This window comes from Nitrincola alkalilacustris (assembly GCF_008973755.1).
GTDB lineage: Bacteria > Pseudomonadota > Gammaproteobacteria > Pseudomonadales > Balneatricaceae > Nitrincola > Nitrincola alkalilacustris.
Map to the genome: position 1 here is coordinate 402,922 of NZ_WBOM01000001.1, position 115,343 is coordinate 518,264.

The 115,343-nt window shown below is 53.6% G+C and carries 101 protein-coding genes and 7 tRNA genes (2 of these 108 only partly in view); 75 read left to right on the plus strand and 33 right to left on the minus strand.

All coding sequences use genetic code 11. The features are described 5' to 3' along the window. Both F7R27_RS01825 and F7R27_RS01830 read right to left on the minus strand, forming a co-directional pair. Window positions 1–294, minus strand: the 5' portion of a protein-coding gene (locus tag F7R27_RS01825) for a plant Invertase/pectin methylesterase inhibitor family protein (protein ID WP_151702506.1). The gene continues 30 nt to the left of window position 1, outside the view; the window shows 294 of its 324 coding nt (coding positions 1–294); it begins with the start codon at window positions 292–294; its stop codon lies beyond the left edge, outside the window. Between the two features lie 31 nt (window positions 295–325). Next, window positions 326–940: a transglycosylase SLT domain-containing protein gene (locus F7R27_RS01830; protein ID WP_151702507.1), complete on the minus strand. Its 615-nt coding sequence runs from the start codon at window positions 938–940 to the stop codon at window positions 326–328. A gap of 203 nt (window positions 941–1,143) precedes the next feature. On the opposite strand from F7R27_RS01830, the gene F7R27_RS01835 reads away from it, so the two are divergent. The 4 genes from F7R27_RS01835 to parC all read left to right on the plus strand — a co-directional run bounded on the left by F7R27_RS01835 (window position 1,144) and on the right by parC (window position 5,665). Next, window positions 1,144–2,181, plus strand: a complete 1,038-nt coding sequence (locus F7R27_RS01835; RefSeq protein ID WP_151702508.1) for a hypothetical protein — start codon at window positions 1,144–1,146, stop codon at window positions 2,179–2,181. A 55-nt stretch (window positions 2,182–2,236) separates the two neighbouring features. Beyond that, window positions 2,237–2,659, plus strand: coding sequence for a hypothetical protein (locus F7R27_RS01840; RefSeq protein ID WP_151702509.1), 423 nt, complete (start codon window positions 2,237–2,239; stop codon window positions 2,657–2,659). 87 nt (window positions 2,660–2,746) lie between these two features. Further along, entirely contained in the window at window positions 2,747–3,253 is a 507-nt protein-coding gene (locus F7R27_RS01845) for a DUF2867 domain-containing protein (protein WP_151702510.1), read from the plus strand. Window positions 3,254–3,361: 108 nt separating this feature from the next. Beyond that, window positions 3,362–5,665 carry a DNA topoisomerase IV subunit A gene (gene parC / locus F7R27_RS01850; protein ID WP_151702511.1) on the plus strand — a complete coding sequence of 768 codons (2,304 nt, stop codon included), beginning with the start codon at window positions 3,362–3,364 and terminating at the stop codon, window positions 5,663–5,665. A gap of 33 nt (window positions 5,666–5,698) precedes the next feature. Here parC and F7R27_RS01855 read toward each other — a convergent pair whose 3' ends face one another. Next, a complete protein-coding gene (locus tag F7R27_RS01855) occupies window positions 5,699–7,558 on the minus strand; it encodes a hypothetical protein (RefSeq protein ID WP_151702512.1) in 1,860 nt (619 codons plus the stop codon). 207 nt (window positions 7,559–7,765) lie between these two features. Between F7R27_RS01855 and F7R27_RS01860 the strand changes: the two genes are divergently transcribed. The 12 genes from F7R27_RS01860 (at window position 7,766) to lipB (ending at window position 18,577) form a co-directional block, all read left to right on the plus strand. Continuing rightward, window positions 7,766–9,022 (plus strand): glutamate-5-semialdehyde dehydrogenase, encoded by a 1,257-nt coding sequence (locus F7R27_RS01860; protein WP_151702719.1) that lies wholly within the window; start codon window positions 7,766–7,768, stop codon window positions 9,020–9,022. 3 nt (window positions 9,023–9,025) lie between these two features. After that, entirely contained in the window at window positions 9,026–9,676 is a 651-nt protein-coding gene (gene nadD / locus F7R27_RS01865) for a nicotinate-nucleotide adenylyltransferase (RefSeq protein ID WP_240776171.1), read from the plus strand. 13 nt (window positions 9,677–9,689) lie between these two features. Next, complete coding sequence (rsfS, locus tag F7R27_RS01870) at window positions 9,690–10,043, plus strand: ribosome silencing factor (RefSeq protein ID WP_151702513.1); 354 nt, start codon at window positions 9,690–9,692, stop codon at window positions 10,041–10,043. A gap of 2 nt (window positions 10,044–10,045) precedes the next feature. Beyond that, window positions 10,046–10,513: a 23S rRNA (pseudouridine(1915)-N(3))-methyltransferase RlmH gene (rlmH, locus tag F7R27_RS01875; protein ID WP_151702514.1), complete on the plus strand. Its 468-nt coding sequence runs from the start codon at window positions 10,046–10,048 to the stop codon at window positions 10,511–10,513. Between the two features lie 9 nt (window positions 10,514–10,522). Then, window positions 10,523–12,418: a penicillin-binding protein 2 gene (mrdA, locus tag F7R27_RS01880; protein ID WP_151702515.1), complete on the plus strand. Its 1,896-nt coding sequence runs from the start codon at window positions 10,523–10,525 to the stop codon at window positions 12,416–12,418. Then, on the plus strand, window positions 12,415–13,557 hold the full coding sequence (rodA, locus tag F7R27_RS01885) for a rod shape-determining protein RodA (RefSeq protein ID WP_151702516.1): 1,143 nt from the start codon (window positions 12,415–12,417) through the stop codon (window positions 13,555–13,557). Before mrdA ends, rodA begins: the two co-directional genes overlap by 4 nt. A 9-nt stretch (window positions 13,558–13,566) precedes the next feature. Continuing rightward, complete coding sequence (gene mltB / locus F7R27_RS01890) at window positions 13,567–14,592, plus strand: lytic murein transglycosylase B (protein WP_240776173.1); 1,026 nt, start codon at window positions 13,567–13,569, stop codon at window positions 14,590–14,592. 10 nt (window positions 14,593–14,602) lie between these two features. Continuing rightward, entirely contained in the window at window positions 14,603–15,469 is an 867-nt protein-coding gene (locus F7R27_RS01895) for a septal ring lytic transglycosylase RlpA family protein (protein WP_151702517.1), read from the plus strand. Window positions 15,470–15,550: 81 nt separating this feature from the next. Then, window positions 15,551–16,717 carry a D-alanyl-D-alanine carboxypeptidase family protein gene (locus F7R27_RS01900; protein ID WP_151702518.1) on the plus strand — a complete coding sequence of 389 codons (1,167 nt, stop codon included), beginning with the start codon at window positions 15,551–15,553 and terminating at the stop codon, window positions 16,715–16,717. Window positions 16,718–16,749: 32 nt separating this feature from the next. Further along, window positions 16,750–17,619: an aminotransferase class IV gene (locus F7R27_RS01905; RefSeq protein WP_151702519.1), complete on the plus strand. Its 870-nt coding sequence runs from the start codon at window positions 16,750–16,752 to the stop codon at window positions 17,617–17,619. Then, window positions 17,616–17,891: an HP0495 family protein gene (locus tag F7R27_RS01910; RefSeq protein ID WP_151702520.1), complete on the plus strand. Its 276-nt coding sequence runs from the start codon at window positions 17,616–17,618 to the stop codon at window positions 17,889–17,891. Before F7R27_RS01905 ends, F7R27_RS01910 begins: the two co-directional genes overlap by 4 nt. Further along, a complete protein-coding gene (gene lipB / locus F7R27_RS01915; protein WP_151702521.1) occupies window positions 17,888–18,577 on the plus strand; it encodes a lipoyl(octanoyl) transferase LipB in 690 nt (229 codons plus the stop codon). Before F7R27_RS01910 ends, lipB begins: the two co-directional genes overlap by 4 nt. Window positions 18,578–18,585: 8 nt before the next feature. On the opposite strand, the gene F7R27_RS01920 is transcribed toward lipB, so the two are convergent. Next, on the minus strand, window positions 18,586–20,016 hold the full coding sequence (locus tag F7R27_RS01920) for an aminotransferase-like domain-containing protein (RefSeq protein WP_151702522.1): 1,431 nt from the start codon (window positions 20,014–20,016) through the stop codon (window positions 18,586–18,588). A gap of 155 nt (window positions 20,017–20,171) precedes the next feature. Here F7R27_RS01920 and F7R27_RS01925 point away from each other — a divergent pair, with 155 nt between their 5' ends. Both F7R27_RS01925 and F7R27_RS01930 read left to right on the plus strand, forming a co-directional pair. Beyond that, window positions 20,172–20,774: a LysE family translocator gene (locus F7R27_RS01925; RefSeq protein ID WP_206060354.1), complete on the plus strand. Its 603-nt coding sequence runs from the start codon at window positions 20,172–20,174 to the stop codon at window positions 20,772–20,774. A 172-nt stretch (window positions 20,775–20,946) separates the two neighbouring features. Beyond that, window positions 20,947–22,119 (plus strand): MFS transporter, encoded by a 1,173-nt coding sequence (locus F7R27_RS01930; RefSeq protein ID WP_151702523.1) that lies wholly within the window; start codon window positions 20,947–20,949, stop codon window positions 22,117–22,119. Between the two features lie 40 nt (window positions 22,120–22,159). Here F7R27_RS01930 and F7R27_RS01935 read toward each other — a convergent pair whose 3' ends face one another. Both F7R27_RS01935 and F7R27_RS01940 read right to left on the minus strand, forming a co-directional pair. Beyond that, a complete protein-coding gene (locus tag F7R27_RS01935) occupies window positions 22,160–22,765 on the minus strand; it encodes a MarC family protein (protein WP_151702723.1) in 606 nt (201 codons plus the stop codon). A gap of 185 nt (window positions 22,766–22,950) precedes the next feature. Further along, window positions 22,951–23,037: transfer RNA gene (locus F7R27_RS01940), tRNA-Leu, on the minus strand. Between the two features lie 191 nt (window positions 23,038–23,228). Between F7R27_RS01940 and queA the strand changes: the two genes are divergently transcribed. The 7 genes from queA (at window position 23,229) to serB (ending at window position 32,486) form a co-directional block, all read left to right on the plus strand. Further along, entirely contained in the window at window positions 23,229–24,275 is a 1,047-nt protein-coding gene (queA, locus tag F7R27_RS01945; RefSeq protein ID WP_151702524.1) for a tRNA preQ1(34) S-adenosylmethionine ribosyltransferase-isomerase QueA, read from the plus strand. A 14-nt stretch (window positions 24,276–24,289) separates the two neighbouring features. Then, on the plus strand, window positions 24,290–25,408 hold the full coding sequence (gene tgt / locus F7R27_RS01950) for a tRNA guanosine(34) transglycosylase Tgt (RefSeq protein WP_151702525.1): 1,119 nt from the start codon (window positions 24,290–24,292) through the stop codon (window positions 25,406–25,408). Window positions 25,409–25,443: 35 nt separating this feature from the next. Then, on the plus strand, window positions 25,444–25,770 hold the full coding sequence (gene yajC / locus F7R27_RS01955; protein ID WP_151702526.1) for a preprotein translocase subunit YajC: 327 nt from the start codon (window positions 25,444–25,446) through the stop codon (window positions 25,768–25,770). Window positions 25,771–25,885: 115 nt separating this feature from the next. Next, window positions 25,886–27,739, plus strand: coding sequence for a protein translocase subunit SecD (gene secD, locus F7R27_RS01960; RefSeq protein ID WP_151702527.1), 1,854 nt, complete (start codon window positions 25,886–25,888; stop codon window positions 27,737–27,739). A gap of 9 nt (window positions 27,740–27,748) precedes the next feature. Beyond that, entirely contained in the window at window positions 27,749–28,672 is a 924-nt protein-coding gene (gene secF / locus F7R27_RS01965; RefSeq protein WP_151702528.1) for a protein translocase subunit SecF, read from the plus strand. Between the two features lie 126 nt (window positions 28,673–28,798). Further along, on the plus strand, window positions 28,799–31,186 hold the full coding sequence (gene rnr, locus F7R27_RS01970) for a ribonuclease R (protein WP_151702529.1): 2,388 nt from the start codon (window positions 28,799–28,801) through the stop codon (window positions 31,184–31,186). 85 nt (window positions 31,187–31,271) lie between these two features. Beyond that, complete coding sequence (gene serB / locus F7R27_RS01975; RefSeq protein WP_151702530.1) at window positions 31,272–32,486, plus strand: phosphoserine phosphatase SerB; 1,215 nt, start codon at window positions 31,272–31,274, stop codon at window positions 32,484–32,486. A gap of 35 nt (window positions 32,487–32,521) precedes the next feature. Here the strand turns inward: serB and F7R27_RS01980 are convergent, their stop codons facing one another. The 12 genes from F7R27_RS01980 to F7R27_RS02035 all read right to left on the minus strand — a co-directional run bounded on the left by F7R27_RS01980 (window position 32,522) and on the right by F7R27_RS02035 (window position 41,180). After that, window positions 32,522–34,651, minus strand: coding sequence for an EAL domain-containing protein (locus F7R27_RS01980; protein WP_168927399.1), 2,130 nt, complete (start codon window positions 34,649–34,651; stop codon window positions 32,522–32,524). Window positions 34,652–34,743: 92 nt separating this feature from the next. Continuing rightward, window positions 34,744–34,819 (minus strand) — tRNA-Gln (locus F7R27_RS01985). Window positions 34,820–34,825: 6 nt separating this feature from the next. Next, window positions 34,826–34,902: transfer RNA gene (locus tag F7R27_RS01990), tRNA-Met, on the minus strand. Between the two features lie 54 nt (window positions 34,903–34,956). Next, a tRNA-Gln gene (locus F7R27_RS01995) sits at window positions 34,957–35,031 on the minus strand. 23 nt (window positions 35,032–35,054) lie between these two features. Beyond that, window positions 35,055–35,131 (minus strand) — tRNA-Met (locus F7R27_RS02000). An 86-nt stretch (window positions 35,132–35,217) separates the two neighbouring features. Beyond that, complete coding sequence (gene ychF, locus F7R27_RS02005; protein ID WP_151702532.1) at window positions 35,218–36,309, minus strand: redox-regulated ATPase YchF; 1,092 nt, start codon at window positions 36,307–36,309, stop codon at window positions 35,218–35,220. A gap of 14 nt (window positions 36,310–36,323) precedes the next feature. Beyond that, entirely contained in the window at window positions 36,324–36,917 is a 594-nt protein-coding gene (gene pth / locus F7R27_RS02010; RefSeq protein WP_151702533.1) for an aminoacyl-tRNA hydrolase, read from the minus strand. A gap of 27 nt (window positions 36,918–36,944) precedes the next feature. Next, the gene (locus F7R27_RS02015; RefSeq protein WP_151702534.1) at window positions 36,945–37,529 is read right to left on the minus strand and encodes a 50S ribosomal protein L25/general stress protein Ctc; all 585 of its coding nucleotides are present in this window, start codon (window positions 37,527–37,529) and stop codon (window positions 36,945–36,947) included. A gap of 144 nt (window positions 37,530–37,673) precedes the next feature. Further along, a complete protein-coding gene (locus F7R27_RS02020; protein WP_151702535.1) occupies window positions 37,674–38,615 on the minus strand; it encodes a ribose-phosphate pyrophosphokinase in 942 nt (313 codons plus the stop codon). Window positions 38,616–38,682: 67 nt separating this feature from the next. Further along, window positions 38,683–38,758, minus strand: a tRNA-Gln gene (locus F7R27_RS02025). A 119-nt stretch (window positions 38,759–38,877) separates the two neighbouring features. Beyond that, window positions 38,878–39,465, minus strand: coding sequence for a lipoprotein insertase outer membrane protein LolB (gene lolB / locus F7R27_RS02030; RefSeq protein WP_151702536.1), 588 nt, complete (start codon window positions 39,463–39,465; stop codon window positions 38,878–38,880). Beyond that, complete coding sequence (locus F7R27_RS02035) at window positions 39,465–41,180, minus strand: tetratricopeptide repeat protein (protein ID WP_151702537.1); 1,716 nt, start codon at window positions 41,178–41,180, stop codon at window positions 39,465–39,467. The genes lolB and F7R27_RS02035 overlap by 1 nt, the downstream gene beginning before the upstream one ends. Window positions 41,181–41,444: 264 nt before the next feature. On the opposite strand from F7R27_RS02035, the gene hemA reads away from it, so the two are divergent. The 4 genes from hemA (at window position 41,445) to moeB (ending at window position 45,599) form a co-directional block, all read left to right on the plus strand. Continuing rightward, a complete protein-coding gene (gene hemA, locus F7R27_RS02040; RefSeq protein ID WP_151702538.1) occupies window positions 41,445–42,719 on the plus strand; it encodes a glutamyl-tRNA reductase in 1,275 nt (424 codons plus the stop codon). Window positions 42,720–42,732: 13 nt separating this feature from the next. Next, the gene (prfA, locus tag F7R27_RS02045) at window positions 42,733–43,821 is read left to right on the plus strand and encodes a peptide chain release factor 1 (protein ID WP_151702539.1); all 1,089 of its coding nucleotides are present in this window, start codon (window positions 42,733–42,735) and stop codon (window positions 43,819–43,821) included. 82 nt (window positions 43,822–43,903) lie between these two features. Further along, window positions 43,904–44,851 (plus strand): peptide chain release factor N(5)-glutamine methyltransferase, encoded by a 948-nt coding sequence (gene prmC / locus F7R27_RS02050; protein ID WP_151702540.1) that lies wholly within the window; start codon window positions 43,904–43,906, stop codon window positions 44,849–44,851. After that, window positions 44,841–45,599: a molybdopterin-synthase adenylyltransferase MoeB gene (gene moeB / locus F7R27_RS02055; RefSeq protein ID WP_151702541.1), complete on the plus strand. Its 759-nt coding sequence runs from the start codon at window positions 44,841–44,843 to the stop codon at window positions 45,597–45,599. The genes prmC and moeB overlap by 11 nt, the downstream gene beginning before the upstream one ends. A 2-nt stretch (window positions 45,600–45,601) precedes the next feature. Here moeB and F7R27_RS02060 read toward each other — a convergent pair whose 3' ends face one another. From F7R27_RS02060 to F7R27_RS02080, 5 genes are all read right to left on the minus strand, one after another. Then, window positions 45,602–46,558: an AEC family transporter gene (locus tag F7R27_RS02060; RefSeq protein ID WP_151702542.1), complete on the minus strand. Its 957-nt coding sequence runs from the start codon at window positions 46,556–46,558 to the stop codon at window positions 45,602–45,604. A gap of 57 nt (window positions 46,559–46,615) precedes the next feature. Continuing rightward, on the minus strand, window positions 46,616–47,110 hold the full coding sequence (locus F7R27_RS02065; RefSeq protein WP_151702543.1) for a SixA phosphatase family protein: 495 nt from the start codon (window positions 47,108–47,110) through the stop codon (window positions 46,616–46,618). Window positions 47,111–47,222: 112 nt separating this feature from the next. Next, window positions 47,223–48,113, minus strand: a complete 891-nt coding sequence (locus F7R27_RS02070; RefSeq protein ID WP_151702544.1) for a DMT family transporter — start codon at window positions 48,111–48,113, stop codon at window positions 47,223–47,225. Window positions 48,114–48,204: 91 nt separating this feature from the next. After that, a complete protein-coding gene (locus F7R27_RS02075; RefSeq protein WP_151702545.1) occupies window positions 48,205–48,951 on the minus strand; it encodes a copper resistance protein NlpE N-terminal domain-containing protein in 747 nt (248 codons plus the stop codon). Between the two features lie 41 nt (window positions 48,952–48,992). Further along, window positions 48,993–50,705: a potassium/proton antiporter gene (locus tag F7R27_RS02080; protein ID WP_151702546.1), complete on the minus strand. Its 1,713-nt coding sequence runs from the start codon at window positions 50,703–50,705 to the stop codon at window positions 48,993–48,995. A gap of 210 nt (window positions 50,706–50,915) precedes the next feature. Between F7R27_RS02080 and F7R27_RS02085 the strand changes: the two genes are divergently transcribed. The 39 genes from F7R27_RS02085 (at window position 50,916) to F7R27_RS02275 (ending at window position 95,980) form a co-directional block, all read left to right on the plus strand. Continuing rightward, complete coding sequence (locus tag F7R27_RS02085; protein WP_151702547.1) at window positions 50,916–52,100, plus strand: acetyl-CoA C-acyltransferase family protein; 1,185 nt, start codon at window positions 50,916–50,918, stop codon at window positions 52,098–52,100. A gap of 114 nt (window positions 52,101–52,214) precedes the next feature. Continuing rightward, window positions 52,215–53,303: a WD40/YVTN/BNR-like repeat-containing protein gene (locus tag F7R27_RS02090; RefSeq protein WP_168927401.1), complete on the plus strand. Its 1,089-nt coding sequence runs from the start codon at window positions 52,215–52,217 to the stop codon at window positions 53,301–53,303. A 1-nt stretch (window position 53,304) separates the two neighbouring features. Next, on the plus strand, window positions 53,305–55,692 hold the full coding sequence (locus F7R27_RS02095) for an efflux RND transporter permease subunit (RefSeq protein ID WP_151702549.1): 2,388 nt from the start codon (window positions 53,305–53,307) through the stop codon (window positions 55,690–55,692). After that, window positions 55,692–56,516, plus strand: a complete 825-nt coding sequence (locus tag F7R27_RS02100; RefSeq protein ID WP_151702550.1) for a universal stress protein — start codon at window positions 55,692–55,694, stop codon at window positions 56,514–56,516. Before F7R27_RS02095 ends, F7R27_RS02100 begins: the two co-directional genes overlap by 1 nt. Window positions 56,517–56,583: 67 nt before the next feature. Beyond that, window positions 56,584–57,159: a hypothetical protein gene (locus F7R27_RS02105; RefSeq protein ID WP_151702551.1), complete on the plus strand. Its 576-nt coding sequence runs from the start codon at window positions 56,584–56,586 to the stop codon at window positions 57,157–57,159. 425 nt (window positions 57,160–57,584) lie between these two features. Then, the gene (locus F7R27_RS02110; protein WP_151702552.1) at window positions 57,585–59,384 is read left to right on the plus strand and encodes an acyl-CoA dehydrogenase C-terminal domain-containing protein; all 1,800 of its coding nucleotides are present in this window, start codon (window positions 57,585–57,587) and stop codon (window positions 59,382–59,384) included. Then, window positions 59,384–59,848 carry an SCP2 sterol-binding domain-containing protein gene (locus tag F7R27_RS02115; RefSeq protein ID WP_276612552.1) on the plus strand — a complete coding sequence of 155 codons (465 nt, stop codon included), beginning with the start codon at window positions 59,384–59,386 and terminating at the stop codon, window positions 59,846–59,848. The genes F7R27_RS02110 and F7R27_RS02115 overlap by 1 nt, the downstream gene beginning before the upstream one ends. A 129-nt stretch (window positions 59,849–59,977) precedes the next feature. Beyond that, complete coding sequence (locus F7R27_RS02120) at window positions 59,978–61,651, plus strand: AMP-binding protein (protein WP_151702553.1); 1,674 nt, start codon at window positions 59,978–59,980, stop codon at window positions 61,649–61,651. A 32-nt stretch (window positions 61,652–61,683) separates the two neighbouring features. Continuing rightward, entirely contained in the window at window positions 61,684–62,238 is a 555-nt protein-coding gene (locus F7R27_RS02125) for a DUF2889 domain-containing protein (protein WP_151702554.1), read from the plus strand. A gap of 70 nt (window positions 62,239–62,308) precedes the next feature. Next, window positions 62,309–63,289, plus strand: coding sequence for an NAD(P)H-dependent flavin oxidoreductase (locus F7R27_RS02130; protein WP_151702555.1), 981 nt, complete (start codon window positions 62,309–62,311; stop codon window positions 63,287–63,289). A gap of 26 nt (window positions 63,290–63,315) precedes the next feature. Further along, window positions 63,316–64,080: an enoyl-CoA hydratase gene (locus F7R27_RS02135; protein ID WP_151702556.1), complete on the plus strand. Its 765-nt coding sequence runs from the start codon at window positions 63,316–63,318 to the stop codon at window positions 64,078–64,080. Window positions 64,081–64,437: 357 nt separating this feature from the next. Continuing rightward, the gene (locus tag F7R27_RS02140) at window positions 64,438–65,190 is read left to right on the plus strand and encodes an electron transfer flavoprotein subunit beta/FixA family protein (protein ID WP_151702557.1); all 753 of its coding nucleotides are present in this window, start codon (window positions 64,438–64,440) and stop codon (window positions 65,188–65,190) included. Next, window positions 65,187–66,116, plus strand: a complete 930-nt coding sequence (locus F7R27_RS02145) for an electron transfer flavoprotein subunit alpha/FixB family protein (protein ID WP_151702558.1) — start codon at window positions 65,187–65,189, stop codon at window positions 66,114–66,116. The genes F7R27_RS02140 and F7R27_RS02145 overlap by 4 nt, the downstream gene beginning before the upstream one ends. Window positions 66,117–66,178: 62 nt before the next feature. Beyond that, a complete protein-coding gene (fadB, locus tag F7R27_RS02150) occupies window positions 66,179–68,326 on the plus strand; it encodes a fatty acid oxidation complex subunit alpha FadB (RefSeq protein ID WP_151702559.1) in 2,148 nt (715 codons plus the stop codon). A gap of 18 nt (window positions 68,327–68,344) precedes the next feature. Continuing rightward, window positions 68,345–69,523, plus strand: a complete 1,179-nt coding sequence (fadA, locus tag F7R27_RS02155) for an acetyl-CoA C-acyltransferase FadA (protein ID WP_151702560.1) — start codon at window positions 68,345–68,347, stop codon at window positions 69,521–69,523. Window positions 69,524–69,876: 353 nt separating this feature from the next. After that, window positions 69,877–70,443, plus strand: coding sequence for a hypothetical protein (locus tag F7R27_RS02160; RefSeq protein WP_151702561.1), 567 nt, complete (start codon window positions 69,877–69,879; stop codon window positions 70,441–70,443). Window positions 70,444–70,554: 111 nt separating this feature from the next. Then, window positions 70,555–71,202, plus strand: coding sequence for a CmcI family methyltransferase (locus F7R27_RS02165; RefSeq protein ID WP_151702562.1), 648 nt, complete (start codon window positions 70,555–70,557; stop codon window positions 71,200–71,202). Between the two features lie 56 nt (window positions 71,203–71,258). Next, window positions 71,259–72,953, plus strand: a complete 1,695-nt coding sequence (locus tag F7R27_RS02170) for a GspE/PulE family protein (RefSeq protein ID WP_206060342.1) — start codon at window positions 71,259–71,261, stop codon at window positions 72,951–72,953. 96 nt (window positions 72,954–73,049) lie between these two features. Further along, a complete protein-coding gene (locus F7R27_RS02175; RefSeq protein ID WP_151702563.1) occupies window positions 73,050–74,270 on the plus strand; it encodes a type II secretion system F family protein in 1,221 nt (406 codons plus the stop codon). Between the two features lie 66 nt (window positions 74,271–74,336). Further along, window positions 74,337–74,756: a type II secretion system major pseudopilin GspG gene (gspG, locus tag F7R27_RS02180; protein WP_151702564.1), complete on the plus strand. Its 420-nt coding sequence runs from the start codon at window positions 74,337–74,339 to the stop codon at window positions 74,754–74,756. Between the two features lie 21 nt (window positions 74,757–74,777). Continuing rightward, the gene (locus F7R27_RS02185; RefSeq protein ID WP_151702565.1) at window positions 74,778–75,242 is read left to right on the plus strand and encodes a GspH/FimT family pseudopilin; all 465 of its coding nucleotides are present in this window, start codon (window positions 74,778–74,780) and stop codon (window positions 75,240–75,242) included. Next, complete coding sequence (locus tag F7R27_RS02190) at window positions 75,239–75,640, plus strand: type IV pilus modification PilV family protein (protein ID WP_206060343.1); 402 nt, start codon at window positions 75,239–75,241, stop codon at window positions 75,638–75,640. Before F7R27_RS02185 ends, F7R27_RS02190 begins: the two co-directional genes overlap by 4 nt. Continuing rightward, entirely contained in the window at window positions 75,637–76,248 is a 612-nt protein-coding gene (locus F7R27_RS02195) for a prepilin-type N-terminal cleavage/methylation domain-containing protein (protein WP_151702566.1), read from the plus strand. The genes F7R27_RS02190 and F7R27_RS02195 overlap by 4 nt, the downstream gene beginning before the upstream one ends. Beyond that, window positions 76,245–77,171, plus strand: a complete 927-nt coding sequence (locus F7R27_RS02200) for a type II secretion system minor pseudopilin (protein ID WP_151702567.1) — start codon at window positions 76,245–76,247, stop codon at window positions 77,169–77,171. The genes F7R27_RS02195 and F7R27_RS02200 overlap by 4 nt, the downstream gene beginning before the upstream one ends. Before the next feature lie 2 nt (window positions 77,172–77,173). Further along, entirely contained in the window at window positions 77,174–78,190 is a 1,017-nt protein-coding gene (locus F7R27_RS02205; RefSeq protein ID WP_151702568.1) for a PilN domain-containing protein, read from the plus strand. Continuing rightward, entirely contained in the window at window positions 78,191–78,745 is a 555-nt protein-coding gene (gene gspM, locus F7R27_RS02210; RefSeq protein WP_151702569.1) for a type II secretion system protein GspM, read from the plus strand. It begins immediately after the preceding gene. Beyond that, window positions 78,742–79,332: a hypothetical protein gene (locus F7R27_RS02215; RefSeq protein WP_151702570.1), complete on the plus strand. Its 591-nt coding sequence runs from the start codon at window positions 78,742–78,744 to the stop codon at window positions 79,330–79,332. The genes gspM and F7R27_RS02215 overlap by 4 nt, the downstream gene beginning before the upstream one ends. 30 nt (window positions 79,333–79,362) lie before the next feature. Beyond that, on the plus strand, window positions 79,363–81,531 hold the full coding sequence (gene gspD / locus F7R27_RS02220) for a type II secretion system secretin GspD (protein WP_151702571.1): 2,169 nt from the start codon (window positions 79,363–79,365) through the stop codon (window positions 81,529–81,531). 59 nt (window positions 81,532–81,590) lie between these two features. Further along, a complete protein-coding gene (locus F7R27_RS02225; RefSeq protein ID WP_151702572.1) occupies window positions 81,591–82,097 on the plus strand; it encodes a hypothetical protein in 507 nt (168 codons plus the stop codon). A 243-nt stretch (window positions 82,098–82,340) separates the two neighbouring features. After that, window positions 82,341–83,738: a hypothetical protein gene (locus tag F7R27_RS02230; protein WP_151702573.1), complete on the plus strand. Its 1,398-nt coding sequence runs from the start codon at window positions 82,341–82,343 to the stop codon at window positions 83,736–83,738. 1,387 nt (window positions 83,739–85,125) lie between these two features. Then, window positions 85,126–85,713: a peptidylprolyl isomerase gene (locus tag F7R27_RS02235; protein WP_168927402.1), complete on the plus strand. Its 588-nt coding sequence runs from the start codon at window positions 85,126–85,128 to the stop codon at window positions 85,711–85,713. 95 nt (window positions 85,714–85,808) lie between these two features. After that, window positions 85,809–87,257 carry an ABC transporter ATP-binding protein gene (locus F7R27_RS02240; RefSeq protein WP_151702575.1) on the plus strand — a complete coding sequence of 483 codons (1,449 nt, stop codon included), beginning with the start codon at window positions 85,809–85,811 and terminating at the stop codon, window positions 87,255–87,257. Next, window positions 87,257–88,087 (plus strand): ABC transporter permease, encoded by an 831-nt coding sequence (locus F7R27_RS02245; RefSeq protein ID WP_151702576.1) that lies wholly within the window; start codon window positions 87,257–87,259, stop codon window positions 88,085–88,087. Before F7R27_RS02240 ends, F7R27_RS02245 begins: the two co-directional genes overlap by 1 nt. 36 nt (window positions 88,088–88,123) lie before the next feature. After that, window positions 88,124–89,566 carry a class I SAM-dependent methyltransferase gene (locus tag F7R27_RS02250; protein ID WP_151702577.1) on the plus strand — a complete coding sequence of 481 codons (1,443 nt, stop codon included), beginning with the start codon at window positions 88,124–88,126 and terminating at the stop codon, window positions 89,564–89,566. Continuing rightward, on the plus strand, window positions 89,566–90,717 hold the full coding sequence (locus tag F7R27_RS02255) for a glycosyltransferase family 2 protein (RefSeq protein WP_151702578.1): 1,152 nt from the start codon (window positions 89,566–89,568) through the stop codon (window positions 90,715–90,717). The genes F7R27_RS02250 and F7R27_RS02255 overlap by 1 nt, the downstream gene beginning before the upstream one ends. Continuing rightward, window positions 90,714–91,925 carry a glycosyl transferase gene (locus tag F7R27_RS02260; RefSeq protein WP_151702579.1) on the plus strand — a complete coding sequence of 404 codons (1,212 nt, stop codon included), beginning with the start codon at window positions 90,714–90,716 and terminating at the stop codon, window positions 91,923–91,925. Before F7R27_RS02255 ends, F7R27_RS02260 begins: the two co-directional genes overlap by 4 nt. Continuing rightward, entirely contained in the window at window positions 91,922–94,201 is a 2,280-nt protein-coding gene (locus tag F7R27_RS02265; protein ID WP_151702580.1) for a glycosyltransferase, read from the plus strand. Before F7R27_RS02260 ends, F7R27_RS02265 begins: the two co-directional genes overlap by 4 nt. A gap of 130 nt (window positions 94,202–94,331) precedes the next feature. Then, on the plus strand, window positions 94,332–95,057 hold the full coding sequence (locus F7R27_RS02270) for a glycosyltransferase family 2 protein (RefSeq protein WP_151702581.1): 726 nt from the start codon (window positions 94,332–94,334) through the stop codon (window positions 95,055–95,057). After that, window positions 95,057–95,980, plus strand: a complete 924-nt coding sequence (locus F7R27_RS02275; RefSeq protein ID WP_151702582.1) for a glycosyltransferase — start codon at window positions 95,057–95,059, stop codon at window positions 95,978–95,980. The genes F7R27_RS02270 and F7R27_RS02275 overlap by 1 nt, the downstream gene beginning before the upstream one ends. Here F7R27_RS02275 and F7R27_RS02280 read toward each other — a convergent pair. The 7 genes from F7R27_RS02280 to F7R27_RS02310 all read right to left on the minus strand — a co-directional run bounded on the left by F7R27_RS02280 (window position 95,901) and on the right by F7R27_RS02310 (window position 101,753). Beyond that, entirely contained in the window at window positions 95,901–97,109 is a 1,209-nt protein-coding gene (locus F7R27_RS02280) for an acyltransferase family protein (protein WP_151702583.1), read from the minus strand. The two genes, F7R27_RS02275 and F7R27_RS02280, sit on opposite strands and share 80 nt — an antisense overlap. Window positions 97,110–97,161: 52 nt before the next feature. After that, on the minus strand, window positions 97,162–98,028 hold the full coding sequence (rfbD, locus tag F7R27_RS02285; RefSeq protein ID WP_151702584.1) for a dTDP-4-dehydrorhamnose reductase: 867 nt from the start codon (window positions 98,026–98,028) through the stop codon (window positions 97,162–97,164). A 12-nt stretch (window positions 98,029–98,040) separates the two neighbouring features. After that, the gene (gene rfbC / locus F7R27_RS02290) at window positions 98,041–98,613 is read right to left on the minus strand and encodes a dTDP-4-dehydrorhamnose 3,5-epimerase (RefSeq protein ID WP_151702585.1); all 573 of its coding nucleotides are present in this window, start codon (window positions 98,611–98,613) and stop codon (window positions 98,041–98,043) included. Then, complete coding sequence (rfbA, locus tag F7R27_RS02295) at window positions 98,610–99,497, minus strand: glucose-1-phosphate thymidylyltransferase RfbA (protein ID WP_151702586.1); 888 nt, start codon at window positions 99,495–99,497, stop codon at window positions 98,610–98,612. The genes rfbC and rfbA overlap by 4 nt, the downstream gene beginning before the upstream one ends. 3 nt (window positions 99,498–99,500) lie before the next feature. After that, entirely contained in the window at window positions 99,501–100,562 is a 1,062-nt protein-coding gene (gene rfbB, locus F7R27_RS02300) for a dTDP-glucose 4,6-dehydratase (RefSeq protein ID WP_151702587.1), read from the minus strand. A gap of 109 nt (window positions 100,563–100,671) precedes the next feature. Beyond that, window positions 100,672–101,031: a diacylglycerol kinase gene (locus tag F7R27_RS02305; RefSeq protein ID WP_151702588.1), complete on the minus strand. Its 360-nt coding sequence runs from the start codon at window positions 101,029–101,031 to the stop codon at window positions 100,672–100,674. After that, a complete protein-coding gene (locus F7R27_RS02310; protein ID WP_151702589.1) occupies window positions 101,028–101,753 on the minus strand; it encodes a SapC family protein in 726 nt (241 codons plus the stop codon). The genes F7R27_RS02305 and F7R27_RS02310 overlap by 4 nt, the downstream gene beginning before the upstream one ends. A 166-nt stretch (window positions 101,754–101,919) precedes the next feature. On the opposite strand from F7R27_RS02310, the gene F7R27_RS02315 reads away from it, so the two are divergent. From F7R27_RS02315 to F7R27_RS02345, 7 genes are all read left to right on the plus strand, one after another. Further along, window positions 101,920–102,720 carry a thermonuclease family protein gene (locus F7R27_RS02315; RefSeq protein WP_151702590.1) on the plus strand — a complete coding sequence of 267 codons (801 nt, stop codon included), beginning with the start codon at window positions 101,920–101,922 and terminating at the stop codon, window positions 102,718–102,720. A 120-nt stretch (window positions 102,721–102,840) separates the two neighbouring features. Then, a complete protein-coding gene (locus F7R27_RS02320) occupies window positions 102,841–104,454 on the plus strand; it encodes a tetratricopeptide repeat protein (protein WP_151702591.1) in 1,614 nt (537 codons plus the stop codon). A gap of 92 nt (window positions 104,455–104,546) precedes the next feature. Then, complete coding sequence (locus F7R27_RS02325; protein WP_151702592.1) at window positions 104,547–108,383, plus strand: sensor domain-containing protein; 3,837 nt, start codon at window positions 104,547–104,549, stop codon at window positions 108,381–108,383. A 257-nt stretch (window positions 108,384–108,640) separates the two neighbouring features. Continuing rightward, window positions 108,641–110,107 carry a betaine-aldehyde dehydrogenase gene (gene betB / locus F7R27_RS02330; protein ID WP_151702593.1) on the plus strand — a complete coding sequence of 489 codons (1,467 nt, stop codon included), beginning with the start codon at window positions 108,641–108,643 and terminating at the stop codon, window positions 110,105–110,107. Window positions 110,108–110,148: 41 nt separating this feature from the next. Continuing rightward, window positions 110,149–111,864: a choline dehydrogenase gene (gene betA / locus F7R27_RS02335; RefSeq protein ID WP_151702594.1), complete on the plus strand. Its 1,716-nt coding sequence runs from the start codon at window positions 110,149–110,151 to the stop codon at window positions 111,862–111,864. A gap of 207 nt (window positions 111,865–112,071) precedes the next feature. Then, window positions 112,072–113,220, plus strand: coding sequence for a BCCT family transporter (locus F7R27_RS02340; RefSeq protein ID WP_151702595.1), 1,149 nt, complete (start codon window positions 112,072–112,074; stop codon window positions 113,218–113,220). Window positions 113,221–113,339: 119 nt separating this feature from the next. Beyond that, entirely contained in the window at window positions 113,340–114,008 is a 669-nt protein-coding gene (locus F7R27_RS02345; RefSeq protein ID WP_151702596.1) for a TorF family putative porin, read from the plus strand. Between the two features lie 164 nt (window positions 114,009–114,172). Here the strand turns inward: F7R27_RS02345 and betI are convergent, their stop codons facing one another. The 3 genes from betI to F7R27_RS02360 form a co-directional block, all read right to left on the minus strand. Continuing rightward, window positions 114,173–114,763, minus strand: coding sequence for a transcriptional regulator BetI (betI, locus tag F7R27_RS02350; protein WP_151702597.1), 591 nt, complete (start codon window positions 114,761–114,763; stop codon window positions 114,173–114,175). A 180-nt stretch (window positions 114,764–114,943) separates the two neighbouring features. Next, window positions 114,944–115,019: transfer RNA gene (locus F7R27_RS02355), tRNA-Arg, on the minus strand. Window positions 115,020–115,062: 43 nt separating this feature from the next. Beyond that, window positions 115,063–115,343 carry the 3' portion of a flagella synthesis protein FlgN gene (locus tag F7R27_RS02360; RefSeq protein ID WP_151702598.1) on the minus strand. It continues 205 nt past the right edge of the window, so 281 of the gene's 486 nt are visible here — the last part of the coding sequence; the start codon falls outside the window, past its right edge; it ends in the stop codon at window positions 115,063–115,065.

Below are 115,343 nucleotides of genomic sequence, written 5' to 3' on the forward strand. Positions count from 1 at the left end.
ATCGCGTTGTATCGCGGTTTCCAGAGCATTCATCGCTGCCACCAGCTCCTCATAGGTCTCACGGCAGGATTTCAGATGCTTGACTTGATCGGGCGATGGGCCTGAGTCGGGTGACAGCCGGGCAATATCGAGCAGCTCCCTCAGATAGTCGGCACGGGTGTGGGCGATCATTGTCAACACAGGTTTCAGATCCTGGAGTGTGAGCTCGGGTATCTCCGGATTGATGACGCTGCGGTTGATATCTCTTCGGAACTTTTCAAGTTCCAGTAACAGGCGGTTGTTCTCCACGGGCATGATCACTCTCCTGATCAAAGATGCACATTGATTACCAGAGCCAGCGACGCCGGCTGAGGTTGTCCTTACAGCTGTTGTACTGAGTGGTGAAGCGTCCAGCTCGCTGATCCACACGATCCGCGACATTCATCAGCCAGTTCTTTTGCTGGTAGCTGCGATTGCGGTAACCACCCCAGCCTTCATGATATGCCAGATACTGGGCTCTGGCATCCCATTTGGAGATGCCATTGATCTTGTGCGACTTGTCGGTATACCAGCCAATGAAGTCTATGGCATCGGAGAAGTTGCTGCGTGAGGCAAAGCGGCGGCCGGTCTCGCGGGCGTAGTCATTCCAGGTGCTGGTCAGGGCCTGGCTGTAGCCATAGGCAGAACTGGCACGCCCTGTCGGAATCACGCCGAGGAAATATTGCATCGGCGGCCGGGCGTTGTGACGGAAGGTGGATTCCTGATACATGATGGCCATGGCCACTGGAATGGGTGTTCCCCAGCGTTCATTCATATCCAGGGCATCGCGGTGCCAACCGGGGTTTTCATCGAAGATGGAACAGATGCTGTCCGGGTTGCGTGGTTGTTTGGTGCTGCAGCCGGCGAGCAGAAGCAGCAGGGCCGTGACAGGGATAACAAGGCTGCGATTTACCGATAACATATTGAATTCCGATCATCTTCTGACGGACTCAAGGCTATCATAGCTGGCTGCATCAGGGTACTGCTTTACTCATCAGTCCAGGCACTGCAGTGTATCTGGAAAGCTGGTGGTCGCGATTGATCCCGGCAACAAAAGAGAGTAATCTTTCGCGCAAAACGGGGGGCGGACTGCCCTAAAGGATGATTTACTATAAGGACATAGCGATGACAACCGTCTATTTCAACTCCCACTCTTGCCACGTTTCTGACTTGATTCACGCCGACGCTGAGCTTATTGCGGAGTTTTCCCGTGTTAATGGAATAGGCCCAGATGGTCGTGTTTACCAAGGACAGGCCTTCACACTGGACTTGTCTGAAACCTATGCCCCATCGATTATACGTACTCTTAATCAACAGGCTATTCATGAGCGTAGCTGGCTTATGGACGCAGCGGCCGCTGAAGGTGAGGAGTTACACAGAGAGGCTGAGTTCTGGGAGAAATACCTGACTGAGGAGGAGCTCTCTGGAGTTCTTAGTCTGATAGGTGGATCTGGTCCGGCGTTCCGGGCTAAATTTGAAAATATTTCTAGATTTCACAAAGCTTTGGTACGCTATGAAAATGCCCTCATCGCTATTCAAAACCCTGCGGCTGCAGGCACACCCGGTGCGGGAGCCAGGAACTCCATCGCACGTCGCAATGCCATTCAAGCCTATGATGTATTGATCAGCGAACACAGAAGCGCAATGACTCAGCTTTCGCCTGTTATCATGCGCACTAAAAACCGTGGCAGTGCCATCAATAATGCTCACCGTGGTATCACTCTGGCTAGTCGCAGCCGTGGCCGCCTTCACGCCGACACACGCATTTTCGTTGCCGACCTGTTCCAAGCCCACAGGCTGAAAAAATTCTCGCAGTTTATGTCAAGAGTCGCTACGCCCTTGTCCCTAGCCGCTGACGCTTCAATCAGAGCTGGCAAGGTAAGAGGCGTGAGCAATGCTGATGGAAACTGGCATCGTGAAAGCGTAAAGCAAATTGCCGGGTTTGGTGGAAGTGCATTAGGCGGTGGTGGAGCAGGTGCGATGACATTTGCTGCTTTCGGTGGTAAGGCAAAAGTTGTCGCATTGGTAGCTCTTGGAGGCCCTGTAAGCTGGGCACTCATTGGCTGTATCGTGTTGGTTGCAGCGGGTGCAGGGTATTATGCAGCTAAGGCTGGTGGATCAGTTGGCGAAATAATTGGCGGCAGAATATATGACGGAGTTTGATAGTTGTTTTAGCCATACAACTATTTGAAATACATTAGCTGGTTGAATTTTGGTTATGAGTGATATGTTTGCAGAGTTTTCCGATTTAGTGCGCGCCTATGTATCTGAAGATCTAATCATTACGACAGCTGCAATTACGGGCATTCCGGGCTTTACCTTTCAGCTGGCGTTTTTTTTTCACTCTGTTTTACGCATTAGTCGAGCAATGAGGCGTGATGGAATAGAGCCCCCTTCATTACACTGGCTAAACATTATTGGATATTTGAATCTTTTTGCAGCCTCACGTAAGTCAATCGAAAAAATGATAAAGACTGAGCGGGATGCCGGGATTACTAAACACTCATATGGTTTGTTCTGTACTGAGGTTGTTATCCCGTATATCAGGCCGATTGACCGCTTCATATCCAGGAGCTTCTATTTTTTTGGTGGTATCTTTTTGGCAGCCGCGTTTATCTATATGTGGCTTTATTCCGATTGATGCATTAAGGGCGTCTGGGATACGCTAACCAAAACAAATGGCTGGCAGTCTAATTCCTGATTCAGGTAGTAAGCGGGAGTGAATAGTATGGATGCTTATCAGCATGCAAATGGTGAGCCGTTGATTGCTCCACCGGAACAACTGAATTTCTTTCACCACGCCCATGCGATAGTGCCACAGGGCATGACAGCCTTTCAGGCCTATTGTCGAATGACCGAAAACAGCCCGCGCCTGCTAAGGTTGGCATTTGCCATCAGAGATCGCCTGTCACGCCTGGGCGGTGTTAAGCCTATCTCGGGCTTTACCGGCACTCATCGGCTGTCGCCTCCAGAGCCAGGGGAGCAGCTCGACTTCTTTGAGGTCGTTCATTGCTATGACAGCTCGCTCCATCTGCTGGCCAAAGATCGCCACCTCAGTGTGCTGGTCGCTGTGACACTGCAGGCAGCAGACGGAGACTGCCAGCGTCTGAGTATCATAACTTCGGTGAAAACCCATAATGCGTTCGGGCGGTTCTATATGCTGCCGGTCGCCCCTGCTCATGGTGTGATCGTACGCTCAATGCTGGCAAAAATCGGTACATCAGTCGTTTCATGATCATTCATCAATAGATGCAGGAGTTGCTCAGAGCTGGCATACTTCTGCTCGATCATGGCTCCGGCGATGGAGTCTTGTCTTGCGCAACTGACTGAAGTGGATCTGTGAATGAGTATAGAAACAACCTTTAGCGGTGAAACAGAGAGCCTGCCATTGAGAACCTTCACTGAGAAGGCTTATCTCGATTACTCCATGTATGTCATTCTGGATCGCGCTCTGCCGCATATCGGTGATGGGCTGAAGCCGGTGCAGCGACGCATCGTCTATGCGATGTCGGAACTGGGGCTCAAGGCCACGGCCAAGTACAAGAAATCGGCGCGTACCGTCGGTGATGTGTTGGGTAAGTTCCATCCGCATGGCGATTCCGCCTGTTATGAGGCGATGGTGCTGATGGCGCAGCCCTTCAGCTACCGCTATCCACTGGTCGATGGACAGGGTAACTGGGGCTCACCGGACGATCCCAAGTCATTCGCGGCGATGCGTTACACGGAGTCACGTCTGGCGCCCTATGCTGAAGTCCTGCTGAAGGAGTTGGGTCAGGGCACGGTCAGTTGGGTGCCCAATTTTGATGGCACGATGGATGAGCCGGAAGTGCTGCCGGCGCGCCTGCCCAATGTGCTGCTCAATGGTGGCACCGGGATCGCGGTGGGCATGGCGACTGATATACCGCCACATAACCTGCGCGAAGTGGCGAGCGCCTGTATCCATCTTTTGGATAACCCGCATGCTGATCTGGATGCGCTGTGTGAGTTTGTGCCTGGCCCGGATATGCCGACAGATGCCGAGATCATCACGCCGCGTGAAGAGTTGCGCAAGCTCTATACGACCGGGCGTGGATCGGTGCGGATGCGAGCGGTTTATGTGAAAGAGCAGGGCGATATCGTTATTACCGCGCTGCCGTATCAGGTATCGGGTGCCAAGATACTGGAACAGATAGCGCAGCAGATGCTGCAGAAAAAACTGCCGATGGTCAGTGATCTGCGTGATGAATCGGATCATGAAAACCCTACCCGTCTGGTGATCATCCCGCGCTCCAATCGTATCGATGTTGAGCAGCTGATGGCTCATCTGTTTGCGTCTACCGATCTTGAGCGCAGTTATCGCGTCAACCTGAATATGATCGGTATTGATGGTCGTCCCCAGGTCAAGGATCTGCGCCAGATACTGGTCGAGTGGCTGAGCTGGCGTACCCAGGTGGTGCGGCGCCGTTTGCAACATCGTCTGCAGAAGGTGATAGATCGTCTGCATATCCTTGAAGGTTTGATGATCGCTTATCTGAATATCGATGAAGTGATCGCGATTATCCGTCATGAAGATCATCCGAAACAGGTGATGATGGAGCGCTTCGGTATTACGGATATTCAGGCTGATGCGATTCTGGATCTGAAACTGCGTCATCTGGCCAAGCTCGAAGAGTTCAATATCCGCACCGAGCAGAATGAGCTGGATGAAGAGCGCAAGCGCCTGGAGGAAACGCTCGGATCGGATGAACTGATGCGTCAGTTGATGCGCGAAGAGATACAGGCTGCGGCTGAAGAGTATGGTGATGCCCGCCGCTCTCCGATTATTGAAAGTACCGTGGATGCTCAGGCGTTCAGTGAGAAGGATCTGCTGTCGTCCGACCCTGTAACGGTGGTGATCTCCAAACAGGGCTGGATTCGTGCCGCGCGGGGGCATGATATCGATGCAGCCGGGCTGAGTTACAAGTCGGGGGATGCCTTCAAGCTCGCCTGTGCCGGGCGGATGAATCAACCGACAATTCTGATTGATACCACGGGGCGCAGCTATACGCTGGATACCCACACACTGCCATCGGCCAGAGGTCAGGGTGAGCCTGTGACCGGCAAGTTGAGCCTGCCCAAGGATGCAACGATAGATGGCATGATCTGTGGCACCGAGAAGGAGAAAGTGCTGCTGGCCTCTGATGCCGGATACGGTTTTATTACCAGCATTGCTGATATGAGCAGCAAGACCAAAAATGGCAAGGGCGTACTGACACTGCCGAAGGCCTCTCAGGTGTTACCGCCGATCAAGGTCAGAGATGTCTCTTCGCAGCGACTCGCTGCCGTCACCAATGAGGGGCGCTTGCTGGTGTTCCCTGTCACTGAACTGCCTGAACTCGGCCGGGGTAAAGGCAACAAGATCCTGAATATTCCGTCAGCACGGGCTGCAGCGCGTGAAGAGCTGCTGGTGGCGCTGGCTGTTCTGGATGATGGTGATACGCTGGTGGTTAACTCAGGCCGACAGCATCTGAAACTGAAAAATGGTGATCTTGAGCGCTATGTCGGTGAGCGAGGGCGCCGTGGTAATAAACTGCCGCGTGGCTTCCAGCGAGTTGACTCGATGGAGGTTATTCCCGGTAAGGAGCAGCCTGAGAGTGACACTGCAGAGGTGTCCGACACCGAGGCCTGAGATGTTGCCGCAATAGCTGACCCAGGGATTGTTTCAGCCTGAACCCTGGGTCGGCTTGTTGCGGTTATTCAGTTTGGTCAGCAGGTGGCGTGCCTGCTTCTCCAGCAGTTCCTGATAGGAACTGCCAATCTGCAGTACCAGTACCTTATCTTCATCTTCCCTGCGAATACTGGCTCCAGCGAGCAGTGAGGACTTCAGATCTGGGGCTTCGGTCAGGCCGGTATGGCTGATCAGTTCGTTGGTCTGGGTGGTGCGGGTCAGAAAGCGCGCCTCTTCCAGCAAGCGGTTAAGCTTCTCCCGATGCCCACGAACGAGTGCCATGTGCAGATTCAGCACCGGGCTGAACAGGCGAATACGACTCTGATTGTATTGCTTGTACAGATGGGTGAAGAGCATGGCTGCACACATGGCATTCACTCCATGTGCATCCTGTTGTTCGGGCTTGTCAAAAATCAGCTGCAGATCACCATTGTTGACTGGCTCGACACGGCCGCTGTAAATCACGGCAACCGAGTTGGCGAGCAGGCGATAGGTTTTAAGCAGATACTGCCTGTCCTCCTCATCAACATGCTCGGCATGTGCGCTGGTACTGTCGATCAGGAACAGATAGCCTGCTTCTTCCGGTGACAGCAGCAGTTCCAGATCCTGTTCAAAGCGGTACAGATCCAGTTGCTCTTCGTTCGGGTCCATCAACGGGTTGGGGCGTGCCGGTTCTGGCGGTTCTGCCGGTTCGGGCATCACCTCATCAATTTCAAAGATATCCAGCGCCGGGTCGTCATCCAGCCCTTCGGACTGCTGGCGGCCAGAGGGTGAAAAGGCTGGCATGTTGCCTGATCTGGTGCGCTCTGGCTTCAGCAGCGATACCAGTGCTTCATTATCCAGTTCCTCCTCTTCAATTTCCTGTGTGGAAGTGAAAAGTGGGTCGTCATCAGAGGATGGATCTGCATGCTGGTTCGACTTCTGCTCTATCCGAGGCTCTGTTTCGGCCTCTGTTCCGTGCCTGGTGTCGAATGGCTCGTCGAGATCCATATCGTTCACATTCAGCTCCGGAATTGCATCATCATCAACCGGTGCTCCTGCCCCATATGAGTCTCCATTATCAGGCAAGGTTGCAGTGGGTTCTGGTAGTGGCGGTCTGGAAACAGGTTCATTCAGAATGACGGGGCGATCAGACTCTTGATCAGACAAACCTGTACCTGCTGGCAAATCGACTTCCGGTGATTTGGCTGGGGGTGCTTTCGGCTGTGCCGGTTGACGATGCAAGGTGTCGGTCAACACAGGTATGCTGTCGCGCTCATCCTCGGTGGATGCAACGGATTGCATCACCTCCTCAAATCGGGGCTGAGTTTCAGCAGAGGGTGTTTTGCCTGTTGATTTTCCTGGCCTGAGAGCGAACCACAGGGATATCAGGCCTGCTATCGAGGTCAGCAGGGCCAGAAAGGCCATCAGCCATTGCTGGCGCTGCATCATCACTCTCATCGGAACTGGGTTGCTCCAGACGACCAGTTCGCCGAGCAGCTCATCCCCGCGGACGAGTTCGATGGTGTGCGCCGATCCCTGCTGTTCACCAGCAGTTGCCAGCACAGTGCGGTTGGAATCAGTCAGGCGGATACCACCGATTACCTGTTGCGCCGTGATCTCATTGATCAGATAGTTCAGGCTGATACGATCGTTGCTCAGCAACAGCGGCTGCACCAGTATGGCAGATGTCCGTGCCATGTCGCTGGCCAGCTCGCTGGCATGGCGCTCAGCGCTGGTTCGGCTGTCCAGCATCAGAATCAAGGCGCTGAGAAGTGCTGAACACAATAGTGTCAGGCCGACCTGGACGACAGCCCTGCGCTTTTCCTTCCCGGACCTGACGGGGTTCGTTTCCTGAGTGTCCTGATGGTTCATTGACAGGCAAAATTCCGCTGTATTCAGATAGATAATGGTCAAAGCGCGATGATAACAGCAATAGTGCACAAGTCACACTCCACTGATCTACCAAACATCAGTCAAACAGCCCATGACCCGGAGGCTCAGGGGCGCTATAATGGCTCTTTTGATAGGCCACGAAATTCGGCCATGACACTTGGTCACAATACTCGGGTAGTCGGTGAGATGAATATTGAGCAGTATATGGTGCAACTGGGGCAGCAGGCTCGTGAAGCTTCACGCCTGATGGCCAGTGCGGATACCAGTGTAAAGAACAGAGCGCTGCTGGCAATGGTGGATGCTCTCAATGACAGTCGTGAAGCTCTGGTTCTTGCCAATGCGAAGGATCTGGAAGCAGGACGCCAGAAAGGTCTGGATGCTGCAATGCTGGATCGTCTGGAACTGACACCGGCACGTATTGATGCCATGATTGAAGGTCTGCAACAAGTTGCCTCGTTGACCGATCCGATCGGCGAAATCACCGGCATGAGCTATCGTCCCAGCGGGATTCAGGTCGGCAAGATGCGCGTTCCACTCGGCGTGATCGGTATCATTTATGAGTCTCGCCCTAATGTAACCGTTGAGGCTGCCAGTCTGTGCCTCAAATCCGGCAATGCCACGATTCTGCGTGGAGGGTCGGAGGCAGCGCACTCCAATCAGGCGATTGCTGCCTGTATCCGTACAGGATTGAAGCAGGCAGGCCTGCCTGAAGCTGCTGTGCAGGTCGTGGAAACAACGGATCGTGCTGCGGTTGGCAAGTTGATCACCATGCCTGAGTATGTTGATGTGATCGTACCACGGGGCGGTAAAGGTCTGATCGAGCGGATATCATCAGAGGCACGAGTGCCCGTGATCAAGCATCTGGATGGTATCTGCCATGTCTATATTGACCAGATGGCAGACAAGACCAAGGCGATCAATATCGCACTGAATGCGAAGACTCACCGCTATGGTACCTGCAATACCATGGAAACCCTGCTGGTACATGCCGACAGAGCGCCTGATATTCTGCCAGAGCTGGCTGCGCAGCTTAAGAATCTGGGTGTGGAGCTGCGTGGTTGTGAACGCACACTGGCTCTGTTGCCGTTTGCTGTTCCTGCAACGGAAGAGGACTGGTCAACCGAGTATCTCGGGCCAATTCTGTCAATCCGTCTGGTGGATAGCCTGAAGCAGGCGATCGATCACATCAATCACTACAGCTCTCAGCATACGGATGCGATTGTCACCGAAAACTATACGGATGCACGGATTTTCCTGCGCGATGTTGATTCCAGCTCTGTGATTGTCAATGCCTCGACACGCTTTGCCGATGGCTTCGAGTATGGACTGGGTGCCGAGATAGGGATCTCAACCGACAAGATTCATGCGCGTGGTCCCGTGGGTCTGCATGGGCTGACCTCCGAGAAATATGTCGTGTTTGGCGATGGCCATGTACGCAACTGAGCGATGAGTGATTTGCAACCCTGGGTGTTCATGGGGGGAACCTTCGATCCCGTTCATAATGGTCACTTGCGCACGGCGCTGGAAATTCAGCAATGGCTGGCGTGTGATCAGGTTCATCTGATTCCGTCACGCAGCCCTGTACATCGTGATGAGCCGGGCTGTTCGGCCCGGCAGCGCTATGAGATGCTGGCGCTGGCGGTCGAGGATGAATCCTTTCTGTCGGTTGACGCGCGCGAGATTGAATCACAGGAAGCCTCCTATACCCTGAATACTCTCAGATCTCTGCGTCAGGAGCTGGGCGAACAGCGCCCCCTGGTGATGGTGATGGGAGTGGATGCCTATTTAACTCTGCCAACCTGGCGACAGTGGGATACTTTTTTGTCGCTGTGTCATATCATTGTCGTATCGCGTCCGGGTTATCATTTTCACCCCGAGGGGCAGATCAACGAATTGACGCGAAAGCACCGCATGGACAAACCGGAGGCATTGAGCCTGCGGCCCTGTGGTGGCGTGCTGATTCATGAGCTGACGCCACTGGGAATTTCAGCCACCCAGATCAGAGCGCTGATAGCGCAGGGGCAATCACCCCGCTATCTCATGCCTGATCGGGTCTGGCAATACATTCAACAAAACAAGCTGTATGGCTATAAATGAGGCAAAATATTTGATGCAAGCGGATCAAATGATCGAACTGGTACAAAGTGCGCTGGATGATATGAAGGCCAAGGATATTGTGCTGCTGGATGTGACCGGCAAAAGCAGTGTCACCGACTACATGATGATTGCCAGTGGAACATCGAAGCGTCATGTGCTGTCTGTTGCACAGGCAGTGATTGAGCAGGTCAAGAAGGCTGGTCTGCAGCCGATGGGAACTGAAGGGCAAAATGCGGGTGACTGGGTTCTGGTCGATCTGGGCGATCTGGTGGTGCATGTCATGATGCCGGATGCGCGCAGCTTCTATGATCTTGAGCGCCTGTGGCGTTTTGACAGTGATGAAAGAGAACAGCTGGTCAGTCGGTAACAGTGCGTATACGTCTGATTGCAGTGGGTACTCGCATGCCCGCCTGGGTCGAAGCGGGATATGGCGAGTATGCCAAACGTCTGCCGCCTGATTTTCAGCTCGAACTGGTGGAACTGGCACTTGGGCACCGTGGAAAAGGGGCGGATCCCGCGCGCGCCATGCGTAGCGAAGGTGATGCGATGCTGGCTGCGATAGGCAAGGGTGATCGTGTTATCGCTCTGGCTGTGGATGGCAGGAACTGGTCGACCGAGCAGCTGTCAGAGCAGGCTGAAGGCTGGCGAATGAATGGCTGTAACGTGAGTCTGCTGGTGGGTGGACCTGATGGACTGGATCCGCGTTGTATTGCAGCGGCGGACCAGAAGTGGTCTCTGTCGGCCCTGACACTGCCGCATCCATTGGTGAGAATCCTGTTGGCTGAGCAGATCTATCGTGCCTGGACCCTGCTTCAGGGTCACCCTTATCACAAATGATGTAACTCTATGGCCCCCTTTGAACGGATAAAGGACTACAGCGAAGAGCGTGCTACTTTTGGTCGCAGGGCGCTTCTGGCTCTATTTCTCGTCTGTGCAGTTTTCGTAATTCTGGTCGTGCGTATCTATTACCTTCAGGTGGTGGAATACGAACGCTATACGGCAATATCCGAGCGTAACCGTGTGCAACTACAGCCCGTACCTCCGCGACGGGGGCTGATCTACGATCGGAACGGCGTGTTGCTGGCAGATAATCAGCCAACCTTCAGTGTCACTCTACTGCGCGAAGAGATCCGTAATATGGAAGAGACGCTGCAGGGTTTGGCTGATCTGATAGAGATCAGTGACCGGGATGTTGACCGTTTCAGGCAGCGAATGCAGCAAAGACGACGGCCCTATGAGACGGTGCCACTGCGATTTCGTCTGACAGACGAGGAGATCGCGCGTCTTGCCGTCAACTATCATCGTTTTCCGGGCGTTCAGGTCGAGGCGGATCTCATCCGCTATTACCCCTATGGCAGCTCGCTGGTGCATGCACTGGGATATGTCGGTCGCATCAATGAGCGTGAGCTGGAACACCTGGATCCGGTAGCCTATGCCGGCTCCAACTATATCGGCAAACTGGGAATAGAAAAATTCTATGAATCGGTTCTGCACGGCCGGGTGGGTTGGCAGAAGGTTGAGACCAATGCCCGCGGGCGTGTGTTGCGCATTCTGGAGCGGGAGGATCCGGTTCCAGGCGAGGATCTGGTACTGAGTCTGGATCTGAGGCTGCAACAGTTTGCTGAATCCCTGCTCGAAGGAAAAAGAGGTGCGATTGTCGCTATCGAGCCTGAAACGGGTGGCATTCTGGCACTGGTCAGCACGCCGGCCTATGATCCCAATCTTTTTGTGACAGGCATCTCCTCTGCAGATTACAACGAGTTGCGTGATTCTCGTGATCTGCCACTGTTCAATCGTGCCGTGCGGGGAGGCTATCCGCCGGGCTCAACCATCAAGCCGGTTATCGCCATGGCCGCAATCGATTCCAGAACGGTACCTCTGGGGCACAGAGTGTTTGATCCTGGCTATTTCGAGATCACCCCGGGTGGCCGACGCTATCGCAACTGGCGCCGTTCAGGGCATGGCTGGACCGATCTCAACAGTGCCATGGCGCAGTCGAGTGATACCTGGTTCTACGATGTTGGCTATCGCATGGGTATTGATCATATGTCCGAATATCTGGAGATGTTCGGTTTCGGTCAGGTCACGGCGCTGGATACGCCTGAGGCAATCAGAGGGGTGTTGCCATCGCGCGAGTGGAAAAGAGGCGCACGTGGAGAACCCTGGTATCCCGGTGATTCGGTGAACCTGAGTATCGGGCAGGGCTATCTGGTAGCGACACCCTTGCAACTGGCAACAGCGGCAGTGGTGTTGGCCAATCGTGGTACCTGGGTGCAGCCGGCGCTGCTGCAAGGGGTGTTGCAGGAAAACGATGACGGGATAGTGCTGGCTCGCCCTGTACTGGCTGAAGATGCGACTCCAATGCCTGAGGTGAATGTCAGAATGCCTGAGCTCTGGGCACCTCTTATCCAGAGTATGGTCGACGTAGTGCACGGGCCGATAGGGACGGCACGGGCAGTCGGGCGTGGCATGCAGTATGAGATGGCGGGTAAAACAGGAACGGCGCAGGTCATCGGGATAGCGCAGGACGCCGAGTATGATGCCGATGCGATTGATGAGCGGCACCGTGACCATGCCCTGTTTATCGCTTTTGCACCTGTGGAGAATCCAAAAATCGCAGTGGCGGTTATTGTTGAAAACACCGGGGGAGGATCCAGTACGGCCGCGCCTGTCGCGCGTGAGGTGATGGATGCCTGGCTGCTGGATGATTACACGAGTCAGCTGGAGTGGGCGAAACGGTGAGTAATCGAGACTTTCAACGTACCATGCCGGGTGCGGATGTGCACTTTCAAAGCCCGGCCAGTTGGTGGAGCTACACCCGCCTGGATTTCTGGATGTTGGTCCTGCTGTTTCTGCTGTGCTGTTATGGATTGTTTATTCTCTACAGCGCCTCCGGGCAGGATATGGTATATGTCACGCGTCAGGCTACGCGCATGCTGGTTGGGCTTGTGGTGTTGATCGTCCTTGCTCAGATCAGACCTCGTGCCTACAAAAGTCTGGCTCCCTGGTTCTACGTGGCCGGGGTTTTGCTGCTGGTGGCGGTGATGCTTTTCGGGGTAGGGGCTAAGGGAGCGCAGCGCTGGCTGGCACTGCCGGGGTTCCGGTTCCAACCGTCGGAATTGATGAAACTGGCTCTGCCGTTGATGGTTGCGGCTTATCTGGCACGCAATACCTTACCGCCCAGCTTCCGTCATCTACTGGCCAGCCTTATTCTGATTGCAATACCCACTGCGCTGATTATGCGCCAGCCGGATCTTGGCACCAGTCTGCTGATTGCAGCTTCCGGTATTTTTATCATTCTGCTGTCGGGTGTTCTCTGGCGCTATATCTTCCTCGCAGGTGTGGCAGGTGCAGCAGCTCTGCCAGTGTTATGGATGGGGATGAAAGAGTATCAGCGACAGCGAGTACTTACATTTCTTAACCCTGAGAGCGATCCGCTGGGGGCAGGCTGGAACATTATTCAGTCCAAAACCGCGATTGGTTCAGGTGGTATTTCCGGTAAGGGCTGGCTGCAGGGAACTCAGTCGCAGTTGAACTTTCTACCGGAATCGCACACAGATTTCATCATCGCCGTGATCGGCGAAGAGTTGGGTATGCATGGAGTATTGATACTACTGCTGCTGTATATTCTGATCATTGTTCGAGGGGTGATGATTGCCATTAATGCAGAGGATAGCTTTGCACGTCTGCTTGCAGGCAGTATCACTCTGACGTTCTTCGTTTACGTGATGGTTAATATAGGTATGGTCACCGGCCTTTTGCCGGTGGTGGGGGTGCCGCTGCCCATGATCAGTTATGGCGGCACCTCCATCGTGACATTAATGGCAGGTTTTGGCATTCTGATGTCACTTCAGGCCCAATCCAGAAAGCTCAGGCGCTAAGGAATTGTAATGTTTAAAAAGGTATTCAGGCCCTGGTTGCCAGCAGTCATGACAGTTCTGCTGGGTCTGCAGGTGCCTGCTGTGGTTGCTGATGAGCTGTTTCAGGGCAGTTATGCCGATCATCCGGATGCGGCCGAGATGATTGCAAGGCTGGTTGCTGAGGGGTTTGACGAGCAGTATCTGCGTAATGTCCTGAATGATGCAACACGCCAGGAGAGTATTCTCGAACTCATGGACCGCCCTGCAGAAAGGCGCTTCAACTGGACGGAGTATCGTGCCCTCTTTGTAGAACCGATTCGCGTCAGCCAGGGGTTGGAGTTCTGGGCAGAGCATGAAGAAACACTGCAGCGAGCTGAAGAAACCTTTGGTGTGCCGGCTGAGATCATTGTGTCGATCATTGGTGTCGAAACCCGGTATGGCAGGATCATGGGGCGCCATCGTGTTCTGGATGCGCTGGCAACACTGGGATTTGACTATCCGCGCCGTGCCGAGTTTTTTCGTGGGCAGCTTGAGGATTACCTGCGCCTGACACGTGAAGAGTCCATACCTGCAGGTGAGTTGGTTGGCTCCTATGCAGGTGCTATGGGTTACGGGCAGTTTATTCCTTCGAGCTATCGTAATTATGCGATAGATTTTGATGGTGATGGCAAGCGTAATATCTGGAGTAATGAAGTCGATGCGATTGGCAGTGTAGCCAATTACTTCAAAGAACATGGCTGGATACCGGGTGGTCAGGTGCGCAGCAATGTCGTGATGAATGAACCGGCAGATCCGGAGTGGATCAATGCCAGCCTGCTGCCTTCATTGACCTTGCGGGAGTGGCGGGACAGAGGTATCCATACCAGCAGTGATGTCTCGCTGGATCAGACGGCTGCTTTGCTGAGTTTCACTACCGATGAAGGTGAGCAATACTGGTTCGGATTGCAGAACTTCTATGTCATATCACGCTATAATCACAGCCGTATGTACGCCATGGCTGTATATGAACTGAGTCGGGAACTGCGCCAGGCTCGTGATAAACTCAAGACCGAGTGAATATGGGAAAATGATACGCATACTGATTATTGGCCTGTTGGCTATCGTGGTACTTGTCGGCTGCTCAACACCTGCAGAAAAGCCCAAGGTGGGGGAGGTTGAAAAACCAGCCAATACCGGGCGTTATTCGATGCTGCACGACAGGATGCCCAAGAATCCGCCGGATGTGAGCCGTGTGCCGGATGCGCAGCCGCGTTTTGAGCCTTATAGCCGCTCAGGTAATTTCAGTCCGTATCAGGTATTCGGGCAGACCTACCATGTCATGCCAACATCGCAGGGGTATCGTGAGCAGGGATATGCTTCCTGGTATGGTGAAAAGTTTCATGGTCATCTCACCTCCAACGGCGAAGTGTATGATATGTACGAAATGACGGCCGCGCACAAGTCCCTGCCGTTGCCTACCTATGCCAGAGTCACCAATCTGGAAAACGGGCGTGAGGTTATTGTGCGTATCAATGATCGTGGCCCTTTCCATGAAGGCCGTATCATCGACCTCTCCTACGCGGCGGCTTATCGTCTGGATATCGTGCGCACCGGTACCGGTCGCGTTGAGGTGGAGGCTATCACGCTCGAGCCACAGCCTGAGATCCAGTTTACATCTACGGGCGCACCCCGCGGGATGTCTACTGTTGTCAGCAGAGATAACAGCTTTCTTCAGATAGGTGCCTATTCCACAGAAGAAACCGCGCGTCAGGTACAGCAGCGTGTCAGAAGCCTGGTCAAGGATCTGCCGGTTGTGATCAGGCCGTCTGCACAATCTTCACGCACTCTCTATCGCGTTCAGGTCGGGCCTTTGCAACGTCAGACCACACTTGACAGCCTGATCGCTGCGCTTGAAGCCGCTGGCCTGGGCTCACCACACCTGGTCGATCTGTAAAATATGATGCATGGATGGAACCTTGACGGTTTGATTCAGTCAATCCGACGATAACAAAACTGTTCAGATAAAAGAGATAACATGGCTATTCGACGATCTAACCCTGTCTCAGCAATTCTTCTGGCGCTGGTGTTGCTCCTGGCTACCCTGCCGGTGCTGGCTTCGACCCTGATTCCTGCTCCGCCGCAGGTTGCTGCGCGTGCCTGGCTGGTAATGGATCCTGAAACCGGTGTGGTGATTGCCGCTCATAATGAGCATGAGCGTTTTGCACCGGCCAGTCTGACCAAGATGATGACCAGTTATATTGTCGAGCGTGAACTGCAAAATGGAAATATTTCCGAGCAGGATATGGTGACCATCAGTGAAAAAGCCTGGCGTACGGGTGGGTCACGCATGTTTGTGCAGGTAGGCACGCAGGTGAGTGTGATAGATCTGCTCAAAGGGGTGATTATTCAGTCAGGCAATGATGCCTCCGTTGCCCTGGCCGAGTATGTGGCCGGCAGTGAGCGCGCGTTTGCCGATATGATGAACCAGCATGCGGCACGACTGGGGATGGTCAATACCAATTTCGAGAATTCTACTGGTCTGCCAGGTGATCAGCACTACTCTTCGGCTATGGATCTGGCCATTCTGGGGCGGGCGCTGATTATAGAGTCGCCTGATTACTACAAGCTCAACTCTGAAAAAGAGTTTACCTATAATGAGATACGCCAGCCGAACCGCAACCGCCTGCTATGGCGGGATGAAAGTGTCGATGGTATCAAGACTGGCTTCACTAATGATGCGGGCTACTGCCTTGTTACATCTGCCGTGCGCGATGGCATGCGCCTGATAACCGTTGTGATGGGCGCCGACAGTGAAGAAGCGCGTGCTCAGCAGAGTCAGAGCCTGCTGAACTATGCCTTTCGCTTTTATAGAACACAGTCACTCTACGATGCCGGGCAGGTGATGAATGAATCCCGTATCTGGGGTGGTGACGGCGATCTGGTAAGGCTGGGAGTTGCCGAGCGTCTGGCTGTTACTCTGCCACGTGGCCAGGAAGACAGTGTTGAAGTCACTCTGGATATGCCGCGCCATATCAAGGCACCTGTGATGCAGGGGCAGGAGCTGGGACAGGTTGTGGTGTCCATGAATGGTGAGCAGCTCCGCAGCATGCCTCTGGTCGCACTTGAAAGCGTCGAGCAGGGCAGTTTGCTGAAGCGTATCTGGCATGCAATCATGCTGTTCTTCCTTGGGTTTTTCTCCTGAGCGGATGGTCTGAGCTGGATGGCTGAGTGGCTATGAGTGCTGATATTGTTTATCTGAATGGGCAGTATCTGCCAGCTGACGAAGCCAGAATCTCGGTCTTTGATCGCGGCTTTCTATTTTCCGACAGTGTATATGAGGTAATTCCCTTCTATCAGGGGCAGGGCTTTCGGCTGGAGCAGCACCTGGCAAGGCTGGAAAACAGTCTGCGGATGATCTCGCTAGAAGCCAGTTATCCCTGGGAGGCGATACTTTCAGAGCTGATCAGTCGCAATGGCGGTGGTAATCTGTCTGCCTATCTGCAGGTGACACGTGGTAATGCGGGTCGGCGCAGCTTTGTCTATGATGCTGACCTGCAACCAACGGTTTTTGCCTGTTGCAGTCCGATCAGAGATATTTACGCGGCAGGGCCGGAACAGCAGGTTGAGTACCGAGTCATTGTGACTGAAGATCAGCGCTGGCGCCGTTGTGATATCAAGGCTACTGGCTTGCTGCCGAATATACTTGCACAGCAGCAGGCGCGCCAGGTTGGTGCTGATGAGGCGCTGCTGATGCGCGACGGGCGTCTTATGGAGGGTGCCTCCAGTAATCTGTTCATTGTACGTGATGGCGTTATTCATACACCGTCCATGAGCTATGGGATTCTGGGTGGCACAACGCGAGAGTTGGTGATTGAGCTGGCTCAGGCGCATCAGCTTCCCTTGCAGGAGAGTGATTTCGGCTACACTGAACTGATACAGGCAGACGAGGTGTGGATCACCAGCTCCACTCGGGGTGTCGTCCCGGTTATTGAGGTGGATAGTCAGATGATAGGCCAGGGAAAGAAAGGACCGCTATGGCGTCTGATGTTTGAATATTTTACCCGGCAGCAGCGTGAGCTGATGGCCGGAGAAGGGCATGTATGAGCGAAATGAACGAAGCACCCAAGATATCCTTTCCCTGTCCCGACTATCCGATAAAGGTAGTGGGCGATGCGCATGAGACCTTTCGCAGCTATGTGATAGAGACAGTACAGATTCATGCGCCGGATCTTGATATCACTCAGGTGACAGTAAATAACAGTCGTAACGGCCGTTTCCAGTCCATTCGGCTGAAAATCACCGCGACCGGTGAGGCGCAGCTGCAAAAACTGTTTGAAGATCTTAAGGCTTCCGGTCGTGTGCATATGGTGCTATGAGTCAGCTCGATGTAACGAATGTAGCCGACCAACTGATCCTGCGTAATCTCGGGCTGCAGGCCTATGAGCCAATCTGGCGCAGAATGCAGGCTTTCACGGATCAGCGTGGTGATGATACTCCGGATGAGATCTGGTGCCTTGAACATCAGCCTGTCTATACGCAGGGTCAGGCGGGTAAACCCGAGCATCTGCTCAATCCCGGCGACATTCCGGTGGTGCAGGTGGATCGGGGTGGTCAGGTGACCTACCATGGCCCCGGGCAACTGGTTGTTTATCTGCTGCTGAATCTGCGCCGGCGTAAACTGGGGGTGCGGGATGTCGTGACACTGATGGAGAACGCAGTGATCGAACTGCTCTCTTTGCAGGGGGTCACGGCAGCGGCCAAGCCGGATGCACCCGGTGTCTATGTGGCAGAAGCCAAAATTGCCTCACTGGGTTTGCGGGTGCGCAGAGGCTGCTCCTTTCATGGTCTGGCACTGAATGTCGCAATGGATCTTGAACCCTTCCAGCGCATCAACCCCTGCGGTTACGCTGGTATGCCGATGGCCCAACTGGCCGGGTTTTCTCCCGATATCACAGTACAGCAGGCTGCTGATACGCTGCTCGATTATCTGTGTACACAGATCGGCTATACCAGCATTTCCCGAGCTTCATCTCTGGATGAAGAGCCCCTTGTCGCGTCCTGACATCAATATCAGACCAGCATATTCATGCACTGCGGCGGTGTTTGCAGCAAGCGCTGTATGCGTTGCAGTGCAGTATCCAACTGCTGCCTGTCCCCGGGTGGGCTGACGCAGAAGCGCACTGCCTGAGGGGCGGGGTGGTTGCCGGCGCAAAAGGGTTCAGCGCTGAGAATTCGCACCCCTTCACGCATGGCAGCCTGTACAAAGTCGCTGGCTCGCCAGGGCTCGGGCATATTCAGCCAGACCATGAAACCATAGGGGTTGTGCTGATAGTCATAGCCCTCGAGATAACGGGTAACCAGCCGTTGGCGCTCGTTGACCTCCTGCCACTGCCATTTTGCCTGCTCATCGGCTTCACCATTCTCGATCCACTGACACAGAACCGTTGCCGGCAGTGGTGGGCACATCCAGCACTGGGCACGCAGCGCATTTTTCATCAGGCGCATCAGGTGCTCCGGTGCCTTGATGACGCCGACACAGATACCGCCAGCCAGCAGCTTGGAAAAGCTGAACAGGTGACAGGCTCTCTCAGGCACTATCTCACACAGAGGCGTCAGTCGCTCGCTGGCAGGCAGCGCCTGAGTGGCATCCTCCAGAATCAGGAAATCATAGCGCTCGGCCAGCTCTGCCATTTGATGACGGCGTTCGAGCGACATGCGGATGCTGGTTGGGTTGTTCAGGTCCGGCATCAGGTAGACCAGTCTCGGATGCTGCTGTTGGCAGACGCGCTCCAGTGCAGCTACATCCATACCTTCAGCATCCATGGCGACTCCCTGATGACGCAGCCCCAGTTGCTTGCAGGCAGCGATCAGACCCGGATAGGTGAGATTGTCAGATATCACCAGCTCTCCGGGTCGCAACAAGGATTGCAGCGTTGTGAAAATGCCGTGCTGTCCACCCTGTGTCAGCAGAAGGTCATCGGCAGTGGCTGTTACACCATACCGGCTGAGCCACTGGGCCAGAGTCTGGCGTCGCTCATGCATGCCCTGTTCCGGCTGGTAGGAGAGGGCTGCTGTCAATGCCGATGGATCACAGCTCACCTGCTGCAGAGCTCGTCCGAAGCGCTCTATACGGGTTGGGTCCGGGATGGTAAGGCTCATCGACAGGTCAATTTCACCCAGCTCAAGTGGAACCGGATGGTTGAAGATGGGGGTCTTGTTGGTGTTGTGATCCCGAACATAGGTGCCGCTGCCCACCTGGGCCGTTAGAATGCCACGTCGCTCCGCTTCAGCATAGGCGCGTGTGATTGTACCGGTAGTGACACTCAGGGCATCGGCCAGCAGGCGTTGGGGTGGCAGTCGAGTACCCGCAGGGAGTGTGCCATTGCGAACGGCATCAGTGATGGCGTCCGCCAGAGCTCGATAACGAGGGCCGGGGTAGATGGCCAGCTCCGGCAGCCAGTTGCAGCGCTGGCGAGCTTTTTCCTGAGTTGAAAATGTCATGGTAACAATAATCCAATTGAACCTTTTTCCTAAGAGTATATGCTCATATTGTACCTTTCAATAGGGTTCAATCAGTTTGAATGAATCCATACAATCATGAGTAAGAGACAATGATGCCGATCGAAAGCGGTTTGACTCTGGGCTGGCAGTTGAATATGGAAGGGTTGCTGCTGCTGGCGCCTGCTGCGATATACATGATGGCAATGACACTGACACCGGGCCCCAATAATGTGATGTTGACGGCATCCGGTGCAAACTACGGCTATCGGCGAACAATGCCGCATATCATGGGGATACTGCTGGGCTGCTTTATCCTGTTCAGCCTGATTGCACTGGGTCTGGGTCTTCTGTTTGAGCGCTACCCAGTGGTGCAGACGTTCCTTAAAATAGTCGGCAGCATCTATTTGCTCTGGTTGGCATGGAAGATCGCGCGTGCAGCTCCTCCAAATCTGGATATCACTGGCGACAGCAGGCCCTTGCTGCTCTGGCAGGCCGCTGCATTCCAGTTTGCCAACCCCAAGGCATGGGTCATGGGGTTGGCGCTGATGGCTGGTTTTCTGCCAGAGGGAGGGAATCCTGTCCTCAATGCTTTATTTCTTGCGGCTTTCAGTGAGCTTGTGGCCTGGCCCTGCATCTCACTCTGGGCCCTGTTTGGTGTGGCGCTGGGCAAGCTCCTGAAAACACCACTGCACTGGCGCTGGTTCAATGGTGTCATGGGTGCCATGACGGCAGCCTGTGTGGTGTTTATACTGGCTTGAAAATGCTCTGGTGGGCTGGTGTTCTGTGCAGAAATGACATGCTATTCTATCTCTTCTGGCTTGCTACTTGCTGATACATTCGGTTACACACGGTAACTGGATAGTATCGCTACAAGCGTGCAGTATCGGCATGCCCCCTCTTTCTACAGATCATCATCTTACAGAGTAAATCATGGCTAATTCACTGCCTGCTGCTGTGCGGTCGGGCGCGCTGTCACAGCCCACTTTGTCCTATTTTCTGATGTTTATCGCGATAGGCATGGTCAGCGGTATTCTTGGGCCAAGCCTGACACATCTGGCTGAGCAGACAGGTTCAACCATGAGCCAGATTGCGCTGCTCTTTACTGCGCGTGCACTTGGGGTCATGTGTGGAGCGGTTATCACCGGGCGTCTGCTGGACCGTTTTGATGGTCATCGTATCATTCTGGTGATGATTATTTTGACGCTTGTCAGCATGTTGCTGGTTCCGCTGAGTCCGCTGTTGTTGATGATGCTGGTGATCTTCGTTTTGGGTTACGCCGAGGTGTCGATCAATGTCGGTGGCAATCTCATGCTGATGCGCTGCTATCGGGAGCGATCCGGTCCCTATATCAGCGCCTTGCATTTCTGCTTTGGTCTGGGTGCGATGACGGTACCACTGCTGGTGGTATGGTCACTGAGTTTATCAGGTACGGTCATCTGGGGTTTCTGGGCTGTTGCGCTGCTGCTGTTGATGGTGGGTCTGATGCTTTTCCCCCAGCCCAGCCCGGCTCCTCCTGAGACGCAGGTTGCCGAAGCAGAAGATAAGTCTGTTGATCTGCCGCTGTTTCTGGTTCTGCTGTTGATGTTCAGTATTTATGTCGGGATCGAGATGACCTATGCCGGTTGGATCAGCACCTATGCGGTTCTGGAGGGGCTGGGCAGTTCTGATTCGGCTTATCTGGTGTCAGTGTTCTGGTTCAGCCTGTCTATCGGTCGATTACTGGCTATTCCGCTACTGAGAACTGGGCGTTACATGACAATACTGTTGGGATGCTTTCTACTGGCAGTGCTGATGATCATCAGCCTGATCCAGGGTGCTTTATCGCTGTTCTGGATTACGCTGTTGTTTGGGTTGTCGATGTCGGCGATTTTTCCGACGCTGTTCACCCTGGGAAATCTGTTGTTGAAACTTAATGGCAAGTTGACCGGGTTGATTTTTCTTTCCTGTGGCGTTGGTGCCATGGTGGCTCCCAGTCTGACGGGGCCGCTGATTGATGCATATGGTACCGGTGCCATGCCGGTACTGCTGCTGGGAATGATGCTGATCATGATGCTGGGGCTGGTAGTACTGCACTGGCGCAAAAAATCAAAAGTCTCGGGCTGAGCTTTGTCGTGTATTGGAAAAGGTAGTGTTGGATTTAAAATTAAATGCCCGACAGAAACCCGCCAATGCCGCTCATGACCAGTTGAGCAGCCATCGCTGCCAGAATCAGGCCGGTGATCTTACTCAGTATGTTCAGGCCTGTACGGCCCAGCAGTTTTTCAAAGAAAGTGCTCAGATGCAGCAATACCAGCAGGCAGGCCAGTGCCAGCGTCATGCCGAGAATGCCGGTGAACAGGTCCCATCCGGTCAGTTCCGCACCATAGACCAGTATCGCGCCGATGGTTGCCGGACCGATGATGGTGGGTATGGCCAGGGGTACAACAGACACATCATCACGCTCCTCTTTCGGCATGCCCGTTGCGTGGGTGCGGATACCATCGCGCACCAGGCTGACCGCAGACAGGAACAGAAGTATGCCAGCGCCGATGCGGAAGGAGTCGAGCGTGATGCCCAGAACGCTAAACAGGGCACCACCGAAAAACATCAGAACCAGGCTGGTAAACAGTGAGGCAAAGACCGCACGATTGGCGACACGTCGGCACTCTTTGCGGGTCTGCCCGCGGGTCAGAGCCAGGAACATGGATACAACGAAAAAGGGTGCAAACAGGAAAAAGAATTTGATCCAGGTCGAGAACAGCAGGGTCATCATGTCAGGGGCTCCACAGGACGGGGTTTACGTGTTTGCTCACCCGACGCAGGGTGCTTGAATACAAGAATAGCCCATGGAAATAGAGTCACTCGGTCTAAGCAACTATAAAAGCAATTATAAAAATAACTATGAGGGCTGAAGAGGGTCTTTCCAGAAAATAACTGAGCTTGGAATGCCCAGGTTGGTAGCGGTGGGCGGACTCGAACCGCCACGCCCGTTAAGGCAACGGATTTTGAATCCGTCGTGTCTACCAATTTCACCACACCGCCAACTTCTGGAATCTACTTTTTGAACTCTACACTTTGACTACCTGGAGCGGTTTCGGTAAAGCAGACCCGCTGCAAACCGGTAATCAAGGTCGCACATTATAATCGCTTTCAATCCGTGGTCAATCATGACTGAAAATTTCTTTTGTTTGCGCTAAAATAACGCGCCTTTTTCATTATCTGAGCGTAAGCGGATGCAACTGAGTGATTTCTACTTTGATCTACCCGATGAGTTGATAGCGCGCTATCCGCTGGAGCAGCGCAGTGCGAGTCGTCTGCTCTGTGTTGACGGCAGCTCCGGAGCCACCGCACATCGTCATTTTGCAGACCTGCTGCAGATGCTTGAGCCGGGTGACCTGCTGGTATTCAATGATACGCGGGTGATTCCGGCCCGCCTGTTCGGCCAGAAAGCCAGTGGCGGGAAAGTGGAGTTGCTGATCGAACGAGTGCTGGATGAAAAGCATGCGCTGGCGCATATCCGCTCCAGCAGAGCCCCGCGTCCAGGGGCAAGGCTGCTGCTGGAAGGAGGGCTGGAAGCCGAAGTGATAGGCCGAAGAGAGAACCTGTTTGAGTTGGCTTTTACCATGGAAGAGCATCTCATCAGCGCGCTTGAAACGCATGGCCATATGCCGCTGCCCCCTTATATGAAGCGCGAGGATCAGCTATCGGACCGCGAGCGCTATCAGACCGTCTATAATCGTAAGCCCGGGGCTGTTGCCGCCCCTACGGCGGGTTTGCACTTCGATCAGGCGCTACTGAATGCTTTGGCGGACAAGGGTGTGCAGAGCGCGTTTGTGACACTGCATGTCGGTGCCGGAACCTTTCAGCCCGTCAAGGTGGAGCGTATAGAGGATCATCTGATGCACCCTGAGTATATTGAGGTGTCGGAAGAGGTCTGCGAGGCTGTGCGTGAAACGCGCGCTCGGGGTGGCAGGGTCATTGCAGTAGGAACGACCAGCGTGCGCTCCCTTGAAAGCGCCAGTCGCAGTGGCGAGATAGCGCCGTTTTATGGCGACAGTGATATTTTCATCTTCCCGGGCTACCGTTTTCGCTCAGTTGATGCATTGATCACCAATTTTCACCTGCCGGAATCGACCTTGCTGATGCTGGTCAGTGCTTTCAGTGGCTATCAGGCCATTATGCAGGCCTATCAGGAGGCGATTCGAGAGCGTTACCGATTTTTCAGTTATGGCGATGCGATGTTTCTGACACGTCGGGACGCCGAAGAGGATAGTGTGTGAGCAGAGAGTGTTTTATGCAGTTCGAGTGCCTGAAGACGGACGGCAAGGCGCGCAGGGGTCGATTGACCTTTCCACGTGGCGAGGTGGAGACACCGGCGTTCATGCCTGTTGGTACCTATGGCACCGTCAAGGGGATGTTGCCGCGTGATATCAAGGATACGGGTGCTCAGATACTGCTGGGCAATACCTTCCATCTGATGCTGCGCCCGGGTACGGAGATAGTGCGTCAGCATGGTGATCTGCACGATTTCATGCAGTGGCATGGACCGATACTGACTGACTCCGGCGGATTCCAGGTGTTCAGTCTGGGTAAAATGCGCAAGATCACCGAAGAAGGTGTGACATTCAGCTCTCCGGTTAATGGTGACAAGGTGTTCTTGAGTCCTGAGCGCTCGATGGAAGTTCAGCGCGAGCTGGGTTCCGACATTGTCATGATCTTTGATGAGTGCACGCCTTATCCGGCAACGGAGGAGGAAGCTGCAAAGTCGATGCGCCTGTCACTGCGCTGGGCCAAGCGTTCCAAGGATGCGCATGGCAGCAGTCCTTCGGCCCTGTTCGGTATCATTCAGGGTGGCATGTACCCTGAGTTGCGCGATGAATCCCTGGCCGGGCTGACAGAGATAGGCTTTGATGGCTACGCGATTGGAGGCTTGTCTGTAGGTGAGCCGAAAGAGGAGATGGAAAAGATTCTCGACCACCTGGCATGGAAGATGCCAGCAGATCGTCCCCGCTATCTGATGGGAGTGGGGCGTCCTGAAGACCTGGTAGAGGGGGTGCGTCGTGGCGTGGATATGTTTGACTGCGTGATGCCGACACGCAATGCGCGTAATGGGCATCTTTTTACCTCGACCGGGGTTGTAAAACTGCGTAATGCCGCCAATAAGACTGATACGCGCCCGCTGGATGAGCAGTGCGATTGCTATACCTGCCGTAATTTCAGTCGCGCTTATCTGCACCATCTGGATAAGTGTAACGAAATGCTCGGCGCACAGCTCAATACGATCCATAACCTGCATTACTATCAGACACTGATGTCGGGTTTGCGCAAAGCTATTGAACAGGGTAAATTGTGCGCCTTTGTTGATGAATTCTATCGTCAGCGCGGAATGGAAACGCCTCCGCTGGCTGAATGATGACCAAGATCATATAATCTCAGGAGATCACCTTGATGAGTTTCTTTATTTCTCCAGCCTTTGCGCAAGAAGCACCAGGTATGGACCCAGGCATGTTCAACATGCTGTTTCTGGTTGGCTTCGCGCTGATTTTCTACTTCTTCCTGTGGCGTCCGCAGTCCAAGCGTGCCAAGGCTCATAAAGCCTTGATCGGCGGTCTGAGCAAGGGTGATGAAGTGATCACTGCAGGCGGCATTATCGGTAAGGTTACACGTCTGACTGACGACTACATCGTGCTGGAAGTCAGCGATGGTGTTGAGCTGAAGTTTCAGAAGGCGCATGTTGCCGCTGAACTGCCCAAGGGCACTATCAAGGATATCTGATAGCTGAACCTTTTACAGGCGTCACGGTCCAAGCGTGACGCTTTTGTTTTGATGAATAGGCTATACCGCTGTTGGCTGCAAGCTGCCTGATGGCGTCACCGAGGACGGAGCACCGATGCTCAATCGCTACCCCCTGTGGAAAAATCTTCTTATTCTGCTGGTACTTCTGATCGCCGGGCTCTATGCGGCACCCAACCTCTATCCTGAAGATTACGCTGTTCAGATCTCAGGCACGCGTGAAATCCACCAGGTGGATGAAGCGCTGATGGAGCAGGCTATGGCCAGGCTCGAGGCAGAAGGGATCGGCTACAAGTCGCTGACGCTTGAAAACGGTGCAGCAGAAATTCGCTTCAATAATGGCGATGAGCAGTTGCTTGCAAGGGCTGTGCTGGCAAGCCAGTTGGGGAACAACTATGTAGTGGCGATGAATCTGGCGCCTACCACACCTGACTGGCTGAGTGCCATAGGTGCAGGCCCCATGACTCTGGGTCTTGATCTGCGTGGTGGCGTGCACTTCCTGATGGAAGTGGATACCGTTCAGGCGGTTTCGCAGCGCATGGAGGTTTATGCCAGCGATGTAAGAACAACGCTGCGCGAGAACCGTCTGCGTTATCGTACGGTTGATCTGGATGACAGAGGCAGGCTCCAGGCCCGCTTCGGTGATGCCGAAACACGTGATCAGGCGCAGACTCGTCTGCGCCGTGATTTTTCCGAGTTCATCTTTGATACTTCTGTTGAGGGCGAGGCCTATTTCCTGACCATCAGCCTTTCGGATGAGACAGTCCGGGAGATAGAGGACTATGCCGTTCAGCAGAACCTGACCACGTTGCGTAACCGCGTCAATGAGCTGGGTGTGGCTGAACCGCTGGTTCAGCGTCAGGGGCGTAACCGTATAGTGGTTCAGTTGCCAGGTGTTCAGGATGCGGCAGCAGCCAAGCGAGTGATTGGCCAGACTGCCAACCTGGAGTTCCGTCTTGAGGCAGCACCCGATGCCAGTCGCGCTGTTACCGAGGTGTATCCTTTTCGCAATGACCCCGGCCGAACCGCGACACTTGAACGCGATATCATCATCACCGGCTCCAGTGTCGCCAATGCGAACGCCACCTTTGATGAGAATGGCTTGCCACAGGTGTCCATCACCCTGGACTCTCGTGGCGGCCAGATGATGAGTCGTGTGACACGTAATGCGATACAGCGACGCATGGCTGTGCTCTTCGTTGAGCACAAAACACGTACAGTCAGCGAGCGTGTTGACGGTGAAATAGTCGAGCGCCGCGTGCCCTATGTCGAGAAGCACCTGATCTCGCTGGCCACCATTCAGACGGTGCTGGGTAATCAGTTCCGTATTACGGGTCTGGATAGCCCGCGCGAATCGTCAGAGCTTGCGCTGCTGTTACGTGCCGGTGCATTGGCAGCACCTGTCTACTTTGTTGAAGAGCGGACGATCGGGCCTAGCCTGGGTGCTGAGAATATCGAGATGGGTACCAAGTCGGTTCAGATCGGCTTCATGCTGGTGCTCCTGTTCATGCTGCTCTACTATCGTGTATTCGGCCTGCTGGCAAACATAGCACTGACGCTGAATCTGATGATGCTGGTGGCCGTGATGTCGATGTTGTCAGCGACACTGACCCTACCGGGTATTGCAGGAATCGTATTGACGGTAGGTATGGCCGTGGACGCCAACGTGTTGATATTTGAGCGTATCAAGGAGGAGTTGCGCAGTGGAGCGCCGGTTCAGTCGGCTATCAACTCAGGCTTCAGTCGTGCCTTTGTGACTATTCTTGATGCCAACGTTACCACACTGATTGCAGCGATAATTCTGTTTGCAATGGGCACCGGTCCGGTCAAGGGCTTTGCAGTCACGCTGTCGGTCGGTATCGTGACCTCCATGTTCGCAGCACTGGTCATAACAAGGGCGCTGGTCAATCTGACCTATGGTGGTCGTAAGCTGCAGAAGCTGAGAATGTGAGGCACAGAAATGATCCATTTTAAACGTGATTTCAATTTTATGGGTGCACGTCGCGTAGCGGCTGCGCTCTCTATTATTCTGCTGCTTGTCTCCATCGGTTCACTGGCGATCAATGGCTTGAAACTGGGGCTGGATTTTACCGGCGGCAGTCTGGTTGAGGTCAGCTACGAGCGTCCTGTGGAGCTTGAAAGAGTTCGTATCAAACTGCGCGAAGCTGGTTACCAGGATGCTGTGGTACAGACCTTCGGGGCTGCCAATGACATCATGATCCGCATGGGCGAAGCGCATGATCCGCAACTGGGGGAGAATGTTCTCCTGGCGTTGCAGGATGGAGAAGAGCTGAGGATCACGCTGCGCCGTAACGAGTTTGTTGGCTCGCAGGTCGGCGAAGAGTTGCGAGAGCAAGGTGGTCTTGGATTGCTGCTGGCGTTGATCATGGTGATGGTCTATCTGGCCTTCCGCTTTCAGTTCAAGTTTTCCATAGGGGCTGTGCTGGCACTGGCTCATGACGTGATCCTGGTGCTGGGCTTCTTCTCGCTGTTCAGAATCGAGTTTGATCTGACTGTTCTGGCAGCAGCACTGGCAGTCATAGGCTATTCTTTGAATGATACGATTGTTGTATATGATCGAATTCGTGAAAACTTTCGCATCATGCGCGTCGGTGGGCCTGTCGATATATTGAATGCGTCTTTGAACCAGACGCTCAGTCGAACGATTGTGACGTCGACAACAACCATGCTGGTACTGGTCATTCTTGCCCTGTTCGGCGGAGAGATGATTTACGGCTTTGCAATAGCGCTGCTGGTTGGTGTGGTGGTGGGTACCTACTCATCTGTCTATGTCGCCGGTAACATATTGCTGCTGCTGAAAGTATCGAAAGAGGATCTGATCCCGCCTCCGAAAGAGGAAGAGGAGATTGAGCAGATACCTTGAAGTGTTAAAAGCCGGCATCGCCGGCTTTTATGTATATGCCACTGACGCACGCGCGTCGATGTGGTAATTATGTCAGATCCAGAATGATCTGACCGGGCCAGAGATGCCCGAAGTAATGGAATTAATATGAGTAAAAACTGGATAGAAAAAGACCCCGCCCAAGAACGCGAGGCAGAAAAATACAGCAACCCGGTACCGAGCCGTGAGTTCATTCTGGACTTCCTCGAGAAGTGGGGTGCGCCGATTGCGCATCTGGATCTGTGTGATGAGCTGAAACTAAGCGATCCGGACCAGGTTGAAGCGATGCGCCGTCGTCTGATTGCGATGTGCCGCGATGGGCAACTGATCTCCAACCGTCGTAATGAATTTGGATTGATCAGCAAAATGCAACTGATCGCCGGGCGGGTCATGGGGCACAGAGATGGCTTCGGGTTCCTGCGTCCCGATGCCGGTGGTGATGACCTGTTCCTCAGCCCGCGTAACATGCGTGAGCTGTTTGATGGCGACAGGGTGCTTGTGCAGGAGATAGGTCTTGATCTCAAGGGACGTCGTGAGGGCAAGGTTGTAGAGGTTCTTGAGCGTAACACCCGTAAGGTGGTGGGCCGGTTTGATGGCAATAACGGTTTTGGTGTACTGGTACCTGAAAACCAGCGTATGACCAATCAGGTGATGATCATCCCGGATGAGGGCTCTGATCTGACTTATGAAGATGGGCAATTGGTCGTGGCTGAGATCATTCAGTACCCGAACAAACGTCAGCCAGCACGTGCAAAAGTGGTGGAGGTGCTTGGTGAACATCTCGCACCGGGTATGGAGATCCAGGTCGCAATCCACAACTATGATATCCCCAGTGAGTGGCCTGAAGAGGTCAGTCAGGAACTGACCAGGCTCAGCCCTGAAGTCGCTGAGTCGGATAAGGCCAATCGTGTTGATCTTCGCAAGCTGCCCTTCGTCACTATTGATGGTGAGGACGCCAAAGATTTTGACGATGCCGTTTACTGTGAGAAAAAACGTTTTGGTGGCTGGCGTCTGTGGGTGGCCATTGCCGATGTTTCTTATTATGTGCATCCCGGTAGCGCGCTTGATCGCGAAGCGGTGCGACGTGGCAACTCTGTTTATTTCCCGGAGTTTGTTGTTCCCATGCTGCCGGAGCTGCTGTCCAATGGCCTGTGTTCGCTGAAGCCGAAGGTTGACCGTCTTGCCATGGTGTGCGAGATGAATATCAGCCGCTCTGGGCAGCTGTCTGGCTACAGCTTTTACGAGGCTGTTATCAACTCGCATGCTCGACTGACCTACAACCAGGTTGCATCAGTACTGGGGCAGGGTGATACGGAGCAGCAGGCACCGCTGCGCGAAAAACTCGCGCCGTTGGTGCCACACATTGAACAGTTGCATACACTGTATAAGACATTGCGCAGAGCGCGTGATGAACGTGGCGCCATCGATTTTGATACGGTAGAAACCCGCATGCTGTTTGGTGCCGGTCGCAAGATTGAGCAGATAGTACCGGTTCACCGTAACGATGCGCATAAGTTGATTGAGGAATGTATGTTGATTGCCAACGTGGCAACAGCCAGGTTCCTGACCAAGTTCAACAAGCCAGCGCTGTATCGCATCCATGAAGGGCCAAAGGATCAGAAGCTGCAGAATCTGCGAGCATTTCTGGGTGAGCTGGGGCTTAATTTGCCTGGCGGAGAAAAGCCAGAGCCGAAGGATTATCTGCGTCTGGCAGAGGCGATTGAGGATCGTCCGGATCAGCATGTGATTCAGACCATGATGCTCAGATCGATGCAGCAGGCTGTTTACAGTCCGGAAAAGAAGGGGCATTTCGGTCTGGCATTTGAAGCCTATGCGCACTTCACCTCACCGATACGCCGTTATCCTGATCTGTTGGTGCATCGAAATATACGCGCCGCTATTCATGGACGTCGTCGCATCAAGGGTATTGAGCGCCCTTCCGGTTTCCTGCCGAACAAGGCCTTCAGTACCGAATACTCGATGGAACAGATGGTACAACTGGGCGAGCACTGCTCAATGACTGAGCGTCGTGCCGATGAAGCAACGCGTGATGTTGTAGCCTGGCTCAAGTGCGAATATATGCAGGAGCATATCGGCTCAATTTATGAGGGCGTTGTGGCTGCTGTCACGGGCTTTGGTATGTTTGTCGAGCTCAAGGATCTTTATGTCGAAGGTTTGGTACACATCTCTGCCTTGCCCAGCGATTATTATCATTTCGATCCGGGTAAACAGCGCCTGATCGGTGATCGTACCAAGAAGGTCTATAAGCTCGGAGATACTGTTCAGGTGCGTGTAGTCAGGGTCGATCTGGATGAACGCAAGATTGATTTCGATCTGGGCGATACCCCCGGGCAGGCGCCGACTACCAAACCCAGCAAGCGTAATCTGTTGCGTGAGGGGAAGCTCAAGGAAGTTAAGGGGGCGCCGCGTGGGTCAGGTGCGCCTAAAGACAAGAAACGGCCTGCAAGAAAGCCGCGCAAGAAACCCTCGCAGTAAACGCCGGGCATGATCTGGAGCGGCCAGCTCTGCTATAATGGCCGCTCTAATTCACACCTCAGTCAGGCGCAAAGCGGGCACTTCCATGAATGAAATAATTCTGATGACACTTTCGGGCAATGATAAACCGGGTGTCACATCGGGTATCACGGATATACTGGCAGGCTATCAGATCAATATCCTGGATATCGGTCAGGCAGTTATCCACAACACGCTTTCGCTTGGTATTCTGTTTCAGGTGCCAGCTCAGTCTGCTTCCTCCCCCCTGTTGCGTGATCTGCTGTTCAAGGCGCATGCCTTGAATATGCATGTTCGTTTCGAGCCTGTTGCAGATGAGGACTATCAGCAGTGGGTGCAGGCTCAGGGAAAATCCCGCCATATCATTACACTGCTGGCTCGGCGTATCAGTGCTGAGCATATTGCTCGGGTCACAGAGATTGCAGCCAGTCATGGACTGAATATCGACAATATCAATCGTCTGTCGGGTCGTATCCCTCTGCATGGTGAGCAACGCTCTACGCGTGCCTGTGTCGAGTTTTCGGTACGGGGGATACCGGCTGATGCGGCTGCGCTGCGCGAAGAGTTTCTGACAGCTGCATCGGAGCATAATGTCGATATCGCCTTCCAGCGTGATGATATCTATCGCCGTAATCGGCGTGTGGTAGTGTTTGATATGGATTCGACACTGATTGAAGCGGAAGTGATTGATGAGTTGGCCAAGGAAGCAGGTGTGGGCGAGCAGGTATCTGAAATTACGGAATCTGCGATGCGTGGCGAGCTGGATTTTGATCAGAGCTTTCGTCGTCGGGTGGCCCTGCTGAAAGGCTTGGACGCTTCAGTACTGGAGCAGGTCGCACAACGCTTGAAAATGACGGAAGGGGCAGAGACGCTGGTCTCGCAATTGAAGGCGCTGGGCTACAAAACAGCCATCCTCTCGGGTGGTTTCACCTACTTTGCCAACCACCTGCAGCAGAAGCTCGGCTTTGATTATGTCTATGCCAATGAACTGGATATTCAGGATGGGCGTGTTACCGGCGAGGTGAAAGGCAGTATCGTGAATGGTGAGCGCAAGGCTGAGTTGCTGCGAGAGATTGCCGCGCGTGAAGGGGTTTCGCTTGAGCAGACCATTGCTGTAGGTGATGGCGCCAATGATCTACCGATGCTGTCGATAGCAGGCCTCGGTATCGCTTTTCGAGCCAAGCCGCTGGTGCGTCAGAGTGCCAAGCAGTCGATCTCAACACTGGGCTTGGATGGCATTCTCTATCTGATCGGTTTCAGAGATCGTGACGGTTTGCACTGAATCCCAATAGCCTGTGTCAGAGTTGGTGCAGGCTCTTACTCATCAAAGAAGGGGTAATCCATCTGTGCTCTCGGTGGTTGCAGATAGTAGCCCTGAACCAGATGCACGCCAAGACGGAAGAGTTTGCTCATCAGGCGTGTGCTCTCCACCATCGGTACAATAATCAGCTTATCCTGCTGCAGGAGGGGCTTCAGCATCCACTCCAGTTGATCAATGCTGATCAGTTGGCTGTTCAGGTCGTTGATATAGCTGCCATCAAGCTTGATGTACTGGCTGCCAAGCTCGCGCAGCAGGTTATCGGACTCCGATGTGCAACCGAAGTGTTTCAGGCAGGTTTTGCAGTGAAGTTGTTTCAGTCCCTTGCAGAAGGCTCTGGCATAGTCTGGCGAAGCGATGGCGTCGGACTCGCTGATCTGAAATACCAGATGGTCGGCAGGTAGTCTGAGCTCCCTGATCTTTTCAGACAGCCAGGGCAGTATTTCCTTGTTGCGCAGTGTGCGGCCTGTCAGGTTGATGAACAGACGGTTGCGCCTACCGGCATTAAACTCCAGTCGTAACAGCTTCAGGCACTCCTCCAGTACCCAGAAATCCATTTTGGCCATCACCTCATCATCACCGAGATCACTCATGAAAATGTTGGGTGATATCTCATCGCCAGCATCGGACAGCAAGCGCAGCAGAATCTCATAGTTGGCTGCCTTCTCTTCAATGTGAAGAGGGACGATCGGTTGGAAAAGGAGTCTGAAGCGATTGTTCTGGATAGAGTCGAGCACGCGTATCACGGCCTTGCTGTCGGCCGTTGTGATAGTGGTCTGCTTTTCCGGTTGATAGACGCTGAAACCGTTACCGGTGCGGTTACCATAGTGCAGGCTCTCGGCAGCGAGTCTGGCTCGTGCTATCAGATCAGACCCCCTGGGTACGCTGTCATTGATCGGTGCAATACCGATTGAGCAGGTGGTGTGCAGTGTGTAATTCTCAATCTTGCGATCAATATGGGCGATGGCCCGGCACAGGGTATTGGCCAGCAGAGAGGACTTCTTGACATCAGGATCAAAGAAAATAATCCCGAAGCTGCTGCTGTCTAGCCTGGCGACCGTGTGTGCAATATTGATATGCTCGCGTAGTACATCCGCTACATCCCGGATCAGTTGATCAGCGCCGGCAGGACCTGCTTCTTCGGCGATGACTTTGTGCTGATCCAGGCTGAGGTACAGCAGGTTGCAGTCGTGCCCGCCGTGCAGGGCTTTTTTAACGGTGTGCTCTAGCTGTGTCATGAAGGCGGCTTGATTCTTCAGACCGCTGATAGGGTCCTGATCACCGAAGGCATGTGACTGGGTGTGCTTGGTATCCTGCCGGAAACTGAGCAGAAAACACTCACGATCATGAAAAATCCCCGGCTCCATACTGATCACGGCCTTGAAGCTTGTGTTATCAAACCTTACCGCATTCAGCTCAAGCGTATCCGGGCTGTCAATGTCGTGCATGTATTCATGCAGGCTGTGCCAGAACTGCTCGCGCTGCAGAGGGGAGATCAGTTTGTCGAGTTGCAGGCCACTGCAGTTGCTGTGGTCGTATCCGAATAGTCTGGAGAAGCTCTCATTGGCGTAAATGATCCGCCCCTCTTTGCAGAAGCAGATCGCTGTTTTGACTTCGTCGATGAAAGACTGCATTCTCACTTCGGCTTTTTCAAGTAAGCTCTGTGACTGTCGCAGCATCCGTCGTGTTTCCAACTGCTTCAGTTCCTGCTCAATCTGGAGCAGGAAAAGGTGGTGCTTCTCGGGGGAGCAGACAAGATGAATATTTTCACTCAGCAACTCGCTCTGCTGGTCCTCTGTCAGTCCCTCATCTATGTGTATTACCGGCAGATCTTTTGCCAGGCCCAGAATGCTGCTCTGGGCGGTATGAAGCGTGAGGGGTGTAGGGACATCGGTGCTGTGTAACAGAAGATCCCAGGAGCGCTGGGACAGAGTTGCAAGCAGACTCTCTTCATCATGTATGACGCGGCCAAGAGGAGCCAGGCCGGCTTCTCGCAGCAGGGATAGAATGAATGCAGAGCTTTCTTTTCTCAGTCCGAGAAAAAGTAAGCTGATGCTCTTTCTGTGCGTCTTCTTTGCCGAACCGGATAGCTTTGCCAATAGCGCATCGGTCGTGGTGGGCCCGCTCATCTTTTCTACCATGTCCGTTGGATGCCCTATAGTAACTCTGAAGGTGATAGGCTGTCAGTAGCAGAATAGTACGGAATGAGAAAGAAGAGAAGTGGCTGGGGTAGGAGGACTCGAACCTCCGAATGCTGGAATCAGAATCCAGTGCCTTACCAACTTGGCGATACCCCAGTAAAGTGGTGGCAATGGCGGGATTCGAACCTGCGACCCACGCATTATGAATGCGTTGCTCTAACCAACTGAGCTACATTGCCGATATAACCGGTCTGTGTGCCAACTTTGCGTTAACACCGTTTCACTGCGAAGAGTGGCAGGGGTAGGAGGATTCGAACCTCCGCATGACGGGATCAAAACCCGTTGCCTTACCGCTTGGCGATACCCCTAAATCCTTATACAGGCTTAAAAGTGGTGGCAATGGCGGGATTCGAACCTGCGACCCACGCATTATGAATGCGTTGCTCTAACCAACTGAGCTACATTGCCGTTGTGCTTTTAAGGCGGCAAATTATTCTCTTTTTGCCGAGTAATGTCAACCGCTTGTGAAAGCGGTTGTTAAAAAAACTGCGAGATCAGACGTTAAAGCGGAAGTGCATTACATCGCCATCCTTGACGATATATTCCTTGCCTTCCAGGCGCCATTTGCCAGCTTCCTTGGCACCCTGTTCGCCCTTGTAATGGATGAAGTCATCAAACGAGATCACTTCAGCGCGGATAAAGCCTTTTTCGAAGTCGGTGTGGATCGCTGCAGCCGCTTTGGGGGCTGTTGCGCCCTGAAGCACTGTCCATGCACGTACCTCTTTAACGCCCGCTGTAAAGTAGGTCTGCAGGCCTAACAAGCTGTATCCGGCACGGATCACACGATCCAGGCCAGGTTCATCCATGCCCATCTCCTGCAGAAATTCAAACTTCTCGTCATCTTCCAGCTCGGCAATTTCCGATTCGAGTTTGTTGCAGATCACAACTATCTCGGCATTTTCGGCTGCGGCCAGTTCACGTACCTGCTCCAGATGTGGGTTGTCCTCAAAGCCATCTTCAGCCACGTTGGCGATATACATGGTGGGCTTGGTGGTCAGCAGGTGGAAGGATGGAATCAGTTTCAGCTCATCAGGATTCATCTTCAATGCGCGGGCAGGCAGGCCTTCGCTTAGAAGTGGCAGCAGCTTTTCCAGCAGGGCCTTGGCAGCGATGGCGTCTTTATCTCCGCCCTTGGCGTTTCGGATGGTGCGCTGCAGCTGCTTTTCCACCGACTCAAGATCGGCCATGGCCAGCTCCAGATTGATGGTCTCGATATCAGAGATAGGGTCAATGCGGTTGGCAACATGGATAACATTGTCATCTTCAAAGCAGCGCACGACATGTGCAATGGCATCTGTTTCGCGGATGTTGGCCAGAAACTTGTTACCCAGCCCTTCACCGCGTGATGCGCCGGCAACCAGGCCGGCAATATCGACAAACTCCATGGTCGTCGGCACAACTCGCTGTGGCTTGACGATCTCTGACAGCTGCTCCAGTCGCTTGTCTGGCATGGGTACGATGCCGGAGTTGGGCTCAATGGTGCAGAAAGGGAAGTTCTCTGCATCAATGCCTGCTTTGGTCAGCGCGTTGAACAAAGTTGATTTGCCGACATTGGGTAAGCCGACGATACCGCATTTAAATCCCATGATCTGGTCCTGTATTAAGCCTTGCCGTTGAAGCTGTGCAGCTGGTTCATGGCTTTGGCCCAGTCGCCATGAACAGCCAGTGGCAGATGCTGCAGAGTTTCAAGAATGGCATCTTGAGTTAGGTTGCGTTCAGTCTCCGGAGCTTTGCTCAAAACGAAGCCTGAAACCTGGCTGGCATGTCCGGGGTGGCCGATGCCAATGCGTATTCGATAAAAATTCTTGTCATTGCCCAGCTGGGTGATGATATCGCGCAGACCGTTGTGTCCACCATGACCACCGCCTTTTTTCAGGCGAGCAGTACCGGGAGGGAGGTCGAGCTCATCGTGAGCAACGAGGATCTGTTCGGGGGCGATCTTGTAAAAGCCAGCCAGTGCTGCGACAGCCTTGCCACTGAGGTTCATGTAGGTAGCAGGGATAAGCAGATGGACAGTCTGACCATCAATGATGGTTTTGCCATAGTGGCCGAAAAAACGCCGTTCGGGCTTGAGAGGGGTCTGCTGGCGGGCAGCAAGCTGCTCCACCAGCAGGGCGCCGGCATTATGACGGGTCTGGGCGTATTCGGGGCCTGGATTACCCAGACCTACAATCAGCTCAATCCTGTCCTTCATGCCGTTGCCATATAGCCTCTTGGCTGATTACTTCTTGGCGCCACGTGGAGCGTAGCAGTAGCCGATACCCTGGTCGTGATCTTCGCCGCGACGCAGAGCCACAATCTCTACACCCTCAGGCAGAACAATGTCTGACAAGTGAGCAATCTGACCCATTTCGATTCTGGACAGATCAACTTCCAGGATTTCAGGCAGGTCTTTCGGCAGGCACAGTACTTCAGCAGTTGATGCTTCAGCGGCAAACTTGGCAGCATTCTTGGATGCTGAAGATTTTTCGAAGTTGACGAAGTTCAGAGGAACCTGAATCTTGATCTTTTTCGTGTCATCAATGCGCTGGAAGTCGGCGTGCAGGCAGACAGGCTTGGATGGGTGGCGCTGCAGATCCTTGATGATCACTTTCTCTTCCTGGCCATCCAGATTCAACGTCAGGATTGAGGAGTAGAAGCCATCTTCCAGCAGCAGGCGGTACAGATCCTTGCCGATGACGGAAACCGCTTTAGGTGTATCAGTACCGTAGATAATTCCAGGTACCATGCCCTGATGACGCAGGCGGCGGCTCGCACCTTTCCCCTGATCTTCACGGCTGACAGCGTTAACAACAAAGTTTTTCATTTCAGTTACCTTATAAACTAAAAGCTGCAAAACCCGCGACCAGGTATTTGCAGCATTCGATTGCCCCTGATGGGGGTTGCGCCTTCACGGACTATTCCGATCGGCAAAGTGGCGGTACAGATCCGCCGGCGCCCTGATCTCCGCTCAGCGGAACATGGCGCTGATGGATTCTTCGTTACAGACGCGGCGGACAGCTTCAGCCAGCATCGGTGCCAGTGTGAGCTGGCGTATCTGTTTGCATTTTCTGGCTTCGGCAGACAGTGGGATGGTATCAGTGACAACCATCTCATCCAGTTCCGAACCCACTATGTTGCTGATGGCGGGGCCAGACAACACGGCGTGAGTCACATAGGAGACTACACGGGATGCGCCTTTCTCTTTCAGTGCCAGTGCAGCCTTGCACAGGGTGCCGGCTGTGTCGCACATGTCGTCGACGAGGATGCAGGTACGACCACTGACATCGCCGATGATGTTCATGACCTGAGCTTCATTGGCTTTTTCGCGGCGCTTGTCGATGATCGCAAGGTCGCAGTCGAGCTGCTTGGCAACTGCACGTGCACGTACCACGCCACCGACATCCGGTGAGACGACCATCAGATTTTCGTATTGCTGATCCAGAATGTCGTCCAGCAGTACTGGTGAGCCATACACGTTATCTACAGGGATATCGAAAAAACCCTGAATCTGGTCGGCATGCAGATCGACCGTCAGAAGGCGGTCAACGCCGGCGCTGGTCATCATGGTGGCGACCACCTTGGCACTGATCGGTACACGGCTTGAGCGCGGACGGCGATCCTGGCGGGCATAGCCGAAATAGGGGATGACGGCTGTTATGCGTGCAGCAGATGCGCGGCGCATCGCATCGACAAATACGATCAGCTCCATCAGGTTATCGTTGGTCGGGGAGCAGGTAGACTGGATGATGAAAACATCCTTGCCGCGCACATTCTCCTGGATTTCAACGCTGATTTCACCATCGCTGAAGCGACTGACATCTGCCTTTCCCAGCGGGATGTCCAGGCGTTCCACCACCTTTTTTGCCAATTCTGGATTGGAATTTCCGGTGAAGATCATCAAGCTGGACATGCGTTTTACCTTCGCGATCGCTGCAGATTGGGGTGAATTTGATGAAAGGATGTCAGTCATCATAATATGGCTGGGGTAGGAGGACTCGAACCTCCGAATGCTGGAATCAGAATCCAGTGCCTTACCAACTTGGCGATACCCCAGTAACTTTTTCATTGGCGGCGGACCACCGTTTTAAGGAGGCGCGTATTCTCGGTTGATTCTGTGTAAAAATCAACCCCTGATGAGGAGTAAACGCCAGTTCTTGTTTAAATAGCCATTGTCAGAGGGTGGTCAGTGGTTCCCAGTTATGAATAACCAGGGTTATACCGAGTTCGTCATGCGTCAGACGTATGCGTCCCGGCAACAGCAGGGCATCACTCACCTGTTGATAACGGTTGGCTCTGACCTCCCATCCAGCCTGCTGGAAGGCGACCTCACCGGTGGCGCCATCCAGTCGAGTAAAGGGTAGATCAGGATCAGTCAATCCGCGAATCCAGAATACGGCATGGCTGACCGGCAGGCTCCAGCCCATCAGGTGTTGCATCAGTTGTTCGGGCGTGTCGGCAATATAGCGCTCGTCATCTCCGGCAAGGCTGATCTCGATGAAATCGGAGCGTCCTTCAAGTCGCGCGACTGTCTGGCCCACTGGGCCGAACAGCGAGATGCGATAGGCACGCCCCTGTTGCAGCCACTCCATGCTGGCTGAGTCGTTGCGATCAGGCTGGCGTATCCCGATTCGGCCCTGCATCATCCAGCTACTCATTGCCAGTGCCTGATTCTGATCAGGCATCTCCGGGACCAGGGGCTCTGGTCTGAACGCGCTGCAACCAGCGAGAAAAAGTGTACATGCTATCAGCAGCAGGCGCATTACTGAGGTTCTCCAATGTATTCGGCAGCTTCCATAAGGTGTCTGTTATCCGGGTATTCATTCAGGTTGTCATAAAGCAGTGTTCTGGCTTCATCAAAACGCTCAAGTGCCCAGAGCACCTGAACCAGATGGCCAGCCACTTCCGGGTCGGGGAAAAGATCATATGCACGCTCAAGATAATGCAGTGCCTCGTCATGCTCGCCCATCTTGAACAGGATCCAGCCCATTGAATCGAGGATAGCGGCATCATCCGGGCGCTGTGCAAGTGCCGCAGTGATCAGCTCATAGGCCGTATCATACTGATCGGTGTGGACTGTCAGAGTGTAGCCCAGTGCATTCTGCAGCGTCGGGTTGTTTGGATCCAGTTCATAGGCATGGTAAAGATCCTGAAGCATCTGCTCTGGATCAATGGTGTCGAGCAGCATGGCACGTGCATACAGAAGTCTGATCTCGTCCGGATATTGTTCGAGCGTGTGGCTCAGGCGCTCAATAGCCTCTTCCGGATAGCCATTGCGCTGTAACCATTCAGTATGCAGGGCGGTCAGGTCTATCTGATACTCTGAATAACGCTTGATGTCACCTGTCATCAGATTCTTGACCCGTTGATACTGGTCCGGTGAGTCCAGCAGCATCAGTATCTGTGCCCGGGATTGCAGATAGGAGTCGCCGGGTGGGATGCGCAGATAATGCTGAATAGCCTGCTCGGGATCCTCCTGCATCTGGGCGATCTGTCCGAGATAATAATGCACCCGACTGTCCGGACGTGGTGATTTCAGCAGCTCTTCCAGAAGCTCACGGCTGCTGTCCAGTTGATCATTGTCCAGCAGCAGCAGGGCCAGAAACAGTTGCAGTTGGCGGTCATCCGGGTAGGTTTTGATCAGTTCCGTGATGGCGCTGTCGGCAGACTCCAGCTCACCATTGAGCAGCAGCATCTGAGCATACTGGATCTGCAGGCGGCGATCTTCAGGGTGTTCATTAAGTGCCATGGAGACCAGTACAAATCCCTCTTCAAAGCGCCCCTGAAGACGATATATCTCGGATTTGAACAGCACCAGTTGCGGATCGTAGGGTGCCAGGGCAAGGCTTTCATCCAGTAGACGTATCGCCATGCCATCATCACCCGCCTGACGGTAAAGCAGACTTCTGGCAATTGTCAGATCAATGCGCTGAGGTTGGCTTTTGCTGATCTGATCAAGCAGGCCCAGGTAGCGCAGGGCCATCTCCGGTGTAAAACTCTCGGACTGGCTGCTGATCAATTGAGCGATATCGGCATCCTGATCCTGCAGGATTCTCTCCAGCAGTGGCAGCGCCTCCTCGAACTGCTGACCCTGCAGTAAAAGCGTTGAGGCAATATAGCTGGGTTCGATATTGCCAGGGCTGACTTCAGACCAGATGATGGCCGCATGAATGGTGGCATCCTGATCTCTCAGAAACTGTGCAATACGTGTGGCCCGCTCTGCAATGACCGGATCCCGGCTCAGTCTCGCCTGGTTCAGGTAGATTTCGAGCGCTTCTTCATACTGCCCCAGCTGACCTGCCATTTCGGCCTTGAGCAGCTCGAAAAGTGATTCGCGATTGAACTCGCCAGTCCGGTAAATCACCGGCTCCATGGGTGTGTCCAGAATCTCTACATCCACTACAGGTTGAGGCGGTGGCAGGCTGGCACAGCCGGCCAGGAGCAGGCCGAGCAGCATTCCCGAAAAGCTTTTTTTCATGATCACGTTAACCTTGATCCCGGAAGTATTCCCTGAATTCAACTATAGGAGGCTGTCCGAGAATAGACGACCTACTGCACCACTATAGAGTATGAGGTTCTCACTTGTCGATTGGTCGGTAAGCCGGCCATAAAGTTCAATTGATTGATGCTACGTTGAAAAACCGCAACAGGATTAACAGGCATGGCTTAATCAAGGCGGGTTAAACGTGTATCATGTGGCCCTTGTAAACGTCTGGTTTATTCTGAGAAGTGTAACTCCCTTATGGCACTGCTTGCTCTGGGTATCAATCATAAAACCGCCCCTGTCGAGGTGCGCGAGCGTGTCGCCTTTGCCCCTGAGCATCTGGCTCAGGCGTTGCGGGAGGTGTGTCATGAAGCCGATCTTCGTGAAGTCTCCATACTCTCGACCTGCAACCGCACTGAGCTTTATTGCTCTACGGATGTGCCCGGTACTCAGCAGCTGTTGCAGTGGCTGGGGCATTACCATGGAGTTGAGCCGAGCAAGCTGCAGCAGTGCAGCTATGTCTACTGGGATGAGGATGCGGTCAGACACATGATGCGTGTTGCCAGCGGTTTGGACTCACTGGTGCTGGGTGAACCGCAGATTCTCGGGCAGCTGAAGTCCGCCTACACAGTGTCACAGAACGAGGGAGTGGTCGGAGTCGAACTTGGACGCTTGTTTCGGCATACCTTCTCTGTTGCCAAACAGGTCAGAACCCATACCGCAATCGGACAGAACCCCGTTTCGGTCGCCTATGCCGCTGTCAGCATGGCGCAGCACATTTTTGCCGACCTGCGTACCAGTCGAGCGCTGCTGATCGGTGCCGGTGAAACGATTGAACTGGTGGCGCGTCATCTGCGGCGGGCTGGTGTACAAAATATGACAGTAGCCAATCGCACAGTTGAGCGTGCCCAGGCGCTTGCAGATCAGTTTGGTGGTCGGGCCATTGAGCTGGGCGAGATACCCGCCGTGCTGGCGAATATCGATATCGTGATCTCCTCAACGGCTGCTCCATTACCGATACTGGGCAAGGGGGCTGTCGAAGCCGCACTGAAAAAGCGCCGCCACAACCCCATGTTCATGGTTGATATTGCCGTACCCAGGGATATTGAACCTCAGGTGGGCGACCTTGAAGATGTTTACCTCTACACGGTGGATGATCTGCGGGAGGTGATCGAGGAGAATCAGCGCGGGCGGGAGCAGGCTGCACGCGAAGCTGAAACGATTATTGAAGCGGGCGCGAGTGAGTTCATGCGCCAATTGCGCGAACTTGATGCGGTGGATACGCTTACAGCGCTGCGTAACCATGCGCACCAGATATGCGAGCAGGAGCTGGAAAAGGCGCAACGCCAGTTGCAGGCCGGAAAATCGGCAGACCAGGTGGTGGCTGCCCTGGCACGCGGGCTCACCAATAAACTGCTGCATCAACCGACCGTTCAGCTCAGACAGGCATCAGCCGAGGGCCAGCTCGAGATGCAGCGTCTGGTTCAGAATCTCTTTCAATTGTCCGACAGCAACGCTGACAGCGACAAATAACAGGCTCAGATAGATGAAATCCTCGATTCAAAACAGGCTGGAGAAGCTGACGGAGCGCTTTGAAGAGCTCTCGGCACTGCTCAGCGAAGCTGATGTGATCAGTGATCAGAACCGATTCCGCAGTTACTCCATGGAGTATTCTGAGCTGGAACCGGTAGTCGTACAGTTTGGTCGCTGGCGCCAGGCACAGGAAGATCTGGCTGAAGCGCAGCAGATGCTGACTGAAAACGATGCCGAGATGCGTGAGATGGCGCAGGAGGAGGTAGCAACGGCCGAGTCCTTGATCAGCGAGCTGGAAACCGAACTGCAGATTCTGATGTTGCCGAAGGATCCCAATGATAACCGCAGCGTGTTTCTTGAGGTCAGAGCCGGAACCGGTGGCGATGAAGCAGCGATCTTTGCCGGTGACCTGTTTCGCATGTATGCCAAATATGCCGAGATGAAACGCTGGAAGGTTGAGATCATCAGTGCCAGTGAGGGTGAGCATGGCGGTTATAAAGAGGTGATCAGCCGGATAGTGGGTGATGATGTCTATGCACACCTGAAGTTCGAGTCTGGCGCCCACCGGGTACAGCGGGTGCCTGAAACTGAATCACAGGGTCGTATTCATACCTCGGCCTGTACGGTGGCGATACTGCCTGAACTGGACGAGGCCGCTGCCATCGACATCAACAAGGCGGACCTGCGCATTGATACTTATCGTGCATCCGGTGCCGGTGGTCAGCATATCAACAAAACGGATTCGGCCATCCGTATCACCCATCTGCCGACAGGACTGGTGGTGGAGTGTCAGGAGGAGCGTTCGCAGCACAAGAACCGCGCCAAGGCGATGGCACTGCTGGCGTCCAGACTGCAACAGGCTGAAACCGATCGGCAGCAGGCTCAACAGGCGAGTGCACGTAAATCACTGGTAGGCAGCGGTGATCGCTCCGAGCGTATCCGCACCTATAACTTTCCGCAGGGCAGGGTCACGGATCATCGCATCAATCTGACGCTCTACAAACTCAATGAAGTGATTGAAGGTGATCTGGATTCGGTGATCAACCCTTTGCGGCATGAGTATCAGGCGGAGCAGTTGAGTGCTCTTGGTGGGGACGCTTGAATATAAGTAGCGACACCTGATTATTCATGGCGATACCTGATTCCAGTGGGTGATGCCTGATAAGATTTAACGAGGTCTGGCTGTGAGAATTGATGAGGCACTGGCGCTCTGTGAGCGACTGAAAGCAGTTTCAGATACGGCGCGTCTGGATGCCGAGTTGCTGCTGTGCCATCTGCTGAACAAACCGCGCAGCCACCTGTTTACCCGTCCCGAAGCGCTGCTTGATGAAGCTGTCGTCAAGCGTTTCGAAACTCTGATGGCCCGGCGTGAAACGGGCGAGCCTGTCGCGCACCTTATCGGCACGCGTGATTTCTGGACCCTGACACTGGAGGTCAGCCCATCGACACTGATTCCCCGCCCGGATACCGAAACGCTGGTGGAGGCTGTGTTGCAACGCTTCACCCAACCCGGATTGCGTGTGGTGGATCTGGGCACGGGTACCGGTGCGATTGCGCTGGCGCTGGCATCTGAACATCCTGACTGGCAACTGGTGGCCGTTGATCGCATGCCGGATGCCGTGGCGCTGGCCCGGCGTAATCGTGATCGTTTACAGTTGAATAATGTTGATATCCTTGAGGGTAGCTGGTGCGAGCCTCTGCAGGGGCAGTATGATCTGATTGTCAGCAACCCTCCCTATATTGAACCGGACGATCCACATCTGCAGCAGGGCGATCTGCGCTTTGAGCCGCACTCAGCACTGGTGGCAGATGATCAGGGTTTGTCCGATATTCGTCTGATTGCGGATCAGGCAAGGGGGTATCTGGTCGAGGGTGGTTGGCTGATCTTCGAGCATGGCTATAATCAGGCGGAGCAGGTGCAGGCGCTGCTGAGTGAGCAGGGTTATTCACAACTGTTTACCCTGTGTGATCTGGGTGATCAGCCGCGTGTCACGGGTGGATGCTATTCATCCAGTGATACGCAGATCCCTGTTCACACAGAACAGCACACAGAACAGCAGTCAGAGCAGCAGACAACGCCGCAGACAGACCCGCAAAACCAACAACAGACAGGGCCAGACGATGTTGAGTGATGATCAATTACTGCGTTACAGCCGGCATATCATGCTGCCTGAGGTGGAAGTAGCCGGGCAGGAGATCTGGCTCAACAGCCGTGTGCTGATTCTTGGGCTGGGTGGTCTGGGTAGTCCTGTTGCTGCCTATCTGGCCGCCGCCGGTATTGGTGAGCTGGTGCTGGTGGATGATGATGAGGTGGATCTGAGCAATCTGCAAAGGCAGATATTGCATGGGCAGGATCGTATCGGTATGGCCAAGGTCGAATCTGCCCGGTGCTCGTTGCTGGCGCTCAATCCTGATATCCGCATCACTACCCTGCAGCAGCGCCTGGATGGTGAAACGCTGGCGCAATGGGTAGCACAAGTCGATATGGTGATGGATTGCACGGATAACTTCACCACCCGTTTTGCCCTTAATCGCGCATGCTTTGCCGCTGGTGTGCCACTGGTGTCGGGAGCTGCGATCCGTTTTGATGGGCAGATCAGTGTTTATGATCCACGCGTGGCCGACTCACCCTGCTATCAGTGCCTGTATGGTGATGGCGATGATGAAAATCTGACCTGTTCCGAATCCGGTGTGCTGGCACCGCTGGTAGGCATTATCGGCGCGATGCAGGCGATGGAAGGGCTGAAACTTCTTGCAGGCATCGGGCGTCCGTTGACCGGGCGTCTGCTGATTCTGGATGGCCGGCGCATGGAGTGGCGCGAGTTACGGCTGCATAAAGACCCAGCCTGCCCTGTCTGTGGCCAGGCAGAGCAGGTCTGAGGCTAAATCACCCCGAATACTCTGACCAGATAGATGGCCGAACTGATGGTAATCACTGAGCCCAGCGTCGTCGTCAGCACGATATTAGCCGCCAACTGAGCATTGCCCCCCATCGCCTTGGCCATGACAAAGCTCGCTGCCGCCGTCGGGCAGGCGAAGAGCACCATCATCAGCGTCAGTTCCTGCCCACGGAATCCGACCAGCCAGGCTCCCAGAGTCAGAAACAGCGGTAACAGTAGCAGTTTCGTCGCCGTGGCCCAGGCGGCCATGACCGAGCTGTCGCGCAGGCTTTTCATGCTCAGGGTGCCACCGATCGTCAGCAGAGCCAGTGGCAGAGTCAGGTTGGCGAAGTAGCGCCCGGTAGTGGACACCACCTCTGGCAGCGGCAATGCGAAATAGGAAACCGGCAGTGCCAGCACCACCGCAATAATCAGTGGGTTTTTCAGTATTTCGATACCGGCGGAAGCCAGATTCAAGGAGCGCTCTTTACTCAGCGGCAGCATGATGCAGACAATCGCCATCACGTTATACAGAGGTATCACCAACGCCAGCAGCAGTGATGCCTGTGCCAGGCCTGACTGGCCGAACAGATTGAAGCTGACTGCCAGGCCGATGATGCCGAAGTTGCTGCGAAAGGCACCCTGTACAAAAACGCCCAGATCTTTCGGGTCCTTGATCCAGCGCGCAGCGAGAAACCAGATAATGCCGTAGGTCAGCAGTGTGCCGATCACAACATAAGTGAGCTGTCCGGGATTGAACACCGCCTGAAAGTCCATCTGTGCGATCGACATGAACACCAGTGCCGGCAGCGTGATGGTGAAGACCAGCTTTGAGCCGACAGCGATGAAAGACTCATCAATCACCTTGAGTCTGCGCAGCAGGTAGCCGAGAAATACAATGAAGAAAATAGGGGTAACAATATTGGCAGTAAAGCCAAAGGTTTCCAGATAGAGATCCAAGATTCTGCTTCCAGATTCAGTTACAGGAAAGTAGAGGAGCTGTCAGGATTGGCTTTATTATTGGTGTAGTTTGGGATAATCCAGGTGCAACAGGATACCACAGGATTGGGCCACTTCGCGCCACTCCAGCACACTGATCTGAATAAATTGCACGCCGGAGGTCGGGAAGTGGCTGATATTCTCTCCGGTCAGGTAGTTGCCGAGATCCATCAGCCCCGGGTTATGCCCGACCAGCATGATGTGGCGAAAATGATCCGCCTGACTCTGGATCAGGTTGAGCAGTGTTTCGTAACAGGACTCATACATCTCGGGTACGGCAAGACACTGCTCGTCGGCAAGATCAAGGGTCTGGATGATTCGCTCTGCGGTTGCTGTCGTGCGCAGGGCGCTGCTGTGCAGCAGCAGATCCGGGCTCGGTTGCTGCTCACTCAGGCGCTTAGCCAAGCCCGAAAGGTCGCGCTTCCCGCGGGTGCTCAAAGGGCGTTCGAAGTCACTCAGATCAGGATGCTTCCAGCTGGATTTGGCATGCCGTACAAGCGTCAGTCGCTTCATCTTGCATCTCCTTTGTTGCTGCAGACATAGCCAAGGCTGTTGGGTAGCCGAATCGACACACTCTAATACTGGATCGAAACGGTGGCGAAAGCAAAAAAATCAACCGTTTTAATCATACGGATTTGCCACGAAGTCCCGGTAACCGATGCCCGAAAAAGAACAGAGCAAGTCCACCAACCACGATCAGGCTGCCCCCCATCAGTGTACTGGTGAGTGGCTCATTATTCAGCCAGAAGCCCAGTAGCAGGGCAAAAACCGGTGTGATCAGCGTGATCAGCGCAACCGTGCTCGGTGGCAGGTGGCGCAGCACATGGTAATAGGCCACAAAGCCTATCAGAGATCCGAACAGTGCCAAGTAAAGAATAGCCCAGATGGAGCGGCTCTCAAACAGAGCTACAGGCAGGTGCGCACCCATCAGATACCATGTGATACCGAAGCAGGGCAGGGAAAACAGCAGCGCGCCCACAGTCTGTGCCAGCGGGTGTATCTGTACGGCTACCTTTTTCACCATGACACCACTCAGGCTGAACAGTGTTGCTCCGAGAAGCAGTAACAGAATACCCGGCCAACTGCCCGGTTGCAGAGCGATGTCATCTGAAAAGATCACCAGCAGCCCACACACTGCAACCGCACAGGCAAACCAGCGCAGGGGGGTGAAGGCGTTATCCTTGAGTATCCACTGGCTCAGCAGACCGGAGATGATCGGGGCCAGTCCGAACAGAACCGACATCAGGCCGCTGGGGATAAAACGAACGGCCAGGTAGGCGCAGCACATGGCACCAAACACACCGATAGCAGCATAGGCATAGGTTTGGAGGGCGGGTCTGTCCCAGGGCAGTTCAATGCGGGTCAGGCGCAGGATTATCAGGCCCAGGGCGGCCGCTATGCCCATACGCATCCATGCAGCCATGATGGGGTCGACGCTTTCGCTGCTCCATAAAATTGCCAGCGGCGTGGTGGCCCAGATCACCAGCACGGCCATATAGGAAACGGGAACGGGCATGAAACACTCCTTGGTCATCCCGGGGCTTTCGGGACTGTCAGGCTTCTGGCCTGTGATATTTATAGGCAAGGGTTATTGCCACAGGGTTGGATCACTCCGGGCAGGGTTGTCCTGGCCAGAGTGTAATCAGTTGCTGTATCACCAGAGTGGGTTGCAGTCGCGTTTCTTCCATATCAGGAAGTGACTCGACTCTGGCCACCAACTGCATCAGCACAGGCTCGGCGGGTGCCGGTCGCGCGCCCAGATAGGCCCGCTCCGCATTCAGGTAGGCCTCCTGCATGGCAACAGGAAATCTCAGTCCGGTGGTGCACTCAACAAAGCTGGCAGCATCCGCCATATAGGTAAACTGCCCCTGCAGCGGCAGTGCAAAATTGCCTGCCAGCCCACCTTCCTGTCGCGTGAGCTGATAGTTGAGACTGGAGTCTATAGCCTGGCCAGCGCTGTCGAGCAGTTCCAGGTCACCTTGGTCCAGCAGCCGGAAAAGCTGAGCGTCATCGCCTTCTGTCAGCGTCAGGGTCTCAGCGTCCAGTTGCCACTGTCCGATGCTGTCAAAGGTGCCGGGTGTGCGGTCCTGATAATGTCGGCGCAGCAGATAACTCTGGTTACTGTGCAGCAGCAGTTGATGGTCGATGCCAGGGCAGGAGGCGCAAGGGAGTGTGCCGGTAAACACAGCCGGGAACTCTGCAAAGTGCGCCTTCGCTGTCGGTTCCTGTGAAACGGGGCTTGGTTTTGATTCCTGAGGCAAAGTAGACGCACACCCACTGAGCAGCAGACTCAGGCTGAGCAAGCTCCCGGATAAGATAAACTTGAGTGCGCGTGAACCCTTGTAGATATGCATCTCATTCCTTCGTTTACAAAGTGGTGTGCAGGTCGATTGTGCTAGCCGGCAGACAGCTTCAGGCCGACTCGTATAATCTTATCACCTTCTACCGCTTTGACCACCAGCGTAACGGGGCCAACCTTGACCCTGTCACCGACAATCGGGTGCCCTGGCAGGTGTGAAGCGATATAGTCGCAGAGTAACTGCTCCGGGTCGCTCTCAGGAATTGGGATGCCAAAACTTTTTTCCAGATCTCCCAATGAAATCTCACCATTGAGCTCAAACAGACCAAAGAATACATTTTCGCGTAATGCAGGGATCTTGGCAGTTGAGCTGAAGAGTTTTGCCAGTGTCTGCTCGGCAACTGCCGGGCCGATCACCGCAACACGATCGCCGCCCTGCAGTTTGAGTTGTTCATTCACAGCCTCTATCTGATCGTTGCGCATCACAGCACTCACTACCACCTGGTCCGGCAGTTTGATGCCGCTGAGTGAGCGTGGCGGGGTCCAGTGCTCGCCATCCAGTTCGAACAGCATTAGTCTGTGATCGGCATGATCAGACCATTCCAGCGTTACCTGTTGCAGTGGTTTTGATTCTGCCGGCAGCTCCAGCTTCAGCCAGCGAGCAGCCTGCGCCAGGGTCGCACCTTGAATAATCAGCGACGCCACCACCACGATAAAGGCCACGATGGGAAACATGCCCGCATTGGGAATACCGGCAATCAACGGAAACAGCGCCAAAACGATCGGGACCGCTCCGCGCAGGCCGACCCAGGAGATGAATAACTGCTCCCGGAATCGAAATCCGAAAGGCCACAGGGTCATGAACACCGCGACCGGTCTTGCAACCAGAATCAGTATCGCCGCCAGCAGCAGGCCTTCGCCGATAAAGGTGATCTTGTCACCATGTGCCAGCAGCAGACCCAGCATCAGGAACAGACAGAGCTGCGCCAGCCAGGCCAGGCCATCATGTACCTGAAGGATCTCCTCCATTTTTTTCAGACGGCTGTTGCCGAGAATCACACCCATCAGGTAGATCGCCAGAAAACCACTGCCATCCAGCAGATAGGTGCCGGCAAATACCGACAACCCAGTGGCTGTTACCAGCAGGGGATAAAAAGCTGAGATCAGCGGAATGGTCTTGAGCAGTCTTGCCAGGGCAATGCCACCGAGCCAGCCTCCGACAGCACCGATCGCCAGTTGCTTGAACAGCAGCAGGGCCGACTCACCAATGCCGGGTGGCTGATCGCGGGTGATCAGCTCCAGCAGCACTACAGTGAGAAAGATCGCCATCGGATCGTTACTGCCTGATTCTATCTCCAGCGTCGCACTGACACGTTCGTTCAGCCTCAAGCCATGATTCTGCAGCAGCGCAAAGACTGCTGCCGCATCGGTGGATGAGATGATGGTGCCGATCAACAGGCCGTAGAGCAGTGGCAGATCGAAGATCCAGACGGCGGCAAGGCCGGTTATTCCGGCGGTGATCACCACCCCAAGGGTTGCCAGCGTCAAAGCGGGTTTGAGGCCAACGCGGAAGGTTTCAGCGCGGGTGCGCATACCACCATCCAGCAGAATGATGGCCAGCGCCAGGTGGCCGACGAGAAAAGTGGTATCGGTATCTGCAGGCAGGACATGCCCGAAGCCGTTCTGACCTGCCAGCATGCCGACGCCCAGAAACAGCAGCAGAACCGGCATACCGATTCTGTTGGAGAGGGGGCTGAGAAGTATGCTGGCCATCAGCAGCGCTGAGGCAAGTAACAGGGTCAGAATCATGATGGCTCCGCAGGCAGTGGGCTCAAGTTTACCCTCTAGTGCTACTTTTTAGAATAAGGGCTTATCCTTGAGTTCTTTAGTATATGAGACACCACTGAACAATAATGTCAGCTAAACTGGTGGCATCTGTTATTGCCTGTTATTGCCGGTTTGGCGATGCTGTACGGTAATTCAGCCATCTAATATCAATAAATCAGGGTGTAGACAAACATGGCTAAGCAAGCGGTTTATGTAACAGGTGCAGTGCGCACGGCAATCGGTACTTTCGGCGGCTCTCTGAAGGATCAACCTCCCACAGAACTGGGAGGTCAGGTCGTGGCAGAAGCGGTGCGTCGCTCCGGTCTGGATAGTGCCGCCATCGGGCATTGTGTGTTTGGCAATGTCGTACCTACCGAGCGCCGTGATCTGTATATGGCACGTGTGGCGGCATTGAAAGGCGGATTGCCCGATACGACACCTGCCCTGACCGTCAACCGTCTGTGTGGCAGCGGGCTGCAGGCGATCATCTCGGCGGCGCAGCAGCTTGAACTGGGTGTTTGTCAGTCGGCGGTTGCCGGTGGTGCCGAATCGATGAGTCGGACCAACTACTGGGTGCCATCGGCGCGCTGGGGACAGCGCATGGGCGATGCTCAGATGCTGGACTCCATGGTCGGTGCTCTGACCTGCCCGATGGAGAATATCCATATGGGGATTACCGCCGAGAATATTGCCGAAAAATGGCAGATCAGCCGCGAGATGCAGGATGAACTGGCCGTGCTAAGTCATCAGCGTGCTCAGGCGGCGATTGAGAAGGGTTATTTCAGCGAGCAGATTTTGCCGATTGTGATGTCCGGCCGTAAGGGGGATGTGATATTCGATACGGATGAGCACCTGCGTTTCAACTGCACAGCAGATGATATGAGCAAGCTGCGCCCGGTGTTCAAGAAGGATGGTACGGTCACGGCGGGTAATGCGTCAGGTTTGAACGATGCCGCAGCAGCCGTTGTGCTGACGAATGAGGATCAGTTGGCCGCGAGCAGTGTGCAGCCGCTGGCACGTCTGGTGGATTATGCCTTTGCTGGTGTCGAGCCACGCTACATGGGCATAGGCCCGGTACCGGCAGTAAACCGTCTGCTGGAGGCGACCGGCCTTAGTGTTGAGGATATCGATCTGTGGGAGGTGAACGAGGCGTTCGCTGCGCAGGCGCTGGCGGTGGTGCAGGATCTGCGAATTGATCCGGCACGTGTTAATCCCAATGGCAGTGGTATTTCACTGGGGCATCCGATCGGTGCAACCGGCGCCGTCATAACCGTCAAGGCGCTCTACGAACTGCAGCGTATCAAGGGACGTTATGCCGTGGTCAGCATGTGTATCGGCGGTGGACAGGGTATTGCCGCTTTGTTTGAACGCGTCTGAGAACCTTTACTATCTGCTGCGCTCGGCCATACGTCGTTGAAACGACGTATGGCCTTCTTGAACGACGATCGTAAACAGATTCTTAAACCGCTAAACAAAAATAAGAAATCATTTATGCAGATACTGAAAAATTACAGAACCTGGCTCTGTGCCCTGCTACTGCTCAGTCCGGTGGCCCACGGGCAGGTGCCGGACCGTCTTGAAGCGCCTGCGTTGCAGACCCCCGCTGCCAAACAGTCCCTGCTGTTGTCGATCACTTCGGCAGGGCAGCGTCTTGTCGCCGTTGGCGATCAGGGGGTGATTCTGCTGTCGGATGATGCTGGCCTCACCTGGCAGCAGGCCGAGGTTCCTGTCAGTACTCTGCTGACTGCTGTCTACTTTGCTGATGAGCAAAACGGATGGGCGGCCGGGCATGATGGCGTTGTGCTGCGCACACAGGATGCCGGCAACCACTGGCAGTTGCTGTTGCAAGGGGAGCAGATCAACCAGTTGCGCATCGCTCACTATGAAGAGCAACTGGAAAGTTTGCAACAGGACCCCGAAGCCGACCCCTTTGAGCTGGAAGAACTCGAGTTCGCCCTCGAAGATGCCGAGTTCGCCGCTGAAGATGGCCCGGTCAACCCGCTGCTCAATGTCTGGTTTCAGGACACTCAGACCGGTTTTATTCTCGGAGCCTATGGCCTGCTGATGAAAACCGCTGATGGTGGTCACAACTGGCAGTTTCTGACCGATACGCTGCCCAACCCTGATCGCTATCACCTCAATCATCTGATCGAGCATCAAGGTGCGCTGTTTATTGCCGGCGAAGCCGGGTTATTGCTGCGCTCGGATGATGGCGGCGAGAGCTGGTATGAGCTGGCATCCCCCTACATGGGCTCTCTGTTTGCACTGGTTGAACATCAGGATGAGCTGTTGTTGCTGGGGCTGCGTGGCAATCTTTTCCGCAGTATGGATCTGGGTGACAGCTGGCAGGCGGTCATGACGGGTAGTCGTGCCTCCTTGCTCAGTGGTCGCAGTGCAGAAGGTCGCCTGCTGCTGGTGGGGCTGGGTGGCACCTTGCTGTCGGGGCCTGGCAGTCAGAATCTGCAACTCCTTGATGGTGGTCAGCGGCGTGCGCTGAGTGGTGTCGTGATGGCAGATGATCACTGGGTGCTGGTCAGTGAACAGGGGCCGATGCGTCTTCCCCTTGAAGGAGTAAATTGAAATGGGACGTCTGAGTCAGGCCATAGTCGCACCGCTGAAGCGGAGTGAGCAGGTCATTGAGCGGGTGCTGTTTCATCATCGTCTGCTGGTGATCTCTCTTTTTGCACTGGTTACCTTGCTGCTCGTTTGGCAGGCCAGCCAGATCAGGCCGGATGCCAGCTTTATCAAGATGATTCCATCCAGCCACCCCTATGTGGAAAACTATCTGGATTATCGCGATGACCTGTCTGGCCTTGGGAACAGTGTCCGTGTGTCGGTGGCGACCACGGGTGAAGATATTTTCAGCACCGATTTTCAGGATGTGCTGCGTCGGGTAACGGATGAGCTCTTCTTTATCCCTGGTGTGGATCGCTCGGCAATGCAGTCTATCTGGACGCCCAATGTGCGCTGGACGGAGGTGACAGAAGAGGGGTTTGTCGGTGGGCCGGTGATTCCACCGGATTATGATGGCACTCAGGCATCTCTGGAGTCGTTGCGTCTGAACGTGCTGCGCTCTGGTCAGGTCGGGCGTCTGGTGGCAAATGACTTCCGCTCCGCCATCATTGAGGTGCCCCTGTTTGATCATAACCCGGAGACGGGGGAGCGACTGGACTACAATCAGCTGTCACAACAGCTGGAAGAGCTGGTCCGTGATCAGTACCAGAGTGACAGTGTCAGCATCCATATCACCGGCTTTGCCAAGATCGTCGGTGATCTGATCGATGGTGCCCGTCAGGTGGCCCTGTTCTTTGCCATCGCGCTGGTGATCACCACTTTGCTGCTGTATCTCTATTCGCGCAGTATCGCTGGCACCCTGATACCGATCGCCTGCTCGCTGATTGCCGTGATCTGGCAACTGGGGCTGCTGAATGCGCTGGGATACGGTATTGATCCCTATTCGATGCTGGTGCCTTTTCTGGTGTTTGCGATTGCGGTCAGCCATGGCGTGCAGATCGTCAACACCATCCGCCTCGAAAGTCTGCAGGATCCCGACCCCTGGCTGGCTGCCAGACGTGCATTCCGGGTGCTTTATATCCCTGGTCTCACTGCATTGGTGTCGGATGGCATCGGCTTCTTCACCCTGATGGTGATCGATATTCAGGTGATTCAGGAGTTGGCAGTGGCGGCGTCGATGGGTGTGGCAGTGATCATTCTGACCAACCTGATTCTGCTGCCGGTGCTGATGTCCTATGCCGGTGTCGGGCAGAAGGCGATCAACCATGCACGCAAACAGTCTCAGCAGGAGGGGGTGATCTGGCAGCGTCTGAGCTGGTTTGCGACACCTGCCGGTGCCGGTGTCTCGATCAGTGCTGCCGTGCTGGCGCTGCTGTATGGTCTGTATGCCGCCCAAGGGCTGCAGATAGGTGATCTTGATAGTGGTGCGCCTGAGTTGCGTGCTGATTCTCGCTATAACCTGGATAATGCTTTCATCACCGATAACTACTCCACCTCAAGTGATGTATTTGTCGTGATGGCGGTGACGCCGCCGGAGCAGTGCACCACCTATGAAACCCTGGCAGGTGTTGAGCGTTTTCAACACTATGCTCAGGGTATCGAGGGCGTGCAGTCCAGTGTGTCACTGGCAGATGTGTCCAAACGTGTCACGGCGGGCCTGAATGAGGGTAACCCCAAATGGCGCGCGGTCAGCCGCAATCAGTTCGTGATCAACGCCTCACTGGCCTATGTGCCCGGTGGACTGATGAATACCGACTGCTCGCTGCTGCCGGTGATTATCTTCCTGGATGATCACAAGGCGGCGACGCTGGATCGGCTTAGCAGCTCAATCGAACAGTTTGCTGCAAACTACGACAGTGATGCGCTGCGCTTCAAACTGGCGGCAGGCAACAGTGGCTTTGAAGCTGCGACCAATCAGGTGATCGCACGTGCTCAGTATGAGATGCTGGCCTGGGTTTATGGTGTAGTCAGCCTGCTGTGTTTGATCACCTTCCGTTCCATTCGTACCGTTGTGTGCATCATCACGCCGCTGGCGCTGACCTCGGTGCTGTGCCAGGCGCTGATGGCGCATCTGGGGATCGGCGTCAAGGTGGCAACGCTACCGGTGATCGCACTGGGTGTCGGGATAGGGGTCGACTACGGTATCTATATCTACTCCCGGCTCAGCAGCTATCTGGCGGAGGGGCTGGCACTGCGCGAAGCCTATCTGGAAACCCTGAAAACCACCGGCAAACCGGTTGCTTTCACCGGGCTGACATTGGCGATCGGGGTCATTCTCTGGGTCTTCTCGCCGATCAAGTTCCAGGCCGATATGGGCATCCTGCTGACCTTCATGTTCCTGTGGAACATGCTGGGCGCGCTCCTTCTGCTGCCGGCACTGGCCTGTGTGTTGAAGCCTCATCCTGGCCAGCGTGATCCTGGCCTGCATAAATCAGTCAACCGAGGTGAATCCTGATGTCTGAGCAACAACTTCTGCTGATTTTGGATAAGGATGCGGCCAGTGAGGTTGCGCTGGTCAGAGCTGCTGAGCTGGCGCAACGCCAGCAGTTGCCGCTGACACTGTTGTGGCAGAGCGAGGCTGATAAGGCGGGTCTCTGGACACAGCAGCTACAAGCGCTGAAATCGTCAGATATTCGCCTTACGGAGCTCTGCCTCGCTGACGGTCAGTCACTGCAGAAACGGGTCATCGCCTTCACGGACCAGCATCCTGATACGCTGCTGATCAAAGCCAGTGAAAAAGATCACAAAGGCCTGTTACCACCGCTTGACTGGAAGCTGCTGCGCAATGCCACCTGCCCGGTACTGTTAGTGAAACAGCATAGCCAGTGGCAGGGTGGACCCATACTGGTGGCTATCGAGCCACTGGCGCAGGCTCCTGAACGCCAGGCCTTGAACCGATCCCTGCTGCAGATGTCACAGCAACTGGGGCAGCTGTTCAACGCCACTGTGCATCCGGTGATCGCCTGGGATACTCCAATGCTTGGCGATGAGCCGGAGCAGCTCAGTGATGAAGCGCAGCTTCAGCGTCATCAGAATGCTACAGCAGCGTTGCTGTCTGATACAGGTGTTGAGGCTGACTCAATCCTGATAGGAGAGGGGCCTGCCGAACACTGGATTGCCAGTGCTGCGGCGGATCACAAGGCGGTATTATTGCTGATCGGTACAAAGGCCAGGCGTGGTATTGCCGGTGCGTTGCTGGGTAATACCTCCGAGCAGTTGCTGGACCGGGTCGATTGCGACCTGCTGGTGCTGCCGGGTGCACTGGGCGAAACTGCCTGATGCCTGCTACACTCTTCTGAATCCCATGCAGTTCGTTAACCAAACAGGTAAGTGAAGGTAGAGTGAAATGATCAGAAAAATCGTGTTGCAGGCGCTGGTGATGTTGGTTGGCACCTGTTTTGTTGTAGTCCAGAGTCAGGCCGCTTCTTTTGATTCCAAGGCGGTGGAGTCCTACATTAACAGTCTGCCGGAAGTGGAAGCGTTTGGTGAGCGGATGGAAAGTCAGGGCAAGGATGAGGCCTGGTTGAATGACGTGTCACCGATGGAGGGCGACAGCTTTGATCCACATACCCGTGGCATCTCTGCACTGAAAAAGCATGATCCTGCTGAATATGCTGAGCTGGGCAAAATCGTCGGTCGTCATGGATTCAGCAGTGGTGAGAACTGGGCAGCAGTGGGCGATCGCGTCATTCTGGCTTATGGTGCACTGAAAGCTGAAAGTGAAAACCCCGAACTGTTTGATATGGTCAAACAGATGGAGTCGATGGATGAGCGCATGCTGGCGATGATGCCGGCAGAAGTGCGTGCCCAGATGGAGCAGGCGATGGTGATGGCGCGCAGTTTTGCCAGAGTTCCCGACTCAGATAAGCAGGTCGTGCGCCCGCATCTGGGGCGTCTTGATGCAGTGTTTATGGAGAGGTAATCCGCCACCAGCTCCTGGTAAAGTCGGGTGAATGAGTCAGCATCAGCAGTTGGGATGTTGGCTCAACATGTTTTTAAGTTTCACGTTCCCTCCGTACCCTTTCACGCAAGATCTGCACACACCCTTATCATCTCCTGCGACTGTGTTTGTCAGCCTTGCAGTTCAATTCTTTCGACCGCTTTTGTCAGTTTAATTTTATCCCCTGCATCAGATATGGGTACGGATAATGTCCTGAATTATTGCCAGTCGGGAGCGGTGCCTTATTTTGTTACTAATCTTGGTAGCTTTTGTTATTGGTCATCAGTGCTGAATCGTTCATTCTAGGCTCAAGAAAGAGACAATGCTTTCCTGGCCTGTCATGACTATAACTGTCACAACAACCCAGGTTTCAGGCAGCCCAATATAAGAATGATGAGGTGGATATCATGGCTGAGTACAAAGCCCCCCTGCGCGACATGCAGTTTATTCTCAACGAAGTGCTCGAGATGGATAAGCACTATCAAGGTCTGCCAGGCTGCGAAGAGGCAACGCCTGATATGATCGCTGCCATTCTGGAAGAGGGTGCCAAGTTTTCCGAGCGCGTGCTGTCTCCTCTGAATCAGGTGGGCGACCAGCAGGGCTGTACTTTCAAGGATGGCACTGTCACGACCCCAGACGGCTTCAAGGAAGCTTATCAGCAGTTTGTTGAGGGTGGCTGGCCATCACTGGCACATGATCCGGCACATGGGGGTCAGGGTCTGCCTGAGTCTCTGGGTATTGTGATCAATGAAATGGTCGGTACTGCCAACTGGTCCTGGAGCATGTATCCGGGGCTGAGCCATGGCGCCATGAATACACTGGATGCACATGGTACTGATGAGCAGAAACACACATATCTGACCAAACTGGTGTCAGGTGAGTGGACCGGCACCATGTGTCTGACCGAAGCCCATTGCGGCACCGATCTCGGCATGCTGCGCACCAAGGCTGAGCCTGCGGCTGATGGCAGCTATCGCATCAGTGGTACCAAGATTTTCATCTCTGCCGGTGAGCATGACATGGCAGAGAACATCGTGCATATCGTGTTGGCGCGCCTGCCGGATGCACCGGCCGGTACCAAGGGTATCTCGCTGTTTATCGTGCCCAAGTTTCTGCCGACTGCCGATGGCGGTGTCGGTGAGCGCAACGGTGTTTCCTGCGGCTCCATCGAGCACAAGATGGGTATCCACGGTAATGCGACCTGCGTGATGAACTTCGATGGTGCCACCGGCTTTCTGATCGGCCCGCCGAACAAGGGTCTGAACTGCATGTTCACCTTCATGAACACGGCACGTATCGGTACCGCTTTGCAGGGTCTGGCCCATGCGGAGTGGGGCTTCCAGAATTCACTGCCCTATGCGCGTGATCGTCTGCAGATGCGCGCGCTGACCGGTCCTAAAAATCCTGAAGGCGCTGCCGATCCAATCATCGTGCATCCGGCGGTACGCAACATGCTGTTGACCCAGAAGGCGTTTGCCGAGGGTGGGCGTGCGCTGATCTATCTGTCGGCGCAGCAGGTTGACCGTACCAAACTCGCTACCACCGATGAAGAGAAAAAAGAGGCTGAAGATCTGTTGTCCTTGCTGACACCGATCGCCAAGGCGTTTCTGACCGAGGTGGGCTTTGAGTCTGCCAACCATGCACTGCAGATCTATGGCGGCCATGGTTACATTGCCGAGTGGGGCATGGAGCAGAACGTTCGCGACAGCCGCATATCAATGTTGTATGAAGGAACCACACAGATTCAGGCACTGGATCTGCTGGGCCGCAAGGTACTGATGACCCAGGGTGAATTGCTGAAGCGCTTCACCAAAATCATACATAAATTCTGTAAATCGCATGAAGGTAACGACGCGATGCAGGCGTTTGTCGCTCCACTGACTAAACTGAATCAGGAGTGGGGTGAGATCACGATGAAAGTCGGCATGAAGGCGATGCAGGATCGTGAAGAGGTAGGTGCAGCTGCAGTCGACTACCTGATGTACTCCGGCTATATCACGCTGGCGTGGCTCTGGGCGCGTCAGGCAGAAGTAGCACAGCAGAAACTGGCGGCAGGAACCAATGAAGAGGCTTTCTACAAAGCCAAGCTGGCGACGGCACGCTTCTACTTCGAGCGGATTCTGCCACGCACACGCACGCTGGTTGAAACCATGCAGTCGGGTGCCGGAAATCTGATGGAACTGTCTGCTGAAGATTTTGCCTTCTGATGAAAAGGCTGCTGAGAACACGTACAGGGCAGAAACTGATTGCTGCCCTGCTTAAACTGAATGCATGGCGCTATACATGGCACTACAAGCGCAGTGGCTTACGACAAGGCACACAACAAGAGAACACACAACAAGAGGTTACCGAGATGGCTGATTTGAACGCAATTTTTTCCTCCATGGGCGAGCGATTCAACGCGCAGGCGGCGTCAGGACTGGATGCTGTTTTCCAGTATCAGATAGAAGATGGCGAGCCCTGGGCGGTTGTGGTCAGCAATGGTACCTGTGAGATCAGTCAGGGTGAGCACGACAGCCCGACGGTCACACTGAATATGGACAGTCAGACACTGGAAGAGGTGATGAACGGCGAAACCGACGGCATGCAGGCGTTCATGGCCGGTCGTATCCGTGCTGATGGCGACATCATGCTGGCGACTCGTCTGGCATCACTCTTCCCGGTCAGCTGAGCAGGTCAGGGCAGCCTGCATCGAAAGACAGGTGCGAGGTATCTGGATTGTGCAACCGATGCAGGCTGCCCGACAACCTGGTTGTACACATCAACCTGATCGATAACAATAAAAGTCAGGGGAAACAGTATGGAACATCAACGCGGGAGCACGATTCCCGAGTCCCTCAATACGCATGGTTACACCAACATCAATGATGTGTTTGACCGTGTGTGTGACAAGTATGCCGATTCACCGGCCTTCACCAGCTTTGGCAGGACGCTGAGCTATCGCGAGCTGCATCAGCTGTCTGATGCTTTTGCTGTCTATATACAGAAAGAGACGGATCTCAAACCTGGCGACAAGATTGCGATTCAACTGCCCAACCTGATTCAGTATCCGGTGGTGCTTTTTGGTGCGCTCAAGGCCGGACTGATCATCGTCAATACCAACCCGCTCTACACACCGCGGGAGATGGAGAATCAGTTCAACGATTCAGGTGCCAAGGCGCTGATCATTTACAAGAGCATGGCCGATAAGGCTGAGCAGGTCATCAGCAAAACCGGGATCAAATACCTGTTTCTGACTCAGATCGGTGATCTGCACCCGTTTGTGAAACGCCATCTGCTGAATGCCGTGGTCAAGTATGTGAAGAAGCTGGAACCGGAGTTCAACCTTCCTTCGGCGATACCATTGCGTGATGCGCTGATACCCTATGTAGGGCAGAAGCCAGCTGCGGTTGCAGTTCAGACGGCTGATATTGCTGTGTTGCAGTACACAGGCGGCACCACGGGTGTTTCCAAGGGTGCAGTGTTGAGCCATGGCAATCTGGTATCGAACATGCTGCAGGGGCATAAGCTGATCAATCAGGCACCAGCCGGCTGGTCTGAAACCACCATTTCCCCACTGCCGCTGTATCATATCTATGCCTTTACTATCTCCCTGGTCATCATGGACTGTGGTGGGCACAGTGTCCTGATTCCCAATCCGCGTGATATTCCGGGTTTTGCCAAGGAGCTGGGCAAGTGGCGCATGAGTGCTTTTCTGGGCCTCAATACCCTGTTTGTCGCACTGTGTAATAACGAGGAGTTCCGCAAGCTGGACTTCAGTAACATGAAAGTCACCATCTCCGGTGGTTGTGCATTGACTCATGCAGCAGCCGATGAATGGATACGTGTTACCGGTTGCCAGATCATGGAAGGCTATGGTCTGACCGAAACCTCACCGGCTATCTCGATCAATTCACCCAATGGTATCCGTCTGGGCACCATAGGTCAGCCGCTGGACTGCACCGATGTCAAGATCATGGATATCGAGGGTAATCAGGTTGCCGATGGTCAACCCGGAGAGTTGTGCGTCAAGGGCCCGCAGGTGATGGTGGGTTACTGGCAGCGCGAGGCTGAAACAGAAGAGTGCTTTACCGCAGACGGTTATTTCCGTACCGGCGATATTGCGATACGTGAAGCCGATGGTTATCTGCGTATTGTCGATCGTGCCAAGGATATGATTCTGGTGTCTGGCTTTAATGTCTATCCGAATGAGGTGGAGGATGTTGTCACGGCTCATCCGGAAGTGCTTGAGTGTGCCGCAATCGGTATTGCTGATGAGCACAGCGGTGAGGCGGTCAAGCTGGTGGCTGTGGCGAAAAATCCTGATCAGCCACCAAGCCCCGATGAGATCAAAGCCTGGTGTCGTGAACGTCTGACCGCCTACAAGGTGCCCAGAGTGATCGAGTTTGTTGCAGAGCTGCCCAAAACCAATGTCGGGAAGGTGCTGCGTCGCAAACTCAAGGAGCCTCAGGACAGCCCATCAAAAGTGGCTTGATCCTCGTACATAATGGATGAATGGAGAGTGTTATGCCTCTGACCAAGGCTGTAAGGCGCAAGCTGCAGCACCGCCGTACCGTGGTTTGTGATGGCTATGAGCGGGAGGATGGCTTGTGGGATATCGAAGGGCGGATGACTGATGTCAAAACAGATACGGTCGATAATCCCGAGCGTGGTGGTTTTGTGCCGGCCGGAGAGCCTTTCCATGATATCTGGCTGAGGCTGACACTGGACAGAACGCTCAAGATCCATCAGGCAGAAGCCGCGATAGAAGCGTCGCCCTTTCGCATCTGCCCCGGAATTACCGGCCAGTATCGCAAGCTGGAAGGTACTCGGATAGGTCCTGGCTGGCATCGTCAGGCCAATGATCTGCTTGGTGGCACGCGTGGCTGCACGCATCTGAATGAACTGCTCAAGCCGTTAGCGACGACGGCGATTCAGGCGCTCTGGCCCAGTACCGATGAAGAGGTGATGAAGCTCGGCGCCAATGTGATGCTCAACACCTGCCATACCTGGGGGCAAGGCTCTCAGGTCATAAAACAGTATCTGCCTGATCTGTATCAGGCGGAGGGTTCAGATAGCTGAGGGCTTGGACACCTGAAACAACCTGTTTCAGGTAATTCAAGCCAGATGATTTAGCCAGGAGATGTAAAAAATGAGTTTACCCGAATCTTTCCGGGGGCGTCTCTCTTTGCCTCTGATTTCTGCACCGATGTTTCTGGTCTCCGGTCCGGAGCTGGTGATCGAGGCATGTAAGGCGGGTGTCGTGGGCACCTTTCCGGCGCTGAACCAGCGCAGTAGCGAAGGCTTCGAGGAGTGGTTGATTCAGATCAAGCAGGAGTTGGCCGCCTATGAAGAGGAAACCGGTAAAAAGCCCGCCCCTTTTGGCGTCAACCTGATCGTGCATCACACCAATCCACGTGTGCAGGCGGATCTTGAGCTGTGTATCAAGCATCAGGTGCCGCTGATCATCACCTCACTCGGTGCGGTCAAGGATCTGGTCGATGCAGTTCATGGCTACGGCGGTGCGGTGTTTCATGATGTGGTTAATGTCCGTCATGCACGCAAAGCGTCTGAGGCTGGCGTTGACGGTCTGATTGCCGTCTGTGCCGGCGCCGGTGGTCATGCCGGTACCCTGAGCCCATTCGCACTGGTGGCCGAGATTCGCCAGTTCTACAAAGGTACGGTGATACTATCCGGCTGCATGTCAACGGGGCGCGATGTCGCCACCGCTCAGCTGCTGGGTGCGGATCTGGCCTATATGGGTACGCGTTTCATCAACACGCAAGAGAGCCGCGCAGTACCAGAATACAAGAAGATGATTGTGGATTCAGCAGCATCTGATATCACCTACACCCCAAAAATATCCGGTATCCCAGCCAACTTCCTCAAGCCGAGCCTGGCCAGTGCAGGGCTGGACCCTGACAGTGCCGAGCCGAAAAAAGTGGATCTGGGCGAAGAGCTGCAAGCACCTGAAGGTGGTGCCTCTGCCTGGAAAAGTATCTGGTCGGCAGGGCAGGGTGTTGGATCGATTCAGGATGTGCCGACTGTGGATGAGCTGGTGCAGACAATGCGCGCAGAATACCGCGATGCGATCAGCGAGTTTCGTGACAACAGCGGCGATTACCTGAGCTGATTACCTAAACTGAGGAGACCAGTTTCATGAGTCAGGATCTTGTACTGCAACAACGTGATGGCTACCTGCTTCATCTGACATTGAATCGGCCTGATAAGAAGAACGCACTGACCTTCGAAATGTATCTGGCGCTGATTGAGGCGATGAAGCAGGCAGAGCAGGATGACGGCGTCCGCGTGCTGCTGCTCAGCGGAGCCGGTGGCAGTTTCACCTCTGGCAATGATATCGCGGCTTTTGTAGCGGCGATGGGGCAGCCGGAAAAGGCTCGTATACCGCTGAGCTTTCTGCAGACGCTGGCCGGCTTCAGCAAGCCGATTGTGGCGGCGGTGGACGGTGTTGCGGTGGGTATCGGTAGCTCTTTGCTGCTGCACTGTGATCTGGTGCTGGCATCCGAAGAAGCGATTTTCCAGCTGCCCTTTACCAAACTTGGGCTGGTGCCAGAGGGCGGTACCAGTCTGCTGTTGCCACAGCAGTTGGGTCATCGGTTGGCGTTCGAATTACTGGTGGAAGGTGACGCGATCCCGGCACATCGCGCCGCACAGCTGGGCCTGATCAATACTGTTCTGCCACAGAGTCAGTTGCTGGATAGCGCACTGCGACGTGCGCATGCCCTGACCCGTCTGGCTCCCGAAGCGGTGCGCCAGAGCAAACAGATGCTCAAGGCGGCGAACAAGCCGGCACTGGATGCGGTACTGGTCTCTGAAGTGGAGGCCTTCGCAGCTCGCCTCTCATCACCCGAAGCGCGTGAAGCTTTCCAGGCCTTCATGGAAAAACGCGCCCCGAATTTCTGAGTGCCTTTCCTGGCACTCCACCGAGCACTCAGACAGAGCGTTGATCGTTCTGTTTCACCCGGGATCACTTGCTGGTGATCTGCACTTTATACCGGCTTCGGCCGGTTTTTTTATGCACAGGAAGAAAAGGGGTCAGGTACATTTACGCATCGCGTAAATGTACCTGACCCCTTTTCTCCTTTTCTTTGACCCCTTTTCTCAGTAAGGCGGTGCGTAGTGATGTCAGTGTTTACAGGGCCTGCCGGCATGATGCTATTTTTTGTCACTGAATCGGATGGTTTTTGTTATTGAGGAATAGGCTGGTGAGGCTAGTATGGGTCTCATCCATTCAGGTGAAAATAACAAAGAGAGGCTGGTATGAAAGTACTTGTCGCCGTAAAACGGGTCATCGATTACAACGTTAAGGTTCGTGTCAAAGCGGATCAGAGTGATGTTGACCTGGCGAATGTCAAAATGGCACTGAACCCCTTCTGCGAGATCGCGGTAGAGGAAGCGGTGCGTCTGAAAGAGCAGGGCGTAGCGACCGAGGTGGTCGTGGTATCGGTCGGCAGTAAGGCGTGTCAGGAGCAGTTGCGTACTGCGCTGGCACTCGGTGCGGATCGTGCGCTGCAGGTTGAGGCCGCAGATGGCCCTGATTCTCTGTCGGTTGCGCGGATTCTGGCCAAAGTCGCCGAAGCGGAGAAACCTGATCTGATACTGCTGGGTAAGCAGGCGATCGATTCCGATAACAACCAGACAGGTCAGATGCTGGCCGCGCTGCTGGATCGCCCCCAGGCAACCTTTGCTTCTGAAGTAAAGGTCGAGGGCGGTGAGTTGCTGGTAACACGTGAAGTGGATGGTGGTTTGCAGACGCTGAAGCTGACGCTGCCCGCGATTGTGACAACTGATCTGCGTTTGAACGAGCCACGTTACGCATCCTTGCCTAATATCATGAAGGCGAAGAAGAAACCACTGGATGTGAAAACGGCTGAAGAGCTTGGCGTTACAGTTGCCAGTCAGGTCAAGCTGCTGAAGGTTGAGCCGCCTGCTGATCGCAAAGCGGGCATCCGTGTCAGCTCGATTGAGGAGCTGGTCGATAAACTGCGTAATGAAGCCAAGGTGATCGCATGAGTATTCTGATTATTGCTGAACATGATAACCAGAGCCTGAAACCTGTTACGCTGAACCTGCTGTCGGCAGCCCAGGCGATAGGCGGCGAAGTGGCTATACTGGTGGCAGGCAATGGTTGTGCTGCAGTGGCGGAAGCGGCTGCCGCGTTGCCGGGTGTTGGCCAGGTATTGGTGGCGGATCATGCGGCTTACGAACATCAGCTGGCGGAAAATGTCAGTAAATTGGTGGTTGAATTGGCGGAGGGTCGCAGCCATCTGCTGGCCGCGTCCACCACCAGTGGTAAGAATGTGATGCCACGTGTGGCTGCATTGCTGGGTGTGAATCAGCTCTCTGATGTACTGGCAGTGGAAACACCGGATCGCTTCAAGCGTGCGATCTATGCCGGCAACGCGATTGCCACGGTGGAGTCTGCCGATGCTGTCAAGGTGATGACGATTCGGGGTACTGCGTTTGATCCTGCTGCAGCAAAGGGTGGCAGTGCCGAGGTGGTAAGGGTCAATAGCGTGCATCAGTCTGCGGATATCGCCTTTGTCGGCGAAGAGCTGGCCAAGTCGGATCGTCCCGAGCTGACCGCAGCTCGCGTCGTGGTATCGGGCGGTCGGGGCATGGGTAATGGCGAGAATTTTGAACTGCTTAACCGAGTTGCAGACAAGCTTGGTGCGGCAGTGGGTGCATCACGTGCGGCGGTGGATGCCGGTTTTGTACCGAACGATATGCAGGTGGGTCAGACCGGCAAAATGGTAGCGCCCGAGCTTTACATTGCTGTTGGCATCTCCGGTGCGATTCAGCATCTGGCCGGTATGAAAGACTCTAAAGTGATAGTGGCGATCAATAAGGATGAAGAAGCGCCGATCTTCCAGGTGGCAGATTATGGCCTGGTCGCGGATCTGTTCGAAGCGGTGCCAGCCCTGGAAGCGCAGCTTTAACTGACGCTGAAGCAAGATACGGCTGCTCATAAGCTGCTCAATATAATGTGGGAGAGTACATAATGATTTATCAAGGCAAGGCGATCAGGGTTGAAGCTCTGGAAGCCGGATTCCACGAAGTAGTGTTTGATCTTCAGGGCGACAGCGTCAACAAGTTCAATCAGGAAACCCTGAATGAACTGCGCGAAGCGGTCGCTGCGTTGCAGGCGGTTGATGGCCTGCGTGGCGTGCTGTTCAGCAGCGCCAAGGAGTGTTTCATAGTCGGCGCCGACATCACTGAGTTCAGTGCCATGTTCGAGATGCCGGAAGAGGAGATCATTGCGCATCTGCTCAAGCTGCACGAAATTTTCAATGCGATTGAGGATCTGCCGGCACCAACGGTCACGGCTATCAACGGTATCGCGCTGGGCGGCGGCTTCGAGCTGTGCCTGGCAACCGATTTCCGCGTCATGGCCGAGGGTGCAAAGGTCGGCCTGCCGGAAGTGAAACTGGGCATCTACCCGGGCTGGGGTGGTACGGTACGCCTGCCACGTCTGATCGGGGTGGATAATGCCAACGAGTGGATCTGTGGCGGCGTAGAAAAGCGCGCAGCGGACGCACTGAAAGATGGCGCGGTGGATGCTGTCGTAACACTGGACAAGGTGCGCGAAGCGGGTCTGGATCTGTTGCAGAAAGCGGCCGAAGGTGTGTTTGACTATCAGGCGCGCCGTACCGAAAAAACCACCGGTATCAAACTGAATCAGATCGAACAGATGATGGCGTTCGAATCCGCCAAGGGCGTGATCGGTGCCAAGGCTGGCCCACACTACCCAGCTCCGATGCAGGCGCTGTCGACGATTCAGAAAGCGGCGAATATGGGTCGCGACAAGGCGATCGAGGTGGAAGCCAAGGGCTTTGCCAAGCTGGCCAAAACCGATGTGACACGCGCGCTGGTGGGTCTGTTCCTCAAGGACCAGTACATCAAGAAAGTCAGCCGCCAGTATGACAAGGATGCTGCACCGGTTCGCCATGCGGCGGTGCTGGGTGCCGGTATCATGGGTGGCGGTGTTGCCTATCAGTCTGCCTCCAAGGGTACGCCGATCCTGATGAAGGATATCAACGACAAGGCGCTGCAGCTGGGTCTGGATGAAGCGACCAAACTGCTGAACGGCCAGGTCAAACGCGGCAAGATGAATGCCGAGAAGATGGCACGTGTGATCAGCCAGATCACTCCCACCCTGAGCTACGGCGATTTTGGCCGTGTCGATCTGGTGGTCGAGGCAGTGGTTGAAAACGTCAATGTCAAAAAAGCGGTGCTGGCCGAGGTGGAAGCTAATGTGGCGGAAGATGCGATCATCACCTCCAACACCTCCACCATCTCCATCAATGAGCTGGCAACAGCGCTGAAACGCCCGGAAAACTTCTGCGGCATGCATTTCTTCAACCCAGTGCATCGTATGCCGCTGGTAGAAGTCATTCGTGGTGAGAAGAGTTCTGAGGAGGCAGTAGCGCGCACCGTGGCTTATGCCAAGGCGATGGGCAAGACACCTATCGTGGTTAACGACTGCCCCGGCTTCCTGGTTAACCGCGTGCTCTTCCCTTACTTTGCCGGCTTCAGCATGCTGCTGCGCGATGGTGCAGACTTCCTGCAGGTCGATAAGGTGATGGAGCGTTTCGGCTGGCCGATGGGCCCTGCGTATCTGCTGGATGTGGTCGGTATCGACACGGGTCATCATGCGGATGCCGTGATGGCTGCTGGCTTCCCGGATCGCATGGGTCACGACGGCGAGAGCCCGATTGATCGCATGTATCAGCTGCAGCGTTTCGGGCAGAAGAACAACAAGGGCTTCTATCAGTATGAGCTGGATCGCCGTGGCAAACAGGTCAAGGTGATCGACTCTGAAGTACCGGCGCTGCTCGATGGTGTCGTGGGTACGGCGCGTGAGTACACTGAAGATGAGATCATTGCACGCATGATGATCCCACTGTGTATCGAGACAGTTCGCTGTCTGGAAGATGGCATTGTTGCTTCAGCGGCCGAAGCGGATATGGGACTGATCTATGGTATCGGCTTCCCTCCATTCCGTGGTGGCGCTCTGCACTATCTGGATCAGATGGGGCTGAAAGCCTTCTGTGATCTGGCAGAGAGCTTTGCCGAGCTGGGTCCGCTGTATCAGCCGACCGAACGTATGAAGCAGATGGCCGCCAACGGCGAAACCTATTTCGGTTAATGTGGGAGGAATACAATAATGAACCTGAAACCTAATGACGTCGTGATCGTCGACGGTGTGCGTACCCCGATGGGGCGCTCCAAGGGTGGCTCCTTCCGCAATGTTCGTGCTGAAGCGCTGTCCGCTGCCGTGATGCAGGGCCTGCTGGCCCGTAACCCTCAGATCAATCCGGCCGAGATCGAAGATATCATCTGGGGCTGTGTCAACCAGACTCTGGAGCAGGGCTTCAATATCGGCCGTAACGCTGCGGTGCTGGCGGGTATTCCGCACACCGTCGGCGCTCAGACCGTGAACCGTCTGTGCGGCTCCTCCATGTCGGCGCTGCACACAGCGGCTCAGGCGATCATGACCGGCCAGGGCGATATCTTCATGGTTGGTGGTGTTGAGCATATGGGCCATCTGGATATTCTGCATGGTATTGATGTGAATCCACAGATGTCCAAGCAGGTCGCCAAGGCGGCTCTGATGATGGGTGTCACCGCGGAGATGCTGGGCAAGATGAATGGCATCAGCCGTGAGATGCAGGACCAGTTGGGTGCCCGTTCGCACCAGCGTGCTCATGCGGCACGCCTGGAAGGTCGTTTTGATAACGAGATCGTGCCGGTTGAAGGGCATGATGAAAATGGCTTCAAATCCCTGCTGACCTTCGACGAAGTCGTGCGCCCCGAAACCACCGTGGAAACCCTCGGTCAGCTCAAGCCTGTGTTTGTACCTAAAGTGGGTACGGTCACAGCGGGCACCTCCTCAGCCTTCTCCGATGGCGCATCCGGTATGCTGCTGATGTCAGCGGCACGCGCCGAGGCGCTGGGTTGCAAACCACGTGCGCGCATTCTGAGCATGGCGGTGGCGGGTTGTGATCCGTCGATCATGGGCTTTGGTCCGGTACCTGCATCGCAGAAAGCGCTCAAGCGTGCGGGTCTCAGCATCACCGATATCGACTATGTCGAGCTGAACGAAGCGTTCGCTGCACAGGGTCTGGCGGTACTGAAAAACCTCAAGCTGCTGGATCAGATGGATGAGAAGGTCAACCTTAACGGTGGCGCGATAGCACTGGGGCACCCGCTGGGCTGTTCAGGTACCCGTATCTCCACCACGCTGCTGAACGTACTGGATCAGCAGGATGGCACCCTGGGCCTGGCGACCATGTGTGTCGGTATGGGTCAGGGGATTACGACGGTGTTTGAAAGGTTGAACTGATTTATTGTTCAGAGCCGGCAGCCATGATTCAGAGCAATATCTGAGTTCTGGTTGCTGGCAGCAATTTCCGGAATGATTTTTTTCTTAATGAATTTTTGCCTCGGAATTGGATTAATCTTTAACATCAACAATGATCGTTCTTGTGCATGCCAGCAGGGATAATGATTGTTGTAAGGCATAGGATATCTCTTATGCCTCCTCCCACCGGTTCGTCAGTAGTCGCCATTCTTTTGCTTGTCAGTAACCGAATGGATATCATACAGTTCCTGATGTTTTGCAAATTTTTCATCTATCTGAAAACTCAAAAGGAGAGAGTTTTGTCCAACAAAAAGGTTTTGGCTGGCTTAATATTTATGTTGGCTGCTTTGACACTTGTGGCGCTTCCTGCCTCTGCTGAGGATGTCCCTAACATCCTTGACAGTGGGTTTGAACCTGATGGTCGCGGCGGTGTTGCTCGGCCCTGGAGTACTTCCCAGCACTCAGACCACCCATCCTATGTGTTCAGTGTGGATGACGGAGTGCTGAGTATTCGTCGATTTGACTTTGAACCCTGGGGGCAGGTGGCGCAGAGGTTGGATGCAACTCCCTTTGCAGGAAAGCGACTGGAGTTTGTGGTTGAACTGTCGGGTGAATTTGATCTGAGCTATGGTGAGCCAATTGAACCAACCGGGATTTCTGTGGTTCTAAGAGGGCTGGATGAGGATATCCGTTATCGTATGCTGGGAAGTCAGATTCTGAAAACTCCATACGCATCGATTGGTGAGTTTGAAGGTGGTATGGAGTGGCAGCCTCTTTCCCTTGTGTTCGATGTGCCGCCGCTGGCGACTGAACTGGAGGTTTTTGTTCGGATGAGTCTGGGAGGGGAGCTGCGTGCACGCAACCCACGCTTGACACTGGTCGATCCAACTGTTGTCGATTAAAGTCGGCTAACTGACGTGTCCTGCTGCATTCACTTTGCTCAATCGGCATGACAATATTGGGTTATAATATTGCAGCTTTGATATGGCCTCACCTCTCTATTCTGGAAAGTTATGTCTGATAATAATCACTCCCCAAATGAGTACCATCAGTGGTATTACAACACTGAAGTATGGCTGGATGTAAGATATCTGGGCGTTCCCTGCTATAAATCCGTCTCTGATATGTGGAATTATCAGGAGATTTTACAGGAGTTGAGGCCCTCCCTGATTGTTGAGTTCGGAACCCGTTTTGGCGGCTCAGCACTGTTTTTCAGCGTGACAGGGCGTGCCATCAATCCGGATCTGAAAGTGCTCAGTGTTGATATCGGGCATGAAGATGTAGATGCGCGAGTATATCAAGACCCCGCGATTTACCTTCAGACCAGCTCATCCACTGACCCGGCAGTTGCGCTCAGAATCCAGAGTATGCGTGCTCATGCGCCAGGTCCTGTGTTTTTCATACTGGACAGTGATCATCGTAAAGAGCATGTGCTGGCTGAGATGGAATTATTGCGGAGTGTGGTCATGTCCGGCGATTATCTGGTGGTCGAAGATGGTAACATCAATGGTAACCCAGTGCTGCCAGGGTGGGGTGAGGGGCCTTCTGAAGCCATCAGGGCATATCAGGAGCGTTATCCTGATGACTACCATGTCGATACCGAACGCGAAGCCAAATTCGGCTTCACATTTTCTCCGGGCGGTTTCCTGATCAAGCGCTGATACGGTTGCATGCTGTTGGATTTTTGCTGGGCTAATAATTCAGGACAAGTAAAGCTATGAAACTCGGAGAGCTGCTCGTCAGTCGTGGCAAAATGAGTGCCCGTGATGTTGAGCGCGCCTTGATGGCGCAGGATGAAATGGGTGGATTATTCGGGCAGATATTGATTCGTCTGGGTATGGTATCTGAGCTCGATGTTGCACTGGCCTTGTCAGAACAGTTGGATATACGGTTGTTGCTCGCGACAGATTATCCTGATGCTCCAGTGTCGGTATCAGGCCTGTCGCATGAGTTCCTGGTTAACAACAATGTCGCGCCCATTGAACAGCAGCCAGAACACGTCCGTTTTGCCGCAACAGTCCCTCAGGATCATTATCTGTCCAGAGCGCTGGCCATGGCCAGCGGTAAAAAAGTCACAATTGAACTCGGGCTGGAAACAGATATCTCAAATGCCTTGCAGAAATTCAACAGCGAAGCTGAAGAGTCTCTGGCAGAAAATGATTTATCAGATGAGGTGGCTGGTGATGAGGACTTCATCGAACACTTGAAGGATCTTGCCAGTGAAGCCCCTGTTATACGTGTAGTCAATCAAATCATTCACCGTGCACTGGATCTTGGCGCATCTGATATCCATATTGAGCCTTTCGAAGATGGCTTGCATCTGCGTTATCGTGTGGACGGAGTCATACAGGAGGTGCCTGATCCGCCTCAGGCTTCACAAGCACCCGCCATAGCGTCGCGTATCAAGCTCTTGGCACACCTCAATATTGCAGAGCGTCGCTTGCCACAGGATGGTCGCATCATGACGCGGGTCAAGGGGCATGAGCTAGATCTCAGGGTTTCGACAATCCCGACAGTGCATGGCGAGAGTATAGTGATGCGTGTGCTGGATAGGCAGAGTATTCGTCTGAGCCTGGAGAGCATGGGGTTTTCTGAGGACACTCTTAAGCGTTACCTTGCCTTGCTGGCTAAACCGCATGGTGTGTTGTTGGTTACAGGCCCTACTGGTTCGGGTAAAACCACTACGCTCTATGCTTCGCTTTCAACACTGGATGCTCAGGCGCTTAAAATTGTTACAGTCGAAGACCCGGTCGAGTATCAGCTTGGAGGCGTGAATCAGATACAGGTTCAACCTCAGATTGATCTGACCTTTGCTCGGGCGCTGCGCTCAATACTGCGCCAGGATCCGGATATCATCATGATCGGCGAAATGCGTGATACTGAAACCGCACAGATTGCCGTTCAGTCCGCATTGACTGGGCATCTGGTTCTCTCGACTTTGCATACAAACACTGCCGCCGGTGCAATTACCCGTCTTGAAGATATGGGAGTGGAGCGTTATCTGATTACCTCTTCAGTAAACGGCGTACTGGCCCAGCGTCTGGTCCGAAAACTTTGTCGCCATTGCCGTGAAGAGGTCGATCTGACTCCTCAGGCAATAGCGGAGCATGGACTGCAAAGATTTCTGCGGCCCGGCCAGGAAAGTATCTATCGCAGCCGTGGCTGCGCTGAGTGTAAATATACTGGCTACTCCGGGCGGACATCTATCCATGAGCTTTTCATGATGGATGGGCAGATGAATAAGGCGATCCTGTCAGGTACTGATGCGGTAGGGCTGCATGGTCTTGCCCGGCGTAATGGCATGCTGACACTTTATGAGGATGGGCTGAGGAAAGTCGTTCAGGGTGTGACTTCACTGGAAGAGGTGTTGCGTGTGACTCAGGATCAGATCGAAGATGGTGAAACTGTGTGACCTGACTACAAAATAACCTTTTTTAAGTTACAATGTCGACCCTCGGCCCGAGGCTGAGGACGTCAGTAGTCAACTCGAATCAACGATAGAGGCCAGATGCCGGATTTTTCCTACAAGGCAGCCAGAAGTGATGGCAAAATGGCGCAAGGCGTTATTACGGCCAGAACACCTGATCTGGCCTCGCGTGACTTGCGCAATCAGGGGTTGATTCCAATCAGCATCCAGTCGGTTGACTCGAACACAGCAGTAAGCGCTGTTTCCGGCGGCCACAGCCGTAATGCCCGTGCCAACAGAGATGATGTGCTCAGTCTGACCAGTGAGTTGGCTGTTCTGCTGCGAGCGGGGTTGCCCATAGACAGAGCCCTCAAGGTTCTTATCGACATGAGTGGAAAGGCTGGGGTCAGGAGTCTGCTGGAGGATCTGCTCAAGACGGTCAAGGGTGGAAAGGGGTTGAGCCATGCGCTGGGTAATCATACTGATCTCTTCGGCTCATTTTATGTCAATATGGTGCGTTCCGGTGAGGCAAGTGGTCGTTTGTCTGAGGTGCTGTCCAGTCTGGCAGCACATCTGGAGCGAAGCAAAGCTGTGCGCAGTAATGTTGTATCAGCCATGATCTACCCAGCCATCCTGCTGGTGGTTGCCGTGTTGTCTGTTGCATTGATGCTGGGGTTTGTCGTGCCTCAGTTCGAGGCGCTGTTTTCCGATATGGGTGATGCGCTTCCCTTATTGACTCGGGGTGTCATTGCCGCAGGAAACTTTGTGCAGGCATATGGCTGGATAGTTCTGCTGATTATGATTCCGCTGATCCTTCTGCTCAGGCGCTGGCTGGCAACTCCGGCAGGCATTGCCATGTTGGATCAGAAGCTGTTGCGGATACCTGTTCTCGGTCAGGTTCTTTTCAAATACGAAACAGCGCAGTTTTCCCGAACACTGGGAACTCTCCTGCACAACGGTGTGTCACTACTCAAAGCGCTTTCAATTGCGACGGGAACGGTCGGGAATTCTCAGGTCAGAGCCGCTTTTGAAGGGTTAACGCCCGCAGTCAAGCAGGGCGGTCGAATGTCAGTGGCGCTTGCTGAGGCGGGCGTGTTCACGCCAATGATGATTCAGATTGTGCGTGTAGGGGAGGAGTCCGGGCGTCTGGACGAAATGATGCTGGAGCTGGCCCGGGTTTATGATGATGAGGTTGAGTCCGGCATCAAGCGAGCATTAACGCTGCTTGAGCCGATCATGATTCTGAGCCTGGGAGCCATCATCGCTCTGATTATCATCTCTATTCTGATGGGTATTCTGTCAATTAATGAACTGGCCATGTAGGCAGGTATCTGCTTCTGCCTGGCTTATATATCTGGAAACAACATTGAGGTTCAGCGTGGTGGTGCAATGAGCAAAAAACGCAGTAAAGGCTTTACTCTGATAGAGCTTCTGGTAGTGCTGGCTATACTGGCGCTTTTGGCCGGTCTTGTTGGGCCTCGGGTCTTGAATCAGCTCGGTGGTGCCAAGAGCAATACAGCGCTGGTACAGATCAGAGATCTGGAGCAGGCGCTGGAGATCTACAAGCTGGATGTTGGTAGATTTCCAACTACACAGGAAGGATTATCCGCTCTGGTGAAAAATCCCGGAAATGTGACGGGTTGGAATGGTCCCTATCTGCGTCGTAACGAGATACCCAAAGATCCTTGGAGCCGTGATTATCATTACCGTTATCCGGGTGAGCGCGGAGAATTTGATCTATTCAGTAATGGCGCTGATGGACAGCCCGGAGGTGAGGGTGAGAACGCAGTCGTCGGAAATTGGAACTGATTTATCTACCTGCCTGACCCCATGATCGTCTCCAGGCGCACGGCCGCTGGCTTTACTCTGCTGGAGCTGATGGTTGCTCTGGCCATTGCAGGTCTTCTTGCGGCTGTATCGGCGCCCTCTGCATTGAAAATGTATGAGTCAATGCAGTATCGGGGGGCTGTTCGGGATATGCAGACGCTCCTGGCAACTGCTCGTTACCAGGCTATCAGTGCTGGGCGCATGGTTGATCTTGTAGTCATGCCGGAAACGGGTCATTACGGTCTGGATCATCAGTTGAACAGGGAGCTTCCCTCTACACTTACAATCGAGATGATAAGCGCACGTGAAGTCAGTGGCGGTGATGGTCAGGGAGTAGTCCGATTCTATCCGGACGGCGGGTCCAGTGGTGGCAGCATCATGCTGAGGCAGCGTGATTCCGACAAGGGCGTCCGCTTGCGAGTGGACTGGTTGCTGGGTCGGGTAACACAAGAGCCCTGGTCGCCATGATGACGCAGCGTGATAGGTCACGATTTCCGCCCCAGGGTGGTTTTTCTTTACTGGAAATGCTGGTTGCATTGGTAATACTGGCATTTTCACTGGGAGCGCTTTACCAGGCGGCTGGAGGGGCTGCCCGGATTGTTCGAATTGATCAGGAATACGCGCAGGCTGTAGCGCTGGCTGAGTCATTGTTAGCCGATCGTACAGGGGTGAAATTGGACGCAGCAGCTATGAGCAGCGGCGTTGAGGATGGTTTTCACTGGGAGGTAGCGACCCGGTTGCTTCCGGTGGATGCATCCAGCCACCCTGCAGTGTTGCAATCGATCCAGGTGATAGTTGAATGGGGTGGAGCAGGTTCGTCAAGACGTGTGACATTAAATTCGATAATCTCAGGTGAGCAGTCATGAGGCAGTCAGTCAGCCGCCATTATCAGCGGGCTTTCACGCTGATTGAGGTAGTGATTGCGCTAACCTTACTATCACTGCTCCTGCTGGCCACTCTGACTGCAATGAGAACGCTGGCAGATAGCCAGATCAGAATTGTCCAGATCAGCCAGCAGGCTGATGAGACCAGAATAGTTAGCGGCTTGTTGCGCTCCTTGATCAGTCAGGCAGTTCCCGTGGTACGAGTCCGGCAGGGTGAGGGGTACGGTGCCTACTTCAAGGGGATGCCCAATGAGTTGCTTTGGGTTGCGCCCATGAATGGATACCAGGGGCCGGGAGGGTTGCATGTGATGAGGCTGTCCCTGTCCGAAAATCAGGCGCTTCTGTTGCAGTTTCAGCCATATCAGGGCCCGTATACAGATCCGGACTGGTCTGAGGTGGAGCCCGCGTTGCTTATTGAAAAGGTCGAACGCTTCGAGCTTGACTACCGTTTTGCACTCAGCACTGAATGGTTGCAGGAGTGGGACTGGTCGCAGTATGCACCGACTCATGTGCGGCTGAGCATCTCGATGGAAGGGCGCAGGTGGCCAGATTTGACTCTTGTGCTGGGTCCTCCTGAGGTGCGGCTGTGAGATCTGTTGAATGTCAGTCCGGTGTGGCTTTGGCGATGCTGCTGTGGTTTGTTGCAGCCATGTCCATCATGGTGGCTGGTATCATGGCGGTAGCAAAAGTGGATGCCAGACTGGCGAGTCTTCAGGTTCAGGTAGCTCAAGCAGCTGCTGTCGGAGATGGTGCAGCCAATCTCATGATGAAGGAGCTGCTGTCACTTCAGCAGGCCGGGCTTTATGCCGGTCGGGGGATAGTTGAGCAGGAATATACAATTGGTGAGCATGAGATTAGAATGCGCGCCATACCCGTATCAGGTCTGGTTGACTTGAATCTGTCATCAGAAGAGTTGCTGGTGAGCCTGTTTCAATATGGTGCCGGGCTTGAAGAGTCTGAGGCCGTAAGTTTTGCGCACAGAGTCATGGATTGGCGTGAAGACACTGGCTTGAAGCGACTGCATGGTGCTGATGCCAGTGATTATGAAGCGGCAGGATATGGCTTTGGTCCCAGGAATGGGCGTTTTGAAGTGGTTGAAGACCTGCTTCAGGTGCTCGGTATCAACAGGGCGCTCTATGATAGTATAGCCGGATCAGTGCATGCGACAGGCTTTGGGCAGGCGGCAATTGATCCACTTTCTGCTCCTGAGAGTGTACTGAATGTGCTGGCGCAGGGAGATATTGAGTTGGTGAGAGTGATGATTGATCTCCGACTGCAGGCTCCCTTTGATGAATCCAGCGTTGCTGGCTTGCCAGTGGATTTTCTGGCATCGGCAGTCGTGCCGGTTTATCGGCTTGATGCCTGGGTCAGCTTCCCTGACGGTCGTGTATATCAGCGCAGACGTTGGGGTGACTTTAATATGGCTGGTCAGGATGGTTTACCCTGGCGTTTTCTACGAACCGAGCCTGTGACGGCAGTTGGTGAAGAGGTGTATATAAGTGCAAGAGACTGACCATGGCATCAACTGATAATCAGTGGAGGCTTTTCGGTATAGATCTGCGTGGACTGGCAAATATATGGCGTGCAGGCTGGCGCGATATAGCCTGGAGCCAGGATTCAGTGCTGCGCAGGTGGTTGGATGAAGCGGTCAGAGTGAGAGAACCTGGCGCTGAGACATCCCGGATATATCAGGCGGGCCGTGTCACTCGTCAGCAGGCTGTGTCTTGTGATGCAATCGTCCTGCCGGCCGAGTTGTTGCTGGTTAAGCAGTTATCCTTGCCGGAGTCGGTTGAAGCAGATATTGATTCTGCTCTGGGCTTTGAGATCCGTGCCAATAGTCCGTTTCCACCGGATGACACCTGCACAGGTTGGACTATCACCAGCCGTAAAGCCGGGCATATCAAAGTCAGTCTGGTGATTGTCTCTCGTAGTACAGTGAATAATTACCTGCGTCAGACGGTGATGCCGACTGATGAGAGCTATGAAGTCTGGGCGCTTGCCGAGGATCAGCCGGTTGTGATCAGCGGATTTGGTGAGGCGGCTCGTTATCGGCGCTATGAAAGGAAACTGAAACGACTGTTGTTGGGTGTCGCATACAGCGTCGTTATGCTGGCTCTTATTCCTGCAGTGCCGGTTCTGGCCAAGCATCAGGAGCTGCAGAAGCTTGAGCGCCTGCATCATAGAGTTCAGGAGGGAGCTCGGGAGTCTGTGCAACTGCGCGCAAGGCTGGCTGCGAGCAATGAGCAGGCAAGCATGATTAATCATATGCTGTCGACTGGGTTTGACCCTTATCGGCAGTTACAGACGCTGACTGTATTGTTGGGAGATGATGTATGGCTTGCGAGCCTGGAGCTGCGTAAAGACCGGCTCAGGATAGATGGGCGTGCAGAAAATGCTGCCAGCTTGATGCAGGCGCTTTCACAACGTCCTGAGTTCGTCGAAGTCAGGTCTCCATCGGCTATCAGAAGGGAGCGTTCAGGTGAGGAGCGTTTTGTGTTGGACATCATGCTGAGTGCCGAGGAAGCGTTATAAATGCTGGGGATCAGAACAAGGCGTGGCTGGACTGTTTTGCTGATTACAGGAGTTGCTGTATTGGTGGCGCTCATGCTGGTGCTGGGCAGTCTGTGGCAAGCTTATCATGAGTACAGTGATCAGGTTGATGCTTTGGAGCCGCGTATTGCCCGCTTGATCGGTATTACACAGAGCCATCCAGAGTTGTTGGAAGCTAACCTCCTGATAGATGCTCAGCTTGCTGAGCTGGCCTATCCGGCATCTCAGGATGGAACGGCTACGGGTACGGCGATGCAGCAGGTGGTTCGAAATCTTGCACAGTCCTCTGGTATGGAGGTTTCCGGGAGTCAGATATTGCCAGCCCGCTCGGAAGGTAATCTGGAAATGATTTCGCTTAACCTTACTCTCACTGGAGGCCTCAGAGCGCTGGAGTCATTGCTGCTGGATCTGCCAACAGTCAGGCCTCTGGTTTTTGTCGACACTATCGTCATTCAGCCGACACGTGTCAGGGGAAGCGTAGAGGTTCAGGAGGTCATGGTGCAAATCGGTGTTACCTCAGTGAGGTTATTGCCATGAATTTTGCGCGCTGCGTGACTGCCTTTGCTGCGGTACTTACACTAGTGTTTATCAGTTTGTTTGTGTGGGGGTGGTTTCAGGTCAAGCTGACCTCTGCTCCGGAGCCCTGGCTGCCTGCTCCGGAATCTCTCAGCGCGGTCATGGTTTCGCCGCCGGAAGGGGAGGTTCGTGCTGGTGAGGAGGTGCTTGCAAGGCCTCTTTTCTGGGCAGGGCGTCGTCCCTATGTGGCTCCTGATGCGCCTCAGGTTGTTCAGGCCGGCTCAGCAGGCGTGGATGTCCTGGATAAGACCAGGCTTTTGGGGGCTTATGTTGCGCAGGGAGCGGCTGGAGTGATTCTTGATGTTGATGGCTCTCGTGAACGGATTCAGGTAGGGGATGAGCTTGGAGGTTGGGTGCTGCTGTATACAAATCCCATGGGGGCAGTATTTGGGAAGGGTCAGCAGCAGGATGGGCCTGGAACCACCAGAATAATGACGCTTGAGCATGTATATCCTGCAGCATCGGTACGCAAGCAGGAAGTCTCAAGTGATCAAGGGACTCTTGAACCGGAAGAGATACAGTCATCAGAAGGTATTGAAGAGGGGTAATACGATAATGAATGAAGGAAGGCATGCCGAATGATGGCGTTGACAAGAAAATTACCAGTCCTTGGTTTTTTTGCCTTGGTACTGTCTGGCTGCAGCAGTGGTCATCTCTCCAAGCCGGCTGGTAGCGGCCCTGTTCTTCCGTATGACTTGGACTCTCGGGGTGAGTACGTACAGAGAGGTGCGCTTTCAGATGCTCAGACCGAAGAGTTGATAAAGTCGGATCCGATTATCTACAGAGGCAATGATCGTGTAGCGAACACGCCTGCTGCCCGCAATCCAATTGCCCTTCATGGCGATGCTGTCTCCCTTAATTTTGAGCAGGCACCTGTGACGGAGGTGGTGCATGCGGTCCTGGGCGATATTCTGGAGCTGGATTATGTAATAGAGCATCCTCTGGATGGGGAAATCACATTGAGAACCAGAACGCCGGTTCCACGTGATCAGTTGTTGGTGATTCTTGAATCATTACTGCAGACAAATGGTGCAGTGATGATACGGGATAAAAACGACCGTTTCTTTGTTGGTTCGGCAGGGTCGATGAGTGGATTGATGCCCGGGGTAACCTCTGCTGGAAGTACCGCTGCCGGTTACAGTAATGTAGTGATCCCTTTGCAGTATATTGGTGCACGTGAGATGGCAGATATACTGCGGCCGGTTGCTGATGAAGGGTCATTTGTTCGTGTTGATGCTACCAGGAATCTGCTGTTGCTGGCTGGTACACGAAATCAGATCGACGGTTGGATGGAGATTATTGCAACGTTTGATATCGATTTGTTGCAGGGGATGTCTGTAGGTATATTCCCCCTGGAGTATGCGTCTGTCAGTGAAGTGGATAGTGCTATTCAGGTACTTTTGGGAGGGAGTGATGCGCAGAGTGATACAACATCCAGCATTGCAGCCGCAACGTTGTCCAGCGTGGTGCGAATAATCCCGATTGAGCGCCTTAACAGTATTCTTGTTGTGTCTCCGCGTGCGCATTATCTTGATCAGGTTGGTGTATGGATTGAGCGGCTAGATAAGGCGCCGGACCATAACTTTGAAAGTCAGTTATTTGTTTACCCTGTACAGAATGGTTCTGCTACACATCTGGCTAAATTGCTGAGTGAGCTTTTTGGAGTTGGTGGTGGCATGAGTAGCCAGCGTGACTCTGGTGTGTCTCCAGCGATGACGGCTACACGGCAGGGTGGCGAGTCGGGCAGTGAAGTAGAAGGTGTGGCATCTGCAACGGGTGCAGGAAATCGTTCTTCAGACTTGAGTTCAAACTTCAGCCTGGCTGGGGATATCAAGGTTGTTGCTGATGGTCAGAGTAATGCGCTGCTGATTTATGCCAAGCGCAGCGAGTACAAGAAGATTGAGTCGGCAATGAAAAAGCTTGATATCGCACCAACTCAGGTGTTGATTGAAGCCAGCATCATTGAAATCAGTCTCAGAGATCGTCTTGAGTATGGGTTGCAATGGCATATTCAAAACGGATTGGGGGGAGGTCGTACTGGAACATCTGTGTTGAATGTGACGGATAACCCGATAGGTCCTGCGCAGGGCTTCTCTTTTTCGGTTACGAATCCTCTGGGGGATATTCGCGCAGTTATCAACGCACTGGCAGAGGAGTCTTTGGTTAACGTCATATCAAGCCCTTCTGTCATGGTGCTTGATAATCATACAGCTACCATGCAGGTAGGTGATCAGCAGCCTATTCGTTCGTCGCAGACGGTGACTGATGGTGGAAACATAACCAGCTCCATCCAGTACAGAGATACAGGTGTAAAGCTAATGGTTACGCCTTCTGTGAATGCGGGAGGGATGGTGAATATGGATATTGAGCAGTCAGTGACTGATGTGGGGCCTGAAGATTCGGCTACCGGGCAGCGCAGCTTTCAGGAGCGAAATATCAGCAGCAGAGTGGCGATCAGATCGGGTGAAACCGTTGTTCTGGGTGGGTTGATCAGAGATAACACATCTGATGTTCGTGCCGGTGTTCCTATTCTCCATGAATTACCAGTGGTTGGAAATCTGTTTGGTGCAACCACCAACCGGAGAGATCGCACTGAGTTGATAGTCATGATTACGCCACGCGTTCTGACGAACGAGCAGGATTTGCGTGATGTCAGCCGAGAGATACGTTCTCGTATGAGCGGCTTGAACCTGCTGCGGGTAGAGTCTGTCGTGCAAGATGGGGCTCGGATATCTGATTCTGAATGAGTGAATGAGCAAAAAAGGAAAAAAATTGAATTTTTGTCGTCAACAGGTAGCTGAATGTAATGAAATCTCAACACATTATGATCTATAATCGTCACAATTTCAGCCTGAAGAGTGTCAGTAAGGTGTTTTTACATCTGCACTCCTTGTGGTCGAAGGCTGGCAGGGCGTTCTTTGTGCTGACTGCCGCATTAGTGCTTCTGGCTGTTGCTGGCTGCGCATCTATATCACCAGCGGTTGTTGAGTCGCCGGAAGAAATAGTAAGCAAGCGAGCACAGGAAAGGCTTGATGCTCTGATAGCTGGGGATCTGCCAAAAGCGTGGGCTTTCACAACCCCTGCATACAGGCAGCGTGTGACCAATCCGATGCACTATAGTGCAGTGGTCGGTGGTAGCGGAGGCTGGATAAATGCAAAGGTTGATAATGTCGTCTGTGACACTGCTGAGTCTTGTAATGTAAGAATATTGATTACATACAAGTTATTAAGGCCGGCAATTGAAAATACACGTTCATTGGATGAACGCTGGATCAAAATTGAGGATCAGTGGTGGATCTTTCACAGGCGCTGAAAATGTAACAAAGAGCAATGAACAGAGACAATTACGGTGGTAAAATACAGTAAAATCTGTATTCAAACTGGTTGAGTGTATCTGTTCTGTGTGTTAGGTTATTAAAACCTGAGGGGACTTTGCTGTCTGGGCATTCTTAATGAATTGATTGAGAGTGTTTTTTTCAGTAAATTTGTAAAAATGGATGCTTAATGCAGCCGCTTTCGTAAAAATCTAGATTGTTGTAAACCTAGGAGCAACATAATGAAGAAAAAACTTTTACCTTTGGCAGTGCTGGCGGGATTGGCCGGTGGCATGAGCACCGCGCAGGCAGTTAACGTTAACCCGGATGGTCTGGGTGAAGTTCTGCTGTATCCTTTCTACAGCGTTGAAGGTGGTAACGACACTTACATCAACGTCGTAAACACAACTAACCAGGTCAAAGCAGTCAAAGTCCGTATCCTTGAGGCAATGAACAGCCAAGAGGTTCTCGATTTTAACTTGTACCTGTCTCCAAATGACCACTGGTCAGCAGTTATCCTGGATAACCCGAACGGTTCTGGTGCTATTCTGCGTACGGCTGATACTTCTTGTACAGCTCCTGCTATTCCTGCGAATGGTGTTGCTTTCCGTGAGTTCGAATACGCTGCAGACAGTGACAACAGCATTGCGCGTACCCGCGAAGGCTATGTTGAAATCATCGAAATGGGTGTTCTGGATGCAGCAGTAGTTCCTGCACAGCATGCCGGTGCTATCCACACTGGTGCTGGTGTACCGGCTAACTGTGGCGCTATCATCTCTGCTTGGCAGGCTGGTGGTGTCTGGGCGAACGCTGCTAACACCGGTATCAATGCGCCAACAGGCGGTCTGTACGGCTACGGCGTACTGATCAATGTTGCTGAAGGTACCAATGCAACTTATGACGCAACTGCACTTGATGCTTTTGCTCAGGGTATTGCGCTGCACACTAACACTGGTAGCCTGCTGCCAAGCTTGAACAGTGCTGCACCTACTTCCAGCGTATTCGATAACGGTGCAACCGTTACTTCTGCATGGGCTGGTACAGCTCCTGCTGCTGGCGTAAACGCTGTAAGCTCTGTTCTGATGCATGACAACATTGCAAATGACTATGTACTGGAGCCAACAATCGGTGCTGGTACTGATTGGGTTGTTACCTTCCCAACCAAGCGTTTCTATGTAAACGGTGCAGGTGCTCCATTTGCTCCTTTCACCAACGCATGGAACCCAGCTAACTCTACAGCGTGTGAAGTAATTGGCATCAACTACTTCGACCGTGAAGAGCGTGGTCAGACTCCTTCTGATATCGACTTCTCTCCGCTGCCCCCAGGAACACCTGCTCTGTCTCTGTGCTACGAAGCAAACGTCCTGACCTTCAACAACAGCAATGTTCTGAATGGTTCTGCACGTGTAAATCGTAACCTGGAGATCGACGGCTTCAACAACGGCTGGTTGAACATCAACTTCCAGGGTACTTTCAACGGTATTGCTCGTACATTGACAGCAACTTCCGGTGAAGTGTATCAGGGTCTGCCTGTAATCGGTTTTGCAGTTCAGAAATATGTTAACGGTACTCTGCCAGGTGGAGTTCTGTCTAACTATGCTGGTCTGGTTAACCACAAGGCAACTCGTCTGATCAACTAAGTTAAGCTTTTAGTTGATTTGTAAAAAAAGGTGCATCGCAAGATGCACCTTTTTTGTTTTCTGATTATGACTCTATGCCATGGGCTGAACTAAACAGAAGTCATGTTGTCAAAGAGGTTTCTGAGTGCCCGGCTGGTTGCTGGAGTTTTCATCAAGTATATAATGGCATGGTAATTTCAGTTAAAACTGGAATATAATGAGTACAAATTGCATAGCTGACCTGGTGTGGCTTGTGTTTTATGGTAAGACGGGTAAAACACATGTCTAATCAAGGTGTTGTGCAGGCAAACGAACTGCAACATATGGCGACAGGAAGTGTAGCCGAGGGTTAAACTATGAAACATACAATGCTTGCTACTGTAGTGGGTTTGACAGTGGCGTCATTAGGCGCAAATGCAACAACTGTTATTATCAATAACAGTGATACAAGAACAGCTACTTCCTGGACCTATAGTTCTACGTCAGATACGCTGCGTATCACAACTACGACAGGCAGTACTCCGACCCCTACTCCAGAGCCAACACCGGAGCCAACACCGAGCCCGAGTCCGTCACCTACTCCAGTACCGGGTGAGTGCGGCACCACTCCCACAAATGTTGAAATCATGGCTACGTTTGACTTGAGGAATCCAGGAAGTCAGACAACTGTCAATCTGTCAGGTAGTACCAAAATATTATCGGTACCTATCAAGACGACTACGAACAGTAACTATGCAGGACAGTTCCAGTTTGTACCGACAACAGGCTTTGGCAGCATAAGTCGCCAGGCCTGGATTTCACCTTGCCCTGGCACCAGCTACAGCGCTACCAGTAACTTGTGCAAGGCCCAGGGGGTAGAGCCGACTGTATACTGGAAACAGGGAACCTCTGCGTGGCAGTGCAGCATCAACACAAACACTACTTATTATCTTAACTTCAAGAATGAAAACTGTGGTGCGACTACAAACTGTACTGCACATAGAATTCTGTATACCAATAATCAGCCATAGGCTTGATTACCTTCAACAATTAAAAGCGCCGAATAAAATATTCGGCGCTTTTATTTTAATATCAAGCAAGAAAAGTGAGGCGTATGTTTAGTAGAGCGTTAGCGCACCTGGTCATAGGTGTTTCTGTATTCTGTGTTGGGGCAGTTGCCCATGCTGCCGCAGATGTTTTGCTGAAGCGTAATGAAATTGCGGTTACGTCGTACGATGTTGAACAATATATCAATGAACGTATACCTCAGGAGGATAGGGCCCTGGTTCTGGGCCGTGCTGGTATTGTTCCCGAAATTATCGAGAATATCTTCATTATCAGAGTACTGGCTGCTGAAGCAGAGAACATGGAGCTGATAGAACCAGAGGTCTTGCAGTGGCAGATGGATATTCATCGAGACAGGATGATCATGAATGCCTATCTTGAGCGCTACATTGATGCCGCGCTTGAGAATGTGAACTGGGAGTCCACAGCTAGAGAGGTCTACCTGGCGGATGGTGATAATTTTGTTGCACCAGAGCGGGTATCTGCTTCACATATCCTGTTAAGAACCGATGAGCGAAGTGACGCCGAGGCCAGAGAGCTGGCAGAAAAAATCAGGCTGAGGGCCGTAGCTGGTGAGGACTTTGTTGAGCTTGCGCTAAGTTTTTCTGAAGATAGCTCAGTTGAGGAAAACAGAGGTCATCTGGGGAGGTTTACTCGAGGACGTATGGTTCCTGCTTTTGAAGAAGCTGTATTTGCAATGAGCACGGAGGGGGAGATATCAGGCGTCGTTGAATCTGACTTTGGCTATCATATCATCAAACTGCATGAGCGCCTGCCACCACAGAAACTGGCCTTTGAAGAAGTCAAAGATCAGATAGTAGAAGAGTTGCGTCAACAGCTATCCAATCAAGTCCGACAAGAACGGATCATGACAGTGAAGTCTTTAGATAAGGTTGAGCTGAATAGTCAGTTGATAGAACAGTTAGAACTCCAGTATCGTCAACAGCGTTAAGAGTGCTCTTCTGGCAGGCTGAAAGAAAGCATATGTTGCTGTGCTGTGTGATCTTTAGCTATCCAGTTTGAGCAAATTGAAAGAGCTATATTGAAATGTCGGAACCTGCTGTTCTGCTGGCTGTTACTGGTCTCTCAAAGTGCTATGAAATTTATGGTAAGCCTTATCAGCGGCTGCTGGGATATTTTTTCACAGGCTATAAGGGTAAGGCCCGTGAATTTCAGGCGCTGGAGTCAGTCAGCTTTGGCCTGCGCAGTGGTGAAACCCTCGGTGTTATCGGCCGCAACGGTTCTGGTAAGTCGACGCTGTTACAGATGATCAGTGGCACCCTGACCCCTACGGCCGGCAATATTGAGACCAAGGGTCGGGTTGCTGCGCTTCTGGAGCTTGGTGCTGGGTTCAATCCTGAGTTCACTGGGCGTGAGAATGCGCGCCTGAACGCATCAATCTATGGGTTGGCTGAATCCGAGATTGAGCAGCGGCTCGATGACATCATTGCATTCTCGGGCATCGGTGAATTTATTGATCAACCTGTTCAGCACTACTCCAGTGGAATGTTTGTTCGCCTTGCTTTCTCTGTTATTGCACATGTCGATGCTGATATTCTGATTATTGATGAGGCACTGGCTGTTGGTGATGCGCTGTTTGCGCAGAAGTGTATGCGTTACCTGGAAGCTTTTCGCAAGCAGGGCGGCGCTATTCTCTTTGTCAGTCATGATGCTGGAGCGGTGACACGACTGTGTGAGCGTGCTCTTTGGCTTGATAAAGGGCGGCAGATGCTGCTGGGGGATGCCAAAAGCGTTACCGAACGATATCTGGAGCATCTGTATGCTGAACAGCAGGATGTAAGCATGCAGAGCGTCGCGCAGAGTATACAGGCAGACACTGATACGCCGGAGGTGGGTGAGGCGTTGTTACGTTCGTTTGAGGAGCCAGAAGCTGCCTCAGCTGTAGATGTGATGCTCTGGCATGATGCTCGTCAGGACCTGTTGTTACACTCAAATCTGCGAAACGAGTTACAAGTGTTTCGCTTTGACCCGGATGGCAGTGAGTTTGGTACAGGCAAAGTGGAGTTGAGCAATACCTGTTTCAGGGATATGAATAATCGACCACTCAGTTGGCTGGTCGGTGGCACACTGGTGCGTTTTGAGGTGAGCTTCCTGCCAAAAGAGGCGCTCTCCAGCGTCATTGTTGGCTTTCTGGTAAAAAATCGCCTGGGACAGGTTATTTTTGGAGAGAATAACTGTCTCTTTCATGATCAGAGCCCGATAGATGTGGTACAGAACCGCCCTTACACCGCAGCTTTCACTTTTACCATGCCTTTTCTGGCAGAGGGTGAGTATGTGGTGTCGGTTGGCATTGCGTCCGGGACACAGCAACAGCATATTCAGCACTGCTGGCGACATGATGCCTTGGTGTTCTCTGTCAGTCCCAGCCATATAGTGCATGGTCTGATGGGCGTGCCGGTGGCTTCCTGCGAAATTACTTCCAGCCAGACTGCAGTGCAGGTGGATGCAGGGTCGGGTGAAAAGGAGAGGGCTTGATGGCGGTTGAGATAGTACAGGGCAGGGCTCAACCCCAGGCAGCCCTTAAGCGTGCATGGCAGTTTCGTGAGTTGATTTCGGGTATGGCCAAGCGCGAGGTGCTGGGTCGCTACAAGGGGTCATGGCTGGGACTTGTCTGGACGCTCCTGACCCCTCTGCTCCTGTTGCTGGTTTACATGTTTGTGTTCGGTGTGATTTTTCAGGCGCGTTGGCCTCAGTCCGATGGTGTTGATGGGAATTTTGCTGCTTTACTCTTTTGTGGCATTATCGCATTTTTCATGTTTTCTGAGGTGTTGACCCGATCTCCGCGCTTGATTGTGGATAACACTAACTATGTGAAAAAAGTGGTATTTCCGCTGGATGCCCTGATCTGGGTTGCAGTTGCAACGGCGCTGTTTCATTTTCTGATCTCCTTTCTGGTGCTGCTTGCCTTTGTACTTGTATCGGGCGTGGGAGTGAGTGTTTATCTGCTCTATTTTCCGCTGATAACCGCACTGCTGGTGGTGTTTCTGCTGGGGCTGTCCTGGTTTCTGAGCGCGCTGGGTGTGTATATTCGCGATGTCAGTTATATCGCTGGATTTTTATCCACCGCGCTGTTGTTTCTGAGTCCTGTGTTCTATCCGGCAAGTGCGGTGCCTGAGCGTTTCAGGTTTCTGATGGATCTGAATCCACTGACCTTCTATATCGAGTCATATCGCAGCATAGCGGTACTCAAACAGGCACCTGACCTGATGAATATATTGCTGGCATCTGGTGTTGCCTTGGGCGTGTTTGCGATCGGTTACTGGTTCTTTCAACGTGTGCGTAAAGGATTTGCAGATGTGCTTTAATCTCACTTTATATGACTGGCTGCACAAGGATGCGGTATGAGCAGTGAGGCCGATCAAACAGCTGAGCTGATGCGTCGAGGTCGCTTGCTGATCGTATCACCGGATGAGTTGATGTTGCCGGGGTTTGAGGCTTACGCGTGTGTTCATCTGAGTTATCAGTTTGTGCCGGGCCCATCACCTGATGGTTTTTCCGCCTGGTGGAGCGACAGCGAGACTGGTGATGATTGTGTATATAAGGCCTCAGTACTGGAACGATGTCACTCGCTTCAGGGGGGATATCAACAGCAGGCGCTGAATCGCCTGTTCTCGGGCCTGCTGCTGCGTTACCGTCCAGATGCCATAGTGGTCGTTGGGTTACATGGTTGTACACTGGATCTGTCGCGGATTGCCAGCCTGATGGGTGTGCCTGCTGTTTTGGTTCTGGACCAGTCGGCGGACAGCCTCTTTGCGGATCTGGATCGTTCGACAAGCTGCTGGGTCAGAGATGCCTTGTCGCGAGCAGATCTGGTGTGCAGTCTGGTGAAGCAAACCGGCTTCTGGCAATCCAGCCTGTCGGGGTTGTCGGAGCAAGTGGGACCAGAGGAGCTCCCAGCGAGATTGGCTGGTTTTATCTCTTCCAAAACAGCTCACAAGAGTTTCGACTATGCACTTTATGAGTTCTGTCAGCGAGATCATCCGCTGCTGGTGCAGATGCAGATGGCGGATACACGCCACTTCCAAGGCTGTGAGGCAGTACTGGATCTCGGGTGTGGTGCGGGGATATTCCTTGATCTGTTGCGTCGCCAGCGGATAGGTGCGGTAGGGGTTGAACGTGATCCTGCCATTGCCGAATATGGCAGAGGCATGGGGCTGGATATCATCACCGAAGATGCGATCCACTTTCTGGAACATCAGTCGCATCAGTTTGATGGTATCTATTGTGCTCATTTTGTGGAGCATCTGCCCTTCGATGTTGTCCGGAAACTGATTTCGTTGCTGGCTGCAAGGCTTCAGGATAATGGTGTGCTGGTATTGGTGTTTCCAGATCCCGAGTCGATTCGGTCACAGTTGCTCGGTTTCTGGCGTGATCCGGAGCATGTTCGCTTCTATCACCCTGAGCTGATCATGACGGTTGCTCGTGCTGCTGGTCTGGAGTGTGAATGGAGCAGCTATGATGATCAGCCACATGAGATAGTTTCCTTCGAGCTGGCACCCGAACCTCTGAGTCAGATAGAGCCCATGCAGATGCCTGTGATCGATACGGATGCCACTTATGGTTTCTGGGATAGGCTGATGCGTCGTCTGGGCCTTGTGTCGGGCCGGCGCTTTCGTTCGCTGGAGCAGCAGATGCGAGAAACTCAGCAGGTGTTTTTGCAGCATGCCCAGCAGCAGCAGCAATTGATCAGTGACATGGCGGTCAGAACCGAGCACCTGTGGTCGGTCAATAGAACCTGGGCCTGGCCTGATAATGTGGTACTGAAACTGAGGAAGCGATCATAATGAGCGAGCAGGCAGGGCAGCACGCGATAGATGTCGTGATTCCCGTTTACCGGAGTCTTGCGGCAACCCAGCGTTGTATCGAGTCGGTCCTTTCGTCCCGTATCAGCTCTGAAGTGAATGTGCTGGTGGTGGATGATGCCTCACCAGAGCCGGAGCTGTCTGCCTGGTGTGATCGCCTTTCCAGTGAAGGGAAAATAACACTGCTGCGAAACGAGCAGAATCTGGGTTTTGTCGCGTCGGTCAATCGGGCGATGCAACAAAACACTGACCGGGATGTTGTGCTCCTGAACAGTGATACTCAGGTGAGCGAGGGCTGGCTCAAGCGTATGCAGGATGCAGCAGCATCAGATCCACATATTGCGACTGTGACACCTTTTTCAAATAATGCCACTATCTGCTCCTATCCGCTCTTTTGTCAGTCTTCCGGACTGCCACAAGGGGTATCACTGGCAGAGCTGGATAAGCTATTTGCCCAGGCGAATGCCGGGGTTTATCCTGACCTGCCGACCGGTGTCGGCTTCTGCCTGTATATCCGTCGTGTTGCCCTGGATGAGCTGGGCTACTTTGATGAGGAGGCCTTTGGGCGTGGCTATGGGGAAGAGACAGATTTCTGCATGAAGGCGAGCCGGGCAGGCTGGCAGAATCGTCTCTGTGCCGACCTGTTTGTTTACCATGAAGGAGCCGTCAGCTTTGGTCAGGATCGTGATGAGCGAATTGTTCATGCTGAACAGATAATGCAGGAGCGTTACCCGGAATATCGACAGCAGGTTTCGTTGTTCATAGATCAGGATCCTTTGAGGACTCTACGCGACAAAGTGGATCATTTGCGATTGACTCTTCCTGATCAGGCCAGGCGTATTCTGGAAGAGCAGCAGCTGCATAGAGAGTGGTTGCTGAGTGGGGTGGCGAGGGAAAAAGGACAAATTAAACAGGACCTGCAGCAGACGCGAGATGCCTTGTCACACACAGAGCAGTTATTGCGTGAAGCGAGAGAGGCATTTGCCGAGACGGATAAGGCACTGGCAGATGCGCAGAGAGTCGTCAGGGATTATGAGCAGGAGTTGGCTGCGTTGAAGCAGCGATGGTTTGTCCGCATCGGGCGCCTGTTTGATATCAAGTTATGGATCAGCAAGTTTTCAGGAAAATTATGACTTCTAACGTACATACCTATACCAGTATCACAGCCAACTATCTGCCTAAGGCACGTGTCCTGGCTGAGTCGATCAAGCGTGTTGATCCGTCAGTCACCTTTCATCTCGTTCTGGCTGATAACCTGCCCAGTGGCTTTGACCTGGCGCAGGAGCCGTTTGATAATGTGATTCTGGCTGATGACCTTCCGATTGAAAACTTCCGCCCCTGGGTGTTTTCACATACTGTCGTTGAACTGTGCACAGCGGTGAAAGGACTGGCGCTGGAGACGATTTTCGAGAAGCATGGCGCGGATAAGGTTTTTTACTTTGATCCGGATATGGCGGTCTTTTCGCGTCTGGATGAGTTGAGCGGCTTGCTGGATCATCACAGTACACTTTTGACACCACATCAGACCGAGCCTGAAACCAGTGTTGCGGCCATCATGGATAATGAGATGGCAAGCCTGAAGTATGGAGTGTTCAATCTTGGTTTTGTGGGGGTACGTAACAGCTCTGAAGGGCGTCGTTTTTCACGCTGGTGGGCTGATCGCCTGCTGCAGTTTTGCCATGATGACCACCCGCGTGGTCTGTTTACCGATCAGAAGTGGGTTAACCTTGCGCCCTGTTTCTTTGAAGATATCAAGGTTCTGCGCTCGCCCGCATTCAATGTTGCAACCTGGAACCTGACCAACCGCAAGGCTACCGGCACCATGGCCGATGGTGTGCTGATCAATGGTGAGCCACTGGGCTTTTATCACTTCTCGGGTTTTGACAGTGGTGCCCAGGAGATCATGCTGAACAAGTATGGCGCTAACAGCCCTGCTCTGTATGAGCTGCGTAACTGGTATATCGCCGAGTGTGAGCTCCACGGTCAGTCTGCACTGGGCAGGCTGCCTTCCAAGTTTGCTTTTTTTGATGATGGTTCGGTGATCAGCAAGGCACACCGCTTGTTGTATCGTGAGCGTCTGGATCTGCAGAAGGCTTTTCCTGACCCTTTTTCCACTGTCAAAGGTGGCTATAAGGAGTGGTTTGCCAATAATGCCAGCCAGACTCAGGATTTCAGAGTGCTGTCGGTGGATGCCAACGCGAGCTTCAGGGATGTAGTGCAGGATATGAGCAGCTTCTTTCATCAGACCGCCTACTCAGGCAAGGCCAATAGTTGGCCGAAGCGTCAGTTGCTGAAATTGATGTCTGGCCTGCTGAGCGCCGGAGTGCGTTTGATCAAATGAGATTGGTCGACGTCGACAGCAGGGGGCAGACGCATACGGAAAGTGTTCACCGCTGGCATATTGTACTGATTGCCTTTTCCGGTGAGGAAAGGTTGCTGAGCGACTCACTGACCCAGATCAGCGAGCAGTCGCTTGATCCTGCTGGATTGCTGCTCTTGTGCTCAGATACATCAGAGTTGCGTGTGGCTGCCAGTGAGTATTCTGCTCAATTTGAGTTGCCAGAGGTGCCTGACATGGGGCGCTATTGGTTAACACTGTTGCGTAAGCTGCCGCTGGAAGTGCCGACCTTGATCGTTCGCGCCGGTTGCCATCTGCCTCAATACTGGGATGCTCGTCTGATGGCTGTGTCCGAGCAGTCTCCGCACTTGACTGTTATTTCTCCCCTGAATGTATCCGAGCCTTTCTTTTCACTGCTGAACCCTAAGAGGGAGCAGCCACGGGCGATGACCATCGATGCGCTGGATCAATGGCGAGGCTGCTACGCTGAAGGGATGGCATTTGATGTGCCAGCTATCTCTTCTGCTGTTACCTTGATTCAGCCCTCTGTTGATGGTTTTCTTGCAGTGGATATGTCCAGCGATGCGGAGCTGATGCAACAGCTTCGACATCACGGCGCTGGGATGATCTGTACCGATCAGTTGGTTGTGGATGATAGTCATGTCGGCGTCCGTCCCGACAACAGGGCATTTGCCACGGATGTCGAGCTGCAGTCTCTGGGTGATGCTCATCCGCTGACCGGTATGCGCCATGCTCTGACCCAGTTGGTGGGGCGACAGGAGTTACCGGCGCGACAGATGGATTGCAAGCCGGTCATGCTGCATGTCAGCCATAGCTGGGGTGGTGGGCTTGGGCGCTGGGTTGAGGATTATATTGCCGCCGATGACACGCATAACCACCTGGTTCTCCGCTCTATCGGTCAGTGGGATGCATTCGGACATGCGGTGGCGCTTTACCCGTCGGCAAAGATGGATGTGCCGATCAAAACCTGGCCGCTGGCGCTACCGATAGTATCCACCGCAGCGAAGCATCATCAGTACTCTCAGGTGCTTGCGCAAATAATTGAGCACTATCGCGTCAGCATCGTGATGGTGTCTTCTCTGATCGGGCATTCGCTGGATGCGCTGCGCAGCAGTTTACCGACACTCTTTGTCTGTCATGATTTTTACCCCTTCTGCCCGGCTCTGGTGGCAACATTTGAGTCGCCTTGTGGCAGTTGTGATGCCGGGGCGCTCAAGGCGTGTGGCCAAAAGAACAGCCATCATCGTTTTTTTCCAACTGAGTCGGATGCACACTGGCTGGCCCTGCGTAAGCAGTTCAGCCTGGCAGTTCTTGCGTCTCAGGTGACGCTGGTTGCCCCTTCGGCCTCTGTGCCGGAGAGGTTGAAGCAACTGGAGCCTGCGCTGCTGTCCAAGGCATGTCATATCATCGAGCATGGCTTAACCGACGAGTTGGTTAGGCTCTTGCAGGCCGCACGTGAGCAGCCAGTCGAACAATTGTCTGAGTTGTCATCTGAACAGTCACTGGGCAGTCAACCGGAGCGATTGCGAATTGTAATTCTGGGTAGTCTTGCACAGCATAAAGGGGCAGATATTCTCGATGGCATGCTGGACGAGCTGAGTGTATTTGCCGATCTCTGGCTGCTAGGAGCCGGAGATGACGGTCGCCGCTACGATAAGCGCGCCAATGTCACTGTAATCACCTGGTATGAACGCGATTCGCTGGGCGAACACCTTGCCGGCATCAAGCCTGATCTTGGTCTGCTGCTGTCAAATGTGCCGGAAACCTTCAGCTATACCTTGAGCGAGCTCTGGGCGGCAGCGGTACCAGTACTGGCAACCCGGTTGGGTGCCTTTGCCGATCGTATTGAGCCGGGTCGTAATGGCTGGCTGGCAGATCCAGACAGCCAGAGCATGCTGGCGCAGTTGGTGCTGATCCAGCAGAATCGTGCTGAGTTGGCCAAGGTGAGCGCATACCTTCGACGCTCAGTGGTGCGCAGCAGTCATGATATGATTCAGGGTTATAATCAACTGCTGCCAGGAGTCCGGGATTTGCCTCTGAATATCTGGCTGGACTGTCGTACACCAGTGTCGGATTCCGTGCAGTTGGCTCAGGACGCAAAAGCGCTTTATATTGACCACCAGACACCCTATCGCAGGGTGTTGGTGGAGTTTCTTGAATATACAGCCGGTAAGCTGGGGCGTTCTCCTCGATTACCGCGGTTCTTGAGGCGTTTGGTATCCAAAGTGATTCGTAAGCTCAGTCAGCTATTGCGTTGATCAGCTACTTAACCTGAGTGGACTGAATTGAGCGGAGCTTGAATGTGGGTCAGGGCGGATGCACAATTCAGGGCGGTTTAGAATGAACCAGGGAGCGCCAAGTAATGCATCACCGAGTAAGAGGCTGATCATGCCTGTAAAAGAGGGTGCCTCTCTTGTCAGAGTCAGTGTCTGCCTCGCCTCCTTCAATGGTGAGGCTTATATTGAGTCCCAGGTCAGCTCTATTCTGGAGCAACTGGATGATACGGATGAGCTGATCATCTCCGATAACGGCTCCACAGATTCAACTCTTGATATCGTTTACGGCTTTCAGGACAGTCGTATCAAAATCTTCAGTTGTTCGCTTCCCGGGCCGGTGGCCAACTTCAATCATGCGCTGAAGCAGGCCCGGGGCGAGTATATCTTTCTTGCGGATCAGGATGATATCTGGTACGACACGCGCCTTGTTCAGTGTCTGGAGCAGTTAATCGAGTATGATCTGGTGGTTACGGACTGCAAGGTCGTGAATGAACAGCTGACACCCATGTACCCCTCTTTTTTCCAGCTCCGAGATTCAGGGCCTGGTTTCTACAAGAACCTTTTGCGTAACAGTTATCAGGGCTGCTGCATGGCATTCAATCGACACATTCTTGAAGCGAGCCTGCCGATACCGACCGATGTGCCGATGCATGACTGGTGGATAGGGCTGGTGGCAGAGCGGGTTGGTCGAGTCTGCTTTTTGCCTGTTCCTCTGCTCTTTTATCGACGCCACCAGGACAGCGCCAGTCATACGGCGGGTAAGACGACTGCCGGGTGGCTGACTCAGTTACGCTGGCGCTGGATCCTGTTGCGTCGTTTGTCAGGTGTGCACGGATAATGGCTGGCTGGTCTGGCGGGGCACCTCCGAGAGTGCTGGTCTGTCTGGCTGCCTATCAGGGGATGCCATGGCTGCAGGAGCAGGTGGAATCGATTTTGACACAGCAGGGTGTGGATGTGACTCTGCTGATCAGTATCGATCCCTCAGCTGATGGCACTGAGGCATGGTTTGAGTCGCTTGCCGCAGAACGGGATAATATCCATGTGCTGCCGACACAACAGCGTTTCGGTTGTGCCGCAGCAAATTTTTTCCGTCTGCTTCGTGAGGCTGATGTTTTGGACTATGACCTGGTCAGTCTTGCTGATCAGGATGATATATGGTTTCCGGATAAGCTGGTACGGGCAGCCACTTTTCTTGAGCAGCATCCGGGCATTGATGCCTACTCCAGTAATGTCTTGGCGTTCTGGCCTGATGGTCGTGAGCGTCTGGTACGCAAGGCCCAGCCGCAGGTAGCCTGGGATCATCTGTTTGAAGCACCGGGGCCTGGTTGTACATTTGTGATGCGCTCAGATCCAGTATGTCGCCTGCAGCACTTTTGTAAACAGAATGAGCAGGCGCTCGGCGAAGTCATGTCACATGACTGGTTTATCTATGCCTGGTTTAGAACACAGGAGCTGCGCTGGTTCATTGATCCGGAGCCGGGGCTGCGCTACCGTCAGCACGACAGTAACGAGCTGGGTATGAATCGTGGCCTCGCGGCCTATCGAAGCCGTCTGAGCAAGGTGCTCAAAGGCGAGTGGTTTACCCAGGCTACACTGATCGCCAGACTTACTGGTGTGGAGAAAGAAGCCTTTGTCAGGCCGTGGATAGCGTTGACACCGGCAGGGTTTTTCTACCTGTCACTCAGGTCGCACCTTTGCCGACGGCGCTGGCGTGATCGTCTGGCTTTTTCATTGCTGTGCCTGCTGCGTTGCTTTGTTTAAGTTCGTTCTGATCGTGCTTAGTCGGTTTGTCTTTCAGAAACAGTTTCTCGAAGAAGTGCCAGCTTGCTGCAGAGAGAATGATTGTACAGGTCAGTGTCATTGCCAGGAGCCCTCTTTTGTCTGGCCAGTCTAATTGCAGCAGTGAATGCAATACCGGCAGGTGCCATAGATAGAGTCCATAACTGATTCTGCCAAGGTAAAGAGCCGGCTGCAGGAGTGTGAGTCTTTGGATCGGAAGTGTCATGCTGAGGGCCAGAACCGAGGTGAAGCTCAGTGCCAGAGCTGTTTTCCACAGGCTGATCATGAGCGTGCTACTCCAATAGTCTGCAGTAGACCAGAAAATCGTCCAGGTTGGATAAATCATCACCAATGAAATACCACCCCAGCATGCAGCGTTCCGCCATGAGGGGCTGAGGAATCCTGCTGCTTTACTGTACTTTGCTCGTGTGATGAGTATTGCCAGCACAATGCCTGATCCGAAGGCGTCCAGCGTGCCTGGCAAGAGAGTGCTGTATACGTGCTGAGAGAGAGTGCTTGCTGAGCCGGGTGGCAGCAGCAGTGTGGTGCAGTAGCGATAGCCGATGGCGATGGAAATGAACAGCAGGATGAGCCTGATAGGCGATACCCGTGACAGCCAGGGTGTCAGTAAGGCGATCATGACATAGAACTGCATCTCCAGCGCCACTGACCAGTTAGGTCCATTAATGGAGCCATGGGTTGTCGGTAGCAGATTATGGATAAACAGAAGGTGGCTGACGATATGCAGCATTGCACTTTTATAGCCCAGCATCAACAGGGATGGATCCACCAGAAACAGGTAGATGAGCAGAGTGCAAAAGTATAGCGGAGCGATCCTTAACCAGCGGCGCTTGAAATACTCGGGCATGAAATGTGATCCGGATCGATCATAGGCTGCCAGAGCGGTCAGGGCAATTACAAAGCCACTGATCACAAAAAAGAGATCCACCCCTATCCAGCCGACCCTGAACAGCAGGAACCACCAGCCTTCGACTGGGAAGGATGTCCATTCACCGATCACAATGACATGGTAGACTATCACCAGCAGCGCAGCACAGGCACGCAGCAGGTCTATCAGGGGGAAGTACAGCCTGTTTCCCTGTGTATTCATCTTGTTAATATCCGTTTAACGGGTTTGAGCGCTTCCTGACCCTGGCTTGAGCTTACTCCGGCTTGAGCGTCTGTTGTAACGAATCCCGCCAGTGTGGGATGCTCAGATTGAAGGTCGACTTGATCTTCTGCTTGTTCAGCAGACTGTAGTGAGGCCTTGCGGCCGGGGTTGGATATTCCCGGCTCTCGATAGGGCTGACTGAACAGGGTAGCGCCTGAATCTCGAAAATGGCAGCGGCAAAGTCATACCAGCTGGCGACCCCTTCATTACTGTAGTGGTAAACCTCAGCCGTCTGTCTGTGTAACAGCGGGTTGCTGCAGATGCTCATGATGGCACTGGCCAGATCCCTTGCCTGAGTCGGTGTGCCGACCTGATCAAACACGACGTTGAGGCTGTCACGCTCCGCGCCCAGTCTGAGCATGGTACTCAGAAAGTTCTGACCATACTCCGAGTACAGCCAACTGGTACGGATGATGATGCCGCGCGTGCCTATCTCCTCTATCGCCTGCTCACCCAGGAGTTTGGTGCGGCCGTAAACTGACTGTGGGTTGGGCCTGTCACTCTCCAGATAGGGGCGGTGTTGCTTGCCATCAAAGACATAATCGGTCGAGATATGGATCAGAACTCCATGCTGGCTTTTGACATGAGCAGCAATGCGGGCGACTGCCAGATGATTCAGCTGATCAGCCAGCTCAGGTTCTGCTTCGGCTTTATCGACTGCAGTATAAGCGGCGCAGTTGATGACGATGTCGAACTGGTGTGTCTTGAAAAAGGTATCAATGGCGGCCGGATCACACAGATCCACCTCTTCGCGATCTATCAGACAGACTTCGAAGGGGCTGGCATCCTGAGTCATTGCCTGCAGGGCCTGTCCGAGCTGCCCTTTGGCGCCGGTAATCAGAAGTCTGGGGTTCGTCATGATAACCTGGTTTCAGTAGTAGTGTTGGTCATAATTGAAGGCTGTATCCAGCTCATTCAATGTCGGTTGTCGGCGGTCTTTGTCCGATAGGCTGAGATCATGCTCCGGCAGTAACCAGTTGATGTCAAGTAAAGCGTCATTGTATGCCAGCCCTCGATCGCACTCAGGGGAGTAGTAAGCGTCCACTTTGTAGCAGAAGGTCGCTGTGTCACTCAAGACGACAAAACCATGTGCAAAACCTCTGGGTACGAATAGCTGATGCTTGTTTTCATCACTCAGTTCGACCGCAACATGCTTGCCGAAGGTTGGGCTGCCTGTACGGATATCCACAGCCACATCCAGTACTCGCCCCTGTGTGACTCGGACCAGTTTGCTCTGGGCGTGTGGTGGTGTCTGGAAGTGCAGGCCGCGCAGAACGCCCCGAGAGGATCTGGATTCGTTATCCTGTATGAAGTTGACGGCATGGCCGGTTGCGGCCTCAAACAGATCCTGGCGAAAGGTTTCGGCAAAGTAACCGCGGTTATCGCCATGTATTCTGGGCTCTATCAGAAGTACTTCGGGTATGGATTGAGGGGTGAACTTCACTTGTGACGCCCCTCTTTGGCACGTCGTAACAGGTACTGCCCATATTGATTCTTGGCCAGTGGCTGTGCCAGGTCGATCAGTTGCTGTTTGCTGATGTAGCCCATCTCATAGGCGATCTCTTCCAGGCAGGCGATTTTCAGCCCCTGGCGCTTTTCAATAATCTCGATAAAGGCTGCCGCTTCCAGCAGGCTTTCATGGGTACCGGTATCAAGCCAGGCAAAGCCACGCCCCATCAGCTCAACCTTGAGGCGGTCTTCGGCCAGATACATCTGGTTGACGCTGGTGATTTCCAGCTCGCCACGGTGTGAAGGTACCACTTGCAGTGCTTTCTGAATCACATCGTTCGGGTAGAAATAGAGCCCGGTAACGGCATAGTTGGATTTTGGCTCCTTCGGTTTCTCTTCAATACTGATGGCGTTGCCCTGCTCATCGAACTCTGCAACACCATAGCGTTCCGGGTCGTTGACATGGTAGCCGAATACCGTTGCCTTGTTCTCGCTGCGTGCATTCTTGACGGCGTTATCCAGCATCGGTTTGAGATCGTGACCGTAGTAGATGTTATCGCCAAGAATCAGACAGGCATCATCGTTACCGATGAATTCGGCACCCAGTATAAATGCCTGAGCCAGCCCGTCCGGTGAGGGCTGCACGACATAGCTCAGTTGAATGCCCAGCTCTGACCCGTCACCCAGCAGACGCTTGAAGCTTTCCTGATCCTCAGGTGTGGTGATCAGCAGTATCTCGCGGATACCTGCCAGCATCAGTACCGATAAGGGGTAATAGATCATCGGTTTGTCATAGACCGGAACCAGCTGCTTGGAGATACCGCGAGTGATCGGATAAAGCCGTGTGCCACTGCCACCAGCTAGAATAATACCTTTCATCGGTTATGCTCCCAGTCTTTCCAGTTGATAGCTGCCATCCAGCACACGTTGCCACCAGGTCGGGTTTTCCAGATACCAGCGAACAGTCTTTTCGATACCCGTTTCAAAGGTTTCCTGTGGTCGCCAGCCCAGTTCCTGCTCAATTTTGGATGCATCTATCGCATAGCGGACATCATGTCCGGGCCGATCGGTGACAAAACTGATCAACTCGCGATAGCTGCCGAGTGCTTCCGGTCGGCGCTCCGGTGCCAGCTTATCCAGCAGGTCACAGATAGTCTCCACTACCTGCAGGTTGCGCATCTCGTTATGACCGCCAATGTTATATGTTTCACCCGGTTCGCCTTTGAGCAGAACCTGGTGCAGGGCACGGGCATGGTCGTCGACATAGAGCCAGTCTCTGATCTGCTGACCATTGCCGTAAACGGGCAGAGGTTTGCCATGCAGGGCATTGATGATCATGTGCGGGATCAGCTTCTCGGGAAAGTGGCGTGGACCATAGTTGTTCGAGCAGTTGGTGACCAGTATTGGCAGACCATAGGTTCTCTGCCAGGCTCTGACCAGATGATCGGAACTGGCCTTGCTGGCGGAGTAGGGTGAGCTGGGCGAATAGGGCGTGTCTTCGGTGAACAGATCGTCCGTGCCTTCCAGGTCGCCATATACCTCATCAGTGGAGATATGGTGAAAGCGGAAGCTGGCCTGACTGGCGGCATCCAGCGTTTTCCAGTAGTGGCGAGCAGCTTCAAGCAGTGTATAGGTGCCGACAATATTGGTTTCGATAAAGGCTGCCGGGCCATCAATGGAGCGATCAACATGGCTCTCGGCAGCCAGGTGCATGATCGCATCCGGCTTGTGCTCTGCCAGTATCTGATCAAGCGTCTGTCGGTCGCAGATATCCGCCTGAATAAAATGGTAGCGGGGGGTGTCGGCAATATCTGCCAGGGACTCAAGATTACCTGCGTAGGTCAACTTATCAAGATTGACGATCTGGTCCTGAGTCTGCAGCAACAGGTGCCTGACGACTGCGGAGCCGATAAAACCAGCTCCACCGGTAACAACTATTTTCATGGCAAGGGGTCCATGGCTACAGCGAAATTGAAGTTGTTGAAGTTTAACATTGTAAAGACTTGGCCAGCCAGTGAGTAAATAACTGATTGACTGGCTGTGTATGCCTTCACTACAGAGTGAGTATGAGTAACCAGGTCATGGCTGCCAGCAGGATGCTGATCAGCACGGCAGCCGAGCCGGCATCCTTGGCTTTACCACTGAGTTCACTGAACTCCGGGCTGATACGATCCACAATCGCTTCTATCGAGGAGTTGATCAGTTCGACGACCAGTATCAGCAACAGGCTTGCCAGCAACAGGGCACGCTCTACCCCAGTCAGATCAAGTATAAAGATCCAGGGGGTGAGCAGAAGGCAGACAATGACTTCCTGACGGAAGGCTGATTCTGTCTGCCAGGTTGAGCGCAATCCTTTCCAGGAGTAGCCCGCTGCTGCGATGATGCGAGTAATGCCTGTTTTACCCGGTTTCATCCGTTGGTCTGCTGCTTCCAGTTAGTGTGCAGATTGATTGCCTGCTGCAGCTTGGGTATCTGATTCATGGAGATCAGTTGTGCATAGGCCAGGGGTGTGGCGTTGGTTTTGCGCAGCTTCAGCCAGGTGTCATCAGTCAGACTGTTCAGTGCCTGCTCATCCACACAGTAGATGCCATTCACCGGATGTGTATCCTCGCCCTGATTCAGCGTTAATTCCCAGGGCTTGAGCAGGTTTTCTTCTGCCAGCACATTGATGGCGATCTGTGTGGCTTCACGATTCTGCTCAACCTGGCTGAGAAACTCGATCACACTCTGCATGACCGGCGAGGGTTTACCCTGGTCGTCAAAGAAGGTCTCACCTTCACCTGCATCCGCTATCAGGCCACTTTCCATGTCGATGCAGAGCACCTTTTTCGGATGGTTATCGGGCTTCAACAGCTTGAAGGGATGGCAGCGCAGATCAACCGGTACGTAGTCCCCGAACCAGTGCCCGTTCGGCATGATAAAATAGTTGATGCCGGGCTGCATGGATGTCATCGCAACCATCATGAAGCGATCTGCAACCTTGATGAATGCCAGAGGAAGTGAGCTTGCGAGTTTGGCAGCTTCACTGCCTACTATCGGTATCAGGTTACGCTGCGAGGCAAACGCGAAGTTGTCGACGCGCTTCCAGGATTTACTTGAAAATTCATCCGGAGTCACGATGTGCATCTGAGCCATGAAAATCCTGTCCTCTGTTGTCGCATGTTGTCATTGCAAACGCGCAATTCTAGCAGAAGATGACGCTTTTTATAAACACTAGTCGTCGGGCATGTGGATAATGATCTAAAATAGGCTGTGAAGTGGTATTGATCCAGAAGGATCTGGCAAGAGGAACTCAAGAAGGATGAAAATCAGAATGTGTCGGCCATTAAGTCTGCTAAGGGCGATCCTGTTGGGGTTGCTGGTATTTTCCGCCCCGGCATATGCCGAAATCTGCTCGATAATTCGCGAGGATGCCACGGCGCGGGTCAGTCATGTGCACGATGCCGACACAGTTCGCCTGACTAACGGCGAGAGGGTCAGGATACTGGGCATAGATGCGCCGGAGCTGGCGCGTGATGGCCAGCCGGATGAACCCTTTGCGGCTGAGGGGCGGGATTTCCTCAGAGAGTTGCTGGCTGAGCATGATAACCGTGTCGTGCTGCATTATGGCAATGAAACACATGATCGATATGGCCGGCGTCTGGCCTGGCTGTTCCTGCCGGATGGCAGTAATGTGCAGCGCTTGCTGCTTGAGCAGGGGCTGGTGATGCAGGTGTTTGTGTCACCGAATCTTGATTATGCCGATTGCCTGATGCTGCATGAGCAGGGGGCCAGACTCGCAAGGCGTGGTATCTGGTCGCAGACCGAATATCATCCAGGTATCGATAGTGTCATGGTGCCCGAGACGACTCGTGGTGCGGCGATTGTGAAGGGTGAAGTGGTGCGCATCGGTGAGAGTCGGGATAATATCTGGATCAATCTTGAAGGTGGTGTGGCGCTGCAGATCCGGCGCGAGAACCTGGGTGTGTTTGGTGATCTGAATCTGGAGCGGCTGAAGGGCAAGCTGGTTCGCGCCAGAGGGTGGCTGGTCAAGGAGGATCGGGCTCATCATCAGTGGCGTATGCGACTGGATGACCGGCGTGCGCTGGAGCTTCTGAATTAGTATTGTGTCGGGTGGGCTGGCCATGAGCAGCCAGGAACCGCAGTATCACTGGCGCTATCGACTTCTGTATCGTTATACTGGAGTCAAACCGGACAAACTCAGTACAGGGATTTGAGATAAGTGGCGCCGCGCAGAATCTCCTATGCAGACAAACGTGTTCTCTTGATAGAGAGCAGTGGCAATATGCGAGCCACCATCGTGCATATGCTGCGTGAGCTGGGTATCCAGAACATTCAGGCGATGACCGTTAATGAGCGGGTACTGGATCTTGTTCAGGAAGAACACTTTGACATCATTCTGCTGGGCCATAACAGCAGCGATAAAGTCACCGGGATACAGCTGCTGGAGGAGGCCCGCTACAGAGGCTACATGCGGCCGACCTCGGGCTGGATCTTTATGACCAGCGATTCGTCGCAGCAGGTGGTGCTGCACGCGATAGACAGTAACCCTGACTCGCTGATCACCAAACCCTTCTCCATTGAGGATCTCAAACACCGCATTGATGCACTCGTGGCCAAGAAGCAGGCGCTCAAGCCTGCAGATCAGGCACTTGAGGCAGGTGATCTGGAAAGAGCTGTACTCCACTGCGATGATATTCCCCCGTCTGACCCCTGTTATGATTTTGCACAGCGCCTGAAATCGGAGCTGTTGCTACAACTGGGGCGCCCTGATGAGGCCTACGAAGCCCTTGAAAAGCGCTTCTGGCAAACCTCTGATAAAGACACCGGACTGGTGCTGGCCAAGGCACTGTTGAAGCTGGACAGGCTGGCTGATGGTCGTGAGGTGTTAATGGGGCTGGTGGAGAGTTATCCGCTGTTTGTGCCGGCGCTGGATCTTCTGGCCAAGGTGCATGAACTTAACGGCGATCTTGCGATGGCACGTGAGGTGCTGCAGGAAGCTACTTCAAAATCGCCTCTGGGAATCCCACGACAGATGGAGCTGGGCCGGGTCGCGACACAGGTCAAGGCTCTGAAGTTGGCTGAGGGTGCCTATCGACGCTCCATCACACTGGGGCGCAGCAGTTGTTACCGCTCGCCGGAACCCTATCTGAAGCTGGCCAATATCCGCCGTCTGGAGATGAAGGATGCGGATAAAAAGGCCAGAATACTGTTGCACAATGAGCTGGATGAGTTGCTGAACCATGCGGAGTTCTCTTTTCCGAAGGATCAGGAGTTCAAGGTCAGAAGTGCGCTGTTGCGTGCCCAGGCCTGTCAGGAAAATGGCGAAATCAATGAGGCTGAGCGCTTACTGAAGCTGGCCAGCCAACATAATCACCAGTTGAGTCAGCCACTGGATCTGAAGCGCGAGGTTGTGCTGCTGTCCGGTGACGATGTGCCGATTCTGGAGCCTGTCAAAGCGCCTGAGGATAAGAAAAAAGGGAAAACAAAGGTAGTGCGCGACGAAGCGATGAGCGACAAGGTCAATCTGCTCGGCGTTCGCCACTATATGGCTGGCAAGCTGAATCAGGCGCTGCGCTACTTCAATCTGGCCATGGAATACAATCCGGCGAACGGTGTGGCCATGATCAATCTTGCCCAGCTTTACCTTGAAGCGGCTCGTGACAGCGAAGCCAAGCGGGATGAGCGGATTAAAATGGTCGGCCGCTTTCTGTTGTTGGCGGATCGCGTTCCCTTGTCACCAGCCGCCAAGGTCAGGCAGGCTCAACTGAAAAAGCTGATAAAACTGCCTGTCAGTGAACTGCCCGCTGGATCTCTGGGTTCTTTGTTGCGCTGATCCTTTCTGCCATACTGTTTGTCGAGTCATACAGCAGGCGTATCCTCGGACGACATTTTCAGTTGCCTGAACAATCGAGAACAGAGCCACCCATGACCAGAAAAGAGATACAGGCCAACGATTACAAGGCAGAAAAGGTCGCCTTGGTGTACTGTCTGTTTGGTCTGATCTGGATACTGACATCGGACGCGCTGGTTGCAATGATGATAACGGATCAGGCGCAACTGGTTTCCATGGGTACCTTCAAGGGCGTGTTGTTTGTTGCCACGACAACCACGCTCCTTTACCTGACTCTTAAGGTCTGGCAGCAGCCATCCCTTGATACCTCCTCTGCCACATCTGCAACCGAAAGTCGTCGGGAAATCCTGCTGGTTTTTTCCGGTCTTGCGCTGCTTGTTCCTCTGCTGGTGGCTGCCGTTGCCCAGGTGTATGGGCCTATGGTGATCAAAGAGGCGCAGCAGGATGCAGCCATAATTGCCCAGAACCGTGCGCTCCGAGTGGATGCCTGGCTGCAGGAGCGCGAGCGGGAGGCGCATCGATTGCTGTATGATCAAACCCATAATCAATGGTTGAGAGAAGCGTCCGCGAGCGCTCCCGAGTATCAGTCAGCACAGCATGTGATTGAAATGATGCATGAGTATGCAGGATTTGATCGTGTGACGTTGCTGACTGAGCACTTTGAGGTCAGTGTCAGTATGGGTGAGCGCTCGGTAATGCTGCCTCCTGGGGTGCCGGACTATGCGCTATTTGCTCCTGAAGCGCGTGAGCAGGTGTGGCGCAGTGATATCTATGCCGATGGGGAGCAGTTATATATCGACTGGCTGGTGCCGGTTCTGGCTGAAGATAAGCGTGTGAGAGGCTATATGCTGCTCAGCAAGGATCTGGAGCGGCTGCTGTATCCCCTGCTGAACGACTGGGCGGTATCTCGCTATACGGCTGAACTGAGTCTGGTTGAAGTGGTGGGGCAACGTCTGCGCATACTCACACCCAACACTTCCCGAGATGAGATTTTTCATGCGGAGCAGGCCTATCAGCTGGCTGATGGCAGCCCGTTGTTGTCGGAGCACGCTCAGGGCCTGGTCAGTGAAGAGGTAAAGGGGGCTGATGGTCGGTTGTTGCTGCTGGCCATGAGGCCGCTGTCTGAAACACCTGTTGCCAACACTCTTCAGTCAGAAAACCCCATGTATCTGATGGTGAAAATAGACAAGAGCAGTGTCCTGACACATCTCTATGCACTCCTGGCCTGGGTGTCACTGCTGGCGCTTGCGGCCGTCGCCGCAATCTCGGTTGCTCTGGCTCTGGTCTGGCAGAAGAGTCGACGGTTGCAGCAGCTGGCTTTGGCACAGCAGGCTGATGAAAAGGAGAAGCTGCTGTTCAAGTTCTTTGAGTTGCCATTTGTGGGTATGTCGATTACTGATCCTGAGAGTGGTCGCTGGATACGCTTCAATGAGAAGTTCCAGATGATTCTGGGCTACAGTGCTGATGAGCTCAGCAAGCTCAGCTGGTTTGATATTACGCTTCAGGATGACCTTGAAACCTCACAGCAGCAGTTTCAACGGCTTATCGACGGCTCTCAGGACAGCTATACCATCGAAAAACGCTTTATCCGGGCAGATGGCACTGAAGTGCCTGTGATGCTTAATCTCAGGGCGATCCGTGATGAAAGCAAAAAGGTGCAGTATGCCATCGAGACAGTGCAGGATATCTCCGATCAGAAGCGGTATGAAGCGCAGCTGATCAGGCAGCGCGATCTTTATAACACCCTGTCCGAAACCAATCAGATGATAGTGCGTTGCCAGAACACGGATGAGTTACTTCAGGGGTTGTGCAGGATAGCCGTAGAGCAGTCCGGGCTGGGATTTGCCTGGTTTGGCTGGTTGACGGCCGGCAGCATTCAACCTGTGATTCATGCCGCTGCAAGTGATATGCAGGGGAGTGATGCAGAGTGGCAGTTGCTCTCCATTCAGCAGGCAGGGGCTGAAGTTGTCTCCAGAGTCGGGTCCCAAGGGGTGTCGGTGGTTACTGAGCACCCGTTTTCTGATGCCAGTGACAGCTGCAGGCTGCAGTATGGACACGTATTGAAAAGCATGGCCTGCTTCCCGGTCAAACAACTCGATACGCTGGTTGGTATCTTCTGTGTCTATGCTCGGGAATATGATTTTTTCACACCCGACATAGTGGGTGCTTTGAATGAGATGGCTGATGATGTTGGCTACGCACTGGGCCATATTGCGCAGTCGCAGGCGTTGGAAACGGCCGTTCAGGTGGTTAAAGCCAGCCCTGTCCTGCTGTTCCGCTGGCGCCTGGATGAGAGTTGGCCGGTCATCTATGTGTCGGACAATATCACGCGCTGGGGCTATGAGCCCGAGCAGTTTATCTCGGGTGAGCTATGTTATGGCGATCTGATTGAGCCAGTGGAGCGGGGCAGACTGTTTAAGGAGGGGCAGAAGTTTCGCCGCTCTGGGGTCGATAGCTATACCCTTGAATACCGGGTGCGCAAGGCTGATGGTCGCTGGATCTGGGTTGAAGACACTTCACGACTGCTGACGGATGATCACGGAGGCCCGGCTCTGGTTGAGGGTGTGGTGACTGAGATCACGGCTCGCAAGCTGCATCAGCAGCGGCTTGATTACATTGCCCATCATGACAACCTGACCGGCTTGCCTAACAGACTGTCGATGCTGGAAGCCATTGCCCAGAGGGTTGAACAGAAGCGTGCTTCTGACAAGCTGGTGTGTATGGTGCTGGATCTGGATCGTTTCAATGATGTGAATGACAGCTTCGGACATGTTGTCGGGGATGAACTGTTGTGTAAGCTGGCACATCGGCTTAAGGCGATGCTGCAGCCAACAGATCAGCTTTGTCGGCTCAGTGGTGATGAGTTTGTGATCCTGCCTGATCTGCAGGCATACCTGGACAAAAGCTCTGTCGCTGTTTTTGCACAAAAGCTGATTACATCGCTTCAGGCTCCCTTCCGGTTATCGGGCGGTATAGAGGTGCGTATCGGAGGCTCGATCGGTATCAGTCTGGGAGAGGGCACAGAGCTCGACCCAGAAGAGTTGCTGCGTCAGGCCGATACCGCGCTTTATTATGCCAAGGAGTCGGGGCGAAACCAGTTTAGATTCTATAAAACCGAGCTGACCCAGGCGACAAGAGACAGACTGGACATTGAGGCACGTTTGCGCCTGGCGATAGAGCTTGAACAACTGAGTGTTTATTATCAGCCTCAGGTGGATGTTCTGTCCGGTCGTATCATCGGGGCTGAAGCACTCCTTCGCTGGATTGATCCTGAACAGGGCTTTATTTCACCTGCGCTGTTTATCCCTGTAGCCGAGCAGTCGGGCATGATCAATCAGATAGGCCAGTGGGTGCTGCAGCAGGTCTGCCAGCAGGGGTGTCGCTGGATGGAGGAGGGTTATGAGCCTCTGATGCTGGCGGTTAACCTTTCCGCTTATCAGATGCGGCATACGGATGTTGCCTCGATGGTGGAGTCGGTACTGCTCGAAACCGGCTATCCTGCCGCTCGTCTGGAGTTGGAGCTGACAGAAAGTGCCCTGATGAGTCGTGAAGATGAAGCGGAGCGGGTCTTGTCCAGGTTGCGTGATCTGGGTGTCAGTCTGGCGATAGATGATTTTGGTACAGGCTATTCATCACTGGCCTATCTGAAGCGCTTCTCTCTCGACTTCCTCAAGATAGACAAGAGCTTTGTGGATGATATCACAGAGGGCGGTGGTGATCGTGAGATTGCTGCTACCATCGTCGCTATCAGCCATACACTCGATCTGCGTACCATTGCCGAAGGTGTCGAGACAGAAGAGCAGTTGGCGATTCTGCGTGAATTGGGCTGTGACATCTATCAGGGGTATCTGACGAGTCCCGCTGTGGATGTTGACTCATTTGCCGAATCCTTTTTGTATCGCACCACCTGAGGGGCGTGACTAGCCCTTTATCCTCCCTGCAATTTCCATGAGTTGACGTAACCGGATCAGACAGTGTCGTGAATGGCGCTATTCGGACACGTTCGGCCGTTGTATGATCATTTTTCCTTGATGGTTATCAAGTTATTTATTTGACAATACAGCTTACTTTTTATAGATTAAAAAATAGACAGATCACCACCTCGCTCATCTGTGAGGTTGAGATGATAACTTTTTGATCGAACTTCACTGATTAGAGGTAGCAGGTAATGACACGTTTTTCTGAGCAGCAACTCTTTATTGGCGGACAGTATGTCAATGCAACTTCCGGTAAGACGTTTGCCACTCACAACCCTGCTACCGGCGAACTGCTGTGCCAGGTACAACTGGCGTCTCTTGAAGATCTGGATCGTGCTGTCGAGTCGGCACAGGCGGGCTTCAAGATCTGGTCGCGCATGACTGGCACCGAGCGTAGCCGCATACTGATGCGTGCCGTTGCGCTGCTGCGTGAGCGTAACGATGAACTCGCCGAGCTTGAAGTGCTGGATACCGGCAAACCGATTCAGGAAGCCTCCGTGGTGGATGTGGCATCAGGTGCAGACTGCATCGAGTATTTTGCCGGTCTGGCACCGACGATCCGCGGCTCTCATGTGGATCTGAACAATGCTTTTGGTTATACCCGTCGTGAGCCCCTGGGTGTGTGTGCCGGTATCGGTGCCTGGAACTATCCCATCCAGATCGCCTGCTGGAAGGCCGCCATGGCACTGGCCTGCGGTAACAGCCTGATCTACAAGCCTGCTTCCCTGACTCCGCTGACTGCCTTCAAGCTGGCCGAGATCTTTACTGAAGCAGGCTTGCCGGATGGCGTTTATAACGTCATCACTGGTGGTTCTGAAATCGGTCGTGGCATGTCGTTGCATGAGGGGATCGAAAAGATCTCTCTGACCGGCTCAACCGCGACCGGCAAGAAGGTGATGGCCGATGCTGCCACTACGCTCAAGCATGTCAGCATGGAGCTCGGTGGCAAATCCCCTCTGATCGTGTTTGAAGATGCGCATCTGGAAAACGCCGTATCGGCGGCAATGATGGCCAACTTCTATACCCAGGGTGAGATCTGCACCAACGGCACACGTGTGTTTGTGCATGAGTCGATTAAAGATGCCTTTGTTGAGCGTCTGCTGGAGCGTACCGCAAAACTGGTGATCGGTGATCCTATGGATCCGAATACCCAGGTGGGTTCATTGATTTCGCAGAGTCATATGGAATCGGTACTGTCCTATATCCGCAAGGGTGTAGAGGAGGGAGCGCAACTGGTGTGTGGCGGTGAGCGGGCACAGGTGGCGGGGATGCCTGAGGGGGCCTTTGTGGCGCCTACAGTGTTCATCAACTGCCATGACGAGATGACTATCTGCCGTGAAGAGATCTTCGGACCGGTGATGTCGGTGCTGAGCTTCCGTGATGAAGAGGAGGTGGTTCGTCGAGCCAACGATACCGAGTATGCCCTGGCCGCTGGTGTGTTCACCCGTGATCTCAGCCGAGCGCATCGTGTGATTGCCGAGCTGGAAGCCGGCACCTGCTGGATCAACAACTACAACCTGACGCCGATTGAACTACCGATCGGTGGCTTCAAGCAGTCTGGCATCGGCCACGAGAACGGGCCGGAAGCGATCAACCACTATACCCGACTCAAGAGTGTATATGTCGAGCTGGGTGATGTGGATTGCCCTTATGCATGACATGAGTCGCGACTATCAGTCTTTTCAGGTGAGATCCGGGTATGAGTGAGAATAAGGCATTTGATTACATCATCGTGGGAGCAGGGTCTGCCGGTTGTGTGCTGGCTAACCGCCTCACCGAGTCAGGTCAGCATCGTGTCCTGTTGATTGAGGCTGGCGGCAGTGATCGCAGCATCTTTATTCAGATGCCGACGGCGCTCTCTTACCCGATGAACAACCCCAAGTACAACTGGGAGTTCGAGAGTGAGCCTGAACCTGGGCTGGGTGGGCGGCATCTGCACTGCCCACGTGGCAAGGTGCTCGGCGGCAGTTCCTCGATCAATGGCATGGTTTATGTTCGGGGTCACGCCTGTGATTTTGAGGAGTGGGAAGCTCAGGGTGCTAAAGGCTGGGGTTATCAGAACTGCCTGCCCTATTTTCAGCGTGCTGAAACCTGGAAGGGTGGTAGTGATGAGTATCGGGGCGCAGAGGGTCCTTTGAATACTTGTGCCGGTAATGATATGGCGCTGAACCCCCTTTATCAGGCGTTTATTGATGCCGGTGTTGATGCCGGGTATCCCAAGAGTTTTGATTACAATGGTTATCAGCAGGAGGGCTTTGCCCCGATGCAGATGACGGTGAAGGATGGGGTGCGCTGGTCTACTGCCAATGCCTATCTGAAGCCGGTACTCAAACGTCCAAATCTGACGGTGGTCAGTCATGCACTGGCTCATCGCGTGCTGTTTGCCGGTAAAAAGGCGGTGGGATTAGAGTATGAAGTGGCTGGTCAAATGCATAAGGCGTTGGCCAGCCGCGAGGTGATTCTGTCGGCTGGCTCCATCGGTTCGCCGGTGCTGCTGCAGTTGTCCGGTGTCGGGCCACGAGCAGTGCTGGAGCAGGCGGGTGTGCCGCTGATGCATGAGTTGCCCGGTGTCGGCGAAAATCTACAGGATCATCTTGAGGTATATTTCCAGTACAAATGCCTGAAGCCGATCAGCCTGAACAGCAAACTGGATCTGATCAGTAAAGGGATGATCGGTGCACAGTGGCTGCTGTTCAAGACCGGCCTGGGCGCGACCAATCACTTTGAGTCCTGTGGTTTTATCCGCTCACGCGCTGGGTTGAAGTGGCCGAACATTCAGTACCACTTCCTGCCAGCGGCGATGCGTTACGATGGTCAGGCCGCATTTTCAGGTCACGGTTTTCAGATGCATGTTGGCCCGAACAAACCGCACAGCCGTGGTCATGTCCGGATACGCACGGCCAGCCCCGCAGACAAGCCGAGCATCCTGTTCAACTATCTGCAGCATGAGCAGGACATTATCGACTGGCGTGACTGTATCCGCCTGACCCGCGAGCTGATCAATCAGCCGGCGATGGATGCCTATCGTGGTGATGAGATACAGCCAGGTGCTCAGGTGCAGAGCGATGCCGAAATTGATGCCTGGGTGCGGGCCAATGTCGAGAGTGCCTATCATCCCTCCTGCACCTGCAAGATCGGTGCGGAAGATGATCCGATGGCGGTGCTGGATGAGTTCTGTTTCGTGCGTGGTCTTGAGCGACTGCGCGTGGTGGACTCCTCGATCTTCCCGACCATCACCAATGGCAATTTGAATGCGCCGACCATCATGGTCGCAGAAAAAGCCGCTGACATGATCCTGGGTAAAGATCCCCTGCCAGCCTCGACAGCCAACTACTGGCTGGATAATGAGTGGCAAACCCGGCAGCGCAAGAATCCCCCCAAACGCCAGTCAATCGACTGGAGTGAAGCTGGATAGCTTGAGCACTTAGTTAGAGTTAGTAGTTTAAGAACTTAGTTGAGCGCTTAGTTGAGTGCTTAGTTGAGTGCTTAGTTTAGTACTACCGCTCAGTGACATGTTGTTTGATTGCAGGAGAAAAAGGCAACACCCGGTCTGACAGACTGCCAGTCAGACCGGAAATAGAAACGCGTAACCCAACATTCAGAACAATAACAGGAGAAAATCATGCAAATGATTTTGTCGATCGCATTCATTGCGGTCCTTGCGACGGCCATACTCATCGTTTTGCGATGGGGCTCTGTGAAATGTACTGGCCCGATGCCGGTATCCATGTTCACGTTTATCGCGATACTCTTTACCTCTGGCCTCGATGTGGGGCTGATCATGTTCCCACTGACCGAGTTTCCGGTCTACGCCGAAGATGGCGCTTACAGCTTCACCAACCCGTTGGCCATTGAGTTTGGTTTCTGGGGATTTCTGGTCTGGGGGCTCTACTTCCTGACCACCTTCTACTTTTGTGTGGTTGAACCCAGGCTGAAGCTGTTCGAGATCCCTGTGGTCAAGATCATCAATAACTTCGTCATCATCACCACCTGTGCCTTCACCGGCTTTTTATTCCTCAGCTATCTGCCCGATTACATCGAAGGGATCAGTGATCCAGCGCGTTACCTGCTGGTAGCTGCCGTGGTTATGGCTGCAGTGATGTCCAGTACCGATATCAAATACGTCAAGATCCTCAGTATCAGCTCAACCTGGCTGTTTTTTGCGCTGATCGCAGCGATCTGGTTCAGCTCCGGCATGGGTGTTGGTGGTCTGGCGAGCAGTCTGAGCAATGTAGGTGGCTACTTCAGCAATATCCATCGCTTTGTCACCCCTATCACCGAATACCATGAGTTCTATCTTTTCTGGTGGTTTGCCTGGAGTATCATGATCGGGCAGTTCGTGGCGCGCTTTGTTGGTGGTCTTAAGGCCTGGCAGTTGCTGGCGGCACTGCTGGTGTTCCCATCCATTCCGCTGGCGATCTGGTTTGCTGTGCTCTACTTCCACTTTGTGTTCGATCAGGAGGTGATCGGCTACCTGAGAATGGCCATGGTCGTAGTGGGGGTCTTGTTCGTCGTCAACTCGCTGGATTCGCTGATTCGTCTGTATACCGAGAACCTTGGCATGACGGTTGATCGCTTCGGTAAACCGGTCTATATCCTTGGTAACTGGGTGCTGATGTACGGCATCATTTTGTTGTATCAGTTTACCCCCTTCGAAATTCAGTGGGTCGGACTGGTTGTGATTGCGCTTTATGTAGGTATCTACTCCATACTCTTCATTAAGCGTGAAGATGTGCATGCGGTGGTACACAGGGTCCGCAGCAGTAGCTGAACAATTGCTTGGCGGCTGTTGTGTAACGCGACAGTCTGGTGGATTAGTCGACACGGCAACCTGCTGTGTCGGCTTCAAAAAACAAAAATAATTGATACTTCTTACCACAGGAGAACACCATGCGTAGCAAAATGATTCCACTTGCGTTCATTGCTGCGGTACCCATGTTTGGCGCTGTACCGGCTGTTGCAGAGGATGGGCCGTTTTCGGCCAATATCAGCCTGGTTTCAGATTATGTTTCACGCGGTTACAGCCTGTCGAATGGCCGTCCTGCGCTTCAGGGTGGGCTGGACTACGCCCATGACAGCGGGCTCTACATTGGTACCTGGGCATCCAGTGTGTCGGAGCGTTCGCTGGTGGAGGGGGTGGATGGTGTCGAGATCGACGTCTATGTCGGATATGCCGGTGAGGTGGGTGAGCTGGGCTATGATGTCAGTCTGGCGCGCTATACCTTCCCGGGATCTCACGACAGCAAGGATACTGACTCCACCGAGTTTGTCGGCGTGCTCTCCTGGGATTTTCTGAGCTTTGCCTACAAGCGCGATTTTGATTTCAAGGTGCATTATTACAATGTATCAGCTTCTTACGAGGTGATGGATGGCCTCTCTCTGGATGCGAGTTTCGGTTATTCCAAACCTGATAATGACAGTTCCTACCGTGACTGGAGTATCGGCGCGACCAAGCACCTGGCAGGTCTTGATTTTGGTCTTCACTATGTCAACAGCAGTGTGAAGGATACGCCGAACTTCGATGACACGCTGGTGCTCTCGATCAGCAAGTACTTCTGAGCGTTTGATCAGCGCATGAAGGCTGTGCGCTGATCTCTGTGGCCCGAGGTCGTCGGGCCTGTTTACCCCTTTCAACCTTCGTACGGAAAGCTTACGGGCTCTTCGCTGGTGGCGGCTGTCTGGCCACCAGCATTTTTTCAGATCTCTCCTGGCCTAATCTGCAATCAGTGATCGGCCCCGTACTTTTGAATCATGCAATCCAGATAGGATTCGGTCATGTGAAGGGCCAGTGGGCAGGGTACTTCGCAATCATCCATCGCCTGCTGCAGCCATAGGCCATCCATCATCAGACTCAATCCACGGCTCACATCCAGCGCATGCTCCTGCGGCATCAGTTTTTTCAGATAGCACACCAGGTTACTCTGAAGGCGGCTGTAGATCAGATTCTGCAACTGAACGAATCCGGGACTTTTCGGCGATTGGGCATAGAGTGCCAACCAGGCACGGGCATTTTCCGGTTTGAAAATCTCTTCATCAAAGTTTCCGCGCAGCACGGCCGACAGCTTTTCCCTGGGTGTGCGTGCTTCCCGCATCAGGCTTACGACACGGTCTCCAATCAGGCGATTGGCGTAGCGCACCACGGCGTTCAGCAGCTCCACCTTGTTCTTGAAGTGATAGTTGACGATACCATGCGACATACCGGCTTTTTCGCCGACTCGGGCAACTGTAGTGCCTGCCAGACCATGCTCGAGCATGACGTAATAGGCGGCTTTTGTCAGATCCTTGCGACGGATCTGTCCAATGCTGGTTTTCACGACTGAGGGGTTCCGCTATTGGGTTGAATTCTGTACGGATTCTGACATTACCCGGCGTGGATTGAAAGACTGAAAAACTATTTGCGATCAGCTGTACACGTGCTGACTTGCTGCAGGCGCCGAAGGTGGCTTGATGTTGCTGAGGCGCGGCTTGTGCTGGTGTTGAGGTGAGATGATTAATGGCCTCCCCACAGGGACTCGAACCCCGATCTGGCCCTTAGGAGGGGCCCGTTCTATCCGGTTGAACTATAGGGAGACGGCGGCGATTCTACCGGTAAATGAGTGCTTTGGCCACTGTTTCAGGCCTTGCCGATACGGCTCTGGGGTGAATAGTTGCCTTTTTCACCACGATTATCATACAACACACCTTTACCGCTCTGACCTTGCAGCAGTGCTATGAGCTGATCCAGGTTGCGTTTGCTGCGATTGACTATCTGCTCGTTGCGCTGATTGCTTTCACGTACCTCATGCAGTGAATCGGTCAGTCTGTTCCACTCGGATTCAAGCAGTTGGGCGGGCTTTTCCGGAAGCTGGCTGAGCAGTTTCTTGACTCCATCTTCTGAGGGAGTTAAACCAAGCT

Coding starts and splice junctions, on each gene's coding strand:
- yajC (WP_151702526.1), top strand. CDS start 25,444: ATGAGTTTCTTTATTTCTCCAGCCTTTGCGCAAGAAGCACCAGGTATG.
- F7R27_RS02185 (WP_151702565.1), top strand. CDS start 74,778: ATGATCGTCTCCAGGCGCACGGCCGCTGGCTTTACTCTGCTGGAGCTG.
- F7R27_RS02260 (WP_151702579.1), top strand. CDS start 90,714: ATGACTTCTAACGTACATACCTATACCAGTATCACAGCCAACTATCTG.
- F7R27_RS01920 (WP_151702522.1), bottom strand. CDS start 20,016: ATGACATTTTCAACTCAGGAAAAAGCTCGCCAGCGCTGCAACTGGCTG.
- F7R27_RS02070 (WP_151702544.1), bottom strand. CDS start 48,113: ATGCCCGTTCCCGTTTCCTATATGGCCGTGCTGGTGATCTGGGCCACC.
- F7R27_RS02305 (WP_151702588.1), bottom strand. CDS start 101,031: ATGAAACCGGGTAAAACAGGCATTACTCGCATCATCGCAGCAGCGGGC.
- hemA (WP_151702538.1), top strand. CDS start 41,445: ATGGCACTGCTTGCTCTGGGTATCAATCATAAAACCGCCCCTGTCGAG.
- F7R27_RS01935 (WP_151702723.1), bottom strand. CDS start 22,765: ATGACCCTGCTGTTCTCGACCTGGATCAAATTCTTTTTCCTGTTTGCA.
- F7R27_RS01830 (WP_151702507.1), bottom strand. CDS start 940: ATGTTATCGGTAAATCGCAGCCTTGTTATCCCTGTCACGGCCCTGCTG.
- F7R27_RS01895 (WP_151702517.1), top strand. CDS start 14,603: ATGATACGCATACTGATTATTGGCCTGTTGGCTATCGTGGTACTTGTC.
- F7R27_RS02235 (WP_168927402.1), top strand. CDS start 85,126: ATGAATGCCTATCTTGAGCGCTACATTGATGCCGCGCTTGAGAATGTG.
- F7R27_RS02270 (WP_151702581.1), top strand. CDS start 94,332: ATGCCTGTAAAAGAGGGTGCCTCTCTTGTCAGAGTCAGTGTCTGCCTC.
- F7R27_RS02190 (WP_206060343.1), top strand. CDS start 75,239: ATGATGACGCAGCGTGATAGGTCACGATTTCCGCCCCAGGGTGGTTTT.
- gspG (WP_151702564.1), top strand. CDS start 74,337: ATGAGCAAAAAACGCAGTAAAGGCTTTACTCTGATAGAGCTTCTGGTA.
- F7R27_RS02115 (WP_276612552.1), top strand. CDS start 59,384: ATGAAAAGGCTGCTGAGAACACGTACAGGGCAGAAACTGATTGCTGCC.
- F7R27_RS02085 (WP_151702547.1), top strand. CDS start 50,916: ATGGCTAAGCAAGCGGTTTATGTAACAGGTGCAGTGCGCACGGCAATC.
- gspM (WP_151702569.1), top strand. CDS start 78,191: ATGCTGGGGATCAGAACAAGGCGTGGCTGGACTGTTTTGCTGATTACA.
- F7R27_RS02240 (WP_151702575.1), top strand. CDS start 85,809: ATGTCGGAACCTGCTGTTCTGCTGGCTGTTACTGGTCTCTCAAAGTGC.
- F7R27_RS02140 (WP_151702557.1), top strand. CDS start 64,438: ATGAAAGTACTTGTCGCCGTAAAACGGGTCATCGATTACAACGTTAAG.
- betB (WP_151702593.1), top strand. CDS start 108,641: ATGACACGTTTTTCTGAGCAGCAACTCTTTATTGGCGGACAGTATGTC.
- F7R27_RS02230 (WP_151702573.1), top strand. CDS start 82,341: ATGAAGAAAAAACTTTTACCTTTGGCAGTGCTGGCGGGATTGGCCGGT.
- F7R27_RS02275 (WP_151702582.1), top strand. CDS start 95,057: ATGGCTGGCTGGTCTGGCGGGGCACCTCCGAGAGTGCTGGTCTGTCTG.
- F7R27_RS01925 (WP_206060354.1), top strand. CDS start 20,172: ATGGAAGGGTTGCTGCTGCTGGCGCCTGCTGCGATATACATGATGGCA.
- nadD (WP_240776171.1), top strand. CDS start 9,026: ATGAGTGATTTGCAACCCTGGGTGTTCATGGGGGGAACCTTCGATCCC.
- fadA (WP_151702560.1), top strand. CDS start 68,345: ATGAACCTGAAACCTAATGACGTCGTGATCGTCGACGGTGTGCGTACC.
- ychF (WP_151702532.1), bottom strand. CDS start 36,309: ATGGGATTTAAATGCGGTATCGTCGGCTTACCCAATGTCGGCAAATCA.
- F7R27_RS02325 (WP_151702592.1), top strand. CDS start 104,547: ATGACCAGAAAAGAGATACAGGCCAACGATTACAAGGCAGAAAAGGTC.
- prfA (WP_151702539.1), top strand. CDS start 42,733: ATGAAATCCTCGATTCAAAACAGGCTGGAGAAGCTGACGGAGCGCTTT.
- F7R27_RS02165 (WP_151702562.1), top strand. CDS start 70,555: ATGTCTGATAATAATCACTCCCCAAATGAGTACCATCAGTGGTATTAC.
- F7R27_RS02035 (WP_151702537.1), bottom strand. CDS start 41,180: ATGAAAAAAAGCTTTTCGGGAATGCTGCTCGGCCTGCTCCTGGCCGGC.
- rsfS (WP_151702513.1), top strand. CDS start 9,690: ATGCAAGCGGATCAAATGATCGAACTGGTACAAAGTGCGCTGGATGAT.
- F7R27_RS02170 (WP_206060342.1), top strand. CDS start 71,259: ATGAAACTCGGAGAGCTGCTCGTCAGTCGTGGCAAAATGAGTGCCCGT.
- lolB (WP_151702536.1), bottom strand. CDS start 39,465: ATGCGCCTGCTGCTGATAGCATGTACACTTTTTCTCGCTGGTTGCAGC.
- lipB (WP_151702521.1), top strand. CDS start 17,888: ATGAGTCAGCTCGATGTAACGAATGTAGCCGACCAACTGATCCTGCGT.
- F7R27_RS02100 (WP_151702550.1), top strand. CDS start 55,692: ATGTCTGAGCAACAACTTCTGCTGATTTTGGATAAGGATGCGGCCAGT.
- F7R27_RS01855 (WP_151702512.1), bottom strand. CDS start 7,558: ATGAACCATCAGGACACTCAGGAAACGAACCCCGTCAGGTCCGGGAAG.
- rfbB (WP_151702587.1), bottom strand. CDS start 100,562: ATGAAAATAGTTGTTACCGGTGGAGCTGGTTTTATCGGCTCCGCAGTC.
- fadB (WP_151702559.1), top strand. CDS start 66,179: ATGATTTATCAAGGCAAGGCGATCAGGGTTGAAGCTCTGGAAGCCGGA.
- F7R27_RS01910 (WP_151702520.1), top strand. CDS start 17,616: ATGAGCGAAATGAACGAAGCACCCAAGATATCCTTTCCCTGTCCCGAC.
- F7R27_RS02120 (WP_151702553.1), top strand. CDS start 59,978: ATGGAACATCAACGCGGGAGCACGATTCCCGAGTCCCTCAATACGCAT.
- F7R27_RS01835 (WP_151702508.1), top strand. CDS start 1,144: ATGACAACCGTCTATTTCAACTCCCACTCTTGCCACGTTTCTGACTTG.
- F7R27_RS01860 (WP_151702719.1), top strand. CDS start 7,766: ATGAATATTGAGCAGTATATGGTGCAACTGGGGCAGCAGGCTCGTGAA.
- F7R27_RS02175 (WP_151702563.1), top strand. CDS start 73,050: ATGCCGGATTTTTCCTACAAGGCAGCCAGAAGTGATGGCAAAATGGCG.
- moeB (WP_151702541.1), top strand. CDS start 44,841: ATGTTGAGTGATGATCAATTACTGCGTTACAGCCGGCATATCATGCTG.
- F7R27_RS02225 (WP_151702572.1), top strand. CDS start 81,591: ATGAAATCTCAACACATTATGATCTATAATCGTCACAATTTCAGCCTG.
- queA (WP_151702524.1), top strand. CDS start 23,229: ATGCAACTGAGTGATTTCTACTTTGATCTACCCGATGAGTTGATAGCG.
- secF (WP_151702528.1), top strand. CDS start 27,749: ATGATCCATTTTAAACGTGATTTCAATTTTATGGGTGCACGTCGCGTA.
- mltB (WP_240776173.1), top strand. CDS start 13,567: ATGTTTAAAAAGGTATTCAGGCCCTGGTTGCCAGCAGTCATGACAGTT.
- F7R27_RS02345 (WP_151702596.1), top strand. CDS start 113,340: ATGCGTAGCAAAATGATTCCACTTGCGTTCATTGCTGCGGTACCCATG.
- F7R27_RS02255 (WP_151702578.1), top strand. CDS start 89,566: ATGAGCGAGCAGGCAGGGCAGCACGCGATAGATGTCGTGATTCCCGTT.
- F7R27_RS02250 (WP_151702577.1), top strand. CDS start 88,124: ATGAGCAGTGAGGCCGATCAAACAGCTGAGCTGATGCGTCGAGGTCGC.
- F7R27_RS02110 (WP_151702552.1), top strand. CDS start 57,585: ATGGCTGAGTACAAAGCCCCCCTGCGCGACATGCAGTTTATTCTCAAC.
- F7R27_RS02205 (WP_151702568.1), top strand. CDS start 77,174: ATGGCATCAACTGATAATCAGTGGAGGCTTTTCGGTATAGATCTGCGT.
- pth (WP_151702533.1), bottom strand. CDS start 36,917: ATGAAGGACAGGATTGAGCTGATTGTAGGTCTGGGTAATCCAGGCCCC.
- rnr (WP_151702529.1), top strand. CDS start 28,799: ATGAGTAAAAACTGGATAGAAAAAGACCCCGCCCAAGAACGCGAGGCA.
- F7R27_RS02145 (WP_151702558.1), top strand. CDS start 65,187: ATGAGTATTCTGATTATTGCTGAACATGATAACCAGAGCCTGAAACCT.
- F7R27_RS02265 (WP_151702580.1), top strand. CDS start 91,922: ATGAGATTGGTCGACGTCGACAGCAGGGGGCAGACGCATACGGAAAGT.
- F7R27_RS02315 (WP_151702590.1), top strand. CDS start 101,920: ATGAAAATCAGAATGTGTCGGCCATTAAGTCTGCTAAGGGCGATCCTG.
- F7R27_RS02015 (WP_151702534.1), bottom strand. CDS start 37,529: ATGAAAAACTTTGTTGTTAACGCTGTCAGCCGTGAAGATCAGGGGAAA.
- F7R27_RS02075 (WP_151702545.1), bottom strand. CDS start 48,951: ATGCATATCTACAAGGGTTCACGCGCACTCAAGTTTATCTTATCCGGG.
- F7R27_RS02310 (WP_151702589.1), bottom strand. CDS start 101,753: ATGGCTCAGATGCACATCGTGACTCCGGATGAATTTTCAAGTAAATCC.
- F7R27_RS02280 (WP_151702583.1), bottom strand. CDS start 97,109: ATGAATACACAGGGAAACAGGCTGTACTTCCCCCTGATAGACCTGCTG.
- F7R27_RS02065 (WP_151702543.1), bottom strand. CDS start 47,110: ATGAAGCGACTGACGCTTGTACGGCATGCCAAATCCAGCTGGAAGCAT.
- F7R27_RS02080 (WP_151702546.1), bottom strand. CDS start 50,705: ATGATTCTGACCCTGTTACTTGCCTCAGCGCTGCTGATGGCCAGCATA.
- F7R27_RS01845 (WP_151702510.1), top strand. CDS start 2,747: ATGGATGCTTATCAGCATGCAAATGGTGAGCCGTTGATTGCTCCACCG.
- F7R27_RS01900 (WP_151702518.1), top strand. CDS start 15,551: ATGGCTATTCGACGATCTAACCCTGTCTCAGCAATTCTTCTGGCGCTG.
- secD (WP_151702527.1), top strand. CDS start 25,886: ATGCTCAATCGCTACCCCCTGTGGAAAAATCTTCTTATTCTGCTGGTA.
- rfbD (WP_151702584.1), bottom strand. CDS start 98,028: ATGACGAACCCCAGACTTCTGATTACCGGCGCCAAAGGGCAGCTCGGA.
- F7R27_RS01980 (WP_168927399.1), bottom strand. CDS start 34,651: ATGAGCGGGCCCACCACGACCGATGCGCTATTGGCAAAGCTATCCGGT.
- F7R27_RS02095 (WP_151702549.1), top strand. CDS start 53,305: ATGGGACGTCTGAGTCAGGCCATAGTCGCACCGCTGAAGCGGAGTGAG.
- tgt (WP_151702525.1), top strand. CDS start 24,290: ATGCAGTTCGAGTGCCTGAAGACGGACGGCAAGGCGCGCAGGGGTCGA.
- F7R27_RS01930 (WP_151702523.1), top strand. CDS start 20,947: ATGGCTAATTCACTGCCTGCTGCTGTGCGGTCGGGCGCGCTGTCACAG.
- F7R27_RS02130 (WP_151702555.1), top strand. CDS start 62,309: ATGAGTTTACCCGAATCTTTCCGGGGGCGTCTCTCTTTGCCTCTGATT.
- gspD (WP_151702571.1), top strand. CDS start 79,363: ATGATGGCGTTGACAAGAAAATTACCAGTCCTTGGTTTTTTTGCCTTG.
- F7R27_RS02090 (WP_168927401.1), top strand. CDS start 52,215: ATGCAGATACTGAAAAATTACAGAACCTGGCTCTGTGCCCTGCTACTG.
- F7R27_RS01840 (WP_151702509.1), top strand. CDS start 2,237: ATGAGTGATATGTTTGCAGAGTTTTCCGATTTAGTGCGCGCCTATGTA.
- mrdA (WP_151702515.1), top strand. CDS start 10,523: ATGGCCCCCTTTGAACGGATAAAGGACTACAGCGAAGAGCGTGCTACT.
- rfbA (WP_151702586.1), bottom strand. CDS start 99,497: ATGAAAGGTATTATTCTAGCTGGTGGCAGTGGCACACGGCTTTATCCG.
- F7R27_RS02340 (WP_151702595.1), top strand. CDS start 112,072: ATGCAAATGATTTTGTCGATCGCATTCATTGCGGTCCTTGCGACGGCC.
- serB (WP_151702530.1), top strand. CDS start 31,272: ATGAATGAAATAATTCTGATGACACTTTCGGGCAATGATAAACCGGGT.
- F7R27_RS02135 (WP_151702556.1), top strand. CDS start 63,316: ATGAGTCAGGATCTTGTACTGCAACAACGTGATGGCTACCTGCTTCAT.
- F7R27_RS01905 (WP_151702519.1), top strand. CDS start 16,750: ATGAGTGCTGATATTGTTTATCTGAATGGGCAGTATCTGCCAGCTGAC.
- F7R27_RS02245 (WP_151702576.1), top strand. CDS start 87,257: ATGGCGGTTGAGATAGTACAGGGCAGGGCTCAACCCCAGGCAGCCCTT.
- F7R27_RS02160 (WP_151702561.1), top strand. CDS start 69,877: ATGTTGGCTGCTTTGACACTTGTGGCGCTTCCTGCCTCTGCTGAGGAT.
- F7R27_RS02195 (WP_151702566.1), top strand. CDS start 75,637: ATGAGGCAGTCAGTCAGCCGCCATTATCAGCGGGCTTTCACGCTGATT.
- F7R27_RS02020 (WP_151702535.1), bottom strand. CDS start 38,615: ATGTCCAGCTTGATGATCTTCACCGGAAATTCCAATCCAGAATTGGCA.
- parC (WP_151702511.1), top strand. CDS start 3,362: ATGAGTATAGAAACAACCTTTAGCGGTGAAACAGAGAGCCTGCCATTG.
- F7R27_RS02215 (WP_151702570.1), top strand. CDS start 78,742: ATGAATTTTGCGCGCTGCGTGACTGCCTTTGCTGCGGTACTTACACTA.
- betA (WP_151702594.1), top strand. CDS start 110,149: ATGAGTGAGAATAAGGCATTTGATTACATCATCGTGGGAGCAGGGTCT.
- F7R27_RS02125 (WP_151702554.1), top strand. CDS start 61,684: ATGCCTCTGACCAAGGCTGTAAGGCGCAAGCTGCAGCACCGCCGTACC.
- F7R27_RS02105 (WP_151702551.1), top strand. CDS start 56,584: ATGATCAGAAAAATCGTGTTGCAGGCGCTGGTGATGTTGGTTGGCACC.